At 71.2% G+C, this 114,842-nt stretch carries 103 protein-coding genes and 2 tRNA genes (2 of these 105 cut by a window edge); 39 read left to right on the forward strand and 66 right to left on the reverse strand.

Translation table 11 applies throughout. The features are described 5' to 3' along the window. Positions 1–663: the 5' portion of an iron-siderophore ABC transporter substrate-binding protein gene (locus RWH44_RS08870; RefSeq protein ID WP_316004310.1), read on the reverse strand. Its footprint begins 369 nt before the window's first position; 663 of the gene's 1,032 nt are visible here — the first part of the coding sequence; it begins with the start codon at positions 661–663; its stop codon lies off the left edge, out of view. A gap of 291 nt (positions 664–954) precedes the next feature. Between RWH44_RS08870 and RWH44_RS08875 the strand changes: the two genes are divergently transcribed. After that, positions 955–2,553: an ABC-F family ATP-binding cassette domain-containing protein gene (locus RWH44_RS08875; RefSeq protein ID WP_136585782.1), complete on the forward strand. Its 1,599-nt coding sequence runs from the start codon at positions 955–957 to the stop codon at positions 2,551–2,553. A gap of 86 nt (positions 2,554–2,639) precedes the next feature. On the opposite strand, the gene RWH44_RS08880 is transcribed toward RWH44_RS08875, so the two are convergent. The 4 genes from RWH44_RS08880 to RWH44_RS08895 all read right to left on the reverse strand — a co-directional run bounded on the left by RWH44_RS08880 (position 2,640) and on the right by RWH44_RS08895 (position 5,382). After that, positions 2,640–3,533 (reverse strand): SURF1 family cytochrome oxidase biogenesis protein, encoded by an 894-nt coding sequence (locus RWH44_RS08880; protein WP_316004311.1) that lies wholly within the window; start codon positions 3,531–3,533, stop codon positions 2,640–2,642. 77 nt (positions 3,534–3,610) lie between these two features. Further along, positions 3,611–3,832, reverse strand: coding sequence for a hypothetical protein (locus tag RWH44_RS08885; protein ID WP_316004312.1), 222 nt, complete (start codon positions 3,830–3,832; stop codon positions 3,611–3,613). 116 nt (positions 3,833–3,948) lie between these two features. Further along, positions 3,949–4,323 (reverse strand): DUF3099 domain-containing protein, encoded by a 375-nt coding sequence (locus RWH44_RS08890; RefSeq protein ID WP_316004313.1) that lies wholly within the window; start codon positions 4,321–4,323, stop codon positions 3,949–3,951. Positions 4,324–4,635: 312 nt separating this feature from the next. Then, on the reverse strand, positions 4,636–5,382 hold the full coding sequence (locus RWH44_RS08895; RefSeq protein ID WP_316004314.1) for a DUF4190 domain-containing protein: 747 nt from the start codon (positions 5,380–5,382) through the stop codon (positions 4,636–4,638). A gap of 200 nt (positions 5,383–5,582) precedes the next feature. Between RWH44_RS08895 and fabG the strand changes: the two genes are divergently transcribed. After that, complete coding sequence (gene fabG, locus RWH44_RS08900; protein ID WP_264630680.1) at positions 5,583–6,293, forward strand: 3-oxoacyl-ACP reductase FabG; 711 nt, start codon at positions 5,583–5,585, stop codon at positions 6,291–6,293. Positions 6,294–6,472: 179 nt separating this feature from the next. Here the strand turns inward: fabG and RWH44_RS08905 are convergent, their stop codons facing one another. Beyond that, the gene (locus tag RWH44_RS08905) at positions 6,473–7,150 is read right to left on the reverse strand and encodes an alpha/beta fold hydrolase (RefSeq protein ID WP_316004315.1); all 678 of its coding nucleotides are present in this window, start codon (positions 7,148–7,150) and stop codon (positions 6,473–6,475) included. Positions 7,151–7,275: 125 nt separating this feature from the next. After that, entirely contained in the window at positions 7,276–7,917 is a 642-nt protein-coding gene (gene serB / locus RWH44_RS08910) for a phosphoserine phosphatase SerB (protein ID WP_316004316.1), read from the reverse strand. Positions 7,918–8,067: 150 nt separating this feature from the next. On the opposite strand from serB, the gene RWH44_RS08915 reads away from it, so the two are divergent. Beyond that, positions 8,068–8,541, forward strand: a complete 474-nt coding sequence (locus RWH44_RS08915) for an S-ribosylhomocysteine lyase (RefSeq protein WP_316004317.1) — start codon at positions 8,068–8,070, stop codon at positions 8,539–8,541. A 125-nt stretch (positions 8,542–8,666) separates the two neighbouring features. Here the strand turns inward: RWH44_RS08915 and glgC are convergent, their stop codons facing one another. After that, on the reverse strand, positions 8,667–9,911 hold the full coding sequence (glgC, locus tag RWH44_RS08920) for a glucose-1-phosphate adenylyltransferase (RefSeq protein WP_298873022.1): 1,245 nt from the start codon (positions 9,909–9,911) through the stop codon (positions 8,667–8,669). Between the two features lie 76 nt (positions 9,912–9,987). Between glgC and glgA the strand changes: the two genes are divergently transcribed. From glgA to RWH44_RS08935, 3 genes are all read left to right on the forward strand, one after another. After that, entirely contained in the window at positions 9,988–11,178 is a 1,191-nt protein-coding gene (gene glgA, locus RWH44_RS08925) for a glycogen synthase (protein WP_316004318.1), read from the forward strand. A gap of 185 nt (positions 11,179–11,363) precedes the next feature. Then, the gene (locus RWH44_RS08930; protein ID WP_316004319.1) at positions 11,364–12,146 is read left to right on the forward strand and encodes an ABC transporter ATP-binding protein; all 783 of its coding nucleotides are present in this window, start codon (positions 11,364–11,366) and stop codon (positions 12,144–12,146) included. A 163-nt stretch (positions 12,147–12,309) separates the two neighbouring features. Continuing rightward, on the forward strand, positions 12,310–12,561 hold the full coding sequence (locus RWH44_RS08935; RefSeq protein ID WP_055837630.1) for a type B 50S ribosomal protein L31: 252 nt from the start codon (positions 12,310–12,312) through the stop codon (positions 12,559–12,561). Positions 12,562–12,664: 103 nt separating this feature from the next. Here the strand turns inward: RWH44_RS08935 and RWH44_RS08940 are convergent, their stop codons facing one another. After that, positions 12,665–13,471, reverse strand: coding sequence for a carbon-nitrogen hydrolase family protein (locus RWH44_RS08940; protein WP_316004320.1), 807 nt, complete (start codon positions 13,469–13,471; stop codon positions 12,665–12,667). Positions 13,472–13,534: 63 nt separating this feature from the next. On the opposite strand from RWH44_RS08940, the gene RWH44_RS08945 reads away from it, so the two are divergent. Further along, complete coding sequence (locus tag RWH44_RS08945; RefSeq protein ID WP_316004321.1) at positions 13,535–13,996, forward strand: GNAT family N-acetyltransferase; 462 nt, start codon at positions 13,535–13,537, stop codon at positions 13,994–13,996. 242 nt (positions 13,997–14,238) lie between these two features. On the opposite strand, the gene RWH44_RS08950 is transcribed toward RWH44_RS08945, so the two are convergent. After that, positions 14,239–16,437, reverse strand: coding sequence for an HNH endonuclease signature motif containing protein (locus tag RWH44_RS08950; RefSeq protein ID WP_316004322.1), 2,199 nt, complete (start codon positions 16,435–16,437; stop codon positions 14,239–14,241). 157 nt (positions 16,438–16,594) lie between these two features. Then, positions 16,595–17,329, reverse strand: a complete 735-nt coding sequence (locus RWH44_RS08955) for an exonuclease domain-containing protein (RefSeq protein ID WP_316004323.1) — start codon at positions 17,327–17,329, stop codon at positions 16,595–16,597. A gap of 207 nt (positions 17,330–17,536) precedes the next feature. Between RWH44_RS08955 and RWH44_RS08960 the strand changes: the two genes are divergently transcribed. Next, a complete protein-coding gene (locus tag RWH44_RS08960; RefSeq protein WP_298873009.1) occupies positions 17,537–18,415 on the forward strand; it encodes an alpha/beta fold hydrolase in 879 nt (292 codons plus the stop codon). A gap of 27 nt (positions 18,416–18,442) precedes the next feature. Here RWH44_RS08960 and RWH44_RS08965 read toward each other — a convergent pair whose 3' ends face one another. After that, positions 18,443–19,000 (reverse strand): CGNR zinc finger domain-containing protein, encoded by a 558-nt coding sequence (locus RWH44_RS08965; protein ID WP_316004324.1) that lies wholly within the window; start codon positions 18,998–19,000, stop codon positions 18,443–18,445. A 71-nt stretch (positions 19,001–19,071) separates the two neighbouring features. On the opposite strand from RWH44_RS08965, the gene RWH44_RS08970 reads away from it, so the two are divergent. Then, the gene (locus RWH44_RS08970; protein ID WP_316004325.1) at positions 19,072–20,064 is read left to right on the forward strand and encodes an EamA family transporter; all 993 of its coding nucleotides are present in this window, start codon (positions 19,072–19,074) and stop codon (positions 20,062–20,064) included. 83 nt (positions 20,065–20,147) lie between these two features. Here the strand turns inward: RWH44_RS08970 and RWH44_RS08975 are convergent, their stop codons facing one another. Then, on the reverse strand, positions 20,148–20,621 hold the full coding sequence (locus tag RWH44_RS08975; protein ID WP_136585763.1) for an Lrp/AsnC family transcriptional regulator: 474 nt from the start codon (positions 20,619–20,621) through the stop codon (positions 20,148–20,150). 170 nt (positions 20,622–20,791) lie between these two features. Here RWH44_RS08975 and pdhA point away from each other — a divergent pair, with 170 nt between their 5' ends. The 8 genes from pdhA to RWH44_RS09015 all read left to right on the forward strand — a co-directional run bounded on the left by pdhA (position 20,792) and on the right by RWH44_RS09015 (position 30,868). Next, positions 20,792–21,946 carry a pyruvate dehydrogenase (acetyl-transferring) E1 component subunit alpha gene (gene pdhA, locus RWH44_RS08980; RefSeq protein WP_437127281.1) on the forward strand — a complete coding sequence of 385 codons (1,155 nt, stop codon included), beginning with the start codon at positions 20,792–20,794 and terminating at the stop codon, positions 21,944–21,946. Beyond that, positions 21,943–22,950 (forward strand): alpha-ketoacid dehydrogenase subunit beta, encoded by a 1,008-nt coding sequence (locus RWH44_RS08985; protein WP_316004327.1) that lies wholly within the window; start codon positions 21,943–21,945, stop codon positions 22,948–22,950. The genes pdhA and RWH44_RS08985 overlap by 4 nt, the downstream gene beginning before the upstream one ends. Then, entirely contained in the window at positions 22,947–24,521 is a 1,575-nt protein-coding gene (locus RWH44_RS08990) for a dihydrolipoamide acetyltransferase family protein (RefSeq protein ID WP_316004328.1), read from the forward strand. The genes RWH44_RS08985 and RWH44_RS08990 overlap by 4 nt, the downstream gene beginning before the upstream one ends. Positions 24,522–24,591: 70 nt before the next feature. Further along, positions 24,592–26,298, forward strand: coding sequence for a carboxyl transferase domain-containing protein (locus RWH44_RS08995; protein ID WP_316004329.1), 1,707 nt, complete (start codon positions 24,592–24,594; stop codon positions 26,296–26,298). A 2-nt stretch (positions 26,299–26,300) separates the two neighbouring features. Further along, entirely contained in the window at positions 26,301–28,340 is a 2,040-nt protein-coding gene (locus RWH44_RS09000; protein ID WP_316004330.1) for an ATP-binding protein, read from the forward strand. After that, positions 28,337–29,515 (forward strand): acyl-CoA dehydrogenase family protein, encoded by a 1,179-nt coding sequence (locus tag RWH44_RS09005; RefSeq protein WP_316004331.1) that lies wholly within the window; start codon positions 28,337–28,339, stop codon positions 29,513–29,515. Before RWH44_RS09000 ends, RWH44_RS09005 begins: the two co-directional genes overlap by 4 nt. Then, on the forward strand, positions 29,512–29,979 hold the full coding sequence (locus RWH44_RS09010) for a MaoC family dehydratase (RefSeq protein WP_316004332.1): 468 nt from the start codon (positions 29,512–29,514) through the stop codon (positions 29,977–29,979). Before RWH44_RS09005 ends, RWH44_RS09010 begins: the two co-directional genes overlap by 4 nt. Positions 29,980–30,034: 55 nt before the next feature. Beyond that, complete coding sequence (locus RWH44_RS09015; RefSeq protein WP_298872990.1) at positions 30,035–30,868, forward strand: HpcH/HpaI aldolase/citrate lyase family protein; 834 nt, start codon at positions 30,035–30,037, stop codon at positions 30,866–30,868. A 159-nt stretch (positions 30,869–31,027) separates the two neighbouring features. Here the strand turns inward: RWH44_RS09015 and RWH44_RS09020 are convergent, their stop codons facing one another. Both RWH44_RS09020 and RWH44_RS09025 read right to left on the reverse strand, forming a co-directional pair. After that, on the reverse strand, positions 31,028–31,615 hold the full coding sequence (locus tag RWH44_RS09020) for a histidine phosphatase family protein (RefSeq protein WP_298872988.1): 588 nt from the start codon (positions 31,613–31,615) through the stop codon (positions 31,028–31,030). 85 nt (positions 31,616–31,700) lie between these two features. Continuing rightward, complete coding sequence (locus RWH44_RS09025) at positions 31,701–32,549, reverse strand: Sir2 family NAD-dependent protein deacetylase (protein WP_316004333.1); 849 nt, start codon at positions 32,547–32,549, stop codon at positions 31,701–31,703. 195 nt (positions 32,550–32,744) lie between these two features. Between RWH44_RS09025 and RWH44_RS09030 the strand changes: the two genes are divergently transcribed. Beyond that, complete coding sequence (locus RWH44_RS09030) at positions 32,745–33,554, forward strand: TrmH family RNA methyltransferase (protein WP_316004334.1); 810 nt, start codon at positions 32,745–32,747, stop codon at positions 33,552–33,554. 230 nt (positions 33,555–33,784) lie between these two features. Here the strand turns inward: RWH44_RS09030 and RWH44_RS09035 are convergent, their stop codons facing one another. Further along, positions 33,785–34,645, reverse strand: a complete 861-nt coding sequence (locus RWH44_RS09035) for an SGNH/GDSL hydrolase family protein (RefSeq protein ID WP_316004335.1) — start codon at positions 34,643–34,645, stop codon at positions 33,785–33,787. Between the two features lie 762 nt (positions 34,646–35,407). Here RWH44_RS09035 and RWH44_RS09040 point away from each other — a divergent pair. Together RWH44_RS09040 and RWH44_RS09045 are read left to right on the forward strand one after the other, a co-directional pair. Further along, complete coding sequence (locus RWH44_RS09040) at positions 35,408–37,243, forward strand: DEAD/DEAH box helicase (protein WP_298873158.1); 1,836 nt, start codon at positions 35,408–35,410, stop codon at positions 37,241–37,243. A 325-nt stretch (positions 37,244–37,568) separates the two neighbouring features. Further along, entirely contained in the window at positions 37,569–38,648 is a 1,080-nt protein-coding gene (locus RWH44_RS09045; RefSeq protein ID WP_316004336.1) for a VIT1/CCC1 transporter family protein, read from the forward strand. 61 nt (positions 38,649–38,709) lie between these two features. On the opposite strand, the gene RWH44_RS09050 is transcribed toward RWH44_RS09045, so the two are convergent. Further along, the gene (locus RWH44_RS09050) at positions 38,710–39,756 is read right to left on the reverse strand and encodes an isopenicillin N synthase family dioxygenase (RefSeq protein ID WP_316004337.1); all 1,047 of its coding nucleotides are present in this window, start codon (positions 39,754–39,756) and stop codon (positions 38,710–38,712) included. Positions 39,757–40,001: 245 nt separating this feature from the next. After that, positions 40,002–40,086 (reverse strand) — tRNA-Leu (locus tag RWH44_RS09055). Positions 40,087–40,259: 173 nt separating this feature from the next. Here RWH44_RS09055 and RWH44_RS09060 point away from each other — a divergent pair. Both RWH44_RS09060 and RWH44_RS09065 read left to right on the forward strand, forming a co-directional pair. Further along, positions 40,260–41,561, forward strand: coding sequence for a M20/M25/M40 family metallo-hydrolase (locus RWH44_RS09060; protein WP_316004338.1), 1,302 nt, complete (start codon positions 40,260–40,262; stop codon positions 41,559–41,561). Between the two features lie 8 nt (positions 41,562–41,569). After that, on the forward strand, positions 41,570–42,418 hold the full coding sequence (locus tag RWH44_RS09065) for an undecaprenyl-diphosphate phosphatase (RefSeq protein WP_298872978.1): 849 nt from the start codon (positions 41,570–41,572) through the stop codon (positions 42,416–42,418). A gap of 211 nt (positions 42,419–42,629) precedes the next feature. Here the strand turns inward: RWH44_RS09065 and RWH44_RS09070 are convergent, their stop codons facing one another. Continuing rightward, the gene (locus tag RWH44_RS09070; RefSeq protein ID WP_316004339.1) at positions 42,630–43,496 is read right to left on the reverse strand and encodes a PAC2 family protein; all 867 of its coding nucleotides are present in this window, start codon (positions 43,494–43,496) and stop codon (positions 42,630–42,632) included. A gap of 118 nt (positions 43,497–43,614) precedes the next feature. Between RWH44_RS09070 and RWH44_RS09075 the strand changes: the two genes are divergently transcribed. The 9 genes from RWH44_RS09075 to lnt all read left to right on the forward strand — a co-directional run bounded on the left by RWH44_RS09075 (position 43,615) and on the right by lnt (position 53,713). Then, on the forward strand, positions 43,615–44,313 hold the full coding sequence (locus tag RWH44_RS09075; RefSeq protein ID WP_316004340.1) for an HAD family hydrolase: 699 nt from the start codon (positions 43,615–43,617) through the stop codon (positions 44,311–44,313). Next, positions 44,310–45,335, forward strand: a complete 1,026-nt coding sequence (locus RWH44_RS09080; protein ID WP_298872975.1) for a tRNA (adenine-N1)-methyltransferase — start codon at positions 44,310–44,312, stop codon at positions 45,333–45,335. The genes RWH44_RS09075 and RWH44_RS09080 overlap by 4 nt, the downstream gene beginning before the upstream one ends. A gap of 110 nt (positions 45,336–45,445) precedes the next feature. Beyond that, positions 45,446–46,393 (forward strand): FKBP-type peptidyl-prolyl cis-trans isomerase, encoded by a 948-nt coding sequence (locus tag RWH44_RS09085; RefSeq protein WP_316004341.1) that lies wholly within the window; start codon positions 45,446–45,448, stop codon positions 46,391–46,393. Positions 46,394–46,553: 160 nt separating this feature from the next. Next, positions 46,554–47,483, forward strand: a complete 930-nt coding sequence (locus RWH44_RS09090; RefSeq protein ID WP_437127287.1) for a helix-turn-helix transcriptional regulator — start codon at positions 46,554–46,556, stop codon at positions 47,481–47,483. After that, the gene (locus RWH44_RS09095; RefSeq protein WP_316004342.1) at positions 47,480–48,469 is read left to right on the forward strand and encodes a helix-turn-helix transcriptional regulator; all 990 of its coding nucleotides are present in this window, start codon (positions 47,480–47,482) and stop codon (positions 48,467–48,469) included. The genes RWH44_RS09090 and RWH44_RS09095 overlap by 4 nt, the downstream gene beginning before the upstream one ends. Positions 48,470–48,585: 116 nt before the next feature. Further along, positions 48,586–48,843, forward strand: coding sequence for a Sec-independent protein translocase subunit TatA (gene tatA / locus RWH44_RS09100; RefSeq protein WP_298872969.1), 258 nt, complete (start codon positions 48,586–48,588; stop codon positions 48,841–48,843). 63 nt (positions 48,844–48,906) lie between these two features. After that, positions 48,907–49,668 carry a twin-arginine translocase subunit TatC gene (gene tatC / locus RWH44_RS09105; RefSeq protein ID WP_316004645.1) on the forward strand — a complete coding sequence of 254 codons (762 nt, stop codon included), beginning with the start codon at positions 48,907–48,909 and terminating at the stop codon, positions 49,666–49,668. Next, on the forward strand, positions 49,665–52,148 hold the full coding sequence (locus RWH44_RS09110; protein ID WP_316004343.1) for a DEAD/DEAH box helicase: 2,484 nt from the start codon (positions 49,665–49,667) through the stop codon (positions 52,146–52,148). Before tatC ends, RWH44_RS09110 begins: the two co-directional genes overlap by 4 nt. Further along, a complete protein-coding gene (lnt, locus tag RWH44_RS09115; RefSeq protein ID WP_316004344.1) occupies positions 52,145–53,713 on the forward strand; it encodes an apolipoprotein N-acyltransferase in 1,569 nt (522 codons plus the stop codon). The genes RWH44_RS09110 and lnt overlap by 4 nt, the downstream gene beginning before the upstream one ends. A 26-nt stretch (positions 53,714–53,739) precedes the next feature. Here the strand turns inward: lnt and RWH44_RS09120 are convergent, their stop codons facing one another. After that, complete coding sequence (locus RWH44_RS09120) at positions 53,740–54,111, reverse strand: RNA polymerase-binding protein RbpA (RefSeq protein ID WP_076675446.1); 372 nt, start codon at positions 54,109–54,111, stop codon at positions 53,740–53,742. A gap of 93 nt (positions 54,112–54,204) precedes the next feature. Then, complete coding sequence (locus RWH44_RS09125; protein WP_316004345.1) at positions 54,205–55,002, reverse strand: glycerophosphodiester phosphodiesterase family protein; 798 nt, start codon at positions 55,000–55,002, stop codon at positions 54,205–54,207. 280 nt (positions 55,003–55,282) lie between these two features. On the opposite strand from RWH44_RS09125, the gene RWH44_RS09130 reads away from it, so the two are divergent. After that, positions 55,283–56,047: an SDR family oxidoreductase gene (locus RWH44_RS09130; protein WP_316004346.1), complete on the forward strand. Its 765-nt coding sequence runs from the start codon at positions 55,283–55,285 to the stop codon at positions 56,045–56,047. Between the two features lie 2 nt (positions 56,048–56,049). Then, positions 56,050–58,020, forward strand: coding sequence for a S9 family peptidase (locus RWH44_RS09135; RefSeq protein ID WP_316004347.1), 1,971 nt, complete (start codon positions 56,050–56,052; stop codon positions 58,018–58,020). Positions 58,021–58,077: 57 nt separating this feature from the next. Here the strand turns inward: RWH44_RS09135 and RWH44_RS09140 are convergent, their stop codons facing one another. Beyond that, complete coding sequence (locus RWH44_RS09140) at positions 58,078–58,629, reverse strand: HdeD family acid-resistance protein (RefSeq protein ID WP_298872961.1); 552 nt, start codon at positions 58,627–58,629, stop codon at positions 58,078–58,080. 85 nt (positions 58,630–58,714) lie between these two features. Further along, on the reverse strand, positions 58,715–59,644 hold the full coding sequence (locus tag RWH44_RS09145; protein ID WP_316004348.1) for an AEC family transporter: 930 nt from the start codon (positions 59,642–59,644) through the stop codon (positions 58,715–58,717). A 163-nt stretch (positions 59,645–59,807) separates the two neighbouring features. Here RWH44_RS09145 and RWH44_RS09150 point away from each other — a divergent pair, with 163 nt between their 5' ends. Continuing rightward, entirely contained in the window at positions 59,808–60,581 is a 774-nt protein-coding gene (locus tag RWH44_RS09150) for a dienelactone hydrolase family protein (protein WP_316004349.1), read from the forward strand. A gap of 75 nt (positions 60,582–60,656) precedes the next feature. Here RWH44_RS09150 and RWH44_RS09155 read toward each other — a convergent pair whose 3' ends face one another. Genes RWH44_RS09155 through RWH44_RS09165 form a run of 3 tightly spaced genes read right to left on the reverse strand, consistent with a single transcriptional unit; the run spans position 60,657 to position 62,464 of the window. Beyond that, positions 60,657–61,022, reverse strand: a complete 366-nt coding sequence (locus RWH44_RS09155) for a hypothetical protein (RefSeq protein WP_316004350.1) — start codon at positions 61,020–61,022, stop codon at positions 60,657–60,659. Between the two features lie 51 nt (positions 61,023–61,073). Continuing rightward, complete coding sequence (locus RWH44_RS09160; RefSeq protein ID WP_316004351.1) at positions 61,074–61,652, reverse strand: DUF6578 domain-containing protein; 579 nt, start codon at positions 61,650–61,652, stop codon at positions 61,074–61,076. A gap of 8 nt (positions 61,653–61,660) precedes the next feature. After that, the gene (locus RWH44_RS09165) at positions 61,661–62,464 is read right to left on the reverse strand and encodes an SDR family NAD(P)-dependent oxidoreductase (protein ID WP_316004352.1); all 804 of its coding nucleotides are present in this window, start codon (positions 62,462–62,464) and stop codon (positions 61,661–61,663) included. Between the two features lie 35 nt (positions 62,465–62,499). Between RWH44_RS09165 and RWH44_RS09170 the strand changes: the two genes are divergently transcribed. Continuing rightward, positions 62,500–62,655, forward strand: a complete 156-nt coding sequence (locus RWH44_RS09170) for a hypothetical protein (RefSeq protein ID WP_316004353.1) — start codon at positions 62,500–62,502, stop codon at positions 62,653–62,655. 29 nt (positions 62,656–62,684) lie between these two features. Here the strand turns inward: RWH44_RS09170 and RWH44_RS09175 are convergent, their stop codons facing one another. The 5 genes from RWH44_RS09175 to polA all read right to left on the reverse strand — a co-directional run bounded on the left by RWH44_RS09175 (position 62,685) and on the right by polA (position 70,548). Then, positions 62,685–63,455 (reverse strand): SGNH/GDSL hydrolase family protein, encoded by a 771-nt coding sequence (locus tag RWH44_RS09175; protein WP_316004354.1) that lies wholly within the window; start codon positions 63,453–63,455, stop codon positions 62,685–62,687. 166 nt (positions 63,456–63,621) lie between these two features. Next, complete coding sequence (locus RWH44_RS09180; protein WP_316004355.1) at positions 63,622–64,956, reverse strand: MFS transporter; 1,335 nt, start codon at positions 64,954–64,956, stop codon at positions 63,622–63,624. Beyond that, on the reverse strand, positions 64,953–66,005 hold the full coding sequence (locus RWH44_RS09185) for an LLM class flavin-dependent oxidoreductase (RefSeq protein WP_316004356.1): 1,053 nt from the start codon (positions 66,003–66,005) through the stop codon (positions 64,953–64,955). Before RWH44_RS09185 ends, RWH44_RS09180 begins: the two co-directional genes overlap by 4 nt. Before the next feature lie 138 nt (positions 66,006–66,143). Continuing rightward, complete coding sequence (locus RWH44_RS09190) at positions 66,144–67,820, reverse strand: DUF885 domain-containing protein (protein WP_298872954.1); 1,677 nt, start codon at positions 67,818–67,820, stop codon at positions 66,144–66,146. A gap of 91 nt (positions 67,821–67,911) precedes the next feature. Continuing rightward, complete coding sequence (gene polA / locus RWH44_RS09195; protein ID WP_316004357.1) at positions 67,912–70,548, reverse strand: DNA polymerase I; 2,637 nt, start codon at positions 70,546–70,548, stop codon at positions 67,912–67,914. An 81-nt stretch (positions 70,549–70,629) separates the two neighbouring features. Here polA and RWH44_RS09200 point away from each other — a divergent pair, with 81 nt between their 5' ends. Beyond that, positions 70,630–71,064 carry a hotdog fold thioesterase gene (locus tag RWH44_RS09200; RefSeq protein WP_298872951.1) on the forward strand — a complete coding sequence of 145 codons (435 nt, stop codon included), beginning with the start codon at positions 70,630–70,632 and terminating at the stop codon, positions 71,062–71,064. Between the two features lie 346 nt (positions 71,065–71,410). Here the strand turns inward: RWH44_RS09200 and RWH44_RS09205 are convergent, their stop codons facing one another. From RWH44_RS09205 to pyrR, 29 genes are all read right to left on the reverse strand, one after another. After that, on the reverse strand, positions 71,411–72,031 hold the full coding sequence (locus RWH44_RS09205; RefSeq protein WP_076675473.1) for an ANTAR domain-containing response regulator: 621 nt from the start codon (positions 72,029–72,031) through the stop codon (positions 71,411–71,413). Positions 72,032–72,090: 59 nt separating this feature from the next. Continuing rightward, positions 72,091–72,171, reverse strand: a tRNA-Leu gene (locus RWH44_RS09210). A 77-nt stretch (positions 72,172–72,248) separates the two neighbouring features. Continuing rightward, on the reverse strand, positions 72,249–73,694 hold the full coding sequence (gene pyk / locus RWH44_RS09215; RefSeq protein WP_298872950.1) for a pyruvate kinase: 1,446 nt from the start codon (positions 73,692–73,694) through the stop codon (positions 72,249–72,251). A gap of 55 nt (positions 73,695–73,749) precedes the next feature. After that, positions 73,750–75,216 (reverse strand): glutamate synthase subunit beta, encoded by a 1,467-nt coding sequence (locus tag RWH44_RS09220; RefSeq protein ID WP_316004358.1) that lies wholly within the window; start codon positions 75,214–75,216, stop codon positions 73,750–73,752. Beyond that, positions 75,209–79,786 carry a glutamate synthase large subunit gene (gltB, locus tag RWH44_RS09225; protein WP_316004359.1) on the reverse strand — a complete coding sequence of 1,526 codons (4,578 nt, stop codon included), beginning with the start codon at positions 79,784–79,786 and terminating at the stop codon, positions 75,209–75,211. Before gltB ends, RWH44_RS09220 begins: the two co-directional genes overlap by 8 nt. A gap of 52 nt (positions 79,787–79,838) precedes the next feature. Next, positions 79,839–80,843 (reverse strand): prolipoprotein diacylglyceryl transferase, encoded by a 1,005-nt coding sequence (gene lgt, locus RWH44_RS09230; RefSeq protein WP_316004360.1) that lies wholly within the window; start codon positions 80,841–80,843, stop codon positions 79,839–79,841. A 10-nt stretch (positions 80,844–80,853) separates the two neighbouring features. Beyond that, positions 80,854–81,645 carry a tryptophan synthase subunit alpha gene (gene trpA / locus RWH44_RS09235; RefSeq protein ID WP_298872946.1) on the reverse strand — a complete coding sequence of 264 codons (792 nt, stop codon included), beginning with the start codon at positions 81,643–81,645 and terminating at the stop codon, positions 80,854–80,856. Then, positions 81,642–82,985 (reverse strand): tryptophan synthase subunit beta, encoded by a 1,344-nt coding sequence (gene trpB / locus RWH44_RS09240; RefSeq protein WP_298872945.1) that lies wholly within the window; start codon positions 82,983–82,985, stop codon positions 81,642–81,644. Before trpB ends, trpA begins: the two co-directional genes overlap by 4 nt. Further along, the gene (trpC, locus tag RWH44_RS09245) at positions 82,982–83,758 is read right to left on the reverse strand and encodes an indole-3-glycerol phosphate synthase TrpC (protein ID WP_316004361.1); all 777 of its coding nucleotides are present in this window, start codon (positions 83,756–83,758) and stop codon (positions 82,982–82,984) included. Before trpC ends, trpB begins: the two co-directional genes overlap by 4 nt. Positions 83,759–83,760: 2 nt before the next feature. Beyond that, a complete protein-coding gene (locus RWH44_RS09250; protein ID WP_298872943.1) occupies positions 83,761–83,991 on the reverse strand; it encodes a DUF6704 family protein in 231 nt (76 codons plus the stop codon). 250 nt (positions 83,992–84,241) lie between these two features. Beyond that, entirely contained in the window at positions 84,242–84,829 is a 588-nt protein-coding gene (locus tag RWH44_RS09255; RefSeq protein ID WP_298872942.1) for a Trp biosynthesis-associated membrane protein, read from the reverse strand. After that, entirely contained in the window at positions 84,829–85,167 is a 339-nt protein-coding gene (gene hisI / locus RWH44_RS09260; protein WP_076675490.1) for a phosphoribosyl-AMP cyclohydrolase, read from the reverse strand. Before hisI ends, RWH44_RS09255 begins: the two co-directional genes overlap by 1 nt. Next, entirely contained in the window at positions 85,164–85,928 is a 765-nt protein-coding gene (hisF, locus tag RWH44_RS09265; RefSeq protein ID WP_316004362.1) for an imidazole glycerol phosphate synthase subunit HisF, read from the reverse strand. Before hisF ends, hisI begins: the two co-directional genes overlap by 4 nt. Next, positions 85,928–86,770, reverse strand: coding sequence for an ATP phosphoribosyltransferase (hisG, locus tag RWH44_RS09270; protein ID WP_316004363.1), 843 nt, complete (start codon positions 86,768–86,770; stop codon positions 85,928–85,930). The genes hisF and hisG overlap by 1 nt, the downstream gene beginning before the upstream one ends. Positions 86,771–86,816: 46 nt before the next feature. Then, positions 86,817–87,080 (reverse strand): phosphoribosyl-ATP diphosphatase, encoded by a 264-nt coding sequence (locus RWH44_RS09275; protein WP_076675494.1) that lies wholly within the window; start codon positions 87,078–87,080, stop codon positions 86,817–86,819. A gap of 164 nt (positions 87,081–87,244) precedes the next feature. Continuing rightward, positions 87,245–87,916: a ribulose-phosphate 3-epimerase gene (gene rpe, locus RWH44_RS09280; protein ID WP_298872939.1), complete on the reverse strand. Its 672-nt coding sequence runs from the start codon at positions 87,914–87,916 to the stop codon at positions 87,245–87,247. A gap of 110 nt (positions 87,917–88,026) precedes the next feature. Then, positions 88,027–89,397: an RsmB/NOP family class I SAM-dependent RNA methyltransferase gene (locus tag RWH44_RS09285; protein ID WP_316004364.1), complete on the reverse strand. Its 1,371-nt coding sequence runs from the start codon at positions 89,395–89,397 to the stop codon at positions 88,027–88,029. After that, entirely contained in the window at positions 89,394–90,311 is a 918-nt protein-coding gene (gene fmt / locus RWH44_RS09290; protein ID WP_316004365.1) for a methionyl-tRNA formyltransferase, read from the reverse strand. The genes RWH44_RS09285 and fmt overlap by 4 nt, the downstream gene beginning before the upstream one ends. 47 nt (positions 90,312–90,358) lie before the next feature. Then, entirely contained in the window at positions 90,359–92,341 is a 1,983-nt protein-coding gene (locus tag RWH44_RS09295) for a primosomal protein N' family DNA-binding protein (protein WP_316004366.1), read from the reverse strand. Positions 92,342–92,537: 196 nt separating this feature from the next. Then, positions 92,538–93,731: a methionine adenosyltransferase gene (metK, locus tag RWH44_RS09300; protein WP_298872934.1), complete on the reverse strand. Its 1,194-nt coding sequence runs from the start codon at positions 93,729–93,731 to the stop codon at positions 92,538–92,540. Between the two features lie 106 nt (positions 93,732–93,837). Further along, positions 93,838–94,092: a DNA-directed RNA polymerase subunit omega gene (gene rpoZ, locus RWH44_RS09305; protein WP_055837405.1), complete on the reverse strand. Its 255-nt coding sequence runs from the start codon at positions 94,090–94,092 to the stop codon at positions 93,838–93,840. Between the two features lie 204 nt (positions 94,093–94,296). Further along, the gene (gmk, locus tag RWH44_RS09310) at positions 94,297–95,202 is read right to left on the reverse strand and encodes a guanylate kinase (RefSeq protein ID WP_316004367.1); all 906 of its coding nucleotides are present in this window, start codon (positions 95,200–95,202) and stop codon (positions 94,297–94,299) included. Continuing rightward, positions 95,195–96,055, reverse strand: a complete 861-nt coding sequence (gene pyrF, locus RWH44_RS09315) for an orotidine-5'-phosphate decarboxylase (RefSeq protein ID WP_316004368.1) — start codon at positions 96,053–96,055, stop codon at positions 95,195–95,197. Before pyrF ends, gmk begins: the two co-directional genes overlap by 8 nt. Next, entirely contained in the window at positions 96,052–99,339 is a 3,288-nt protein-coding gene (gene carB, locus RWH44_RS09320) for a carbamoyl-phosphate synthase large subunit (RefSeq protein WP_316004369.1), read from the reverse strand. Before carB ends, pyrF begins: the two co-directional genes overlap by 4 nt. Continuing rightward, positions 99,332–100,513 carry a glutamine-hydrolyzing carbamoyl-phosphate synthase small subunit gene (carA, locus tag RWH44_RS09325; RefSeq protein ID WP_316004370.1) on the reverse strand — a complete coding sequence of 394 codons (1,182 nt, stop codon included), beginning with the start codon at positions 100,511–100,513 and terminating at the stop codon, positions 99,332–99,334. The genes carB and carA overlap by 8 nt, the downstream gene beginning before the upstream one ends. After that, positions 100,510–101,010 carry a PH-like domain-containing protein gene (locus tag RWH44_RS09330; RefSeq protein WP_316004371.1) on the reverse strand — a complete coding sequence of 167 codons (501 nt, stop codon included), beginning with the start codon at positions 101,008–101,010 and terminating at the stop codon, positions 100,510–100,512. Before RWH44_RS09330 ends, carA begins: the two co-directional genes overlap by 4 nt. Further along, entirely contained in the window at positions 101,007–102,329 is a 1,323-nt protein-coding gene (locus RWH44_RS09335) for a dihydroorotase (RefSeq protein WP_316004372.1), read from the reverse strand. The genes RWH44_RS09330 and RWH44_RS09335 overlap by 4 nt, the downstream gene beginning before the upstream one ends. Next, on the reverse strand, positions 102,326–103,294 hold the full coding sequence (locus RWH44_RS09340) for an aspartate carbamoyltransferase catalytic subunit (RefSeq protein ID WP_316004373.1): 969 nt from the start codon (positions 103,292–103,294) through the stop codon (positions 102,326–102,328). The genes RWH44_RS09335 and RWH44_RS09340 overlap by 4 nt, the downstream gene beginning before the upstream one ends. Further along, positions 103,291–103,821: a bifunctional pyr operon transcriptional regulator/uracil phosphoribosyltransferase PyrR gene (pyrR, locus tag RWH44_RS09345; RefSeq protein WP_316004374.1), complete on the reverse strand. Its 531-nt coding sequence runs from the start codon at positions 103,819–103,821 to the stop codon at positions 103,291–103,293. The genes RWH44_RS09340 and pyrR overlap by 4 nt, the downstream gene beginning before the upstream one ends. A gap of 155 nt (positions 103,822–103,976) precedes the next feature. Here pyrR and RWH44_RS09350 point away from each other — a divergent pair, with 155 nt between their 5' ends. Beyond that, positions 103,977–105,554 (forward strand): HNH endonuclease signature motif containing protein, encoded by a 1,578-nt coding sequence (locus RWH44_RS09350; RefSeq protein WP_316004375.1) that lies wholly within the window; start codon positions 103,977–103,979, stop codon positions 105,552–105,554. Positions 105,555–105,857: 303 nt separating this feature from the next. Here RWH44_RS09350 and RWH44_RS09355 read toward each other — a convergent pair whose 3' ends face one another. Beyond that, the gene (locus tag RWH44_RS09355; protein ID WP_316004376.1) at positions 105,858–107,441 is read right to left on the reverse strand and encodes a Rieske 2Fe-2S domain-containing protein; all 1,584 of its coding nucleotides are present in this window, start codon (positions 107,439–107,441) and stop codon (positions 105,858–105,860) included. Positions 107,442–107,583: 142 nt separating this feature from the next. Here RWH44_RS09355 and RWH44_RS09360 point away from each other — a divergent pair, with 142 nt between their 5' ends. Continuing rightward, on the forward strand, positions 107,584–107,979 hold the full coding sequence (locus RWH44_RS09360; RefSeq protein ID WP_316004377.1) for a tautomerase family protein: 396 nt from the start codon (positions 107,584–107,586) through the stop codon (positions 107,977–107,979). A 32-nt stretch (positions 107,980–108,011) separates the two neighbouring features. On the opposite strand, the gene RWH44_RS09365 is transcribed toward RWH44_RS09360, so the two are convergent. From RWH44_RS09365 to RWH44_RS09385, 5 genes are all read right to left on the reverse strand, one after another. Beyond that, entirely contained in the window at positions 108,012–111,056 is a 3,045-nt protein-coding gene (locus RWH44_RS09365; RefSeq protein WP_316004378.1) for an SNF2-related protein, read from the reverse strand. Positions 111,057–111,183: 127 nt separating this feature from the next. Then, positions 111,184–111,594 (reverse strand): transcription antitermination factor NusB, encoded by a 411-nt coding sequence (gene nusB / locus RWH44_RS09370; RefSeq protein ID WP_298872920.1) that lies wholly within the window; start codon positions 111,592–111,594, stop codon positions 111,184–111,186. Positions 111,595–111,612: 18 nt separating this feature from the next. Next, positions 111,613–112,173: an elongation factor P gene (gene efp / locus RWH44_RS09375; protein WP_076675522.1), complete on the reverse strand. Its 561-nt coding sequence runs from the start codon at positions 112,171–112,173 to the stop codon at positions 111,613–111,615. Positions 112,174–112,245: 72 nt separating this feature from the next. Continuing rightward, on the reverse strand, positions 112,246–112,704 hold the full coding sequence (locus RWH44_RS09380) for a type II 3-dehydroquinate dehydratase (protein ID WP_316004379.1): 459 nt from the start codon (positions 112,702–112,704) through the stop codon (positions 112,246–112,248). Between the two features lie 13 nt (positions 112,705–112,717). Then, the gene (locus RWH44_RS09385) at positions 112,718–114,523 is read right to left on the reverse strand and encodes a sugar phosphate isomerase/epimerase and 4-hydroxyphenylpyruvate domain-containing protein (protein ID WP_316004380.1); all 1,806 of its coding nucleotides are present in this window, start codon (positions 114,521–114,523) and stop codon (positions 112,718–112,720) included. A gap of 63 nt (positions 114,524–114,586) precedes the next feature. On the opposite strand from RWH44_RS09385, the gene RWH44_RS09390 reads away from it, so the two are divergent. Beyond that, positions 114,587–114,842, forward strand: the 5' end (the start) of a protein-coding gene (locus RWH44_RS09390) for a TetR/AcrR family transcriptional regulator (protein WP_316004381.1). It continues 377 nt past the right edge of the window; only the first 256 of its 633 coding nucleotides appear in the window; its start codon is at positions 114,587–114,589; its stop codon lies off the right edge, out of view.

Genomic DNA, 114,842 nt, shown 5'->3' on the forward strand with positions numbered 1-114,842 from the left:
GAGGGTCGACAGGTTCGTCGGGTCGAAGTAGGTCAGCAGCGACTTCTTGTCCGCGAGGGCGGGGTACTTCGCCGCTTCGGCGGCGATGTGCTCCTCCTTCTCGGCGACGAGCGCGTCCGCTTCGTCCTTGAGGCCGAGGGCGGTGCCGTCGAGGACCGTCATCTGCTGCCAGGTGGTGCCCCAGGCGACGTCCTGGTAGGTGACCACCGGCGCGATCTTGCTCAGCGTGTCGTACTGCTCCTGCGTCATGCCCGAGTAGGCGGCCAGGATGACGTCGGGCTGGGCGTCGGCGATGGCCTCGTAGTCGTAGCCGTTCGACTCGTCCATCAGCACGGGCGTCTCGGCGCCGAGCTCGGCCAGCTTGTCCTTGGTCCAGGGGAGGAGTCCGTCGCCGTCCTCGTCGCCGTAGGTGACCTTCGGCATGGCTACCGGCACGACGCCGAGAGCCAGGGCGACGTCCTGGTTGCCCCAGTCGACGGTGACGACGCGCTCGGGTTTGGCGTCGATGGTGGTCTCGCCGAAGACGTTCTCGATCGTGACGGGGAAGCCGGTGTCGTCGGACGCGGCTCCCTGCTCGCCGGGGGCGGCCGAGGTGCCGGCGCAGCCGGTCAGGACGAGGGCGGAACCGACGGCGAGGGCCGCCAGAGCGCGGAATCGGGACACGAAGAGCCTCCTGCGTGTTAGGTAAGGATAGGCTTAGTTTAGGTCAGTCGCCGGGTGAGAACGCAAACCCGGATGCCACCCGGGCGGGGGATCGTCTCGACGCCGAGACACCCGGGAGCCGGGGTGTTCGTCGTGCCGCGGGGTCGGCATCCCGGGGCGTCCGGTGCGTCACCGCAGTGGTGGATGCGCGCTGCGGACGAGGCTGTCGACGGGTTCGCAGGGGCGCGCCGTATACTGGGTGGCTGGCCTTTCTCGGCCTGTTCCCCATCCCCGACTGAACGGACGTTCGCTGTGCTCGCCGTGCACGACCTCGAGATCCGCGTGGGTGCCCGCGTGCTCATGTCCGACGTGGCGTTCCGCGTCTCCGACGGCGACAAGATCGGCCTCGTCGGGCGCAACGGCGCCGGGAAGACCACCCTGACGAAGGTGCTCGCCGGCGACCTGCTGCCCTCGAACGGCGGCGTCGACCGCTCGGGCGAGCTGGGCTACCTGCCGCAGGACCCGCGCTCGGGCGACCCCGAGATGCTCGCGCGCACCCGCATCCTGGACGCGCGCGGCCTGGGCTCGCTCGCCCTCGGCATGCACGAGGCGTCGATGGCGATGGGCGACGACGATGCCGCGGTCGCGGCCAAGGCGATGAAGAAGTACGCCCGTCTCACCGAGCAGTTCGAAGCCGCGGGCGGATACGCGGCGGAGGCCGAGGCGGCATCCATCGCCCACAACTTGTCGTTGCCCGACCGGATCCTCGATCAGCCGCTGAAGACCCTGTCGGGTGGTCAGCGACGCCGTATCGAGCTCGCGCGCATCCTGTTCTCGGACGCGCAGACGATGATCCTCGACGAGCCGACCAACCACCTCGACGCCGACAGCGTGGTGTGGCTGCGCGAATTCCTCAAGGGCTACAAGGGCGGGCTCATCGTGATCTCGCACGACGTGGAACTGGTGGGCGAGACGGTGAATCGCGTGTTCTACCTCGACGCCAACCGCCAGGTCATCGACGTCTACAACATGAACTGGAAGAACTACCTGCGTCAGCGGGTCGCCGACGAGGAGCGCCGCAAGAAGGAGCGCGCCAACGTCGAGAAGAAGGCGACCGCTCTGCAGCTGCAGGCGGCGCGCTTCGGTGCCAAGGCGTCGAAGGCCGCGGCGGCGCACCAGATGGTCGCCCGCGCCGAGAAGATGCTCTCGGGCCTCGACGACGTGCGTCAGGACGAGCGGGTCGCCAAGCTCCGCTTCCCCAAGCCGGCACCGTGCGGCAAGACCCCGCTCATGGCATCCGGTCTGTCGAAGTCGTACGGATCGCTGGAGATCTTCACCGACGTCGATCTCGCGATCGACCGCGGTTCGCGCGTGGTCATCCTGGGCCTGAACGGTGCGGGCAAGACGACGCTGCTGCGCATCCTCGCCGGCGTCGACCAGCCCGACACCGGTCAGCTCGAGCCCGGGCACGGCCTGAAGATCGGCTACTACGCGCAGGAGCACGAGAACCTCGACGTGAACCGCTCGGTGCTCGAGAACATGATGTCGTCGGCCCCGCACATCACGGCGACCGAGGCGCGCAAGGTGCTCGGGTCGTTCCTCTTCGTCGGTGATGACGTGCTCAAGCCCGCGGGCGTGCTGTCGGGCGGCGAGAAGACGCGTCTGTCGCTCGCGACGCTCGTGGTGTCGTCGGCGAACATGCTGCTGCTCGACGAGCCGACGAACAACCTCGACCCCGCCTCGCGCGAGGAGATCCTGGGGGCGCTCGCGCACTACGAGGGCGCGGTCGTGCTCGTCTCGCACGACGAGGGCGCCGTCGAGGCGCTCAACCCCGAGCGCGTGCTGATCCTCCCCGACGGCGTCGAGGACATCTGGGGTCGCGACTACGCGGACCTCATCACGCTCGCGTAATCGCCCCCGACCGGATGCCGTGACCGGCGGCATCCGTTCGCCTCACGGCGCCTCAGCGCGCGTCCGGGCTCGGCATCCGCTCCGGTTCAGCGTGCGTCGAGCAGGGCGTCCTCGTCGTCGGCGTCGCGGTCTTTCGGACGCTTGCGCGAGCGGTGGAGGGCCACCGGATCGATCCGGCGGCGCTGGCCCGAGGACGGCGCGGATGCGGCCGCGGTGAGGGGGGACTCGTCGTCGTCGTCGGCCTCTTCTCGGCGGAGCTTGCGCTCGTTGACGATCACGTAGGTGATGAAGGCGAAGCCCATGATGGCGAAGAGGATCCACTGGATCGCGTACGACAGGTAGGGCCCCGGGTCGTTGCTGGGCGGATCGATGGGGAAGGGAGCGGATGCCGGGGCGGGGGTCTCCGACATCAGCAGTCCGTACGCACCCTGTTCGAGCGGTCCCGTCTGCGCGGCGACGAGGCCGAGGTTGATCGTCGGCACCTGCCCGGCCTCGGCCGTACGGCCCGAGGTGGGCGCCGCCTCGCCGGGACGCAATCGCACCTCGACGACCACGTCTCCCGAGGGCGGGGCGGGGATCTCGTCGGGGTCGGCCTGACGGTTGCCGGGCGGGAGCCAGCCGCGGTCGACGAGGAAGACGCGTCCGTCGGTCAGTCGGAAGGGGACGAGCTGCTCGTAGGCGGCCGAGCCACCGTGCGCGCGGTTGCGCACGAGGAGCTGCTCGTCGGCGAGGTACTGCCCTTCCAGCCGTACGGGCCGCCACTCGTCGGACGGGGTGAGATCGGCGCCGGGGGCGAGGAGGTCGCCCAGGGCGACGGCCGGGGCGTCGTAGTTGTCGGCGACGAGCTGCAGCTGCTCGCTGCGCTCGGCGTTGCGGGAGAACTGCCAGTTCGACAGGAACGCGCACGCGACGGCGAAGAGGATCGCGACGCCGACGTACATCGCCCAGCGGCCCAGGGCGGGCATCTCGCGGGCGCTCATGCGGACGCTCCGCGCTCGGGGGCCGCGCTCACTCCGGGTCGTGCATCCACGTCAACCAGGGTACGTCGCACGGACGCTCAGACCGATTCGCCCGTGAGAGCACCGACCTCGACGGGGAAGTCGCGCGCCGTCAGGAATTCGCGCAGATAGGCGACGTGCTCGTCGCACGCGACCCAGGTCTTGCGGCGATCGGCGGTGTGGATCCGCGGATTGCGCCAGCGGATCGCCCAGACGGCGGTGTCGCGGCATCCGGCCCGGGAACACTCGGCTGATGCGTCGTCCAGGGGAGCGCCGCTCATGGGCGCGTCGCCCCGGGGTGCGCCGCTCGGGGTGGCGTCGCTCGCGGAGGTTTCGCTCGGGTGCGTACGACTCACGGGCACGTCGCCCCGGGGCGCGTGACGGGGGGTGGCCTCGCTCACGGGCGGTCGTCGCGGGGCGCGTCGAGGCGCGGGGTCTCGGCGATGCGGATGACGACGGGGCCGTCGGGCGCGGCCGCGGCGGCCGCGGGTGCGGGACGCGGCGCTTCGATCGCACGCTCGGGACTGATCGCGGTGGTGTCGGCCGCGTCTTGACCGACGTTGGCGACGATGACCGCGAGGTAGGGGAGGAAGATGGCGCCCGCCGCGAAGACGAACGTATACCAGCCGTAGGGCGTGACGACCGCCATCGCGATGAAGCACGCGATGCGGATCCCCATCATCACCATGTACTTGGCGAAACGGCTGTCGGCGTCCTCCCGGGGAGCCTTGGGGAGCGACGTCGCGGATTGGGCGGCGCGGTTGGTCTTCACAGTGGTCTCAGGGTACGCCCGTGCGGACCGGGGTCGGCGCGTTCGGGGAACGGTCTTCTCGATGTCATGACAAGAGGGACGGGACCGGGAATCGTCGGCGCCGTGTGCTTCGCGCGACAGGGACGGGCTGACGGTTCCGACAGCCCCGCCCCGTCGCTCGCGGTCGGCGTGTTCGGTGCGTCGACGACCCCCGGTTCCGTCGCCTGCGCGCGGCGCGTTCGTTGCCGTTGACGCCCCCGGTTTCGGGCGTTCGTTGCCGCCGACGCAGAGGCGTCGCTGCGACCCCTGCGTGGCGATGCGCCCGCGGAGGGCTCAGACGCCGTAGCGCGAGCCCGACGCCCCGGCGCTGACCGCGACCAGGATGATGAAGCCGACGATGAGCAGTGCCGCGAGTCCGAGGCTGATGTAGCCGATCAGCAGGCCGGCGAGCCCCATTCCGCGCCCGCGCTCGCCCGACGTCTTGATTTGCTTGAGCGAGATGTGTCCGGTGACGATGCCCACGATCTGCCCGATCACGGGGATGACGAAGATCCCCACGAGGGATGCCACGAGCGAGACGATCGCGAGGGGGTTCGTGCGGGCCGGGGCGGTGCCGTAGCCGTACGAGGCGGCGCCGTACGCCGATCCGCCGTAGGCCGGGGCGCCGTACGCGGCGGCGCCGGGGGCCGGAGCTCCGTAGGCGGGGGCCCCGTAGGTGGAGCTCGAGGCGCCGGTGGTGTCGTAGGGCGGGGTGGCGGGCTCGCCGGAGGCGGGAGCGGGGTACGCGGGAGGGCCGGACGGCGTCGCGCCGAAGGCGGGTGCGGCGTCGGAGGCCGAGGGCGCCGAAGCGCCGTCGGAGGGCGCCGGAGCGACCGGCGCGGGCGCGCCGTACGCGGGCGGCGCGTCGGAGACGGGAGCGTCGGGGGTGCTGGTCGCATCCGACGCCCCGCTCGTGGTGGCGTCGAGCACCGCCGCCTCGTCGCGCGGCGCGTAGGGCGATCCCGACGTGTCGGGGGCGGAAGCGTCGGCCCCCGTCGCGTGCTCGGGCTGGTTCGGGGCGGGGGTGCGGTCGTCGCTCACGGTGTTCCCTTTCGTCGCGCTCCCTCCAGCGTTTCAGCGGCGCTCGGCCCGTGTCAAACCCCGCGGGCGGTGCGCAATGGTGACTCATCGCGACGCGGAGACCCCGGCGAGCACGGACGATCACCGCCGGGCGAGGGGCGCGCCGTGCGCTGTCGGTAGGCTGAGGCGGTTCCGTCTCTCGCAAGCCCAGGAGTTCCGTCATGTCTCAGGACCGCGTCGTCGTCGTCACCGGAGGGAACCGGGGAATCGGTCGTGCCATCGCCGAACGTTTCGTCGCCGAAGGATGGAAGGTCGCCGTCACCGCGCGCTCGGGCGAGGGCCCCGAGGGAACGCTGACGGTGCGCGCCGACGTGACCGACGCGGCGGCCGTCGACGCCGCCTTCTCCCAGGTCGAGGCCGAGCTCGGTCCGATCGCGGTCGTCGTCGCGAACGCCGGCGTCACGAAGGACACGCTTCTGCTGCGCATGAGCGAAGACGACTTCGACAGCGTCGTCAGCACCAACCTCGGTGGGGCGTTCCGCGTCGTCAAGCGCGCATCGAAGGGCATGCTCAAGGCGCGCTGGGGTCGCGTCATCCTGATCTCCAGCGTGGTGGGACTGTACGGCTCGGCCGGACAGATCAACTACGCCGCGTCGAAGAGCGCGCTCGTCGGCTTCGCCCGCTCGCTGACCCGCGAGCTGGGTGGACGCGGGATCACGGCGAACGTCGTCGCCCCCGGCTTCATCGAGACCGACATGACGGCGGAGCTGCCCGCCGACACGCAGGCGGAGTACAAGAAGAACATCCCCGCGGGTCGGTTCGCCTCGCCCGACGAGGTCGCGGGCGTCGTGACGTGGCTCGCCGGCGACGATGCGGCTTACATCTCGGGCGCCGTCATCCCGGTCGACGGCGGCCTGGGCATGGGGCACTGACCCCCGGCCGCTCGTCTTTTCGCCGCTCGCCGCTTCGCCGCTCGTGATGGTGCGGCTCGTGATGGTGCGGCTCGTGACGGTGCCCGCTCGTCACGTCGCCGCGCGTCACGCCGCCGCGCGTCACGGCCCCGCTCGTCACTTCGCCGCCCGTCACGGCTCCGCTCATGACGCGAAGTCCGTCACCGCACCGCGGCGACCAGGTGCTCCGCGAAGCGCTCGGGCTGTGAGAACTGCGGCCAGTGGCCGGTGTCGAGGTGGATCACCTCGGCGTCTCGCACGCGGGAGAACTCGCGAGCGAAGGCCTCCCACTCGGCGAGCATCCGCGGCAGCGTCTCGGCGTCGAGGCGTCCGGACAGCACGGTGAGGGGGATGTCGTAGCGCCGCTCGTCGGTGAGGGTCAGGGGCGAACTCGGAACGCGACCGGGCACGTCGACCACCTGCGCGGCGGTACGTCGGCGGGTGTCGTCGTCGAGGTCGGAGACGTCGTCGTCGTCGAAGAAGTCCCACCCAGGGAAGGGGACGACGCCGTCGTCGATCGGGAACTCCGAGATCATGGCGCCCGGCGGCGGGACGACCGTGTCGACCAGCACGACCCGCTGCACGCGGTCGGGGCGACGATCGGCGGCTCCCCACACGACGTTGCCGCCGCCGGAATGTCCGACGAGAATCACCGGGGCGTCGACGCGATCGATCTCGGAAACCACGGCGTCGACCCAGTCGTCGATGACGAGGTCGCCGACGGCGGGACCCGGGAGGGTGAGAGGGTGCGGATGGTGCCCCGCGGCGCGCAGCGAGCGCAGCACCGCGTCCCACGACGATGCGTCGAGCCAGAGACCGGGTACGAGGATGACGTCCATGTCGGCAGCGTAGGACGCCCCTCCGACATCGGCCAGAGCCCTCGATGTCGGGCGCGCGGGCGGGTCGACCTCCGCCGGTCGCGCCACGCGGGATCCCGTCGGACGCACCCGACGAGTTCGCACGCTCAGCGGGGCAGCAGCGCGATGACCTGGGCCAGGTCGACGTCGCCGACGACGAGGTCGGCGCGTTCGCGCACGGCGGGCTTGGCGTTGAAGGCGAGGCCCAGGCCCGCGGCCTTCATCATCTCGAGGTCGTTCGCCCCGTCGCCGATCGCGAAGGTGAGGCGCAGGGGGACCCCGTGCTCGTCGGCCCAGCGCCGCAGCGTCTCGGCCTTGGCCGTGGCATCCACGATGTCGCCGTCGACCTCGCCGGTGAGCGCGCCGTCGGCCGCGACCAGGCCGTTCGCGCGCCAGACGTCGACCCCGAGGTCGGGGGCGACGGTGTCGAGCACCTCGTGGAAGCCGCCCGAGACCACGCCCACGACCCCGCCGCGCTCGTGTACGGCGGCGACGAGCTCGCGCACGCCCGGGGTGGGTTCGATGCGAGCGACCGCGCGGGCGAACGCGTCGGTCGACACGCCCGCGAGCGCCTGCACGCGCGAGCGGAGGCTCGTGGCGAAGTCGACTTCTCCGCGCATGGCCGCCTCGGTGGCGGCGGCGACCTCGGCCCCGCGGCCCGCCTCGTCGGCGAGGAGTTCGATGACCTCGTTGCGGATGAGGGTCGAATCGGCGTCGAGGACGACGAGGAAGCGAGCGGTCGAAGTCACGCGCTCGACCCTAGCGTGTGGCATCCCGGCCGACGGGCGCCGGACGGCGCCGACACGCGCGTCGCCGTCGCACGGCGTCACGATCGCGACCGGTCCCGGACCGCGCCCGTAGGCTGGAACCTTCCCCCGCCTCCTGAGAAGGGACCCTCCATGGCCGATGTCGAAAGCTTCACCCTGGACCACACCGCCGTCGTGGCGCCCTACGTCCGCCTCATCGGCACGGAGTCGGGCCCGCGCGGAGATGTCATCAGCAACTTCGACCTGCGTCTCGTGCAGCCCAACGAGCAGGAGATCCCCACCGGGGGCCTCCACACCATCGAGCACCTGCTCGCGAGCCTGGTCCGCGACCGCATCGACGGTCTCATCGACATCTCGCCCTTCGGATGCCGCACCGGCTTCCACGTCATCATGTGGGGCGAGCCCGACATCGAGGCCCTCGTCACCGCCATCACCGACTCGCTGCGCGCGATCGCGGAGGACGTGCAGTGGGAGGACGTCCCCGGCACCGACGCGTTCAGCTGCGGCAACTACCGCGATCACAGCCTGCACAGCGCGCGCGAGTGGTCGAGGGCCGTTCTCGACAAGGGCATCTCGCGCGACGCGTTCGCGCGCGTCGGCGTCTGATCCGCGTCGGTCTCCGACCCGCGTGGAACGCACGGGCGCGGATCCGCTCTCGAACGGATGCCGGAAGGGGCGGTGACCAACACGGTCACCGCCCCTTCCGGCATCCGGATTCCCGGACTGCGCGCTCAGGCGTGGACGTGCACGTCTTTCCCGACGACCGTGATGCCCGTCTCGGTGACGGTGAAGCCGCGTGCGAGGTCGCGCTCGCGGTCGACGCCGATCGTGGCCCCGGGCTCGAGCACGACATTCTTGTCGAGGATCGCGCGATGGATGCGCGCTCCCGCTCCCACCTGCACGCTGTCGAAGAGCACCGAGTCGGTGATCGTGGAGCCTCCGCCGGCGAGGGCCCACGGGCCCACGACGCTGCGTTCGAGGTGCGTTCCCGACAGCACCGAGCCCAGCGACACGATCGAGTCGATCGCGTTGCCGATGCGGCCCACCGAGTCGCGCACGAACTTCGCCGGCGGGGCATTGAAGGTCTGCGAGTAGATCGGCCAGTCGGTGTTGTAGAGGTTGAAGATGGGCAGGGTCGAGATCAGGTCCATGTGCGCGTCGTAGAACGACTCGATCGTGCCCACGTCGCGCCAGTAGGACTGATCGCGCGGAGTCGAGCCGGGCACGTCGTTGCGCTGGAAGTCGTAGACGGCCGCCTCGCCGCGGTTGACGAAGTACGGCACGATGTCGCCGCCCATGTCGTGCGCCGAGGTCGGCAGCTCTCCGTCGTGCGTGACCGCCTCGACGAGCGCGTCGGCGTCGAAGATGTAGTTGCCCATCGAGGCGAGCACCTCGTGCGGCGAGTCGGCCAGGCCGGTGGGGTCCTGCGGCTTCTCGAGGAAGGCGCGGATCTTCGTGGCGTCGGTGGGATCGGTGTCGATGACGCCGAACTGGTTCGCGAGCGAGATGGGCTGGCGGATGCCGGCGACCGTGGCGCGCGCGTCGGAGGCGATGTGGGCGTCGAGCATCTGCTTGAAGTCCATGCGGTACACGTGGTCGGCGCCGATCACGACGACGATGTCGGGCTTCTCGTCGCGGATGAGGTTCATGGACTGCAGGATCGCGTCGGCCGACCCCGAGAACCACCGCTTGCCGAGACGCTGCTGCGCCGGCACGGAGGCCACGTAGGCGCCGAGCATGGGCGACATGCGCCACGTCTGGGAGATGTGGCGATCGAGGCTGTGCGACTTGTACTGCGTGAGCACGACGAGCTGACGCAGGCCCGAATTGATGAGATTCGAGATCGCGAAGTCGATCAGGCGGTACTGGCCGCCGAAGGGGACGGCGGGTTTGGCGCGGTCCGCCGTCAGGGGCATGAGTCGCTTTCCCTCGCCGCCGGCGAGGATGATTCCGAAGACCTTCGGCGCTGCAGGCATGGCACCACCCTAGGGGTCGGAGGGGGATGCGGAAACACGTCGTCGGCGCGCCCCGTGCTGTACTACGGTTCGTCTCATGCGCGTCGACATCGTGACCAAGGAGTACCCGCCGGAGATCTACGGGGGAGCCGGAGTCCACGCCACTGAACTCGTCAAGGCGCTGCGCGCCGAGGGCACCGAGGTGCAGGTGCGCGCGTTCGGCGCGGCACGCGACGACGCCGACACGACGTCGTACGGGGTGCCGGCCGAACTCGCTTCGGCCAACGGCGCGATCCAGACCCTCGGCACCGACCTCGCGATCGTGAGCGACGTCGCCGGCGCCGACGTGGTGCACTCGCACACCTGGTACGCGAACTTCGCGGGGCACCTGGCATCCCTTCTTCACGGCATCCCGCACGTCGTGACCGCGCACAGCCTCGAGCCGTTGCGGCCCTGGAAGGCCGAACAGCTCGGCGGCGGCTACGCCGTGTCGAGCTACATCGAGAAGACCGCCTACGAGGGCGCTGCGGCCGTCGTCGCGGTGAGTTCGGGGATGCGCGACGACATCCTGCGCAGCTACCCGTCGCTGGACCCCGCCAAGGTGCGCGTCATCTACAACGGCATCGACACCGAGGCGTGGCATCCGGTGGCCGATGACGACTTCCTCGCGTCGGTCGGGATCGACCCGTCGCGCCCCTCGGTCGTGTTCGTCGGGCGCATCACCCGGCAGAAGGGCCTGCCGTATCTTCTGCGCGCGGCGGAGCAGCTGCCGCCCGAGGTCCAGCTCGTGCTGTGCGCGGGGGCTCCCGATACCCCGCAGATCATGGCCGAGGTGCAGGAGCTCGTGCGCGGGCTCCAGGCGACCCGCGACGGCGTGGTGTGGATCGAACGTCTGCTCCCGCGCGATCAGCTGTGCGCGATCCTCACGTCGGCGACGACGTTCGTGTGCCCCTCGGTGTACGAACCCCTCGGCATCGTGAACCTCGAGGCGATGGCGTGCGGTGCGGCCGTGGTCGGCACCGCGACCGGGGGGATCCCCGAGGTCGTCGTCGACGGGGTGACCGGTCGACTCGTGCCGATCGAGCAGGTGCAGGACGGCACGGGGACCCCCGTCGACCCCGAGCGTTTCGTCGACGACCTCGCCCGGGTGCTGACGGAGGTCGTGACGGATGCCGAGACCGCCCGCGCCTACGGCGAGGCGGGGCGTCAGCGTGCCGTCGACGCCTTCAGCTGGGGAGCGATCGCGCAGGAGACGGCGGCGCTGTACGCGGAGGTCGCGGGGAAGTAAGGCTCCGGTCGTTCTCGCTCCGGGCCCGTTCCGATGTCCTACGCCGGGTCGCGGCGCACGGGCGCGGGCTCCTTCACGGGGACCTGGGGCACGCCGAAGTCGCCGGGGAGCGGCAGGGAGAAGCTCCCGCTCCACAGGGCCGCGTGGCATCCGGGACCCGCTGACTCGGACAGTAGGCTGGATTCATGCCTCAAGTGCTCGAGTTCGCCGACGTCGTCGTCCGCCGGAACGTGCGGGACATCGTGTCCCACCTCGACTGGACGGTGTCGGATGACGAGCGCTGGGTGGTGCTCGGTCCGAACGGCGCCGGCAAGACCACGGTGCTGCAGCTCGCCGACACGCTCCTGCACCCGACCTCGGGATCGGTGACGATCCTCGGCGAGCGTCTCGGGCGCACCGACGTGTTCGAGCTGCGTCCGCGCATCGGCTTCGCCTCGTCGGCGATGGCTCGTCGTGTGCCGCCCGAGGAGACCGTGCTCGACGTCGTGCTGACGGCGGCCTTCTCGGTCGTCGGTCGCTGGCGCGAGGACTACGACGACATCGACGAACGACGCGCCCTGCGCGTGCTCGCCGAGTGGAAGCTCGACCACCTCGCCGACCGCACCTTCGGCACGCTGAGCGATGGTGAGCAGAAGCGCGTTCAGATCGCGCGAGCGGTCATGACCGACCCGGAGCTGCTGCTGCTCGACGAGCCGACCGCGAGCCTCGACCTCGGGGCGCGCGAAGAGCTGCTGACCCTGCTGTCGGGGTACGCGCAGGCGCCGACGACGCCCGCGATGGTGATGGTGACGCACCACGTCGAGGAGATCCCCGTCGGGTTCACGCACGTCCTGCTGCTGCGCGACGGCGAGGTCGTGGCATCCGGGCCCCTCGATGAGGCCCTCACGGCCGAGAACCTCTCGGCGACCTTCGGTCTCGAGATCACGCTCACGCACGAGGCGGGGCGGTACGCGGCTCGCGCGGTGTGACCGCACGCGGGTAACCCTCGGCTTCGGCTTCGGCTTCGGCTTCGGCTTCGGCTTCGGCTTCGGCTTCGGCGCGAGCCTGGTAGACTCTTTCGTTGGTGCCTCCGGCGCCGCAGACTTTGACGTCCTGGCAGAATCCAGGGCACCACTTCTCAAAGGACCTCCCATGCAGACTGACATCCACCCCACGTACAAGGCCGTCGTGTTCCGCGACCTCGGTTCGGGCGACACCTTCCTCACCCGTTCAACCGTCTCGAGCGACAAGACGATCGAGCTCGACGGTGTGGAGTACCCCGTCATCGACGTGGAGATCTCGTCGGCCTCGCACCCGTTCTACACGGGCAAGCAGCGCATCATGGACTCGGCCGGCCGCGTCGAGAAGTTCAACCAGCGCTTCAAGAACTTCGGCGGTCGTTGATCCGCAGCGACTTTCGCGACGGAAGCCCCTCGTCCTTCGGGACGGGGGGCTTCCGTCTTGTCGGAACGGGCCACTGCCGGTGCGGACGCCGCTCGGCTCCACGTCAGCGATCGAGCGCGAGGTCGTCGAGGTGGCGGTGCGGGCCGAGGTCGGGTCGGCGGTCTCGCCACATCCGCTGGTCGTCGCGCACCGTGGCGATGAGCTCCGGGTCGATGTCGACCACGGCGATGCCCTCACGGTGCTGGACGCTTGCGACACGGCGTCCGAGGGGATCGAAGACCGCCGAGCCGCCGATGAAGTCGTACGGGGCGCCGACGAGACCGCTGAAGACGACGTACATGCCGTTGTCGAGCGCTCGGGAGGCGTAGTGCAGGTCGCGGCGCCGTTCGCCGCCCGGGAAGTAGGCTCCGCTGTTGACGTACACGGTGGCACCGGATGCCGCGGCTGCGGCCGCGTGCTCGGGGAAGTTGGCGTCGTAGCAGACCGAGAGGGCGACACACGTGCCGTCGACCTCGAACGAGAACCCGCCTCCACCGGCCGTGAACGTCTCCCGCTCGGGGGCGTGGAGGTGTTGCTTGTCGTAGGCGGCCAACGGCGCGCGGCGCGGCGCGAGGACGACGTCGGTCAGGGTGCGGCGGTCGCCGCGATCGAGGGCGGTGTTGACGATCGCGATGATGCCCGTGTCATCCACGACGTGCTGGATCGGTGCGAGCCAGGCGGTGTCGTCGAGGTCGGGCAGCGGGCGCGCGAAGACCGCGGTGTCGTACCCGGTGGGGAACGCCTCGGGGAACACCACCACCGACGCTCGTGCAGCGGCCGCCTGCGCGGTCAGCTGTGCCGCGCGGTGCACGTTGTGCGCGACGTCGCCGGGCCACGCCTCGGCCTGGACGGTGGCGATGCGGGAGGTCACCGGATCATCCTGTCAGCCGTCGGGGGCGCGCGTTCGCGAGCGAGGGCTGGTTAGCTCGAGCACGTGGAGTTGCAGCGATGTCGAACGCCCGATGAGCTCGCGGACCTCGAGCAGTTCCTCCGTTCAGTCGACCTGACGGTGACCGGGTTGAGCGACGCGTCGGTACACGTGTGGGTGGAGCGGGATGCTGACGGCGCCATCGTGGGCAGTACCGGGTGGGAAGTGAGCGGCGACGGCTGTCACGCGTTGATCCGCAGTGTCGCCGTCTCGCCTCAGCGACGACAGGGCGGACGAGGGCGTGCGCTGGCCGAGTTTGCCTTGAACCGCGCGGCCGAGGCGGGCGCGCGCACGGCCTGGCTCTTCAGCCGACGCTCCGGCGGGTTCTGGCAGGGTCTCGGTTTCAGCCCGGCCGACCGTGAGCAGCTGGCCGAGGTGCTCGCCGAGACGCATCAGGTGCGGATGTTCCGGCGCACGGGCCGGTTGCAGGACGAGGTCGCGTGGGTGCGGGTGCTGCGGGCGGAGTGAGGGCGCTGTCGGGGCGGCGATGCGAGCGGTGGGTGATTTTGCGCGCGGCGAGGTGACGGATGAGTCCGCGCGGGGTGGCGCGGGCGGGTTGGCGCGGCGCATTGCGGGTTGGCGCGAGCGGGTTGGCACGGCGCGGGGTTGCGCGGGCGGGGTGGCGCCGCGCGGGGTGAAGCGAGCGGGTTGGCGTCGCGCGGGTTGGCGTCGCGCGGAGTGGCGCCGCGCGGGGGTGGCGCGAGCGGGTGTCAGAACGGGGGCGGGTCGACGTCGTACCTCGCCCCGAGGGGTGAGGTCCACGACGTGTCGTCCGACACCGTCGCCGACGGTGACCACCGCGTGTCGTGGCGGATCCGGTGATGGTGACGGCATTCGGGGTCGAGGTTGTCGGCGTCGGTCGTACCGCCGTCGACCCATGCCCGACGGTGGTCGATGTCGCAGTCAATCGCGGAGCGGGCGCACCCGGGAAAGGCGCACGTGGGTGAGGTGATACCGAGCCACCGTCGGAGCGCGACCGGAACGCGATAGGTCTTCCGATCGAGCGCGAGCGGCACCGCGGTGACCGGGTCGGTGAGCAGACGGACCCACGATGTCGCTCCTCCGGCCAGACGACGTGCGGTGTCGAGGTCGATAGGACCGTATCCCTCCAGCGTGGCCGGCTCTCGGCCCGCGCCGAGCAGGGTGAGCGCGGGCACCGTCAGGATGACGGTGGCCTGCACGGGTGAGGGTGCCGGATGCCGAGCTGCGAGGGCGTTCTCGTGGGGTCGCGGCGACTCTCCGGCTGATCCCTCCGTGCCGGTGGCGGATGCGTCGTCGGGCCGCGGCGATGACGGGGTGGTGCCGAGAACGGGAGAGCTCCCATCGGGTGGCCGGGAAGCCGGTGAAGTACCGGGGGAGTATCCCTCGAGAGAGGGGCATTCCGGTCGTCCGTGTCGGCGGTCGGAGGAATTGGCATCGAGTGGTGGGGCCGCCGGTCGCGTGCCGCGGGAGTCGCCCACGGGAGAAGATTTTCCCCGTCGTGCGTGTTGCGGGGTGGGGTAGTGCTCGTGCCGCGTCGTCCACACCCGTCGAGCATCGGTGGGCCCGTCGTCGGAGGGAGGAGGGGCGGCGTCACCGGCGGGCCGCACGACGAGATCGGCGAGGACGTCGGCACGCAACTGTGCGAGCGTGCGTTCCTCGTCCGCCGCGGCCCGGAGGTGACGGGCGGCCCGATCGAGTTGCGCCATCACCCCGCGCGCGTCGGCCGCCGGGAGCAGGGCGCTCAGCGAAGCCATTCCGTCGAGTTCCGGCGTCATCCAGACCCCTCGATCGACCGCCGCCCGACGGTGTCGCTCGTCGACGGATTCGGCGTGCACCTTCTCGCGGATCGCCCGGGCGGCGACGGCGAACTTCGCGGGGACGAGACGGACCGCGCGGTCCGTGACGGCGGTGTCGAACGCGTGCCAGACGGCGGCGCTCTCGTCGGCGGAAGGGGCGGTCGCCTCAGCATCCGCGCGTGCGTCGGAAGCGCCCGCGTCGACAGGGCTCGCGTCGGCGGAAGCGGCGGCCGCGTCGCCCTCGGCGCTCGGGTCGACAGCACTCGGGTCTTCGGAAGCAGGGGTCGCGTCGACACCGTTCTCCGGGCCGTCGCCGTCAGCCGGGGATGCCGTCACGAACGGGGCAGCGGGGAGCGAGTCGGCGAGCCGGGCGGTCTCGATCGCGTGGCGCTCCGAGGTGCGGCCGTCGGTGAACGTCCGCCACAGGCGGGGGCATCGCTCCTTCAGGGTCTGGGCACGAGTCGCACGGGCTCGGACGGTCTGCTCCGATACGCGCAGGCGCAGGGCGATCTCGGCGACGGCGGCCCGCTGAGCCATGTCGAGGCGGTCGCGCCGCACGGCCGCTGCCGTGCGGCCGCGCCGGTCGTGCCAGGCGCGGTCGAGCGTGGGATCGGGACCGACCCAGGGCGTGGGGTCGGCGATCGCGTCGGCGAGGATCTCGGCGATCAGCCGATATTTCTCGGCGGTCGCGCGATGCCGCTCGGCCACGACGAGCTCGAGGTGGCCGAGCCTCGCGTCGAGATCGGAAGCCGCCGCCTCGGTGCCCGGGGCGCCGGACCCGCCGTCGCGCCAGTCGACCGACTCGCTGCCCGTCCAGCCGTCGGGCCGAGGGCCCGGCCATCCGTCCCAGCGTCCATCCGCCCGCACATCCGGCCGGCCGTCCGAGAGCCCGTCGGCGTCGTCGAGGACGGATGCCGGCGCGATGACATCGCGCGGTTCGCCTCCCCGATGGTCGGGGGAGTCCCGCGTCTGCGAATCCTCGTCGTCGACCCACCAGTCGATGTCGGCACTCTCGCGCAGCGCCGCCCACTCGGCATCCAGATCGAGTTCGTCGTCGGTGGGCCACGGGGCACCGTCGCTCGCGCGGAACACCGGCGCGGGCCGGGTGGCGGAACGGGGACGGCGGGTCATGGCACGAAGGTAGCGCGGACCTCCGACATCGCCCCGCGGTGCGCGGAGACTGATCGACGGCTGGGAGCGGCCCTCCGGATTCCGCGGCACGTCTCGCTCAGCCGGGAGTACGCCTCACGGAGCTCGGAGAACGCGTCGCGCCGACGTGCAACGTCGATCAGCGGATCGGCCACGCCCCGTCGAGCGGGGGAGCCGTGGCATCCAACCGCCCGATCTTCACGAAGTACTCCGTCAGGCTCGCGGCCTGCGCGCGAGCCCACGCGATCTGACGGGTGTGCAGTTCGTCGAGGGTCTGCGGCATCCAGGGTCCGAACTTCTCGGCGAGAGCGAGGGCCAGGCGACCGGCTGCGACCGCGTCGGCGCAGGCTTCGTGGGCGGAATCGAGAGGGACGGCGTAGTGCTCGGCGACGACCGACAGGGTGCGCTTGCCGCGACGATAACGGTCGTAGGTCTTGTCGACCACGAGCGGGTCGATCACGGGGGACGGCGCATGGATCGGCGCGACGCCGTGGCGCACGGCCTCGTTCTTCAGCAGGGAGAAGTCGAAGGGCGCGTTGTAGGCGACGACCGGGATGCCGGCGGCGAACAGCGCCCCGAGCGCCTCGACGACCTCGGCGACCACGCGTGGGGCGGGAGCTCCGTCGGCGCGAGCGCGCTCGGTGGTGATGCCGTGGATGGCCGCGGCTCCGGCGGGGATGTCGATACCGGGGTCGGCCAGCCAATCGCGGGCGTCGATCACGTTGCCGTCGACGTCCAGCACGCCGACGTGCGCGGTGACGATGCGATCGCGTTCCACATCGACACCGGTGGTCTCGAGATCGAACACGCCGATCACGCGCGCCCACTCGGGCGTCTGGAAGAGGGGGAGCGGCTCGGCCTGCCACGTGGTCATGGGGCCACGGTAGAACGGGCGTCCGACATGGCCGTCGAGGCGCGCAGGGTCGGGGCGTGGTGGAGGGGGCCGGATGCCGCGGCCGGCCGGTTTCATGGGGGCGCGCGTTACGGATGCCGGGGAACGAGCGCGCTCCGGCGACCGCAGCCCGGCGCGGAGGGCCGGAGTCCTCAGGGCGATGTCGGACCCCCCTCGTAGACTCGACCCATGCCGAACCCCTACGCCGACCGTCTCGCCGAGATCACCGTGGAGCGGCACGAGATCGACGTCCTGGGCGGCACCACGGCCTACTGGGTCTACGGAGACGACGACGCGGCGTCCACGATCGTCGCGGTGCACGGGTTCCGCGGTGAGCACCACGGACTCGATCCCGTCGTGGCGCACCTCCCCGGCATCCGGGTGATCTCTCCCGATCTGCCGGGGTTCGGCGAGACGGCGCCCCTGGCGGAGCGCTCGCACGACCTCGAGACGTACGCGCAGTGGCTGCGCGCCTTCGTCGAAGCGGTCGCGCCGGGCGCGGTGGTGCTCGGGCATTCGTTCGGGTCGATCGTGTCGGCCGCCGCTGTGGCGGGCGGGCTCGAGACTCCGAGGCTCATCCTCGTCAACCCGATCGGCGCGCCCGCGCTGGAGGGGCCGCGCGGCATCCTCACTCGGCTCGCGGTGTTCTACTACCTCGCCGGGGCGAAGCTCCCGCGCGCGATCGGCGAAGGGCTGTTGCGCAACGGGCTCATCGTGCGGGTCATGAGCAACGCGATGGCCAAGACCCGCGATCCCGAGCTGCGCCGGTTCGTCCACGAGCAGCACGACGAGTACTTCTCACGCTTCGCCGACCGCGACGTGCTGCACGAGGCGTTCGTGACGAGCGTGTCTCACGACGTCCGCGAGTTCGCGCCGCGCATCACGCAGCCCACGCTTTTGATCGCCGCCGAGAAAGACGACATCACCCCGATCGAGGCGGAGCGGCACCTCGCGACGCTCTTCCCGGATGCCGAGCTGGTGGAGATCCCCGACGTCGGGCACCTCATCCACTACGAGACGCCGCAGGCCGCGGCATCCGCGATCCGGGGGTTTCTCGGCGAAGGGTGACGGGGCAACGCGCGGCGGGGGCGCGCTCTACGCCGTCTCCGCCTTCCGCTTCCGGTACGCGTTGACGTTCATGCGGTTGCCGCAGTTGCCGGAATCGCAGTACCGCTTCGACCCGTTCTTCGAGAAGTCGACGTAGACGCCGTCGCAGTCGTCGGCGTCGCAGACGCGGATGCGGGCGTACTCGTCGGCGCGGATCACGTCGACGAACGCCATCGCGGTCTCCACGAGCATGCGCTGAGCGAGATGATCCGACGCCTCCGAGGCGTGGATGTGCCAGTCGAACTCGTCGTGCCGCACGAGCTGAGGGAGGGCGCGACCGTCGCGCAGCATCGCGTTGACGAGGGGCACGGCCTCGTCGCGGTCGACGCTCCACAACGCCTGGATCCGCGGACGGATGCCGCGCACGGCGGCGAGTTCGCGCTCGTCTCGCGCGCGCGAACCGGTGTAAGTGTGACGCGTGGCGAAGTCGTCGAGCTCCGCCATCGTCGTGAGGGTGTCGATTCCGCTCACCTCGGTGTGGGGCAGGGTGTTCACCAGTTCGACGGTCGCGCGCAGCACCAGTTCGGTGTCACGGATGAAGACCATGTTGACTCCTGACATTCCCAGGTCGTACTGTCACGAGTGTAAACGCTCTTGACCCCTGACAGCAGGCCCGCATGACCACGTCGTCCGTCACCCTTCCCCGCCCCACCCGCCACGGCTCCGGAGCCGTCACGGGGCTCCTCATCGCCGTCGCCTCGGCCCTCGCGTTCTCCTCCAGCGGTCCGTTCGTGAAGCCGCTCCTCGACGGGGGCTGGTCGCTCGGCGCCGTGCTCCTCGTGCGCATGGGCGTCGCCGCCCTGCTGCTCTCACCCGCGCTCATCGGGGCGATCCGCCGACAGCGGGGCTTCCTCCGCCGTCACGGTCTGCTCATCGTCTCGTTCGGTCTGACCGCCGTCGCCGGATGCCAGCTGTTCTACTTCGCCGCGATGCAGCGGATGCCGGTCGCCGTGGCGCTCCTGATCCAGTACATCGCTCCGGTGCTCATCGTGATCGCCGTGTGGGTGCGCACCCGGCGCGCCCCCTCGAAGGCGGTGCTGATCGGCTCGGTCGTCGCGATGGCGGGGCTCGTCCTCGTCGTCGACATCAGCGGGGCCCGCTTCGACCTGCTCGGCACGATCTTCGCGCTGTGCGCCGCGGTGTGCGCCGCCGCGTACTTCGTCATCGCGGGACGCGCGGGCGACGATCTGCCGCCCCTCGCGCTCGCCGCCGGCGGCCTGCTCACCGGCACCCTGCTCATGGGGGTGCTGGTGCTCACCGGAGTGCTGCCGTTCGCTGCCCCGTCGATCACGGTGGCGCTCGCGGGACTCGAGGTCCCCGGCATCCTGCCCCTGCTGTGGGTGGGCGCCGTGGCCACGACCCTCGGATACGCGCTCGGGGTGATCGCGGTGCCGCTCATCGGGTCGCGCCTGGCGTCGTTCGTCGGGCTCAGCGAGGTGCTGTTCGCGCTCGGGTTCGCCTGGCTGCTGCTGGGGGAGACGCCCGCGCCGGTGCAGTTCGTCGGGGGAGCGCTCATCCTCGTCGGGGTGGTGCTCGTGCGCCTGGATGCCGGGAGCCCGGTCGAACCGAAGGCGGAGACGGCGAGCATCCCGGTGGTGCCGGCGCCCTGAGGCGGCGCGGGTTCCGATTCCTTCGACAGGCTCAGGGACCCGGGCTCGGGGACCTCGGGTGGGCGTGGGGAAGCGGGTTCGGGTCAGATCTCCTCGCGTGCCAGCTGCATCAGCGGGCCCACGCGGTAGCCGATCACCTCGCCCATCACGAGCGAGGTCTCGGTGCGCTCGACGCCCTCGATCGCGAGGATGCGCGCGTCGGTGTCGAACAGGTGCTGGGTGTCGCGGCACGCGACCCGCACGAGCAGGTCGACCTGACCGCTCAAGCCGTGGGCCTGCAGCACCTCGGGGACCTTCGCGAGCTCCTCGCGGATCGCCGGGAGCTCGGCCTGGCGCACCGTCACCTGCAGGAACGCCTCGATCGGGAACCCCAGTGCCTCGGCCGAGAGCGTGCGTTCGAACGACAGGAACACGCCCCCGCGTTCCAGGCGACTCATGCGCGCCTGCACGGTGTTGCGCGAGAGTCCGAGCTTCTCGGCGAGCGCGACGACGGTGGCCCGCGGATCGGCGGACAGGGCGCGGAGGAGGTCGAGGTCGACCGCGTCGAGCTTGCTCATGCTGCGAAACATTAGCAGTGTCTCCGCCTCGGGCAATGGGCACCTTGCTCAATATGACGACGAGGTCTTGAGCGGGGTGCATTCCGCGCGTACGGTCGGCCTCGTCGGCGGTGTTGCCGACGCCCGGACCGCCCCGGCTCTCACGAGGAGCCCGGGCCGCACCTGGAGGGATGACGATGACGTACACCCAGACCACGCCGGAACACGGAGCCGCCGACCGCGGATCCGCCGACACCCGCGGCGACGTCGACGACGTCTCCCGCGTGCTCGAGCCCGACGGCTCGCGCGTCCCGGATGCCGAACTCGACCCGTGGATCGCCGACCTCTCGCCGCACGAGCTGCGCGCCCTCCACCGCGACATGGTCCTCACCCGGCGACTGGATGCCGAGGGCGTGGCCCTCCAACGCCAGGGTCAGCTCGCGCTGTGGGCCCCGTGCCGCGGCCAGGAAGCCGTGCAGGTGGGCACCGCGCACGCCCTCGCCCCGGGCGACTTCGTCTTCCCGAGCTACCGCGAGCACGGCGTGCTGCTCGGCCGTGGCGCGAAGCCCGCCGATTACGTGCTCGCTTGGCGCGGCGAGGAGCACTCGGCCTACGACCACACCTCGATCAACGCCGCTCCTCCGCAGATCATCATCGGCGCGCAGTCGCTGCACGCCACCGGCTGGGCGATGGGCGCTCAGCGCGACGGCTCCACCGACGTGGCGGTGGCGTACTACGGCGACGGGGCGACGAGTCAGGGCGACGTCAACGAGGCGATGGTCTTCGCCTCGTCGTTCCGCGCTCCCGTGGTCTTCGTCTGCTCGAACAACCAGTGGGCGATCAGCGAACCCGTCACCGTGCAGGCGAAGTACCCGATCGCGGGCCGCGCGCCGGGCTTCGGCATCCCGAGTCTGCGCATCGACGGCAACGATGCCCTCGCCTGCGTCGCCGCGATGCGCTGGGCACTCGATCGCGCCCGTCGGGGCGAGGGGCCGTCGTTCATCGAGGCCGTGACCTACCGCATGGGACCGCACACCACGAGCGACGACCCCACGCGCTATCGCGACGCCGACGAGGTCGACGCGTGGGCGCAGCGCGACCCGATCACGCGCCTCGAGGCGTACCTGCGCGCCGAGGGGGTGCTCGACGACTCGGGCCTGGACGAGGTTGCCCGTGCCGCCGACGCCCTCGCCGCCGATGTGCGCGCCGCCTGCATCGGCGCCACCACCCGGGCTCCCGGGACGATGTTCGACCACGTCTACGCCGAGCCGCACGCGGGCCTCGCCCGCCAGAAGGCCGAGTACGTCGACTACCTCGCCGGCTTCGCGAAGGAGGGCGCACGATGACCGCGCTCACCCTGGGTGCCGCGATCAACGCGGGCCTGTCGAAGGCGCTCGAGACCGACGAGAAGGTCCTGCTCATGGGCGAGGACATCGGCAAGCTCGGCGGCGTCTTCCGCGTCACCGACGGTCTGCAGCGGCGTTTCGGCGCGCAGCGCGTCGTCGACACCCCTCTCGCCGAGGCCGGCATCGTCGGCACCGCGGTGGGGCTCGCCCTGCGCGGATACCGGCCCGTCGTCGAGATCCAGTTCGACGGGTTCGTCTACCCCGCCTTCGACCAGATCGTCTGCCAGGTCGCCAAGCTGCACTACCGCAGCAACGGCCGCATCCGGATGCCGCTGGTCATCCGCATCCCGTGGGCCGGGGGAGTGGGCGCGGCCGAACACCACTCCGAGTCGCCCGAGGCGTACTTCGTGCACACGGCGGGACTCCGCGTGGTCGCCGCGAGCAACCCGCAGGACGCCTACGTGATGCTGCGTCAGGCCGTGGCATCCGACGATCCCGTCATCTTCTTCGAGCCCAAGCGCCTGTACCACTCCAAGGGCGAGGTCGATCTGGACGCCGATCTGGCCGATGCCCCGCCGATGCACCTCGCGCGCGTCGCCCGCGAGGGCACCGACGCCACGATCGTCACTTACGGCGCCCAGGTGCGCACCGCGCTGGACGCAGCCCTCGCCGCCGAGGACGAGGGCGTCTCGCTCGAGGTCATCGACCTGCGCTCGCTGTCTCCGATCGACATGAACACCGTCGCGGCATCCGTGCGCAAGACCGGCCGCGTCGTCGTCACGCACGAGGCCGCGCGGGAGGCGGGGGTGGGGGCCGAGCTCGTCGCGAGCATCACCGAGCAGTGCTTCGAGTACCTCGAGGCGCCGCCGCAGCGGGTGACGGGTCACGACATCCCGTATCCGCCGTCGAAGCTCGAGAAGCACCACGTGCCCGACCTCGATCGCATCCTGCACGCGGTCGACCGTGTCCGGGACCGCAGCGCCGGATCGGAGGTCGTGCGGTGATCGCGGAATTCCTCCTCCCCGACCTCGGCGAAGGGCTCCCCGAGGCGGAGATCGTGCAGTGGCACGTGTCGGAGGGCGACGCGGTCACCCTCAACCAGACGATCGCGGAGGTCGAGACGGCCAAGGCCATCGTCGAGATCCCCTCGCCCTACGCCGGAACCGTGCAGGGGCTGCACGCCGCGGCCGGAGACGTCGTCGCGGTCGGCTCGCCGCTGGTGTCGTTCGCCGTCGAGGGGGCGGATGCCGAGACCGCGGCGCCCGCGGACCTCACGGCCTCGCACGCCGGCTCGGGGTCCGCTCCCGTCGACGCGAGCGCGCTGTCTGCCGAGGCGGGTCGGGCCGCGTCCGCCGAGGCCGCCCCGGCGGTCCGTCCCGCGGACACGGAGCGCGACACACCGACCACGACCGCCGCCGAGCGGCGCGCCTCGACAGATCTCCGCTCGACGGTCGCCGAGCCGGCGGCCGAGGAGCGGTCCACCCCGAACCTCGTCGGCTACGGTGCCGCTCCGAGTTCGGGCAGCCGGCCGAAGCGCCGCGCTCGCGCCGCCGGAGGCACCGCCACCCTCGACGCCGACACGGCCGTGCGCGAGGCGGCGCCCCACGACGCGGTGCGCACCGGCCCGATCGATCTGCCGCTCGAGCGTCCGCGATCGACGCCCCCGGTGCGCAAGCTCGCGAAAGACCTCGGGGTCGACCTCGTGCTCGTCGCGGCCGCGCACCCCGGTGAGGTCGTGACGCGCGCGCACGTCGAGGAGTACGCGGCCCGGGTGCCCGTGGCATCCGTCGCGTCGTCGGTCCCCGCGTCGACGGTCCCCCCGGCCGCGTCCCTCCCCGCGTTCGCTCCGGCGGCGTCACCCGTGGCTCCCGGCGATCGGGTCACCCGCACGCCCATCCGCGGCGTGCGCAAGCACACCGCCGCCGCGATGGTGCAGAGCGCCTTCACGGCGCCGCACGCGACGACCTTCCTCACGCTCGACGTCACCGCGACGACCGAGCTCTTGGCATCCCTCAAGACCGACCGCGCTCTCGACGGGCACCGCATCGGCGTGCTGGCCGTCGTCGCGAAGGCCGTGTGCCTCGCCCTCGGGCGCACGCCCGCGCTGAACGCGAAGTGGGATGAGGCGGCGGGCGAGATCGTCGAGCATCACTACGTCGACCTCGGCATCGCCGCCGCGACCGATCGCGGACTCGTCGTCCCGGTCATCCGGGATGCCGACCGCCTGCCGCTCGTCGACTTCGCCGACGCGATCGCCGAGCTCGCGGCCACGGCCCGGGCCGGTCGCACCGCCCCGGCCGACATGACGGGCGGGACGTTCTCGATCACGAACGTCGGAGTCTTCGGGGTGGATGCCGGTACCCCGATCCTCAATCCGGGGGAGGCCGGCATCCTCGCCGTCGGCGCCGTACGGCGCACGCCCTGGGAGCACCGCGGCGAGATCGCCCTGCGGGACGTGCTCACCCTCAGCCTGTCGTTCGACCATCGCGTGGTCGACGGGGCCGAGGCGGCGCGCTTCCTGACCGACGTGGCCGGCGTGCTGCGCGAGCCGGGGCGGGCGATGCTGCTGCGCTGACGCGGTCCGATCACGCATCCCATCTCGAATCGAGGGGCCGGCGACGCCGCCGGCCCCGGACGGAGCCGCCATGAGCACGACACCGCTCACCGGAACAGCCCCCGGAGTCCGCGGGGACGCCGCGCCGCCACCCCGCGCCGACGCCGCGACTCCCCGCGCCGACGCCGCGCCACCCCGCGCCGACGCCGCGACCCCCCGCGCCGCCGACGCGCCCGCTGAGGCCCCGGTCACCCAGGCGAGCCTGGCCGCCGCCCTCCGAGACACCCTCGCGCGCACGGCCCGCGGGGGATCCGACGCCGCGCGCGACCGCCACACGGCCCGCGGAAAGCTCCTCGCGCGCGAGCGCATCGATCGCCTGCTCGACGAGGGCAGCCCCTTCCTCGAGGTCGCCCCCCTCGCCGCCCACGGGCTCTACGACGGCGGAGCCCCCGCCGCAGGGGTCGTCGCCGGCATCGGCCTCGTGCATGGGCGCCACGTGATGGTCGTCGCCAACGACGCCACGGTGAAGGGCGGCGCCTACTTCCCCCTCACCGTGAAGAAGCACCTGCGCGCGCAGGAGATCGCCCTCGACAACCGCCTGCCGTGCGTCTACCTCGTCGACTCGGGTGGGGCGTTCCTGCCGATGCAGGACGAGGTGTTCCCCGACCGCGACCACTTCGGCCGCATCTTCCGCAATCAGGCGCAGCTGTCGGCGCGCGGCATCCCGCAGATCGCCGCTGTCATGGGTTCGTGCACCGCGGGGGGCGCGTACGTGCCGGCGATGAGCGACGAGAGCGTGATCGTGCGGAACCAGGGCACGGTGTTCCTCGGCGGTCCGCCGCTGGTGAAGGCCGCGATCGGGGAGGACGTCACCGCCGAACAGCTCGGCGGCGGCGACCTGCACGCCCGCCGCTCGGGAGTCGTCGACCACCTCGCCGACGACGACGAGCACGCCCTCGAGATCGTGCGCGACATCGTCGCGACCCTCCCGCCGACGCCGGCGCCGGTGTGGCAGGTCGAGGAGCCCGCGGGACCCGCGCGCGACCCGCAGGAGCTCTACGACATCGTCCCGGTGGACGTCGCGCAGCCCGTCGACATGCGCGCGATCATCGACACCCTCGTCGACGCCGACTCCCTGCACGAGTTCAAAGCCCTCTACGGCGAGAGCGTCATCACCACCTTCGCGCGCCTGCACGGACACCCGGTCGCCGTGATCGCCAATGACGGCGTGCTCTTCAGCGAGTCGGCCCTCAAGGCCGCGCACTTCATCGAACTCGCCGATCAGCGCGGCATCCCCCTGCTGTTCCTGCAGAACATCACCGGGTTCATGGTCGGTCGTGACGCCGAGGCCGGGGGCATCGCGAAAGACGGCGCCAAGATGGTCACCGCCGTCGCCACCACCCGCGTGCCCAAGCTCACCGTCCTCGTCGGGGGCTCCTACGGCGCCGGCAACTACGCGATGTGCGGTCGCGCCTACGACCCGCGGTTCCTGTGGACCTGGCCCGCGAGCCGCATCTCGGTCATGGGCGGGGCGCAAGCGGCATCCGTCCTCTCCACGGTCCAGCGCGACCAGCGCGCCGCACGGGGTGAGGAGTGGACGGATGCCGAGCAGCGCGCGTTCGAGGAGCCCATCCGCGCCCGTTACGACGAGCAGGGCGACCCGTACTACGCCACCGCCCGCCTGTGGGACGACGGTGTGATCGACCCCGCCGACACGCGCACGATGCTCGGGCTCGCTCTCGACGTCGTCAGCCGGGTGCCGTTGGCCGACCGGGGCTTCGGCCTCTTCCGGATGTGATCATGAGCGTTCCCCCGTTCTCCTCCGTTCTCGTCGCCAACCGCGGTGAGATCGCGCGCCGGGTGTTCCGGACGCTGCGGCGTCTCGGCATCCGCTCGGTCGCCGTCTTCACCGACGCGGATGCCGACGCCCCCCACGTGCGCGATGCCGACCGGGCCGTGCGGGTGCCCTCGTACCTCGACGTCGACGCGGTGGTCGCCGCGGCGGTGTCGTCGGGGGCGGATGCCGTGCACCCCGGCTACGGCTTTCTCAGCGAGAACGCCGGCTTCGCCCGCGCCTGCGCCGCGGCCGGCGTCGTCTTCGTCGGCCCGGGGGTCGAGGCCCTCGAGGTGATGGGCGACAAGATCCGCGCCAAGGAGCACGTCGCGGCGCACGACGTGCCGACCGTGCCGGGCTTCTCGGCGACGGGGTTGAGCGACGACGACATCGCCGCCGAGGCCGACCGCGCCGGATACCCCCTGCTCGTCAAGCCTTCCGCCGGTGGGGGCGGTAAGGGCATGACCGTGGCCACCGGACCCGACGACCTCGCCGACGCGCTCGCCACCGCCCGCCGGGTCGCCGCAGCGGCCTTCGGCGATGACACCCTGCTGCTCGAGCGGCTGCTGGAGCGCCCCCGGCACATCGAGGTGCAGGTGCTCGCCGATGCGCACGGCACGACGATCTCCCTCGGCGAGCGCGAATGCACCCTGCAGCGGCGGCATCAGAAGGTGATCGAGGAAGCGCCCTCGCCCGTCGTGGATGCCGTCACCCGTGAACGTCTCGGCGAGGCCGCGGTCGCCGCCGCGCGCAGCGTCGGCTATCTCGGGGCGGGCACCGTCGAGTTCCTCGTCGCGGGAGACCGGCTCGACGAGCCCTTCTTCATCGAGATGAACACGCGCCTGCAGGTCGAGCACCCCGTGACCGAGATGATCACCGGTATCGACCTCGTCGAGCAGCAGCTGCGGGTCGCGGCGGGTCACCCGCTCGACGTCGGCGAGATCCGCCTCGACGGACACGCGATCGAGGCACGCGTGTACGCCGAGACGCCGTCGCGCGGCTACCTTCCCGCCACCGGGACCGTGACCCTCTGGCATCCGGGATCCGCCCGCGTCGACAGTGCCGTCGAGACGGGGAGCGTCATCAGCGCGCTGTACGACCCCATGATCGCGAAGGTCATCGCCCACGGGCCCGACCGCGAGACCGCCCTGTCCCGGCTCGACGCCGCGCTCGCCGAGACCGTCGTGCTCGGCGTCGACACGAACATCGCGGATCTTCGCGCGCTGCTCGCCGAACCGGCCGTCCGCGCGGGCGACCTCGACACGGGATTGTTGGATCGACGGGAAACTCCCGCGACGCCGGAACCGTCGCCGGCCGCGCTCGCCGCGGTGGCGCGAAAGGTCGTGGATGCCGCGCCCCCCGCGAACGGCTCGGTGTGGGGTCGCGTCGGGGCCTGGCGGGCCGGGGGAGCGCAGTCTTCTCGCACGGTGGCGCTGGAAGACGACGCCGGGCAGGTGTACGCCGTCGCACCGGCCGAGGGTGACGCCCCCGTGACGGGTGGTCCGGTCGAGTACTGGGTGCACGCCGATGGGGGAGCGCACCGGCTGCGTCTCGTCTCTCGTCGGGCGGCCGCCGCGCGTCGCCGAACCGCCGCGGGCCGCGCGCCCGGGGTCGTCGCCCCCGACCTCCTCGCCCCGCTGCCCGGCACCGTGGTCGCCGTGCACGTCGCCGACGGCGACACCGTCGAGGCCGGCGCCCGGCTCGTCACGATCGAGGCGATGAAGATGGAGCACACGGTGGTGGCCCCACACGCCGGCACCGTGCGCCTGCGCACGGCGACGGGCGCGCAGGTCGCCCGCGACGCGGTGGTCGCGACCGTGACCCCCGCCGCGCAGGTGCCGGAGGCTTCGACGAGCTCAGCCTCCTCCGCCGCCCAGGTTCCTGAGCTTGTCGAAGGGACCGGTACCCCCGCCGCGCAGGTGCCGGAGGCTTCGACGAGCTCAGCCTCCTCCGCCGCCTCGCCGGCATCCGCCCCCACCCCATCCCCCGAGGAGACCCACCCGTGAGCATCGACAGCCAGCAGGCTTTCACCGACGACGAGCGCGAACTGAGCGCGATGGTGCGCGAATTCGCCGACGAAGTGATCGCCCCGCGGTCCTACGAGGCCGACCGCGCGCACGAACTCCCCCTCGACCTCGTCGAGCAGATGGGCGAGATCGGCTTGTTCGGCCTGCCGTTCCCCGAGGAGGTCGGCGGGCAGGGCGGCGACTACGCGAGCCTCTGCGTCGCGATCGAGGGCATCGCGCGCGTCGACCAGTCGATGGCGATCACCCTCGAAGCGGGAGTGGGCCTGGGCGCCATGCCGATCTACCGCTACGGCACCGACGCGCAGAAGGCGCAGTACCTGCCCGACCTCGTCGCGGGTCGCGCGCTCGCCGGGTTCGGGCTGACCGAGGCGGAGGCCGGCAGCGACGCCGGCGCCACGCGAACGACGGCCCGTCTCGAGGGCGGGGAGTGGGTGATCGACGGGTCGAAGCAATTCATCACCAACTCGGGCACCGACATCACCCGCTTCGTCACCGTCACCGCGGTCACCGGGCGCTCCGAGGCGGGGCGGCCCGAGATCTCGACGATCATCGTCCCCAACGGCACGCCGGGCTTCACCGTCGGCCCCGCCTACGACAAGGTCGGCTGGAACGCCTCCGACACCCACCCGCTCACCTTCGACGGGGTGCGGGTTCCCGAGGAGAATCTCCTCGGCGAGCGCGGCCACGGCTTCAAGAACTTCCTGCGCACCCTCGATGAGGGTCGCGTCGCGATCGCCGCCCTCGCGACGGGCGCGGCCGAGGGATGCCTCGAAGCGGCCGTCGACTACGCCCGCAGCCGCACGGTGTTCGGCGAGCCCCTGTCGACCCGGCAGAGCATGCAGTTCCTCCTCGCGCGCATGCACGCCCGCGTGCACACGGCGCGCCTGGCGTGGGTGCACGCCGCGCGCCTGTGCGACGCGGGGAAGCCCTTCTCGGTGGATGCCGCGGTGGCCAAGATGACGGCCAGCGACGCCGCGATGGCCAACGCGCGCGATGCGACGCAGGTGTTCGGCGGCAACGGCTTCATCAACGAGTACCCCGTCGCGCGGCACTACCGCGACTCGAAGATCCTCGAGATCGGCGAGGGCACGACCGAGGTGCAGCTCATGGTGATCTCGCGCGCGCTGGGGCTCACCGGTACCGTAGCGGCATGATCGAGCAGCGCGGCCTGTTTCTGGAGGAGTTCGTCGTCGGCGAGAGATACGCGCACCGTCCCGGTCGCACCGTCACCGATGCCGACAATGTGCTGTTCACCACCCTCACCATGAACCCGCAGGCGCTGCACCTCGACGCCGCGTACGCCGCGACGCAGCCCTTCGGCTGGCCGCTGGTGAACTCGATGTGGACGCTGGCCACCCTCGTCGGACTCTCGGTGGGCCAGCTGACCCAGGGCACGCTGGTCGCGCAGCTGGGGCTCACCGACGTGAGCTTCCCCGCGCCGTTGTTCGTGGGCGACACCCTCACGGCCGAGACCGAGATCGTCTCGGTGCGGCCCTCGGCATCCCGACCCGGTCAGGGGGTCGTCGTCATGGCGCACACCGGGCTCTCGCAGAACGACGAGGTCGTGGCCACGGCGACGCGCACGGTGCTGGTATGGGCGCAGGAGCCGGCGGCGTGAGCGCGGCGAGCCGGGGCAGTGTCCCGACGGCCGGGCCGGTCGAGGGGCGACGCGCGTGAGCGGCGCGCACCCCGACTCGCGCGCCGGCACGCGTCCGTTCGCCCTGGGGCCGGCGCTGCTGTTCGTCCCCGGTGATCGTCCCGAGCGGCTGTCGAAGGCCCTCGACCGGGCGGATGCCGCGATCCTCGACCTCGAGGACGCCGTGGCCGGGCACGCCAAGACCGTCGCCCGCGAGGCGATGATCGCGGCCGACCCCGATCCCGATCGCGTCATCGTGCGGGTCAACGGGCCCGAGACCGAGCACTTCGCCCGCGATCTCGCGGCGCTGGCGCACACCCGCGTCCGCACCGTGATGGTCGCCAAGGCCGAGGACCCGGCATCCCTCGCCCCTCTCGAGGGGTACGACGTCATCGCGCTCTGCGAGACCGCCCGCGGGGTCGTGCAGGCGGAGCAGCTCGCCGCCGTGCCCCAGGTGGTCGCGCTCATGTGGGGCGCCGAAGACCTCGTCGCCAGCCTCGGCGGCACCTCCAGCCGGTTCGCCGACGCCACCTACCGCGACGTCGCCCGCCTCGCCCGTGCGCGCGTGCTGCTGGCCGCGGGGGCCTTCGGCAAACGCGCGATAGACGCCGTCCACGTCGACATCGGCGACCTCGAGGGTCTCTCCGCCGAAGCCCAGGATGCCGCGGCCTCGGGGTTCGCGGCCACCGCGTGCATCCACCCGGGTCAGGTGGAGACGATCCGGGCGGCGTATGCGCCCACGGCCGAACAGCTGCGGTGGGCGCACGGCGTGCTCGCCGAGGCCGAGGGCGGCGCGTTCCGCTTCGAGGGGCGCATGATCGACGAGCCGATCCTGCGGCACGCGCGCTCGCTGGTCGCGCGGGCCGGCTGAGCCGCGCTCCCGCGCGAGGTCGTCGAGCGGTGCGATGCCAGGTGGCCGGGCCTGTCGAAGCCGCCGGGGGTGTTCCGGTCCCTTCGACGGGCTCAGGGACCTGGGGTCCGGGGGAGGTGGCTGAGCCTGTCGAAGCCACCGCGACCCGCGATCGCGGATCTAGCCCGCGACCCCCGCGTACGCGAGCATCTCCCAGGCGTCGCCGTCGAGGCGGAACGTCGTCGCCGAGCAGTTCGGCAGACGCTCGCCCTCGCGAGGGAACTCGCCATCGGTGGCGTGCATGATGACCTCGCGAATGAGTGCGCCGTGCGCGACCGCGATCACGTCGACGTCGTCGGGGGTCTCGGCGATGACCTCGGCGATCGCGGCGAGAGCGCGCTCTCGCACCACCGGCCACGCCTCGGCGCCGGGCACGTCGGCCGCGTGCCACGGACCGTAGGTGTCATAGAAGGTCGGGGCGTCCATTCCCTCGGCGTCGCCGTAGGAGCGTTCCTGCAGTCCCGGCATCCGTCGGCTGACGGTGGTTCCCAGGGCGGCGGCGATCACATCCGCCGTCTCGGCCGCGCGCGACAGGTCGCTCGAGACCACGACGACCTCACGTCCGGCGTATTCGGCCGCGAGGGTCTCGGCGATGCCCTGCGCCTGGATGCGGCCCGTGTCGTTGAGGGGGATGTCGGTCGAGCCCTGGATGCGGCCCCCGAAGTTCCAGGCCGTCTCACCGTGTCGCACAAGAGTCAGGATCGTCACCGTTCGAGCCTAACCGGCGGCGCACGGCGAGGGTTCCGTGATCCCGTGGCCGACGCACGGCAGGTCTCCCCGCGCGGCCTCCGCGTCAGAGCAGTCCCGGCAACCGCTCGGCGAACGCCTGCAGCACCTCGGTCGTGCTGCCGTCGATCTTCACGCTCGCGCGCTGATCGGCGCGGGTCTCCCCGCGATTCACGATGACCACCGGCAGGCGCTTCCGCCGTGCCCGCTCGACGAGACGGATGCCGCTGTTCACCACGAGCGACGACCCCGCGACCACGAGCGCCTCGCTGGTGTGCACGAGCTGCTCGGCCTCGCGGAACCTCTCGACGGGGATGTACTCGCCGAAGAAGACGACATCGGGCTTGAGCGTGCCCCCGCACACCGAGCACACCGGCACGACGAACCCGTCGGCCGACGCCGGGGTGACGTCGCCGTCGGGTCCGAGCTCGACGTTCTCGGGCAGGCTGATCCACGGGTTGTCGGCCTCGACGCGCTCGGCCAGATCGCGCCGGTCGAACACCTGCCCGCAGTGCAGGCAGCCCACCCGGCGCATCGTGCCGTGCAGCTCCACCACCCGGCCGCTGCCGGCCCGCACGTGCAGGCCGTCGACGTTCTGCGTCACGACGCCGTTGGCCACCCCGGCGGCCTCGAGCGCCGCGAGGGCGCGGTGACCGCCGTTGGGCTCGGCCGCCGCGAACACCTTCCAGCCGAGATGACTGCCCACCCAGTAGCGCCGGCGCGCCTCGGCGCTCGCCAGGAACTGCTGCGCCGTCATCGGCGTCCGCGTGGGCGCGCCCTTGCCGCGGTAGTCGGGGATGCCCGAGTCGGTGGAGACCCCGGCGCCGGTCAGCACCGCCACACGGCGGCCCGCGAGCACCTCGACGGCCCGATCGATGGATGCCGAGAACCCGGCATCCTCCGTCGTGTCGGTCATGCGCACCTCCGTCGTATCGATCCTACGGCGGGGCGCCGACGCCCCGGCCCGCGCGCGGTGGGGCGGGCGGGGGTCCCGACGGGTGAGCGCCCGAGAAACCCGGACGGGATCGCCGGCGGCCCGGTGGCCGGGACGTCCGATGCGCGCACCTGAGGCTCGGGGCGCGCGCCGACGCGGGGCTGGCACGATGGGACGATGCCCGTCATCCCGCTCGACTCCGCCGACGACCCGCGCCTCGCCGACTACCGCGACCTCACCGACGTCTCGCTGCGCCGGGTGACCGAGCCCGCGGGCGGGCTGTACATCGCGGAATCGTCGAAGGTGCTCGACCGGGCCCTGCGCGCGGGACACCGCCCGCGGTCCGTGCTCGTGCAGGAGAAGTTCCTCGCCGACGCGCTCGCCCTCGTGGGGGACGACGCCGAGGTCTACGTCGTCCCCGCCGAGATCGCCGAGCGGGTCACGGGGTACACCGTGCACCGGGGGCTCCTGGCCTCCATGCATCGCCCGGCCCTGGCATCCGTCGCCGACGTCGTACGCGACGCACGGCTGGTCGTCGTGCTCGAAGACATCGTCGATCACACCAACATCGGCGCGGCGTTCCGTTCGGCCGCGGCCCTCGGCGCCGACGCCGTGCTCGTGACCCCGCGCTGCGCCGATCCCCTCTACCGCCGGAGCGTACGGGTGAGCATGGGCACGGTGTTCCAGGTGCCGTGGACGCGGCTTCCCGAATGGACGGATGCCACGCCCCTCCTGCACGACGCCGGCTTCCACCTGGCCGCTCTCGCCCTGTCGGACGATGCCCTCACGCTCGACGCCTTCTCGGCCGCGAACCACGACCGTGTCGCCCTGCTGCTCGGCGCGGAGGGCGACGGCCTCAGCCGCGGAGCGCTCGCCGCGGCCGACACCGTCGTGACGATCCCGATGGCCGGGGGAGTGGACTCGCTCAACGTCGCCGCGGCGAGCGCGGTGGCGCTGTGGGAACTCGGGCGCGGCCGACGGGGCTGAGGCGGGGGAGGGCGCGGGGGTCGCCCGAGCGGATCGCCGAATCCGCCCTCGCGTGCGGCACGACGACGCGGCCCCGGCGCCGACGTGCGGTCAGGTCGCGGCGCGAGGGCACCGAGCCGGTCGTCGGTCGCGGGTGCGAGTCGTCGGTGCGGGTTCGGGTGTCGGTGTGGGCCGTCGGTCGCGTCGTGCGTCGGCTTCAGACCTGCCCCGGCCTCAGACCTGCCCCGGCCTCAGACCTGCGTCTCGCGGGAGCCCGCGGCATCCTGGCCCGGGGCGAGGGTGACGACGGGGAGCGGCTCCGGACGTTTCGGCTGGATGTGATCGCCCGACGACTGATGGCGGAGGCGCCGCAGCACCCACGGCACGAGGTACTCGCGCGCCCACACGAAGTCCTTCTCGCGGGCGGCGCGCCAGGTCATGATCGCCTGGGTTTCGGCCTGCATCGGTTCGAGGTCGTTGGGGACGTTGAGGGCGCGCAGCACCATGCGGGCGACCTCGTGGTGACCCAGGGAGTTGTAGTGCAGCCGGTCGTCGTCGAAGAAGCGCATGTCCTGCACCTCTTTCAGTCCCCACTGGTCGGCGACGACGCAGTCGTAGCGGTCGGCGATCGAGCGGATGTTCTCGTTGTAGATCGCGACCTTTCCCCGGATGTTGCGGAACACCGGCGTGAACTCGGTGTCGATCGCCGTGAAGACCACGACGGTGGCCCCTCCGCTGCGTAGCCGCGCAATGGCGTCTTCGAACTGCCGCGAGACCGCGTCGGGGTCGCTGCCCGGGCGGATGACGTCGTTGCCGCCGGCCGAGATCGTGATGAGGTCGGGCTTGAGCGCCAGGGCGGGCTCGATCTGGTCGGCGACGATCTGCGCGATGAGCTTGCCGCGCACGGCGAGGTTGGCGTAGGCGAAGTCGTCGACCTGCGCACCGAGCACCTCGGCGACGCGGTCGGCCCAGCCGCGATGACCGCCGTCGGGCAACGGGTCGCCGATGCCCTCGGTGAACGAGTCCCCCAGGGCGACGAAGCGGCGCCACGGGTGGGGACCGGCGTTGTCGGGCGTGGGCGAGGTGCGGGGCGAGTGCGGATCGAGAGTCATCGAAACCTCCGTCCTCCACGGTACCCCCGGCTTCCGACACGGCAAGGTGGGATGCCGGGCGACGCACGCTCGACCGGCCGGAACGTCCCGGCGGGTGGGGCGCGAAGGCGCGCGCCGACGGGGCGCCGCGGTCGTCAGCAGAGCCGCTCGCGGCTCCTTCCGCCTCGGCCGTCGGATAAACGCCATTTGTGCCGATGAACGCCGCGTGCCCGCGTTTCTCCGCATGAATCGCGTTTATCGCCGGTGATGCGGGGGAACCGTCCCCAGCCCGGGCATGTCGCACTCCGAGGTCGCCTATCGTTGATGTTCGCGCTCGCGAGGGATGGAGGTTCGATGCTGGAAGAAGAAGCCCGCACCCCAAACCTCCGGCAGACGGATGCCGAGACCGCGCCCCGCATCGCGAGTCCCGGCCCGGTCGCGAGCCCTGGTCCGGTGGCGAGTCCCGGCCGGGTGGCGAGTCCCGGCCCGGTGGCGAGCCCTGGTCGGGTGGCGAGCCCTGGTCGGGTGGCGAGCCCTGGTCCGGTCGCGAGCCCTGGCCCGGTGGCAAGCCCTGGCCTTTTCGCGAGCCCCGGCCCGGTGGCGAGTCCCGGTCCTGTCGCCGGTCCCGGCCCCGCGGCACACACCCCCGTCGCCCCGCCCTCCGACGCGCTCCCCGAACCCGCCCCCTCGGCATCCGCCCCGATCGATCCGTCCCACGCCACCGCACCCGTCGCCGACGACCCCGCCCCGGGGGCGACGCCCGACCCGGCCTTCGACGGCGCGGTGGACGGCACCGAGCCGCACTTCGGCTCCTTCGCCGCCGAGCACCTCTCGCCGTCGTTCCCGCAGCGCGCGCCGTGGGGCACCGCGCAGCGCCTGCGCGCCTGGCAGGCCGAGGCGCTCGATCAGTACTTCGGGTCCGACGGACCCGACGGCATCGGCAAGGGCCCCCGCGACTTCCTCGCCGCCGCGACCCCCGGCGCCGGTAAGACGACGTTCGCGCTCCGCCTCGCGTCCGAGCTCATGCGCCGCCGCGTGGTCGACCGCATCGTGGTCGTGGCCCCCACCGAGCACCTCAAGACCCAGTGGGCCGAGGCGGCCGCGCGAGTCGGCATCCGGCTCGATCCGTTCTTCTCCAACCGTCACGCCACGCCCTCGCGGCAGTATCACGGCGTCGCGGTCACCTACGCCCAGGTCGCGGTCAAGGCCGAGGTGCACCAGCGCCTGACGATGGATGCGCGGACCCTGGTCATCCTCGACGAGGTGCACCACGGCGGCGACGCGCTCAGCTGGGGCGACGCCCTCCGCGAGGCCTACAGTCGAGCGACTCGCCGCCTGCTGCTGTCGGGAACGCCCTTCCGCAGCGACACTGCGCCCATCCCGTTCGTGGAGTACCACCCCAACTCCAAGGGCATCCGCCTCTCGCGCACCGACTACGCCTACGGCTACCGCCGCGCCCTCGACGACGGCGTCGTGCGCCCCGTCTTCTTCCTCGTCTACGCCGGTCAGATGCGCTGGCGCACCAAGGCGGGCGAGGAGATGGAGGCCCAGCTCGGCCAGGACAACACCAAGGACATCACCTCGCAGGCCTGGCGCACCGCGCTCGACCCCAACGGCGACTGGATCCCCGCCGTGCTGCGCTCGGCCGACCGCCGCCTCACCGAGGTGCGCGAGACGGTCCCGGATGCCGGGGGCCTGGTCATCGCGACCGACCAGACCGCCGCGCGCGCGTACGCCGCCATCCTCGAAGACATCAGCGGCGAGAAGGTCACCGTCGTGCTCTCCGACGAGGCCGAGGCCTCGGGCCGCATCGAGACGTTCTCGAAGGGCACGACCCGGTGGATGGTCGCCGTGCGCATGGTGTCGGAAGGTGTCGACGTGCCGCGCCTCGCCGTCGGCGTCTACGCCACGAGCGCCTCGACCCCGCTGTTCTTCGCCCAGGCCATCGGGCGTTTCGTGCGCGCACGTCGTCGCGGTGAGACCGCGAGCGTGTTCCTGCCCAACGTCCCGCAGCTGCTCGCCCTCGCCGGCGAGATGGAGGCGCAGCGCGACCACGCCCTCGACCGCGACAGCGACGCGGAAGACCAGTGGAACGCCGAAGAAGACATGATGGATGCCGCCGAGCGCGAGGACAAGGCGTCCGACGCGCTCGAGCAGGAGTTCGAGTACCAGGCGCTGGGGTCCCTCGCCCACTTCGATCGGGTGCTGTTCGACGGACAGGAGTTCGGTCAGCTCGCGGTGCCCGGGACGATCGAGGAGGAGGAGTTCCTCGGCATCCCGGGTCTTCTCGAGCCCGAGCAGGTGCACGAGGTGCTCATGTCGCGGGCCACGCGGCAGTCGCGGCACCGTTCGACGCGCGAGGCGAGCGAGAAGGAGAGCGGGGTCGAGCCGCCGTCGGTCGACGAGGGTGGGCTGCCCGGCCCCCTGCACCGGACGCTCAAGGAACAGCGCCAGCTGCTCAACACGATGGTCGGGCTGTACGCCCGCCAGACCGGTGAGCCGCACGGTCTGGTCCACGCCGAGCTCCGACGCCTGTGCGGTGGTCCCGCCGTCTCGCACGCCACCGTCGCGCAGCTGCAGGCGCGCATCGACGTGCTCCGTCGTCGCGTGCACTCCTAGAACCGGACGCCTCGACGTCGGGGAGCCGTCATCGGCGTGCTCTGCCGTCGCGTGTACTCCTCGAACCGGACGCCCCGACGCCGGGAAGCTGGAGGCGCGCATCGGCGTGCTCCGCCGTCACGTGCACTCCTCGAACCGGACGCCCCGACGCCGCGGACCGGTGAAGCGGAACCCGGCACTTTCGCGCCGCCGAAACGCTGGCATCCCGCCCGCGGGATCCGCGTCTTTCCGGGCTTCGGAGCCCCGAAATGCTGGCAGTATCGACCGACGCGCCCGGGGGAGGGATTCCCCCTCATTACGGTGGGGACGACCCGAAGGAGCCCCCGTGACGACCTCCGCCACACCCACCGCCCGCGATCGCCGTCGATGGGCGCGCTACCTCGTCGACGAACGCGCCGAGGCCCGCGTGTACCGCGAGCTCGCCTCCCGTCGAACGGGTGAGGAACGCGACATCCTGCTCGAGCTCGCCGAGGCCGAGGGCCGGCACGAGCAGCACTGGATCGACCTGCTGGGCGAGACGCCCAAGCGGCTGCCCGCGCCCGGGATCGGCACGCGCCTGCTGGCGTGGATGGCCCGCCGCTTCGGCTCGATCTTCGTTCTCGCCCTCGCGCAGAACGCCGAAGCCCGCTCGCCCTACGCCGACGAGCCCTACGCCACCGCCGCGATGGCCGCCGACGAGCGCGTGCACCACGAGGTCGTGCGCGGCCTCGCCGCCCGCGGCCGTCGTCGCCTGTCCGGAACCTTCCGCGCCGCCGTCTTCGGCGCGAACGACGGCCTCGTCTCCAACCTCGCCCTCGTGATGGGTGTGGGCGCCACCGGCGTGGCGCCCAGCTTCGTGCTGTTCAGCGGCATCGCGGGGCTGCTCGCGGGCGCGCTGTCGATGGGCGCCGGCGAGTTCGTCTCGGTCCGCTCGCAGCGCGAGCTGCTCGAGGCCACCGAGGAGAGCGACTTCGCCGACTCCGCCCTTCCCCACCTCGACCTGGATGCCAACGAGCTCGCCCTCGTGTACCGCACGCGCGGGATGGACTCCGACGCCGCTCTCGACAAGGCGCGCGAGGTCGTCACCGCCGCCCAGGCCGGCAGCGCCCCGGTCGCCGCGGCTCCGGGGGAGTCGTCGCACGAGGTCGTGGGCAGCGCGTGGGGCGCGGCGCTGTCGAGCTTCCTGTTCTTCGCCTCGGGCGCGATCATCCCCGTGCTGCCGTGGATCTTCGGCATGAGCGGCTTCGGCGCCGTGGCGCTCGCTCTCGGCCTCGTCGGCATCGCGCTGATCGCCACCGGAGCGATGGTCGGTCTGCTCTCGGGCGCCTCGCCGCTCAAGCGCGGTCTGCGCCAGCTCGCGATCGGCTTCGGCGCGGCCGCGGTGACCTACGTGCTGGGTCTGCTGTTCGGCGTCTCGGCGGCCTGATCCCCGCGGGCCCGACGCGCCGCGCCTCGGCGCAGGCGTCGGGCCCGCGCCGGACCCCGGGTCAGCCCCGCTCGGCCGCGGCCACCCGTGCGGCCTCGCGCACCGCACCGACGTTCTTCCGGCCGGCGCGCGAACCGGCGAGCTTCGCGGTGATGTGCTCGCGCACCGTGACCGGCTCGTACAGCGCCGGCGAGTCGGCCGAGACGAATCCCGGGAGCGGGGCGATCACGGCATCCGCGTTGCCGTCGTGGAAGAACGCCGCGGACCGGCGCCGCTCGATCGTGCCGTCGATCACCGGGGGCTTCACCCGGTGCAGGGTCGACAGCCACTTGTCGTTCGTCAGTCGGGCGGCCACATCTCCGAGATTCACCAGCAGGGCGCCCTCGGCCGGCGAGACGTCGTTCCACGACCCGTCGAGCCCCAGCACCTGCAGCCCCGCGACCCGGTCCGCCCATAGCACGGTCACGAGCCCGAAGTCGGTGTGCTCTCCCATGCCCGTCAGCTCCGCCCCGAGCTCGATCGAGCCCGGCGGCAGGGCGTAGTTGTTCATGCGCAGCACGTCGATCGAGTGGTCGGTGACGTCGCCGAAGAAGTCGTCCGGCACCCGTAGGGCCGCGGCGAAGATGCGGGTGAGGGTCTGCGCCACCCGACGCGCCTCGTCGTAGTAGGTCGTGACGGCGGGTTCGAAGCCGGCGGTGTCGTCGGGCCAGGTGTTCTCCGCGTAGTCCTCGGCGGTCGCCGTCGTGCCCGGATACTCGCGCCACGACGTCCCCACGTTGAACGCCTCGAAGAAGTCGTTCATGCGTGTGACCGGGTCGACTCCCAGGCTGTAGCTGAGCGACTCGCTCTTCGGCGGGCTGTACCCGCGGTTCTCCCCGCCGGGGCGAACGTATTTCTTCTTCGCCTCCAGGGGCAGCGCGAAGAAGTCGTCCAGGCCCTGCTGCAGGTCGTCGATGACCACGTTCGGGATGCCATGCCCCACGATCTGCATGAACCCCACCGTGCGACACGCGTGGTCGACGGCCGCGACGACCGCCGCACGCGCGTCCGGCGAGCCCGGACCCACCCACGCCGAGATGTCGATGGTGGGGACGTGGAAGCGAGCCATGCGTGATCCGATCTGCCGGGGGAACGCCTCGACGCTAAGCGCGCCATGTCACACCGGTGTTTCTGCGGCGTCACGGTTCGCGGAGCCTCCGGCGGTGCCGACCCGGCCCCGGACGGATCGGGAGATCGCACGCGCGCGGAACCGTCGGCGGTGCGGGTTCGACCCCGCACGGGTTGCAAGCCCTCCCGCTCCCGCAGCAACGAGAAAGACCCCCGGGGATGAACCCCGGGGGTCTTTCTCATGTGTGCGCGAGGGGGGACTTGAACCCCCACGCCCTATACGGGCACTAGCACCTCAAGCTAGCGCGTCTACCTATTCCGCCACCCGCGCATCTGGGTGTTTGTCACTTTCGCAACGAGGAACGACATTACCATGCCCCGGGCCCCGCCTCTAACCGACGGCGACGCCCGGGCGCGTCCCCACCCGGCCACCCTCGCGCGCCGCGCCCCTCTCGTGACGACGTGCGTCGGGGGAGCGCCCCGGCCGCCGGTACCGTAGTGCGCATGCCCGAGCTCGAAACCGACGTCCCCGAGGTCGCCCGCATCGCATCCGACCTCATCCGCTTCGACACCTCGAACTACGGCGGAGGGCGCGCGAACGGCGAGCGCGAGGCGGCCGAGTACGTCGGGGCCTACCTCGAGGGCCTTGGGCTCGACGCGGCGTACTACGAGCCCGTCGAGCGCCGCACCAACGTCTGCGCCCGCGTGCCGGGTCGCGACCGCGACAAGCCGGCACTGATCCTGCACGGACACCTCGACGTGGTGCCCGCCGTCGCCGAGGACTGGAGCGTCGATCCCTTCGCGGGAGAGATCCGCGACGGCATCCTGTGGGGCCGCGGAGCGGTCGATATGAAGGACATGGATGCCATGATCCTGACCTCCGTCGCCGATCTGCTGCGCGCGGGGGAGCAGCCCGAGCGCGACGTGATCGTGACGTTCTTCGCCGACGAGGAGAACGGCGGCGTCGAGGGCTCGGCGCGCGTCGTGAAGGACCGCCCCGAGTGGTTCGCCGGCGCCACCGAGGCCATCAGCGAGGTCGGCGGCTACTCGATCGCCGTCGGCGACCGCCGCGCCTACCTGCTGCAGGTCGGGGAGAAGGCCCTCATCTGGATCAAGCTCGTCGCCCGCGGGCGGGCCGGACACGGCAGCGGTCTGCACGCCGACAACGCCGTCACCCGACTCGCCGAGGCCGTCGCGGCCCTCGGTCGCACCGAATGGCCCGTCCGACTCACCGACACCACGCGTGCGCTCCTGGCGGGCCTCGCCGACATCACGGGTGACGACGCGGGCGATCCCGACACTCTCGCGAAGCGCACGGGCGCGGCATCCAGCTTCATCCGGTCCACGCTGCGCACGACGACCAATCCCACGGGCCTGACCGCCGGGTACAAGCACAACGTCATCCCCGACCGCGCGGAGGCGCTCATCGACGTGCGCGTGCTGCCCGGCACGGAGCAGGCCGCCCTCGACGACATCCGCCGCATCGTCGGCGACGGCGTCGAGATCGAGATCGTGCACCAGGACATCGGTCTCGAGGTGCCCTTCTCGGGCGTCCTGGTCGACGCCATGGTCGCGCAGCTCGGCCGTCACGACCCCGGCGTACCCGTCGTGCCGTACCTCATGGGAGGCGGCACCGACAACAAGGCGCTGTCGACCCTCGGAATCTCCGGCTACGGATTCGCACCGTTGCGACTTCCCGCCGGTCTCGACTTCACCGGGATGTTCCACGGTGTCGACGAGCGCGTCCCCGTCGACGCGCTCGAGTTCGGTCGACGTGTTCTCGCCGACCTCCTCCGGACGTACTGAAGGACCGCATGCATATCTTCGAGGTCATCATCCTCGGGCTCGTCCAGGGCCTGACCGAGTTCCTCCCCATCTCCTCCAGCGCCCACCTGCGCATCGTGGGGGAGTTCCTCCCCTCGCAGACCGACCCGGGCGCGACGTTCACCGCGATCACGCAGATCGGCACGGAGCTGGCCGTGCTGATCTACTTCCGCAAGAAGATCGGCCGTGTCATCTCGCGCTGGTTCCTCTCGCTCAGCGGCAAGGTGCCGCGCAACGACCCCGACGCCCGCATGGGCTGGCTGGTCATCATCGGCACGATCCCCATCGCGCTGCTCGGCGTTCTGCTGCAGAGCCTCATCCGCGACAACTTCCGGAGCCTCTGGATCACCGCGGTGGTGCTCATCGTCTTCGGCATCCTGCTGGGTCTCGCCGACCACTACGGCAAGCGCCGTCGCGACCTCGACGACCTGACGTACCCGCACGGCATCGCCTACGGTTTCGCCCAGGCGCTCGCGCTCGTGCCGGGCGTCTCGCGCTCGGGGGCGACCACCACGCTCGGCCGCGCCCTCGGCTACAAGCGCACCGCCGCCGCCGAGTACTCGTTCCTGCTGGCCGTGCCCGCGGTCTTCGCGAGCGGTCTGTTCGAGCTGTACAAGAGCTTCGACGAGGGCACCGGCCCCTACACCCTCGGCGAGACGGCCATCGCGACCGTCATCGCGTTCGTCGTGGGCTACCTCGTCATCGCGTTCCTCATGCAGTACCTCAAGCGCGGCAGCTTCCTGCCGTTCGTGATCTACCGCATCGCGCTGGGCCTGCTGATCATCGTCCTGCTGCTGACCGGAGTCATCCCCGCGGTGTCGACGGTCATGACCAGCTGATCCCGGATGCTACGACGGCGCCGTCCCGAGCGGGGCGGCGCCGTCGTCGTGTCCGGGCGCCCGGTGGCTTCGTCGGGCTCAGCCGCCTCGCATCGGATGGGAGGTCCCCGATCCTGTCGAAGGGACCGGCGCCGTCGTCGTGTCCGGGCGTCCGGTGTCTTCGTCGGACGGAGTCACCTTCCGACCGACCGCGCGCGCCGGCCGGCGCCGCCTAGCGGCGCGGCGGGTCGTCGCGACCGGGCTTCGTGGGACCCTCGCCCCCGCGGCGCAGGTACCGCTCGAACTCCTGGGCGATGGCATCCCCCGAGGCCTCGGGCGAGTCCCACGTGTCGCGGGTCTGCTCGAGCTGACGGATGTAGTCGCTCATCTCCTCGTCGTCGGCCGCGGCGGCGTCGATCGATGCCTCCCACTGGCGCGACTCGGCTTCGAGATCGCCGCGCGGAACCGTGATCCCGGTGATCGCCTCGAGCTTCTCGAGGAGCGCGAGCGTGGCCTTGGGCGAGGGGGTGTGCCCCGCGACGTAGTGCGGGACGCTGGCCCACAGGCTCGCCGTCGGGATACCGACCTGCTCCGACGCGTGACCGATGGCGCTCAGGATGCCGACGGGGCCCTCGTACAGGCTCCGCTCGAGCCCGAGCGACTGCCGCACGCCGTCGTTGTCGCTGCCGGCGAAGACCGAGATCGGCCGCGTGTGCGGCACGTCGGACATCATCGAGCCGAGCGCGACGAAACCGGTGACGTCCTCGCGCAGGGCGACGTCGATGAACTCCGCCGCGAACGCCTGCCAGGCGCGCGCGGGCTCCACGCCCACCAGCAGCCAGATCTCCGCATCGCCCGACCGCTCGGTCGGACGCAGCAGCTTCGCCTCGGGCCAGGTGAGCGTCCGCCGCCCCTCGGCATCCAGGCCGATCTGGGGGCGCGTGTACTGATAGTCGAAGTACAGCTCGGGGTCGACCGTGTGCACGACCTCGTACTCCGCGTCGGCGCGCAGAAGCGCCGCGGCCGCGGACGCGGCTTCTCCGGCGTCGTTCCAGCCGTCGAAAGCGGCCACGATGATCCGGCGACCCAGTGCGTCCACGCAACCTCCTCTGCCCCGTCGGGGCTTCGTTCCAGGATAGGCGCACCCGTGCGCGGGCGGTCGGACCCGCCGTCCCCCCGGGCGCGGGGAGGAGCCGCGCCTTCCATAAGATGGAACGATGACTTCTTCCGCCCTCGCTGCGGTCCTCTGGGACATGGACGGCACCCTGGTCGACACCGAGCCCTACTGGATGGCTGCCGAGGTGCCGCTGGTCGAGCGCTTCGGGGGCACCTGGTCGCACGAGCAGGCCCTGGGCATGGTGGGTCTCGCGCTCGAGGACTCGGCGCGCCTGCTGCAGAACGCAGGGGTGCCGTGGGGCGTCGACGAGATCATCGCGCACCTGACCGACGAGGTGCTGCGCCAGCTCGCGAGCACGGGCGTCCCGTTCCGTCCGGGCGCTCGCGAACTGCTCGCCGACCTCAAGGCGCACGGGATCAAGACCGGGCTGGTGACGATGTCGATGCGGCGCATGGCGCTCTCGATCGCCGACCTGATCGACTTCCCCGCCTTCGACGTGGTCGTCGCCGGCGACGACGTCGAGCGACCCAAGCCCCACCCCGACCCATACCTGCAGGCGGCCGAGGCCCTGGGCGTCGACATCCGCTCCACCGTCGCGATCGAAGACAGCCCCAACGGCTTGCGATCGGCGATCGCCAGCGGTGCGGTCGCGCTCGGCGTGCCCCTGATGGTGCCGCTCGACGACGTCGGAGCGCACAGCCTCTGGCCGAGCCTCGAGGGCCGCACCGCCACCGATCTCCGCGCCCTCCACGGCGCGCACACCCCGACCCGCCCCTCCGAAACGCGAGCGAACCGATGAGCGAGACCCCCCACCTGAGCGGACCCTTCCGCATCGGCGACCGCGTGCAGCTGACGGGACCCAAGGGCCGCATGCACACGATCACCCTGCGCGAGGCGGGCGAGCTGCACACCCACAACGGCGTGCTGAAGCACTCCCTCCTGGTCGGCCAGCCCGACGGCAGCGTCGTCACCAACAGCTCCGGCCACGACTACCTGGCCGTTCGCCCCCTGCTGCGCGACTTCGTCATGTCGATGCCGCGGGGAGCGGCGATCGTCTACCCGAAGGACGCCGCGCAGATCCTCGCCCAGGCCGACGTGTTCCCCGGCGCCACGGTCGTGGAGGCCGGCGTCGGCTCGGGCGCCCTGTCGCTGTGGCTGCTGCGCGCGATCGGCCCGGCCGGCCGCCTGCTGTCGTTCGAGCGGCGCGAGGAGTTCGCCGACGTGGCCCGCGCCAACGTCGAGACCTTCCACGGCGAGCACCCCGCGACCTGGGAGGTCGTCGTCGGCGACCTCGTCGAGAGCCTCCCGGATGCCGTGGCTCCGGCATCCGTCGACCGCGTCGTGCTCGACATGCTCGCGCCCTGGGAGTGCATCGACGCCGTCGCCGACGCCCTCACCCCCGGCGGCGTGGTGCTCTGCTACATCGCCACCGCCACGCAGCTCAGCCGCGTCGCGGAGTACATCCGCGCGACGGGCCTGTTCACCGAACCGGATGCCAGCGAGACGATGGTCCGCGGCTGGCACGTCGAGGGACTCGCGGTGCGCCCCGACCACCGCATGGTCGCGCACACGGGCTTCCTCATCACGGCGCGCCGTCTCGCGCCGGGCGCGATCCCGCCCGAGGTGAAGCGCCGCGCGTCGAAGTCGAGCTACGGCGACGAGGACGTGGAGCTGTGGACGCCGGGCGCCGTGGGCGATCGCGAGATCACCGACAAGAACCTGCGCAAACGCGTGCGCGAAGCGCAGAAGTCGGCCGAGGGCGTCCGCCAGTCGGTCGCGGGCGCGGCCGCGGTCGTCGAGGAGACCCCCGCGGGGGAGTAGCGCGCCCGCGGGGCGAGGGTCTCGTCCGCCTCCGGTCGAGACGGCGCATGCGGGGCGAGCCCCCAGGTGGGGCGGCGGGTGAGAGCCGCGGGAGCACCTAAACTGTTCCGGTGCGCAGACTTCCCGCTCTCGTTGCCGTGACCGCTCTGGCCGGAATCGGCCTCGTCGGGTGCTCGGCATCCGCCGCCTCGTCGTGCCCGACCCCCACCGACGCCGGCATCGCGTCGGTCGTCGAGGCGACCGGCGACCTCGGCTCGGCGCCCACCGTCACGGTGCGCTCGCCCTTCCTCCCGGAAGAGGCCGGCACCGACACGCTGATCGCGGGCGACGGGCAGCGCATCACCAGCGACAAGCAGCTCGCGCTCGTCGACGTCACGGTGCTCGATGCGGCGACCGGCGAGCAGCTCGTCGCCACGAAGTACGACTCCGACCTCTCGACCGCGACGCCGCTGCCGCGCCTCACCCAGGCCGTGCCGTCGATCGCTCCGCTGATGACCTGCGTGGCCGAGGGTTCGCGCGTGGCCGTGGCCATCCCGGGCTCCGACCTCGGCGCCGACGGGGCGAAGGCCCTCGGCGTCACCGAGGGCGACGGTGCCATCTTTGTCTTCGACGTGCGCAAGGTGTTCCTGCCCGCCGCCGACGGGGCCGACCAGTACAACGCCGATTCCGGCATGCCCTCCGTCGTGCGCGCACCCGACGGGCAGCCCGGCGTCGTGATCCCCGCCGGCGACGCCCCGACCGAGGTCCGTTCGCAGGTCATCAAGAAGGGCGACGGCGACGTGCTGACCGCCGACTCGTCGGCGATCATCCACGTCCAGGGCGTCGCATGGGGCGCGAAGACCACCTTCGCCTCCACGTGGAAGAACGGTGCCCCCGGGCAGGCGACGGTCTCCGCCCTGCCCCCGGCCCTCGCCTCGGCGCTCGAAGGACAGCCGGTCGGCTCGCAGATCCTCGTCGTCGTGCCCGCCGACCAGACGCAGGCGGACCAGCAGGCGCTGCAGGCTCCGGCGAACACCGCGCTGGTCTACGTCGTCGACATCCTCGGCACCATCGGCTGAGTCCGACCCCTCGCGTCGTTTCGAGACCGGCCCACCGCCGCCACTGCGCGCGGGGGCCGGTCTCGGTGGTTCGGGCCCGACCCCGGCCTAGGATGGGCGGGTGCCCGCCGCTTCCCGCAACGCTCCCGAGGAGCGTCTGGTGAACCTCGTCGTCGCGCTCATGGCGACCGAGCAGGGCCTGACGAAGGACACGATCCTGTCGTCGGTGGCCGGCTACCGCGAGCAGCTCGAAGCGGGGGCCTCGAAGGACGCGCTCGAGAAGATGTTCGAGCGCGACAAAGAGAACCTGCGCGGGCTGGGCGTGCCGATCGAGACGATCGGCAACCGCGCCGACCCCGACGACCTGCGCGAGGCGCGATATCGCGTGCCGACCGCCGAATACGCCCTCCCCGCCGACATCTCGTTCAGTCCCGCCGAGATCGCGCTGCTCAACATCGCCGGCGGGGTGTGGGGGAGCGAGTCGCTGTCGGTCGATGCGCGCAGCGGTCTGCGCAAGATCCGCGCCCTGGGCATCGCCGTCGACGAGCCGATCATCGGCTACGCCCCGCGCATCAGGGTGCGAGACGCCGCCTTCGGTGCAGTGCAGCGCGCGATCGAGCAGTGTCGCACGGTCACCTTCACGTACCTCCGCCCCGGTGACGCGCATCCTCGCGAGCGCCGCCTGCGTCCTCTCGCTCTTGTGGAGTACGAGGCGCGGTGGCACGTCTACGGCTTCGACGTGAACGTCGGCGCCGATCGCACCTTCCTGCTCTCGCGCATCGTCAGCGACGTGACCCTCACCCGCGAGAAGTTCCCGCCCGCGTTGCGCGAGGGGGCCGGGGAGCGCGCTCTCGGGGGACTGAACGACGTCGCCGCCCGCCAGCGGGCTCTGCTCGAGGTGCACCCGGGCACCGAGGCCGCCCTGCGCCTGGCGCGGCGGGCGGAGCAGGCGCCGCAGGGCATCGTCGTGCCCTACGTCGACCTGCACGTCTTCGCCGACGAGTTGGCCTCCTACGGACCCGAGGTGCGCGTGGTGGAGCCCGCGGGCCTGCGCGCCGAGGTGATCCGACGCCTCCGGGCGACCCTCGAACGGCACGGAGGGGCCGCATGAGCGCCGATCGCCCCGGAGCCGACCGTCCGATCGCCGCCCTCGATCGCGCGGCCCTCCTTCTGCAGCTCGTGCCGTACCTGCTGGGCAAGGGCGAGGTGAGCGTCGCGGAGGCCGCCGCCGAGTTCGACGTCGCGCCCGAGCAGATGCGCGCGATGGTCGAACGCCTCACGGTGATCGGACTACCGGGCGAACGGGGCTACTGGCAGCTGCCGCACGACCTCTTCGACATCGACTGGGACCTGCTCGATCGCGACGACGTCATCGCGATCACCAACACGGTCGGGCTCGAGCGCTCCCCGCGCCTGACCGCCCGCGAGGCGGCGGCGCTGCTCGCCGGGCTCCAGCTCGCCCGCAGCCTGCCCGGCGTGGGCGACAGCGACGTGGTGACCGGCCTGCTCGAGAAGCTCGCCCGGGGAGCGGCCGCCGCCCCGCCGCCCGTGATCGTCGCGCCCGGGCCCGTCGACGGCGTGCGCGACGTGGTCGACCGCGCCCTTCGCGAGCGCGTCGCCGTGACCTTCACCTACCGGGCTCCGGGTGCCGCCCCGGCGTCTCGGACCGTCGACCCGATCAAGGTGCACATCGCGAACGGCCAGTGGTACCTGCAGGGCTGGGACCACCTCCGCCAGGCCGTGCGCACCTTCCACCTCGACCGGGTGGGCGAACCGACCCTCACCGACATCGCGGCCGTGCACGGCGCCGACCCCGTTCCGGAACTCTTCGCGCCGGGCGACGACGAGGTGGTCGCGCGTTTTCGCTTCCCGCGCGCGGTGGCGCCCCTCCTGGCCGACTACCTCGACCGCGCCGAGATCGAGGATGCCGACGACGACACCGCCGTGGCATCCCTGCGCCTCGCCGACGAGCAGAACCTGAAACGGCTCGCCGCCCGCCGCGGGGGAGAGGTGGAGCTGCTGGAGCCCCTCGGCGCGAGACGCGCCGCGGCAGCGTGGGCCGCGGCGGGACTGGCGCAGTACGCCGACGGGGACTGACCGGGCGGCGGGCCGGCGGGCTACGGGGCCGCTACCGGGATTTCCCCGCGCGTCGGATCACCCCTCGTGCACGCGGGTTACACTGGAGACTCGCCCGACAATGATGAGGAGTCACCATGCTCGGCAATCTCACCGGATGGCACCTGCTGGTCGTCCTCGCGGTCATCCTCCTTCTCTTCGGTGCGGCGAAGCTTCCCGCGCTCGCCAAGAGCATGGGTCAGTCGGCCCGTGTGTTCAAGAGCGAGATGAAGGAGATGAAGCGCGACGACGAGGTCGCGGCCGCGCAGTCCTCCGACGTCCCGCGTCCCGCCGACAACGGCACCGCGTCGACCGTGGCACCCGAACCGCGCAGGTCGACCGACCCCACCGTCTGACGCGTGGCGACGGCACGATCGCCGCGGATCGACCTCCCCGAGGAGCCGCGGCGCGATAAGCGCATGTCGATCGGGGCGCACCTGGTCGAATTGCGCAAGCGGTTGATGATCGCGGCTCTCGCCCTCGTCGTCGGCATGGTGGTCGCGTTCATCATCACCGACCCGATCATCCACCTCATCACCGAGCCGATCCGCGAGATCGCGGCGCGGCGAGGCGACGATTTCTCGGCACTGAACTTCACCTCGGTGACCTCGGCGTTCGACCTGCGCATGCGCATCGCCTTCTCGATCGGCATCTTCCTGTCCGCGCCGGTCTGGCTCTGGCAGATCTGGGCGTTCATCATGCCCGGCCTCACGCGCAAGGAGATCCGCTACACCGTCGGCTTCGTGGCATCCGCGGTGCCCCTGTTCTTCGTGGGCTGCTGGGTCGGCCTGCTGATCGTTCCGCACGTGATCGAGCTCATGTGGGGCTTCACCCCCCAGGGCGGAGTCAACTTCTACAGCGCCGTCGACTACTACGACTTCGTCTTCAAGTTGCTCATCGTGGTCGGCGTCTCGTTCGTGCTGCCGGTGTTCCTCGTCGCCCTCAACGTCGCCGGGGTCATGAGCGGCAAGGCCATCCTGAAGGGCTGGCGCGTCGCGATCCTCATCGCGACCGTGTTCTCGGCCCTCGCCACCCCCGCGGCCGACATCGTCAGCATGGTCATGCTCGCCGGCATCCTGGTGGTGCTGTTCTTCGCCGCGGCCGGGGTGTCGATGCTGTTCGACCGCCGCCGCGCTCGTGTGGCGGCCGCCGCGGGTCTGCCGGCCGGGCCCATCGCGTGACGTCCCCGAGTCCCGCGGAGCGTTTCGCCCGCGCGAGCGCCCGCTCGTCGCACCCGCACACCGCCGACTTCGCGGAGATGCAGAGGTTCGATCTCGACGACTTCCAGATCGCCGGATGCCATGCCCTCGAAGACGGGCGGAGCGTGCTGGTGGCCGCCCCCACCGGCGCCGGCAAGACGATCGTCGGCGAGTTCGCGATCCACCTCGCCATGCTGGAGCCGGGCGACAAGGCGTTCTACACCACCCCCATCAAGGCGCTGTCGAACCAGAAGTTCCACGAGCTGCAGGAGGTGTACGGCGACGACGAGGTCGGCCTGCTCACCGGCGACACCAACATCAACGCCTCCGCGCGCATCGTGGTGATGACCACCGAGGTGCTGCGCAACATGCTCTACGCCGACTCGCCGGCGCTGCGCGGGCTGCGGTTCGTCGTCATGGACGAGGTGCACTACCTCGCCGACCGCTTCCGCGGCGCGGTGTGGGAAGAGGTCATCATCCACCTCCCGCCGTCGGTGAAGCTCGTGTCGCTGTCGGCGACCGTATCGAACGCCGAGGAGTTCGGCGACTGGCTCGACACCGTCCGCGGCGACACCGAGGTGATCGTGTCGGAGACGCGCCCGGTTCCGCTCGAGCAGCACGTGCTCGTGCGCGGCGACCTGCTGCCGCTGTTCGACGATCGTGCCGGCGTCGCCACCGCCCAGGTCAATCAGGAGCTGCTGCGCATCCGCGGCGGCAACGCCGGCGGGTACGAGAACAACCGTCGCGCGCAGGAGTACCGCTCCGCGCGGCACGCCGGGGGACCGCGCCACGCGCACCAGCGACGCGGCGGACACAAGCCGCTGCGCGCCCAGCAGGGACCCCGCATCGAACGCATCGACCGGCCCGAGGTCGTCGAGCTGCTGCAGCGCAATCACCTGCTCCCGGCGATCTTCTTCATCTTCAGCCGCGCCGGGTGCGACGCGGCCGTGCAGCAGCTGCGCCGCGCCAACGTGCGTCTGACCTCGGCCGAGGAACGCGTCGAGATCCGGCAGATCGTCGACGAGCTGACCTTCACCCTGAAAGACGAAGACCTCGCGGTGCTGCACTTCTGGGAGTGGCGCGACAACCTCGAGCGGGGCATGGCGGCCCACCATGCGGGGCTCCTCCCGGCCTTCAAGGAGGTCGTCGAAGAACTGTTCCGCCGCAAGCTCGTCAAGGTCGTCTTCGCCACCGAGACGCTCGCCCTCGGCATCAACATGCCCGCGCGCACCGTCGTGCTCGAAAAGCTCGAGAAGTTCAACGGCGAGGCCCGCGTCGCGATCACCTCGGGGGAGTACACCCAGCTGACCGGCCGCGCCGGCCGCCGCGGCATCGACGTCGAGGGCCACGCGGTCGTGCAGTTCACCGAGGGGCTCGACCCCCAGTCGGTCGCCGCCCTCGCGTCGCGCCGTACCTACCCGCTGAACTCGAGCTTCCGGCCGACGTACAACATGGCCGTGAACCTCATCGACCAGTTCGGACGCGCCCGCGCGCGCGAGATCCTCGAGTCGTCGTTCGCGCAGTTCCAGGCCGACCGCTCGGTCGTGGGTCTGGCGCGGCAGGTGAAGGATGCCGAAGAGTCGCTCGAGGGCTACGAGAAGGCGATGACGTGCGACCGCGGCGACTTCCGCGAGTACTCCACGATCCGCCGGGAGCTCAGCGACCTCGAGAAGATCAACCGCCGCGACGCCACCGCGCCGCGGCGTCTGCGCGACGAGCGGCAGCAGCAGATCCAGTCGCTGCGCAAGCGCATGCAGCGCCACCCGTGCCAGTCGTGCCCCGATCGCGAAGCCCACGCTCGCTGGGCGGAGCGCTACTGGAAGCTCAAGCGCTCCACCGACAAGACCCGCCAGCAGATCGACCAGCGCACCGGCACCGTCGCGCGCGTGTTCGATCGCGTGGTCGAGGTACTCGCGGCCCTCGAGTACGTCTCGATCGGAGACGACGGCGAGACCGTGCTCACGCGCGCGGGGCGCACGATGCGCCGCATCTACGGCGAACGCGACCTGCTCGTCGCCGAGTCGCTGCGGCAGAAGCTGTGGGAGGGTCTCGACGCCCCCTCGCTCGCCGCGCTCGCGTGCTGCCTGGTGTACGAACCGCGCCGCGACGAAGCCGGGCCGGGGGAGCGGGGTCTGCCCCGCGGGGCGTTCCGGGGAGCCCTGGATGCCACGCAGACGCTGTGGCAGGAGCTCGACGACCTCGAGCGCGATCACCGTCTGCCGGGATCGGAGTCGCCCGCTTCGGGTCTCGCCCCCGCGATGCACGCGTGGGCGCGCGGTCTGCCGCTGGACAGCGTGCTGACGCTGGCCGACATGGCCGCGGGTGACTTCGTGCGCTGGGCGAAGCAGACGATCGACCTGCTGGATCAGATCTCGCTCGTGGCCGAACCGCCGCTCGCCAAGACCGCCCGTTCGGCGCTCGACGCGGTGCGCCGGGGCATCGTGGCGTACACGTCGGCATGAGCGGAACGATCCCGCCCGCGCGGCCTCTGCTGCGCCTGGCCTTCGCCGCGCCGCTCTCGGTGGTGGCGGGACTCCTGCTCGTCACCGCCTATCCGGCACTGGCGTGGTGGCCGATGGCCTTCCCCGCCGTCGCCCTGGCCCTCGTCACGCTCATCGGTCGCCGGTTCTGGTCGGCCGTGCTCGTGGGCTTCCTGTTCGGGGTGGCCTTCTTCTCGGTCAACCTCCTCTTCACGGCGCGGTATCTCGGGCCGATCCCCTGGGCGGCGCTGTTCGTCCTCGAGGCGCTCCTGACGGCGGCGTTCGCGGTGCCGATCGCGCTGGCCTACCGGTGGATGCCGCGGGCCGCCCCGGGGGTCCTCGGTCGCACGCTCGTGCTCCCGGTGCTGGTCGCGGGCCTGTGGGTGCTGCGCGAGCAGATCGTCGGCTCGTGGCCGTACGGAGGCTTCCCGTGGGGGCGGATCGGCGTCTCGCAGGTGAACGGGCCGTTCGCCGAGGTCGCGTCGTGGGTGGGGATGTCGGGGCTGTCGTTCCTGATCGTGCTGGTGTGCGCGATGGGGATCGAGCTCGTGCGGCGTCGGCGCTTCCGACGCGGGATCGTCGTCCTGCCCGTCGCCGCTCTCCTGATCGTGCTGCTGCTCCTGCCGCAGTTCCCGACGAGCGCTGCGGGGTCGCTCCGCGTCGGTGCGGTGCAGGGCAACGGTCCGGCGGGGTACTTCGACCAGCGCGCGCGCAATGCCGTGCTGAACGCGCAGCTGGCGGCATCCGCCCCGCTCTTCGGCGAGCGGATGGATGTGCTGCTGTGGCCCGAGGGAGGTGTCGACTCCGATCCGACCGCCAACGGCGCGACGTCCGCCGTGCTGGAGGAGTTGTCGCGTCGCGTCGAGGCGCCGCTGCTGATCTCGGCGGTGACCGAACGCGGCTCGGAACTGTTCAACTCCGCCCTGCTGTGGACCGCGGACGGCCAGACGGGCGCGACGTACGACAAGCGGCATCCGGTGCCGTTCGGCGAGTACGTGCCCGACCGGGCCTTCTGGGAGCCCTTCGCCCCCGACCTGATCGGACTGATCGGGCGCGAGTACACCCCCGGCGAAGCGACTCCCCTGATCGACCTGAACGGGGTCGGCGTGGGCCTGGCGATCTGCTTCGACGTCATCTACGACGACGTCGTATGGGACGGCGCGGACGCGGGCGCCCAGGTGTACATGTTCCAGACCAACAATGCCGATTTCCGCGGCACCGACGAGAACCTGCAGCAGCTGGCCTTCGCTCAGATGCGCGCGATCGAGACGGGCCGCTCGGTCGTCAACCTCTCGACGGTGGGCACCAGCCAGGTCATCGCCCCCGATGGGTCGACGCTCGATTCGCTTCCCATCGACACGGCGGGCGCCATGCTCACCGAGGTGCCGCTGCGCACGGGGCTGACGCCCGCGGTGGTCATCGGCCCGGCGGTGAAGATCGTGCTCGGGTGGGGGAGCCTGGCCGGGCTGATCGCGGCGGGGATCGCGGCGCTCGCGAGGTCGCGGGCACGAAAGAAGACGCCGGCCCCCGAGGGGACCGGCGTCTGAATCCTCAGGACGTCCTGATCAGGACGTCAGGCGCTGAGCTTCTCGTTGCCCGCGCCGCGACGGGCGCGCACGAACGCGAGGCGCTCTTCGAGCAGCTCTTCGAGCTCGGGGAGCGTGCGGCGCTCGAGCAGCATGTCCCAGTGCGTGCGGGCGGCCTTGTCGCCCGAGTGGTCGACGGTCGCGGTGCCGTCGCCGATGCGCAGCAGCGCTTCGGCGCCGCACGTGCGGCACTCCCAGGACTCCGGAACCTCGGCGTCGGCAGCGAAGGTCAGGACGGTGTCACGTCCGCAGGTGCTGCAGTTGTAGGTGTGTTGTGCACGGTCGTGGAACACGACGCCGTCTTCGCTCTGGAGGCTTTGGGCGCCGAGTCGGATGCCGCGGAGACTGCGGTCTGCCATTTTGTGGTCCTCTCGTCGGTCACCATGTATAACGCTCGCACCTGTGCGCTTTATTCGAACGGCGACGATCGCGGGGCCTTTCACAGAGGATGCTCAGACAGACGGTGTTCCCCGTTCGTTCACCAGGGCGAGAGCGGCATCGGTGCGGTCGGTGACGAGCCCGTCGACGCCCGCGTCGAGCAGGCGCGCCATGTCGTCTTCGGCGTTGACCGTCCACACGTGCACCTCGACACCGGCCGCGTGAGCGGCGCGGACGAGTCCCGGCGTGACCACGCGGACCGGGCCCTGTCGCTCGGGGATCTGCAGGGCGTCGAGCCCGTCGAGGAGCGCGCGCACGCGGCGGGTCCGCCGCAGCGCGAGGGCGGCGAGGAGCCGGGCCACCGTGGCCGAACCGGGGGAGGTGGCCGGACGCTGCGCCGCCCCGGCGGCCTCGGCCGCGGCGAGAGCGGCCAGACGGCGCTCGTCGGAGAAGCTGGTCACGAGGACCCGGTCGGCGTGCGGGGCGACGAGTCGCCCCACGCCGTCCGCGGCCGCGGCGGCTTTGACGTCGAGGTTGAAGCGCACCTCGGGAAAGGCCTCGAGGGCCTGCGCCAGGGTGATGAGACCGCCGCGCTCGGACATGAGGTCTTCGAGCTCGTGCAGACGCACGTCGGCGATCGCGCGGGGGTCGTCCGCGACGCGCCGCAGGTCGTCGTCGTGGAAGAGCACCACCTCGCCGTCCGCGGTCAGGTGGCAGTCCGATTCGACGTAGGCGGCACCCGCGGCGTGCGCGGAGGCCACCGCGGCGAACGAGTTCTCGACCACGCCGTGCTCGGCGGCATCCGGGGTCACGAGTCCGCGGTGGGCGAGCACGCGCGGGGCGTCGGGGAAGAGGTACGGATGCCGCGTCATGAGGCGAACGTACCGCCGGCGGGGCCCTCCTCGGGGGAGTCGGTGGAGCGGGCGACCGATTTGGCGGCGGCGGGTCGATCACCGTGTGCTCGACGCAGCTGCCCGACGCGGCTTCGGGCCGGCACGCAGCACCGGATTTGGGCTCCGGGGCCGGTTCTCACGGTCCGCACAGGCGGGGTCGTCCACCGGGGCCCGGCATCCCGGTCGATAGGCTGGAGGTTCGTCGTGTGCGCCCGCGTCGGCCGGCGGCATCCGCTTTTCGAATCGTCAGGAGAAATCCGTGTCCCAGACCCTCCCGTCCGGCTCCCTGAGCGGCAAGACCGCCCTGGTCACCGGCTCCTCGCGCGGCATCGGCGCCGACACCGTGCGCTACTTCGCCGAGGCCGGCGCGAACGTCGTCATCAACTTCCGCAACAAGGCGCCGCGCGCCGAGAAGCTCGCCGCGCAGCTGCGCGAGCTCGGTGTCGAGGCCCTCGTCGTGGGCGCGGACCTCACCGACCCGGAGTCGGTGCAGGCGATGTTCGACGAGGTGAAGCGCACCTTCGGCGGCCTCGACATCCTCGTGCTCAACGCCTCGGGCGGCATGGAGTCGGGCATGGCCGAGGACTACGCCCTGCTGCTCAACCGCGACGCGCAGGTCAACGTGCTCGAGACGGCGCTCCCGCTGCTGAACGACGACGCTCGCGTCGTTTTCGTCACGAGCCACCAGGCCCACTTCATCCGCACCACGCCGACCATGCCCGAGTACGAGCCGGTCGCCCTCTCCAAGCGCGCCGGCGAGGATGCCCTGCGCGAGAAGATCCCGGCGCTCGAGGAGCGCGGCATCGGCTTCACGGTCGTCTCGGGCGACATGATCGAGGGCACCATAACGGCGACCCTCCTCGAGCGCGCCAACCCGGGCGCGATCGCGGCCCGTCGCGACGACGCCGGCAAGCTCTACAACGTCGCGGAGTTCGCGGCCGAGGTGGCTCGCGCGGCCGTCGACCCGGTTCCCGCCGACAACACCCGCCTCGTCGGAGACACGGGTTCGTTCGGGGGCGAGTGAGCATGCGGCCGACCGACATCGACGCTCTGATCGGGGTCGGTCGGCCCGCGATCTCCGCCGACGGCGCGTTCGCCGTCTTCGCCACCTCCCGTCCCGACCTCGCCGCCGACCGGGCGGTGGGCCAGCTCTGGCGGGTCGACCTGGACGCGGGATCTTCACGCCGTCTCACCCGTGGGGTGCACGACCGGTCCCCGCGCCTCTCGCCCGACGGCACGGTCATCGCGTTCCTGCGCGGTGACGAGCGGGGGCGCGCACAGATCTTCGTCGTCGACGCCGGCGGCGGGGAGCCCGTGCAGGTCACCGACCAGCCCGGGGGAGTGACCGACCTCGCCTTCTCGCCCGACGGCCGACGCCTCGCGTTCTCCGCGCGCGTGCCGGAGCCCGGCCGCTACGGCACCGTCGAGGGGCGGGATGCCGCGGCCGAGCCGCCGCGCCGCATCACCGGCATCCGGTGGCACGCGAACGGTCTCGGGTACCTCGATCGGCCGGCGCAGCTGTTCGTCGTCGACGTGCCCTCCACCGACGCGGAGCCGTTCTACGAACCCGCGCCGGCGCTCGAGAAGCCGGAGACGCGTGTCGTGGCCGCCCCCGCGACGCCGCTCACCGACGGCGACACGAACTGGAACGGCGTGGTCTGGACGACCGACGGCGCCGAACTGCTCAGCGTGCCCGACGTGATCGAGACCGCGCGCCGCGACCTGCGCGATCGGATCGTAGCGGTCTCCGTCGACGGTGGAGCGCAACGCGAGGTGCTGAGCACGGCGGCGAACCTGTCGGTGTCATCCGTCGACGTCGCACCGGACGGCACCGTCTTCGCGCTCGCGAACGACGTCGGCGACGACGGCGTCGATTTCGTCGCTCCCGGTGTCGCGCTCTTCGTCCTCGAGGCCGACGGACCGCGCGCGATGACGGATGCCGAGACGATCGATCTCGGCGAGGTGGGGAGTCACCTCTCGTTCGACGGCAGCGACGTCCTCGTGCAGGACCGCACGCGCGGGCGTGTGCGCCTGCTGCGGGTGACGAGGACCGGCGCCGTCAGCGAGGTGCTCGGCGGTGACCTCGAGGTCAACGGCCATGCCGCGGCGGCGGGCCGGGTCGTGGCATCCGTCGCCTCACCCGAGTCGTTCGGCGAACTCGTGGCGGTGCACGGGCGCGAGATGCGGGCGCTGACCGCCTTCGGCACCGCGGTACGCGAACGCGGCGTCGTCGTGCCGCTGGAGCGAGAGGTGACCGGTCGCGACGGGTACCCGGTGCACGGCTGGGTCGCGATGCCCGAGGGCGAGGGGCCGTTCCCGGTCATTCTGCAGATCCACGGGGGACCGTACGCCGCCTACGGTGTGCACCTGTTCGACGAGACCCAGGTGCTCGTGGATGCCGGCTACGCGGTGCTGTATTGCAATCCGCGGGGGAGCGCCGGCTACGGCCGTGCCCACGGGCGGTCCATCCGCCACCGCATGGGCACCCTCGACTTCTTCGACGTCATGGACTTCTTCGACGCCGTCGTCGCGGGCGACCCGCGGCTCGACGGCGAACGCGCCGGCGTCATGGGCGGCTCCTACGGCGGGTACCTGACCGCGTGGATCATCGCGCACGACCACCGCTTCGCGGGGGCGATCGTGGAGCGTGGATTCCTCGACCCCGCGGCGTTCCCCGGGGCGAGCGACATCGGCTCGTTCTTCGGCCAGGAGTACGTCGGAACCGACCCGGCGCAGATCGCCGCCCAGAGTCCGATGGCCGTGGTCGAACAGGTGCGCACCCCGACGCTCGTGCTGCACTCCGAGCTCGACTTCCGCTGTCCGCTGGAACAGGCCACGCGGTACTACTCCGCGCTGAAACGCGCCGGCGTCGATGCCGAGATGCTCGTCTTCCCCGGCGAAGACCACGAGCTCACCCGTAGCGGTCGTCCGCAGCATCGCGTCCAGCGCTTCGATGCCGTGCTCGAGTGGTGGAGTCGCCACCTGCCGACACCGTGACGGAGAAGGGCCCGGATGCCATGACGTGGCATCCGGGCCCTTCTCGTCCGGCTGCTGTCAGACGGCCTTGCCGAACTGGATCGCGCGCACGATCTGGAAGACGCCGAGCACGATGAGGGAGAAGCCGATCAGGATGAACAGCGTCACGGCGCCCAGCAGCGGCGAGAACAGCAGCACGATGCCGGCGAGGATGCTGACGATCGCGAAGAAGATCGTCCACGCGCGGGCCTTCGACTGGTGGCCGGCGGTGGTGAGCGAGACGACGCCCTCGATGATCCAGAGGATGCCGACGAGCGTGCCGATGAAGACGCCAAACCAGGCGGTGGTCGCGGGCAGGTTCGCGAACGAGAAGATGCCGGCGACGATGAAGAGCACGCCGAGGACGATGTAGCCGATGCGCGCCCATCCCGAGCGCCAGAACAGGCCGATGCCGATGTTCACCAGGCCCGCGATGATGACGTAGACGGCGATGATGCCGACGGCGACCTGAGCGGTGCGGCCCGGCCAGATGAGGATCAGCAGACCGATCACGAGCGACAGCGCACCGCTGACGGCGAGGGCGGTGCGGACGGCTCCGACGGCGGGATTCGACGTGGTGGAAGACGGCATGGCGAGCCTTTCTGAGTGAAAGCTGAGAACAGTGCTCACCTTAGACCCGAAGGTGAAACTGCCGCCAACGCGCCGTCGTGCGCGGTCACGCGGGGGAGTGGTCGAGAAGGAGCGCCACCGCGAACAGCACCGGGAGGCATCCGACCGTGGAGATGAACACCACGTCGCGCGAGAGGATCTCGCCCACCCCGTAGCGCTGGGCGAAGTTGAACACGTTCTGCGCGGTCGGCAGGGCCGCGAGCACGACCACCACGAAGACCTGGTCCGCCGGCAGGCCGAACAGCGTCGCGACGAGGAACGCGAGCGCCGGCATCGCCACGAGTTTGAGCACCGAGGCGATGACGACGTCGAGGCGGCGGCCGGGTTCGGTGAGCACGCGCTGGCCGTACAGCGACATGCCGTACGACATCAGGAGCACCGGCACGCACGCGCCCGCGATGAGGTGCAGGGGGTCGAAGACGATCGGCGGCAGGTCGACGTCGAGCACCGCCACCAGCACGCCCAGCGCCGAGCCGATGAGCATCGGGTTCTTCGCCGTCTGCGCGAGGATCCGCGTGAGGTTGCGCGAGCCCGAGGTCGCGGCATCCAGGATCGCCAGGGCGATCGGCATGAGAACGAGCAGCTGGAACAGGATCACCGGGGCCGAGTACGCGGCGTTCCCGAGCATGTAGAGCGAGATCGGGATGCCGATGTTGTTGCTGTTCACCTGACCCGCCGACAGGGCGCCGATCACCGTCTCGCCGACGCGACGGCGCAGGATCAGCGCCGACACCAGCGCGTAGACGCCGATGATGACCGCGGCCGTGATCATCGACACCGGCAGGAGTGCCGAGAACAGCGTCGCGACGTCCGCCTGCGCGAGCACCGTGAACAGCAGGAACGGCGAGAGGACGAAGAACGTCAGCCGACTCAGTACGGGGCGGGCGTGGGGGCCGAGCAGATCGATGCGGGCGATGATGTAGCCCACGACCACCGCGAGCCCGACGACCGCGAACCCGGTGAGGATGCCGCTCACGCGCTCGGCCGTTTCGAGGGAGCGCTGCGGGGGATCATCGCTTCGAGCGTAGCGGGGGAGCGGCGGTGGGTGCGACGTGGTGGGCGCGATGCCGCGCTGGTCAGGGGACGACCCGCGCACAAGACCCGGCCGATCCGTATCTCGACGGTCTACCGTGCGGGGAATGGACATCTACGCCCCGAACCTCACCGCGATCCTCGACCGTGAACCCCTCCCGGCATCCGGAATCGAATCGGGCGACTTCGACTACACCGCCGACGGCGTTCAGTACCGCGGATACCTCGCGCGCCCGGCAGGGGAGGGACGACACCCGGGGGTCATGGTCGTGCACGACTGGCTCGGCGTGACCGACTACGTGCGCATGCGCTGCGACATGCTCGCACGGCTGGGGTATACCGCTTTCGCCGCGGACCTGTACGGCGCCGACGTGAGGCCTGCGCCGGAGGATGCCGCCGGGGTCGCCGGTGGCTTCTACCAGGATCGTGCGCTGTGGCGGAAGCGACTGACAGAGGCGTTCGCGTACCTGCGCGCGCAGCCGTCGGTCGATGCCGCGCGCACCGCGGCGATCGGCTACTGCTTCGGCGGATCGTCGGTTCTGGAACTCGCGCGGACCGGCGCGGACGTCGACGCCGTCGTGAGCTTCCACGGCGGCCTCCTCACCGGGCCCGAGGGTGAAGCGTCGCAGATCACGGCCAAGGTGCTCGTGCTGCACGGAGCCGCCGACCCCGTCGCGCCCGACGACGCGATGCTGGCATTCGAGAACGACCTGCGCACGGCTCCGTCGGTGGATTGGCAGCTCGTGTCGTACGCCAACGCGATGCACGCATTCACGCTTCCGGATGCCGATGCCCCCGAACAGGGCGCGCAGTTCCAGGCGACGGCGGAGCGGCGCAGTTGGGCCGCGATGAAGGCGTTCCTGGCGGAGGTGTTCGGCTGAGCGGTGCGCTGGGCGGATGGGGCGTCCCTGCGGCTCTAGGGCTCTTGTGCGCGCACGCCGATAATGCACATTATGTCAGTTTGAATCCATCCCGCCCTCCTCTCGGGCGAGCTCGCAGCCCAAGCACGCCGCCCCGCGGATCCTCTCGCGTCGACCGACCGCGCGGTTGTGCGCGACAACCGCCGTGACGGCGGGGGCGAATGCCGCCGCGAGCGATAGGCCCGCCCACGGGCCGACGCTCGCGCCCAACCCCCACGTGATCGAGAGCATCACGAGTACCACTCCGAGCAGCCGGAGTCCGATACTCGCCCCGCGGCGCGTGGTCGGATTCGACCACGCCGGGAATCGTTCGTCGGGTGAGGCCGTGGTCACGACCAGCACCGAGCCGAGAAAGGCGGTGGCGCCGAGCAGGAGCAACGTCGTCGAGAGAACGAGAGCCATGTGTCCAGGCAACCTCAGGGACGTTGCGAGTGCAACCGGCCTGCGGTGTCTCTACTCCTCAGACCCCTCCGTCACGACATCGACCACCCACGCGACGACGAACGTGGTGCGACGCTCGGCCGGGGGTTCTGCGTCCTCGACGGGTGGCGCCTCACTCCCCTCCTCTCCCGTCGCCTTCCGCGGGACGCGTTCCCTCGGCACGAGGGTCACCGCGCCGGGGATCGGAACGCTCTCGATCATCCATTTCGACGGCCGGGACCCGATCAGCAACCCGTTGCCCAGATCGCGGCCGCTGAACGGCCACTCCTCCCCTTCCGCGGGCATCTCGGCATCCGGGGGCGCGCCGAAGCCGGGACGCCGCAGGTGGCGGACTTCGACGTGGTCCTGGGCGACCCCGTGGATGGCGTGGACCCGACCGCGCACCCGATCCTCCGGCGTCGACGTGGTCTCCTGGTGATGGGATTCGATCGCGTCGACCGTGGCGGCGAGCTCGGGTCCGACGCCCTCGACGAAGCGCGGCGACGGGGCGCGCGTCGCGATCAGCAGATCGACCGCGTCGCCGACCTCGAACGGCTCGCCGCAGCACGCCCACTCCCAGGTGTCGAGCCAGACCCGGGTACTTCCGGGCACGGGCACGATCAGCGGATCCACCCCGACGTCACCCCGATCACCCGTGACCCGTCCAGATCACCGAGCGACAGGCCGGCGAACCGCACCGCGGCCTCCGACGTCTGCCACCGGAACCGCGGCTCCGACGTCGTCGCCGCCTCCACGACGGTCTTCGCGGCATCCTCCGCCGACTGCGCCTGTGCGAACGACGCGGCCGTGCGGTCGAGATAGGCCTGCTGCAGCTCGGCGTACGGCCCGGCCGGGGCGCGGTGCACCGAGTCGGTGAACGACGACGCCACCGCCGCCGGCTCGACGATCGCGACGTCGATGCCGAACGGCGCCACGACCGGCGCCAGCGACTGCATGAGCCCCTCGACGGCGAACTTCGCTCCGCAGTACGCGTCGGCGAACGGTTGGCCGACCGCTCCCCCGACGCTGGTGACCGTGACGATGCGTCCGTGCCCGCGCTCGCGCATGCCCGGCAGCACGAGGCGCGTGAGGCGGGCGACGGAGAGGTAGTTCGTGTCCAGCTGCGCCTGGAGATCGGCATCCGACAGCTGCTCGAGCGTGCCGACGGCGCCACGCCCGGCGTTGTTGACGAGGATGTCGACGGGGCCGATGGCGTCGATCAGGGCCTCAGCGGCGGCGGCATCCGTCACCTCCAGGGAGCGGATGTCGAGCTCGACCCCCGCTTCGGATGCCGCGGAGCGCAGGGCGTCAGCGCGTGAGGTGTCGCGGACGGTGGCGATGACCGATACGCCGGCCTTCGCGAGTCCGATGGCCGTGTGCAGGCCGATGCCGCTGGAGGTGCCGGTGACGAGAGCGAGAGTCATACGCCCATCCTGCTCCTGTCGGTGATGAGCGGGGTGTGCGGGATTCTCTCGACACCGCCTCCGGGCTGACGCGGTGGGAGGCTCGGTCAGATGTCGAGGATGCCGCCGACCGTGTCATCTCCGAGAGGTCCTCCGGGATGAGCGAACCGATCATCGCCTTCGTCTCCCCCTCGTCCATGGGAGAGCTCTGACAGGGGTGTTCCGTCGCGTCGCGGCGAGTTCACCGTCCGGAGACCGGTTCGAGCGTGACCCACCCGCCGCCGAACTTCGGTTCACGCCCGTCGCCCGAGGAGGTGCGACTGAGGCGCCGACGGACCCACGGCCCCACGTGCTCGCGATAGTAGGCCGAGCCCTTCAGCCGCTCCACCTCGGGGATCTCCCGCAGGTGCCACCACTCCCCCGGCGGCGTGAGACCGACGGACTCGATCACGCGGGCGGCGACCCGATGATGGCCCCGGGCGTTCATGTGCAGACGGTCCACCGACCAGAACTCCCCGCCCGCCAACTCGCGGTCGAACCAGTTGTACGCGGTGATTACGTCGGGGCGCTTCTCGAGGCGCTTCTCGACCGCGTGAGACAGGCGGTCGCCGCGGGCCTCGATGAGCGCGCCGAGCGGAAGACCCGCCGACGGGTTGGCCCCGGACAGCACGATGAGCTGCACGCCCTCCTCATCGCAGCGCCGCATGACGTGATCGAACAGGTCCACGATGCGCCCGATACCCGTCCGCGGCCGGAGCATGTCGTTCCCGCCGCCATTGAACGACAGGTGCGTCGGCTTCAGTGCGAGCGCCGGTTCGAGCTGCTGGGCGACGATCGGCTCGATGAGCTTGCCGCGGATCGCCAGGTTCGCGTACTGGATCGGCTCCCCCGCGGCATCCGCCCACCCTTGTGCGGCGAGATCGGCCCACCCTCGAACGGTTCCGTCGGGCAGTTCGTCGCCGACCCCTTCAGTGAACGAGTCGCCGATCGCGACGTAGCGCACGGATGCCATCCCCCGAGCCTACGCGCGCCAGCGCGCTCAGCCGCCGTCTCGCGCACCGCTCTGGCATGTCGAGTGCCCAAGACACACCGTTCCGTTGTCGCGTGAAACGGCGTGTCTTGGACGCTCGACGTGGTGTGCGGGTGCGGCCCGCGCGGAGTGAGCCGGTGCGCGCGGGTCAGGAAAGCGCGCGCCCGCGCTGCTCGCGCAGGAACAGGGCGGCCACGACGGCGATCGCGAAGAACGCCGCGAACACGACGAAGAGAAGGGGCGCTCCCCCGAATCCGAGCAGGGGCGGCACAGCGAGGGGAGCGAGGATGGAGGCGATGCGCCCGACCCCGGCCGCCCATCCCGCGCCCGTCGCCCGCAGCGCCGTCGGATAGGTCTCCGGGGTGGCGGCGTACAGCGCGCCCCACGCGCCCAGGTTGAAGAACGACAGGGCCATGCCCGCGGCGATCACCGCGACCTCGCCCGAAGCCGTGCCGAACAGCACCGCCGAGACGGCCGACCCGGCGAGGAAGGTCGCGAGCGTCGCGCGTCGCCCCCAGGCCTCGATCAGCCACGCCGCCGCGGCGTATCCCGGCAGCTGGGCCAGCGTGATCACGAGGGTGAAACCGAACGAGCGCACGAGGTCGTGGCCCTGCGAGACGAGGATCGTGGGGATCCAGATGAACGCCCCGTAATACGAGAAGTTCACGCAGAACCACAGCACCCACAGGCTCGCCGTGCGTGCGCGCAGCGCGGGGGCCCAGAGGGCGCGGATGCGGGGCCGCGGAGCGGGAACGGATGCCGCCACTCCCTCGCTCGACGGCTCGAGCGAGACCCGCCCGGCGGCGGCCTCGAGGTCGCGTACGATCGCCGCGGCCTCGGGGTTGCGTCCGCGCGAGGCGAGCCAGCGCGGCGACTCGGGCAGTCCCCAGCGCACGAGCAGCGCGTAGACCGCGGGGATCGCGCCGAGCGCGAAGGCCCACCGCCAGCCGTCGGCGGCCGCCGGCACCACGAGGTAGCCGATCACCGCGGCAGCGGTCCAGCCGACCGCCCAGAACGCCTCGAGGAAGACGATGAGACGCCCGCGCATGCGCGCCGGGGCGAACTCGCTGACGTAGGTCGAAGCCACCGGCAGCTCCGCCCCGAGCCCCAGGCCGACGATGAAGCGCAGCACCAGAAGGGCCGCGAGCCCGCCGACGAGCGCACTCGCCCCGGTGGCCACGCCGTAGACCAGCAGGGTCAGGGCGAAGACGTGGCGGCGACCGAAGCGGTCGGCGAGCAGACCGCCCAGGCTCGCCCCGATCGCCATCCCGGCGAAGCCCGCCGAGGCGATCCACGAGGCCTGCGTCGGGGCGAGTTGCCACTGCACGCTGAGTGCGGCGATGACGAACGAGATGAGCCCGACGTCCATGGCGTCCAGGGCCCACCCCAGGCCGGATCCGCCCAGGATCTTCGCGTGCCGCCGGGTGAAGGGCAGGGCGTCGAGGCGTTCGGACACCCGGATGGTGTCGGTGGTCGTGGTCACCGCGAGACGGGGGCATCGGCGAGCATGTCGTGCACGAGGGGCAGGACCTGCGTGCCGTAGAGCTCGATGCTGCTCAGCAGGTGGTCGTGCGAGATCGAACCGCTGGCCATCTTGAGCTGGAAACGGCTGTTACCCAGCGCGCGCACGGTGGCCGCGATCTTGCGCGCGACCGTCTCGGGCGACCCCACGTACATCGATCCTTCGGGGCCGACGTCGTGCTGGAACCGCAGGCGGTTGTACTCCGGCCAGCCGCGCTCGCGTCCGATCGTGTTGTTCAGTTCCGCGACGCCCTCGTACGCCTCTTCCCACGCCTGCTCGTCGGTCGCTGCGATGTGCCCCGGCGAATGCACCGAGATGGGCATCTGGGGCTTACCGAGCTCATCGAGCGACCGGCGGTAGAGATCGGCGTAGGGCCGGAACCGCGCCGCCGAGCCCCCGATGATCGCGAGGACGAGGCCGTAGCCGTATCGGGCCGTGCGCACGACCGACTCCGGCGAACCCCCGACCCCCACCCAGGCCTTCAGGCCGTTCTCGGTCTTCGGGTACACGTCGGCGTCCTGCAGCGCGGCGCGCGTGCGTCCCGACCAGGTGACCGGCTTCTCCCGCAGGAGGAGGGAGAAGAGCTCGAGCTTCTCCTCGAACAGCACCTCGTAGTCGGCGAGGTCGTAGCCGAACAGGGGGAACGACTCGATGAACGAGCCCCGCCCCAGGATCACCTCGGCGCGCCCGTTGGAGACGGCGTCGAGGGTCGCGAAGCGCTCGTACACGCGCACGGGGTCGTCGCTGGAGAGGACCGTGACCGCTGTTCCGAGGTGGATGTTCTCGGTGCGCGCGGCCGCCGCGGCGAGGACGATCTCCGGGCTCGTCACGGCGAAGTCCTTGCGGTGGTGCTCCCCCACCCCGAAGAAAGACACGCCCACCTGGTCGGCGAGCACCGCCTGATCGACGACATTGCGGATGGTCTGAGCGTCGGACAGCAGCGACCCGTCGGGGCCGCGCGAGATGTCTCCGAAGGTATCGAGGCCGAGCTCGAGAGGGCGAACGTCCATGGGTCTCCTTGCATTCGGATGAATGAACTTTACGCGACCGCCGGGTATTCCCCGATCCACGATCCACGCACCGGCGCGATCCGCCCGGAGTGCCTCACCGCCTGACGAGAGGCACCCCGGGCCGGACGCCTGCCGGACTCAGGCGGATGCGAGAGCCGCGCGCAGCGTGTCGAGCCCGACGCCGCCGATGTCGAGGGCGCGCGTGTGGAACTGCTTCATCGAGAAATCCGCTCCGCGGCGTTCCTGCTCCTCGGCGCGCACCTGCTCCCAGATGCGCTGACCGACCTTGTACGACGGCGCCTGCCCGGGCCATCCGAGGTAGCGATTGACCTCGAAGCGCACGAACTCCTCGCTCATGTTGACGTTCTTCAGCATGAATGCGAGGGCGTAGTCGTGGTCCCAGGTGCCGGCGCCGTCGAGGCGCGGCTTCTGCAGGTGCACGCCGATATCGAGCACCACACGCGCCGCCCGCATGCGCTGCCCGTCGAGCATGCCGAGGCGGTCGGCGGGGTCGTCGAGGTAGCCCAGCTGCTCCATCAGCCGCTCGGCGTACAGGGCCCAGCCTTCGGCGTGCCCGCTCGTGCCCGCGAGCAGACGTCGCCAGGAGTTGAGCTCGGCACGGTTGTGCACCGCCTGCGCGATCTGCAGGTGGTGGCCCGGAACGCCCTCGTGGTACACGGTCGTGAGCTCGCGCCAGGTGTCGAAGGTGTCGACGCCCTCGGGCACCGACCACCACATACGACCGGGACGGGAGAAGTCGTCGGTCGGGCCGGTGTAGTAGATCCCGCCTTCGTTGGTCGGGGCGATCATGCACTCGAGGCGACGGATGGGCTCGGCGATGTCGAAGTGCGTGCGGCCGAGTTCTTCCACGGCCCTGTCGCTCGTGCGCTGCATCCACTCCTGAAGGGCGGCGGTACCGCGGAGCTTTCGCGACTCGTCCTTCTCGAGGAAGGCCACGGCCTCTTCGACGCTCGCGCCGGGGAGGATCTCGTTCGCGATCGCCTCCTGCTCCGCGACCATGCGCGCGAGCTCCTCGACGCCCCACTCGTACGTCTCGTCGAGGTCGATCTCCGCGCCCAGGAACCGTCGGGAGTGCAGGGCGTAGACCTCCCGGCCCACCGCGTCGACCTCTCCCGCCGCCGGAGCCAGTTCACTCGACAGGAACGAGGCGAGGGCGTCGTAGGCGACGCGCGCCGCGTTGGAATTCTGCGCGAGGTCGCGAGCGAGGGATGCCGGCAGCTGACCCTCTTCGGGAGCGGCCTCGCCGACGAACTCGGCGAAGAAGCCCGTGTCGGAGGTGTAGCGGGCGATCTGCGTCACGACCTCGATGACCTGTCGGCGCGCCGGGACGACGCCCTGCGCGATACCGCGACGCAGCGTTGCGACGTAGCCGTCGATCGCCCCGGGGAGAGCCTTCATGCGCTCCGAGATCGTGGACCAGTCGTCGACCGTGGCGGTCGGCATGAGATCGAAGGTGGAGCGGATGTCCTGCGCCGGTGAGGCGATGACGTTGAGATCGCGCAGGTGCACGTTCGCCTCGTGGAACTCCACCATCAGGTCGAGCTCGCGCAGGAGATCCATCTTCGTGACGGCGTCGATCGCGTCGACCGGCTCCGCGCCCGCGAGCGCGGCCCGCGTGGCGCGTGCGTCGGCGAAGAGGGCCTCCGCGCCTTCGGGGCTGTAGTCGCCGAAGCGCCCGTTGTGCTCGAACCGGCCGATGTAGGTGGCGAGCGTCGGCTCCCGCTCGGCCAGGGTGTCCACCCACGCGTCGGCGATCGTGTCGATCGGCGTGGGGGTGCGGTGTGCGTCTGTCATCCTCCGAGCCTAGGGAAGCTGCGACGACGGCGCACCCCGTCCCCTCCGGCTGTGCATTCGTCGGCCTGGGGAGGAACGGTCGGTGCCGGACTCAGTGTCCCGCTTCGTCCCAGTCGCCTCCGCGACCGATCTGCACATCGAGAGGCACCGAGAGCTCGGCGGCGTCGGCCATGCGCGCGCGCACGATCGCCTCCACGGCATCCCACTCCCCCGCCGCCACCTCGACGACGAGTTCGTCGTGGATCTGCAGCAGCACGCGCGAGCGCAGACCCTCGGATGCCAGCTCTTCGCGGATGCGGAACAGCGCCACCTTCATGATGTCGGCCGCGCTGCCCTGGATGGGGGCGTTGAGTGCGGCGCGCTCGGCGTTCTCGCGCAGGACGCGATTCATGCTCGTGAGGTCGGGGAACGGCCGTCGGCGCCCGAAGATCGTCTCGGTGTAGCCGTCTTGACGGGCCTGCTCCACCGAACCGCGCAGGTAGTCGCGCACCGCGCCGAAACGCGCGAAATATTCGAGCATGAGCTTCTTGGCCTCGGACTGCTCGATGCGCAGCTGCTTCGAGAGGCCGAAGGCCGAGAGGCCGTAGACGAGGCCGTACGACATCGCCTTCACCTTGGTGCGCATCGCGGGCGTCACGTCTTCGGGCTCGACGCCGAAGACGCGCGCACCCACGAAGCGGTGCAGGTCTTCGCCCGAGTTGAACGCCTCGATGAGTCCCGGGTCTCCCGAGAGGTGCGCCATTATGCGCATCTCGATCTGCGAGTAGTCGGCCGTGAGCAGCGTCTCGTATCCCTCGCCCACCTCGAAGGCCGCGCGGATACGACGGCTCTCCTCGGTGCGGATCGGGATGTTCTGCAGGTTGGGGTCGGTGCTCGACAGGCGACCGGTCTGGCTGCCTGTCTGCACGTACGTGGTGTGGATGCGTCCGTCGGCGCCGGTCGCGGTGTCGAGGGCGTCGATGATCTGCTTGAGTTTCGTCGCTTCGCGGTGGCGCAGCAGCAGGTCGAGGAAGGGGTGCGGGGCGCTCTCCTGGAGGTCGGCGAGAGCCGCGGCATCCGTGGTGTAACCGCTCTTGGTCTTGCGAGTCTTGGGCAGCTGGAGCTCGTCGAAGAGCACCTCCTGCAACTGCTTCGGCGAGCCGAGGTTCACCTCGTGACCGATCGCCGCGTACGCGTCGCGCGCGAGCGCGTCGGCGCGCGCACCGAGCTCGGCCGAGAAGCTCGACAGCTTCTCGTGCGACACGGCGACGCCGGCGAGCTCCATGTCGGCCAGCGCCGTCAGCGTCGGCAGCTCGATGTCGTCGAGAACGCTCGCGACCTTCTCGGGCATGGTGGCGCGCTGCGCAGCGGCGACCCGGCGGGTGAACCACGACAACTGTGCGGGGGTGGCGCCTTCCGTCTCGGGCACGAGCTGGGTGGGATCGGCGACCGGGAGCTTCTCGTCGAGCTCGCGCTCCACGAGGTCGGCGAGCGTCTTGTCGGGGAAGCTCGGACGCACGAGCCATCCGGCCAGCAGCACGTCGAACGCCACGCCGCCCACCGAGACCCCCTCACGGGCCAGGGCCTTGATCTGGGGTTTGGCGTCGGAGAACACCTTGGGGGCATCGGATGCCAGCCACGACGCCAACGCGTCGCGGACCGCCGGGCTCCACTCGGCCTCGACGGCCGCGTCGCCCGACGCGAGGCCGATCGCCGTGGGCGTGGTGCCGGAGAGGCTGAGGGTCACCCCCACCTCGCCCTGCGCGTCAGCCGCCCAGGCGGCGAGGGCGTCGGGGTCCAGGCGTGCGGGCGTCGGAGCGGTCGCGGTCGGCCGGGCCTCTTCGACGATGCCGCCTTCTCCGCCGAGCGCATCGAAGACGCGCGGCAGCAGCGTGCGGAACTCCAGACGGGCGAAGATGTCACGGACGGCCTGGGCGTCGAGCGGCTGGACCGCGAGGTCTTTCGGACCGACCGGGAGCTCGACGTCGCGCAGCAGGCGGTTCAGCGCGCGGTTGCGCTTGACGGCGTCGAGGTGCTCGCGCAGGTTGTTGCCGACGACGCCGGTGATCTTGTCGGCGTTGTCGAGGAGCGCCTCGAGCGAGCCCCACTGGGTGAGCCACTTGACGGCGGTCTTCTCGCCGACCTTCGGCACGCCGGGCAGGTTGTCGCTCGTCTCGCCGACGAGGGCCGCGATCTCGGGGTACTGCGCCGGGGGCAGGCCGTACTTCTCGATCACCGCGTCGGTGTCGTAGCGCTTGAGCTGCGAGACGCCCTGCACGTTGGGGTACAGCAGCGTGATGTCGTCGGTCACGAGCTGGATGGTGTCGCGGTCGCCGGAGCAGACCAGAACCGAGAAGCCCTGCTCCTCCCCCTGCGTGGCGAGGGTGGCCAGGATGTCGTCGGCCTCGAAGTCCTCCTTCTTCAGCACCGGGACGCCCATGGCGGCGAGGCAGTCCTGCAGGAGGGGGATCTGCCCCTTGAACTCGGCCGGCGACTCGCTGCGGTTGGCCTTGTACTCGGTGTACTCCCGGGTGCGGAACGATTGCCGCGAGGTGTCGAACGCGACCGCGAGGTGGGTCGGCTTCTCGGCCTTCACCAGGTTGACGAACATCGACAGGAAGCCGTAGATGCCGTTGGTGTGCTGACCGTCTTTCGTCGAGAAGTTGTCGACCGGCAGGGCGTAGAACGCCCGATAGGCCAGCGAGTGGCCGTCGACGACGAGGAGAGTAGGCTTTTCGGCATCCGTCACTCCCCCAGCGTAACGAGAACCACGGACACTCCCCCGGCCCGGCCCGATCACGGCCGCCCGCACGGCACGACGAAGGCGACGATGAGCAGTTCCACGACTCCCGACACCACTTCCGGCCTCGACTGGGCGAAGGAGCGCGGCATGGGCGCCCTCGCCGAGAAGATGGGCATCGAGTGGGTCGAGTTCACGGTCGAGCGCTGCGTGGCGACCATGCCGGTCGAGGGCAACACCCAACCCGTCGGTCTGCTGCACGGCGGCGCCTACGTCGTGCTCGGCGAATCGCTCGGTTCGATGGCGGCGAATCTGTACGCCGGGTCGGGCAAGCTCGCCGTCGGCATCGACATCAACGCCACGCACACGCGGTCGGCCACCTCGGGGGTCGTCACGGGTGTCTGCACCCCGATCCACCTGGGGCGTTCCCTCACCGTGCACGAGATCGCGGTCTCCGACGAGCAGGGCCGCCGCTGCTCGACCATCCGCATCACGAACATGATCAAGGACGCCCCGCGCGCCTGACGCCCCGGGGCGTCCGGTGGCTTCGACAGGCTCAGCCACCTCCAGCGTCGGACCCTCAGCGCCGAGGACCCTGAGCCTGTCGAAGGGTCCGGGACCTGCGGGGGCCCAAGGAGGCTTCGACAAGCTCAGCCACCTCCAGCGCCGGACCCTCAGCGCCGAGGACCCTGAGCCTGTCGAAGGGTCCGAGACCCGCGGCGCCCCACGGAGGCTTCGACAAGCTCAGCCACCTCCAGCGTCGGACCCTGAGCCACCTCGGCGCGGAGGACCCTGAGCCTGTCGAAGGGTCCGGGCCCCAACGAAGAATGGATGCCACCGAAGTGGCATCCATTCTCGAAAAGCGCGGGAGTCAGCCCTTCTTGGGCGCCAGCTGCTCGATGATCGCCTTGGCGACGTCCTGCATGGTGAGGCGGCGGTCCATCGACGCCTTCTGGATCCAGCGGAAGGCCTCGGGCTCGCTCAGGCCCATCTTCTCGTTCAGCAGACCCTTGGCGCGGTCGACGAGCTTGCGGGTCTCGAAGCGCTCGACCATGTCGGCGACCTCGGCCTCGAGCGTGATGATCTGCTCGTAGCGGGCCAGGGCGATCTCGATCGCGGGAAGCAGGTCGTTCGGCGTGAAGGGCTTGACGACGTAGGCCAGGGCGCCGGCCTCGCTGGCGCGCTCCACGAGCTCCTTCTGGCTGAAGGCCGTCAGCAGCACCACGGGGGCGATGTGATTCTTGCTCAGCTTCTCGGCGGCGCTGATGCCGTCGAGCTGCGGCATCTTGACGTCCATGATCACCAGATCGGGGCGCAGTTCGGTGGCCAACTGCACGGCGGTCTCGCCATCGCCCGCCTCGCCGACGACGTCGAAGCCGTTGTCGCGGAGGATCTCGACGATGTCGAGGCGGATCAGCGACTCGTCTTCCGCGACGACGACGCGACGCGGTGCGGTCGGCGCGGTGGCCGGGGCGGCTTCTTGATCAGTCACGAGACCATCCTAGAACGTGGATTCGCGCACCCACGGGAGACCGCGGATGCGATAGGGCGTACCGGTGGTGGGACTCGAACCCACACGTCTTTCGACAGAGCATTTTGAGTGCCCCGCGTCTGCCATTCCGCCACACCGGCAGGTGCTGCGTTCCCAATGTACCGGGCGGGAACGCGACACGACGCGCGCCGGGGTCACCGGCGCGCGTCGTGAGGGGTCAGACTTCCTGGTACCCGGGGGCCGCGCCGTGCACGGCGTCGCCCACGCGGTGCACGCGCAGGTCGTTCGTCGAACCGGCGATTCCGGGAGGGGAACCCGAGATGACGACGACCTTGTCGCCGACCTTGGCCAGGTCGTTGGTGAGCAGGTAGTCGTCGACCTGAAGGAACATCTTGTCGGTGTGCGACACGTGCTCCACCAGCGTCGAGCGCACGCCCCACGTCAGCGCGAGGCGACGGCGGATGCCGGGCTCCGGCGTGAACGCGATCATCGGGATGGTCGAGCGCAGGCGCGACATGCGACGGGCGGAGTCGCCCGACTCGGTGAAGACGCACAGGTACTTCGCCTCGACGAAGTCGGCGACCTCGACGGCGGCGAGCGTGATGGCGCCACCCTGCGTGCGGGGCTTGTTGGTCAGCGGCGCGATGCGCTCGAGACCGTGTTCCTCGGTGGACTCCACGATGCGGGCCATCGTCTCGACGACCACGACCGGGTAGGCGCCCACGCTGGTCTCGCCCGAGAGCATGACCGCGTCGGCGCCGTCGAGCACGGCGTTGGCGACGTCGGACGTCTCGGCGCGCGTGGGGACGGGGTTGGTGATCATCGACTCGAGCATCTGCGTCGCGACGATGACGGGCTTGGCCATGCGGCGCGCCAGCTCGACGGCCCGCTTCTGCACGATCGGCACGGCCTCGAGGGGAAGCTCGACGCCGAGGTCGCCACGGGCGACCATGATGCCGTCGAAGGCGTCGATGATCTCCTCGAGGTTGTCGACCGCCTGCGGCTTCTCGATCTTGGCGATGACGGGAACGTAGCGCCCCTCTTCGGCCATGATCTCGTGCACGCGCTCGATGTCCTTGGCATCCCGGACGAACGAGAGGGCGATGAGGTCGGCGCCGGCGTTCAGGCCCCAGCGGAGGTCGGACTCGTCCTTCTCGCTCAGGGCGGGGACGTTCACGGCCACTCCGGGCAGGTTGATGCCCTTGTTGTTCGACACGGGGCCGCCGACGATGACCTTGGTGGTCACGACGGTGCCGTCGGTCTCGACGACCTCGACGCGCACCTTGCCGTCGTCGATCAGGAGGAAGTCTCCGGGGCGGACGTCCTGGGGCAGGCCCTTGAACGTCGTGCCGACGATCTCCTTGGTGCCGAGGATGTCCTCGATCGTGATCTTGAAGATGTCGCCGGGGAGCAGGTCGTGGGGACCGTTCTCGAACTTGCCGAGGCGGATCTTGGGGCCCTGCAGGTCGACGAGCGCGGCCACCGGGCGACCGGCGTCCTCCGCTGCCTTCCGCACGTTGGCGAAGTTGGCGTCGTGCACGGAGTAATCTCCGTGGCTCAGGTTGAGGCGGGCGACGTCCACCCCGGCGTCGATGATGGCGCGAACCATCTCATACGACGACGTGGCGGGCCCGAGTGTTGCGACGATCTTGGCGCGTCTCATCCGTTTTCAAGCTCCGTGAGGATTTTCGGGAAGTGGCCGATCGGCCCTTGCCAGCTTAGGCGGGCAGGAGGCCGATGGCGACATCGGTCGGGCGCACCGGCGCGGGGAGCACCGTTTCGCCCATGAGGAAGGTGTCGACCTCGGCGGCGGCCGCGCGGCCCTCGGCGATGGCCCACACGATGAGGGACTGTCCGCGTCCCGCATCGCCGGCGACGAAGACGCCCGGCGACGTGGTGGCATAGGTCGCGTCGCGCTCGACGTTGCCGCGGTCGGTGAACCGCGCACCGAGCTGGCTCTCGAGCAGTTCGCGCTCGGGGCCGGTGAAGCCCATCGCGATGAGCACGAGGTCGGCGGGGATCTCGCGCTCGGTGCCGCTCTTGGGCACGCGACGGCCGTCGACGTACTCCGTCTCGGCCACGCGCAGCGCGCGCACCTCTCCCGCGGCGTTGCCGAGGAACTCCACGGTGGAGGCGAGGAACGTGCGCTCTCCGCCCTCTTCGTGAGCGGATGCCATCTCGAACAGGTTCGGCATCATCGGCCACGGCTGCTCGGCCGGGCGCTCGGAGGGCGGCTGCTTGCCGATCGCGAGGTTGGTGACGCTGAGCGCTCCCTGGCGGTGGGCGGTTCCGATGCAGTCCGCGCCGGTGTCGCCACCGCCGATGACGACGACGTGCTTGCCCTCGGCCGAGATCTGCTGCGGCACCTGATCGCCCGCGACGGCCTTGTTGCCCTCGACGAGGTACTCCATGGCGTAGTGCACGCCGTCGAGGTCGCGCCCCGGGATGGCGAGGTCGCGCGGCACGGTGGAGCCCGTGGCCACCACGACGGCGTCGTAGCGGGCGCGCAGGTCGCTCCACGAGATGTCCTTGCCGATCTCGACCCCCGCGCGGAAGCGGGTGCCCTCGGCCTGCATCTGACGCAGGCGCAGCTCGAGGTGGCGCTTCTCCATCTTGAAGTCCGGGATGCCGTAGCGCAGCAGTCCGCCGATGCGGTCGTCGCGCTCGAAGACGGCGACCGTGTGACCGGCGCGCGTCAGCTGCTGGGCCGCGGCGAGGCCGGCGGGCCCGGAGCCGACGACCGCGACGGTCTTGCCCGTCAGACGCTCCGGCGGCTCGGGCTCGACCCAGCCGTTGCCGAACGCCTCGTCGATGATCGAGACCTCGACCTGCTTGATCGTCACGGCCGGCTGGTTGATGCCGAGAACGCACGAGCTCTCGCACGGCGCGGGGCACAGGCGTCCGGTGAACTCCGGGAAGTTGTTCGTCGCGTGCAGGCGCTCGATCGCGGCTCGCCCTTCCCCGCGCCACGTGAGGTCGTTCCACTCGGGGATCAGGTTGCCGAGCGGGCAGCCCTTGTGGCAGAACGGGATGCCGCAGTCCATGCAGCGGCCGGCCTGGCGCTTGATGACGGCCGAATCACCCGGCTCGTACACCTCTTTCCAGTCCATGATGCGCACGGGCACCGGTCGACGCTTCGGGAGCTCGCGCTCCGTGGTCTTGAGAAAGCCCTTCGGGTCAGCCACCCGTCACCTCCAGAATGCGCTTCCAGACGACGTCGCCGTCGGGGTCGAGCCCCTCGGTGACCGCCTCCTGGCGGGTCTGCAGCACGGCGGCGTAGTCGCGCGGCAGCACCCGGACGAAGTTGTCCACCTCGACCTCGAAGTCGTCGAGCAGACGACGGGCGAGGGTGGAATCGGTCTCCGCGACGTGCTTTTCGAGCAGGTCGCGGAGGATCTCGGCATCCCCCGATCCGAGGGCGCCGAGGACGAGCTCACCGGATGCCATGGCTTCGCGGTTCACCTTGTCGCGGTCGAGCTTGTAGACGTAGGCCTGTCCGCCCGACATGCCGGCGCCCAGGTTGCGGCCCGTGGCCCCGAGGATCACGGCGAGACCGCCCGTCATGTACTCCAGCGCGTGGTCGCCCACGCCCTCCACGACCGCCGTCGCACCCGAGTTGCGGACGAGGAAGCGCTCGCCCACGACGCCGTTCAGGAACATCTGCCCCTGGGTGGCGCCGTAGCCGATGACGTTTCCGGCGATGACGTTCTCGGAGGCCGCGAACGTCGAGCCGCGCGGCGGGCGCACCACGATCGTGCCGCCCGACAGGCCCTTGCCGACGTAGTCGTTCGAGTCGCCCTCGAGCCGCAGCGTGATGCCCGCGGGCATGAACGCGCCGAACGACTGTCCGGCCGAGCCGGTCAGGCGCACGTCGATCGAGTTCTCGGGCAGTCCGTGCTCGCCCCGCGCCTTGGTGACGTGGTGTCCGAGCATCGTCCCGACCGCGCGCGCGGTGTTGCGGATGGGCAGATCGATGGTGAGCTGACCGCCGTTGGCGATGACGTCCTGCGCGCGCTCGATGAGCTGCACGTCGAAGTGCTCCTCGAGCTCGTGGTCCTGATTGCGGGCGTGGCGGCGCGGCTCGTCGTCGGCGAAGCGGGGACCCTCGAGGATCGGTGCGAGGTTGAGGCCTCGCGCCTTCCAGTGCTGGATCGCCTCGTTGGCATCCAGCAGCTCCGAGCGGCCCACGATCTCGTCGATCGAGCGGTAGCCCATCGCGGCGAGGTACTCGCGCACCTCCTGGGCGATGAACTCCATGAAGTTGACGATGTACTCGGCCTTGCCGGTGAAGCGCTGGCGCAGCACCGGGTTCTGCGTCGCGACGCCCACGGGGCAGGTGTCGAGGTGGCAGACGCGCATCATGATGCAGCCCGAGACCACCAACGGCGCGGTGGCGAAGCCGAACTCCTCGGCCCCCAGCAGCGCACCGATGATCACGTCGCGACCGGTCTTCATCTGACCGTCGACCTGTACGACCACGCGGTCGCGCATGCCGTTGAGCATGAGCGTCTGCTGCGTCTCGGCGAGACCGAGCTCCCACGGGGTGCCCGCGTGCTTGAGCGAGTTCATGGGGCTCGCGCCCGTTCCTCCGTCTTGTCCGGAGACCAGGATGACGTCGCTCAGCGCCTTGGCGACACCCGCCGCGACCGCACCGATACCCGACTGGCTGACCAGCTTGGTGTGGATGCGGGCCTTGGGGTTGGCGCGCTTAAGGTCGAAGATCAGCTGCTTGAGGTCTTCGATCGAGTAGATGTCGTGGTGCGGGGGCGGCGAGATGAGTCCCACGCCCGCGGTCGCGTGACGGGTGCGCGCCACCCACGGGTACACCTTGGTCGGGGGCAGCTGACCGCCCTCGCCGGGCTTGGCGCCCTGGGCGAGTTTGATCTGGATGTCGTCGGCCTCGGTGAGGTACAGGCTCGTCACGCCGAATCGACCGGATGCCACCTGCTTGATGGCGCTGCGGCGCTCGGGGTCGAGCAGACGGTCGACGTCTTCTCCGCCCTCACCGGTGTTGCTCTTGCCGCCGATCCGGTTCATCGCGACGGCGAGCACCTCGTGCGCCTCCTTCGAGATGGAGCCGTAGCTCATCGCACCCGTGGAGAAGCGCTTGACGATGGCCGAGACGGGCTCGACCTCGTCGATCGGCACGGCCGGACGCAGACCCGTGCGCAGACCGAACAGTCCGCGGAGGGTCTTCAGCTCGTGCGCCTGGTCGTCGATCAGCTGCGTGTACTCGCGGAAGATGTCGTACCGGCGCTCGCGCGTGGCGTGCTGCAGGCGGAACACCGTGTCGGGGTTGAACAGGTGCGGGGCGCCGTCGCGACGCCACTGGTACTCGCCGCCGGTCCACAGGCGCTCGTGCGCGCGCGCCGCGGCATCCTGCGGGTAGGCGTACTCGTGGCGCGCGGCGTTCTCGGCCGCGATGACGTCGAGTCCCACACCGCCGAGCTTGGACTCGGTGCCGGTGAAGTAGGCCTCGACGAAGTCGCGCGACAGACCCACGGCCTCGAACACCTGGGCGCCGGCGTACGACGACACCGTGGAGATGCCCATCTTCGACATGATCTTCAGCACGCCCTTGCCGAGCGCGTAGATCAGGTTCTTGACGGCCTTCTCGGGCGTGATGTTCGTGATGAAGCCCGCGCGCACGAGGTACTCGACGGTCTCCATCGCCAGGTACGGGTTGACCGCCGAGGCTCCGTAGCCGATGAGGGTGGCCACGTGGTGCACCTCGCGCACGTCGCCGGCCTCGACGACCAGACCCACCTTCATGCGGGTCTCTTTGCGGATGAGGTGGTGGTGCACCGCCGCGAGCATGAGCAGCGAGGGGATGGGCGCCAGGTCTTTGTTGGAGTCGCGGTCGCTGAGCACGATGAACTCGGCGCCGTCTTCGATGGCCTGGTCGACCTCGGTGCACATCTGCGTGAGGCGCTTCTGCAGCCCCTTGTGCCCGGCCTCGACGCGGTACAGGCCGCGGATCGTCACCGACGACCGCCCGGGCAGGGCGGTGTCGATGTGCTGGATCTTGGCGAGCTCGTCGTTGTCGATGACGGGGAAGTCGAGCGTGACCGTGCGCGTGTGGTCGGGACCCCAGTCGAGCAGGTTGCGCTCGGGGCCGAGCCCCAGCGACAGCGAGGTCACGACCTCTTCGCGGATCGAGTCGAGCGGCGGGTTGGTGACCTGCGCGAACTGCTGCGAGAAGTAGTCGAACAGCAGGCGCGGGCGGTCGCTGAGCACCGCGACCGGCGCGTCGCTTCCCATGGCGCCGAGAGGCTCGACGCCGCCCTGGCCCATCGGGGTGAGCAGGATGCGCACCTCTTCTTCGGTGTAGCCGAAGGTGCGCTGGCGACGCGTGATCGAGGCGATGGGGTGCACGATGTGCTCGCGCTCGGGCAGCTCGCTGAGCTTCACCCGGCCCTTGTCGACCCACTCGCCCCACGGCTCGAGGGAGGCGAGCTGCGCCTTGATCTCGGCGTCGTCGACGATGCGGCGCGCGGCGGTGTCGACGAGGAACATGCGACCCGGCTGCAGACGACCGCGGCGCTTGATGCGCTCAGGGGCGAAGTCGAGCACACCCGTCTCGGAACCGATCACGACGAGGCCATCGGTCGTCTCGGTCCAGCGGCCGGGGCGCAGACCGTTGCGGTCGAGCGTGGCGCCCACGAGCGTGCCGTCGGTGAAGATGAGCGCGGCGGGGCCGTCCCAGGGCTCCATCTGCATGGAGTGGTAGTCGTAGAAGGCGCGCAGGTCGGGGTCGATCGTCGCCTGCTTCTCGTAGGCCTCCGGCACCATCATCATGATGGCGTGCGGGAGGCTCCGACCGGTGAGGGTCAGCAGCTCGAGGACCTCGTCGAAGGATGCCGAGTCGCTGGCGCCCTCGGTGCAGATGGGCAGCAGCGGGCGCACGTCGCCGATGAGCTCGGATTCGAGCTGCGACTGACGCGCGCGCATCCAGTTGCGGTTGCCCTTGACGGTGTTGATCTCGCCGTTGTGCGCGAGCATGCGCAGCGGCTGCGCGAGCGGCCAGGAGGGGAACGTGTTCGTGGAGTAGCGCGAGTGCACGACGGCCAGCTCGGAAGCGAACCGCTCGTCCTGCAGGTCGGGGTAGAACGGCTCGAGCTGCAGCGTCGTGACCATGCCCTTGTAGCCGAGGGTGCGGCTCGACAGCGAGACGAAGTAGGCCTCGAGCTCGTGACGCGCGCGCTTGCGGAGACGGTACACGCGGCGGTCGAGCGCGATGCCCGACAGCGCAGGCTGGTCGCCGACGGCCGGCCGCGACACGAACAGCTGCTCGAAGGCGGGACGGGCCTCGTACGCGAGCTTGCCGAGGTTCTCGGGCTCGACGGGGACCTCACGCCATCCGAGCACCTCGAGGTTCTCGTGGCGGGCGATCTCTTCGATCCCGGCCTTCATCGCGACACGCTCGTCGTGTCCGAGGGGCAGGAACACCATTCCGGCGGCGTACTCCCCCACCGGCGGCAGGTCGAAGTCGACGACGGCGCGGAGGAACGCATCCGGCATCTGCGTCAGGATGCCGGCACCGTCTCCGGTGCCCGCGTCGGAGCCGATCGCGCCGCGGTGCTCGAGGTTGCGCAGCGCGGTCAGCGCCAGGTCGATGATGTCGTGACCGGCTTCGCCGCGGAGAGTGGCGACCATGGCGAGGCCACAGGCGTCTTTCTCGAACGACGGGTCGTACATTCCCTGTCGGGCGGGGAATGCTCCTCCGACGGTGTCGGAGCGCAGGCTGGAAGCCATATCAACCGTCCTCACGTTGATGCTTCGAATGGGACGACGTCGGCCCAGAGTGTTAGTTCGTGGCGGGGCTGCTTGTGGCGCTGGTGCCGACGGTGTCGTTCGTCGCGGGCGGCTCGCTCACGTCGACGAAGTCAGAGGGGTCGCCTGAGTCTACAGCCCCCGGAGCCTTCGACTCGCGCCCGGGCACGTACGGCGACGGCTCGAGACCGTGGTGACGACGCGACTGCACGACGAAGATGACGATGCCGAGGATCACGCCGAAGATCGCGGCCCAGACGTTCGTGCGCAGGCCCAGGATGATGTCGCTGGGGTCGATGCGGATGGATTCCCAGACGATACGGCCGGCGCTGTACCAGACGAGGTAGATCGCGAACTGCTTGCCCCACTGCAGCGTGAACCGCTTGCCGACGTACAGGATGACGGCTGCGCCCAGCAGGTTCCAGATGACCTCGTAGAGGAAAGTCGGCTGGAAAAGCGTGCCGGCTGGCAGTCCGACGGGGATGGCCGAGTTGCCGGCGGCGATCTCCAGGCCCCACGGCAGGTCGGTGGGCTGACCGAAGAGCTCCTGGTTGAACCAGTTGCCGAAGCGGCCCATCGCCTGGGCGATGATGAGTCCCGGCGCGAGCGCGTCGGCGAACGTCCAGAAGCGGATGCCGGTCCACCGGCATCCGAGGATCGCGCCGATGGCGCCGCCGATGAGGGCGCCGTAGATGGCGATGCCGCCCTCCCAGATGGCCCACACCGACCCCGGCTGGGTGATGTTCCACGGGTTCGAGCCGGGGCCGAAGTAGAAGCCTAGGTGCGTGACGACGTGGTAGATGCGCGCCACGATGATCGCGAGCGGCACCGCCAGCAGGCAGATGTCGATGACGACCCACTTCTCGGCGCCGCGACGCGTCAGCCGGGCGTTCGTGAGGAGCACCGCGACGATGATGCCCGCGACGATGCACAGGGCATAGAAGTGGATGCGGAGCGGACCGAGATCGACGTAGGAGATCGACGGACTCGGAATGCTGGAGAGCACGCCGGAGGCGGCGCTCGAGAGGGCGAACGTCATGCAGACGAGTCTAGGCGCGCTGAACGGCGCCCGCGGACAGCTCCCTCGCGAGCGAGGAGAGGCCCTCGACACCGCCGTCGCGGAGCGCCTTGACCAGCGCGGTGCCGACGATCGCGCCGTCGGCGTACTCCACGACGCCGGCGACCTGCTCGGCGTTCGAGATGCCGATGCCCACGCACGCGTGCTGCGCCCCGAACGCCCGGAGGCGCTCGACGAGACCGCGGGCGGCGGCGTCGAGTGAGGCCCGCTCCCCCGTGATGCCCATGGTCGAGACCGTGTACACGAAGCCCGTGGAGGCGTCGACGATCATCTTCAGACGCTCGTCGGATGAGGTGGGCGCGGCCAGGAACACGCGGTCGAGACCGGTGCGCTCGCTCGCGGTGATCCACGCGGCGCCGGCGTCGGGGGTGATGTCGGGCGTGATGAGGCCCGCACCGCCTGCGGCGACCAGCTCGTCGGCGTAGCGGTCGACGCCGTACTGCTCGACGAGGTTCCAGTAGGTCATCACGAGGATCGGCACGTCGGTGCGCGCCGTGACCTCGCGGATGATCGTGAAGAGGTCGCGCATGCGGAAGCCGTTGGCCAGGGCCGTCTGCGTCGCCTCCTGGATGACGAGTCCGTCCATGACGGGATCGCTGTAGGGCGGGCCGAGCTCGATGACGTCGGCTCCCGCCTCTGCGAGGGCGACGGCCGCCTCGATGCTGGTGGCGACGTCGGGGAAGCCGGCGGGCAGATACCCGACGAACGCCCCGCGACCCTCCGCGTGGGCGGCGTCGATCGCCGCGGCGACGCGCGAGGTCACAGCTCGACCCCCGCACCACTCGCGGCGTCGGGCGCCGGCGCGACCTCGACCGGCGAACCGGGGGCGGATGCCACGGTGTCGGCGGCGCGCGTCTGCGCGCGTCCTTCGACGGTGTCCGGCGCGTGCTCCGCGTCGTAGAGGTCGAAGTAGCGGGCGGCGGTGTCCATGTCTTTGTCGCCGCGACCGGACAGGTTGATCGCGATGACGGCATCCGGGCCCAGCTCGCGTCCGATGCGCAGGGCACCGGCGAGGGCGTGGGCGGACTCGATGGCGGGGATGATGCCCTCGGTGCGCGACAGCAGACGGAGGGCCTGCATGGCCTCGTCGTCGGTGGCCGGGATGTACTGCGCGCGGCCGATGTCGGCGAGCCACGCGTGCTCGGGTCCGACGCCGGGGTAGTCGAGGCCGGCGGAGATCGAGTGCGACTCGGTCGTCTGGCCGTCTTCGTCCTGCAGAACGTAGGTGCGCGCACCGTGGAGCACGCCCGGGCGTCCGCGGCCGATGGATGCCGCGTGCTTGGGCGTGTCGACGCCGTCGCCGGCCGCCTCGACGCCGTAGAGGGCCACGCCCTCGTCGTCGAGGAAGGCGTCGAACATGCCGATGGCGTTGGATCCGCCGCCCACGCACGCGAAGACGGCATCCGGGAGGCGACCGAGGCGCTCGAGGAACTCGGCGCGCGTCTCTTCGCCGATGATCTTCTGGAAGTCGCGCACCATCGCGGGGAACGGGTGCGGGCCCGCGGCGGTGCCGAAGATGTAGTTCGTGGTCTCGACGGAGGCGACCCAGTCGCGGTACGCCTCGTTGATCGCGTCCTTCAGGGTGCGCGACCCCGTCGTGACCGGGACGACCTCGGCGCCCAGCAGGCGCATGCGCGCGACGTTCAGCGCCTGGCGCTCGGTGTCGACCTCGCCCATGTAGACGACGCACTCGAGGCCGAACAGGGCGGCGGCCGTCGCGGTGGCCACTCCGTGCTGGCCGGCTCCGGTCTCGGCGATGACCCGTGTCTTACCGAGACGCTTGGTGAGCAGGGCCTGCCCGAGAACGTTGTTGATCTTGTGCGATCCGGTGTGGTTCAGGTCTTCGCGCTTGAGGAACACGCGGGCCCCGCCGGCGTGCTCCGCGAACCGCGGAACCTCGGTGAGCGCGGAAGGGCGACCGGCGTAGTCGTGCAGCAGGGCGCGCAGCTCGGCGTGGAACTCCGGGTCGGCCATCGCCGACTCGTAGACCGCGGTGAGCTCGTCGATCGCCGCGATGAGCGACTCGGGCATGTAGCGGCCACCGAAGTCGCCGAAGAACGGCCCCTTCTGATCGCGCAGCTTCTGGTCGGGAACGGTGGTCATGACGTCTCCTGGAGGAAGGCGCGGAGCGTGGCGACGGGATCGCCGGTCACGAGGGCCTCGCCCACGAGGACGACGTCTGCCCCCGCGGCGCGGTAGTGGGCGACGTCGGCGGGGGCGAGGACGGCGGACTCGGCGATCTTGATCGCGTCGGCCGGGAAGCGGTCGGCGAGCGAACCGAACAGGTCGCGGTCGAGCTCGAACGTCGACAGGTTGCGGGCGTTGACGCCGATGAGCTTCGCGCCCAGCTCGGACGCGCGCTCGAGTTCGTCGGCCGAGTGGGTCTCGACGAGAGCCGTCATGCCGAGGTCTGTGACCATCGCGTACAGCTCGGTCAGCGTCTTCTGGTCGAGCGCGGCGACGATCAACAGCACGACGTCGGCGCCCGAGGCGCGCGCCTCGAGCACCTGGTACGGCGTGGCGATGAAGTCCTTGCGCAGCACCGGGACGCTCACCGCGGCGCGGACGGCCTCGAGGTCGGCCAGGCTGCCCTTGAACTTGCGGCCCTCGGTGAGCACCGAGATCGCCGACGCCCCGCCCTCCTCGTACAGCCGCGCCTGTCGCGCGGGGTCGGGAATCGAGGCGAGGTCGCCGCGCGAGGGGCTCGCGCGCTTGACCTCGGCGATGACCTTCACGCGATCGGCGGGGGCCAGCATGGCCAGCGCATCACGCGCCGGGGTCTGCGCGAGGGCATCGCGTTCGACGTCCGCGAGCGGGCGCGACTGGGCGCGCTGCTCGGCATCCTCCACCGCTCCGGCCGTCAGATCGGCCAGCACGGTCAGTGCGCCTTCGGGTTGGACTTCGCGCCGCCTGCGCCGTAACCGGCCTTGGTCATGGCCCAGCCGACGATCGCACCGACCACGAGCAGACCCACCGACGCCCACACGAGCACCGGCATGTCGAGCCAGAAGAACAGCGTGCCGAGCGTGAAGGCGACGAGCATGATGATCACGGCCGTCCAGGCGGCGGGCGAGTGTCCGTGGCCGGGATCGCCGATGGGGTTGCTCATGGGACTCCTAACAGTCGCGCGCGGGCGCGGGGGAAAGCTTTGGTCCAGTCTATCGAAGCGCGGTGCGCCTCTCCCGCCGTCGTCTCGATGTCGCGACGTCGGTCTCAGGCGGTGGGGTGGCCCCGCGGCGATGCCGCCGAGAAACGGTGCGTCTGTCGAGACATGCGTCGTCGCGCGGTGTCTCGGCAGGATCGGCGTTTCTCGCGAGGGAGAGCCCAACGGGAACGGACCCAGCCCGGCACGCGTGTGCTCAGGCGGTGGGGTCGTCGCCGCGGGAGAGGTCGTCCCATGAGTCGATCGCGTCGTGCGGGCGACCCGTGGCGGTGCCGGCCTCCTCGGCCGTGCGGTACTTCCGGCTCGCGCCCGAGGCCCAGCGCCGGGCGGTCACCAGCGTGAAGACGGCGGCGGCCGCGAGCACGACCTGGGCCAGCAGCGTCACGGCCGGCCACGGCGTCAGCGACAGGCCCGTCACGAGAGAGGCGACGGCATCCGTCCCCGAGATCCCCGTCGCCTCGGTCACGGCCGCCGCCGTCGCCGACACGGGCGTCGCGAACAGCAGCTGCGCGGTGCCGACACCCACGAGCACCGCGATCAGGATGCCGAGCACGCCGAAGAGGTAGCGCAGCACCGGGCCGACGATCGACAGCGCGGCCCCGAGGGCCAGGGCGGCCAGACTCAGCGGGGTGAGCACCGGGAGCGCATCGGCTCCGGCCACCGCGATCGTCTGCTGGGCGCCGTCGTCGAGGGTGACGTCGATCCAGGTCTGGGTCGACGCGATCACGCCGATCGCTCCGGCCAGGAGCATCGCCAGCACCGCCGTGGAGCGGGCGCGGCGCATCAGCGCTCCCCCACGACCGGGTGCAGGTCGTCGGCGTCGAAGCACGTGTGGTCGCCGGTGTGGCACGCGGCGCCCACCTGGTCGACCTCGATGAGCAGCGTGTCGCCGTCGCAGTCGAGGCGCGCGCCCTTGACGATCTGGATGTGGCCGGAGGTGTCGCCCTTGCGCCAGTACTCCTGGCGCGAGCGCGACCAGAAGGTGACGCGGCCGGTGGTGAGCGTGCGGTTCAGGGCCTCGGCATCCATCCAGCCGACCATGAGCACCTCGCGCGAGTCGAACTGCTGGATCACCGCGGCGACCAGGCCGTCGGCGTCGTATTTCACACGGTCGACGCTCATCGGCGCACCTCGATCCCTTCGGCGGCCATGGCGTCTTTGACCTGTCCCACGGTGAGCTGGCCGGAGTGGAACACCGACGCCGCGAGCACGGCGTCGGCACCTGCCTGGACGGCCGGAGCGAAGTGCTCGAGAGAACCCGCTCCCCCCGAGGCGATCACGGGGACCGCGGCGACCTGACGCATGAGACGGACGAGCTCGAGGTCGAAGCCCTGCTTCGTGCCGTCGGCGTCGATGGAGTTGACCAGCAGCTCCCCCGCTCCACGCTCGACGGCCTCGCGCGCCCACTCGAGGGCGTCGAGGGTCGTCTCGGTGCGTCCGCCGTGGGTGGTCACGACGAAGCCGGAGGGAGTGGATGCCGCGCGCTTGACGTCGAGCGAGAGCACGATCACCTGCGCGCCGAAACGGTCGGCGATCTCGTCGATCAGGGCGGGGCGGGCGATGGCGGCGGAGTTGACACCGATCTTGTCGGCGCCGACCGCGAGGAGTCGGGCGACGTCGTCGCTCGAGCGCACTCCCCCGCCGACGGTGAGCGGGATGAAGACCTGCTCGGCGGTACGGCGGACGACGTCGTAGGTCGTCGAGCGCTCGTCGACGGTGGCGGTGACGTCGAGGAACGTGACCTCGTCGGCGCCCTGGTCGAAGTAGAGCTTCGCGAGCTCGACCGGATCGCCCATGTCGCGCAGGTCGAGGAAGTTCACGCCCTTCACGACGCGGCCGGCGGCGACGTCGAGGCACGGGATGACGCGACGCGCGAGGGTCATCAGAGCCTCGCGGCGAGGATCTCGGTGACGAGGATCGCGCGCGCGCCGATCGCGTAGAGCGCGTCCATGACCTGGTTGACGTCGCGGCGCGGGCTCATGACTCGCACGGCGACCCACTCGGGGTCGCGCAGCGGCGAGATCGTGGGCGACTCCAGACCCGGTGCGACGGCGACGGCCTGCTCGACGAGGGCGGCGGGAAGGTCGTAGTCGATGAGGACGTACTTGCGGGCGGCGAGCACGCCGCGCAGGCGACGCAGGAGCGTCTCGGTGCCCTCGGCCTCCTGCGGACCGGCGATGAGCACGGCATCCGACTCGAGGAGGACGGGCCCGAAGATCTCGAGCCCCGCCTGACGCAGGGTGGTGCCGGTGGAGACGACGTCGGCCACGGCATCCGCCACTCCGAGCTGCACGGCGGACTCGACCGCGCCGTCGAGCGGCACGATGTCGACGGCGATGCCGCGCTCGTCGAGGAAGGCGTCGACCAGGCCCGGGTAGGCGGTGGCGACGCGCAGACCCTGCAGGTCGGCGACGTCGGTGAAGCGGCCGGGGCGGCCGGCGAAACGGAACGTGGAGCCGGCGAAGCCGAGCGACTCGACCTCGCGGGCGCCGGGCATCCGCGCGTCGAGCAGCAGGTCGCGGCCCGTGATGCCGACGTCCAGGGCGCCGGAGCCGACGTAGGTCGCGATGTCACGGGGGCGGAGGTAGAAGAACTCGACCTCGTTGACGGGGTCGACGGTGTAGAGGTCTTTCGAGTCGCGTCGTCCGGTGTAACCGGCCTCCGAGAGCATCTCGGCGGCGGTCTCGGCGAGCGACCCCTTGTTCGGCACGGCGATTCGCAGCATGACGGGGGCTTTCGTGGTTCGTGGGGGCGGGGAGGGAGAGCGCTGCTCAGAGATGTCGGTAGACGTCCTGCAGCGACAGGCCCTTCGCGAGCATGAGCGTCTGGAGGTGGTAGAGCAGCTGCGAGATCTCCTCGGCCGCGGCCTCGTCGGACTCGTACTCGGCGGCCATCCACACCTCGGCGGCCTCTTCGACGATCTTCTTGCCGATCGCGTGCACCCCGGCATCCAACTGCGCCACGGTGCCGGAGCCCTCGGGTCGCTCGACGGCCTTGGCGCTGAGTTCCGCGAACAGGTCGTCGAAGGTCTTCACGCTTCCAGGGTATCGGGTCGCGGGGGGTGGGGTTGTCGCGGGGTGCGGCCGACAGGGCCCGGCCTCGATAAACGCCGCTGCGTGCGAGACACGCGGAGAGACGGCGTTTCTCCGCAGGAACGGCGTTTATCGAGGTCGCGGCGGTGCCCTGAGCGGCGGCGCCGTCAGTGGCGGTGGCGGGCGGCGGAGGCGCGCAGCGACTGGATCGCGCGATCGGGGTCGTCGGCTCCGAACACCGCGGACCCGGCCACGAACGTGTCGGCCCCGGCTTCGGCGGCCTGGGCGATCGTGGACTCGCCGATACCGCCGTCGACCTGCAGCCAGACGCTCGATCCGCGGCGCTTCGCCTCATCGGCGAGGGCGCGCAGCTTGGGCATCGTCTCGGGCATGAACGACTGCCCGCCGAAGCCGGGCTCGACGGTCATCACGAGGATCTGGTCGAACTCGTTGAGCGAGTCGAAGAGGTTGTCCACGGGGGTGCCGGGCTTCACCGCCACCCCGGCGCGCGCGCCGATCGCGCGCAACTGCCGCGCGAGCGCGACCGGTGAGGCGGCCGCTTCGAGGTGGAAGGTGACGGATGCCGCGCCCAGCTCGGCATAGGCGGGAGCCCAACGGTCGGGGTCGTCGATCATGAGGTGCACGTCGAGGGGCACCGGGCTGGTGTCCTGGATGCGCCCCACCATCTGCGGCCCGAACGTGAGGTTGGGCACGAAGTGGTTGTCCATCACGTCGACGTGCACGAAGTCCGCGCCCGCGATGCGCGCGAGCTCGGCCTCCATGTTCACGAAGTCGGCGGCGAGGATGCTCGGGTTGATGCGGGGAGCGTCGATAGGCACCCGACCATTATGGGCGCGTTCACCGATTGCGTGAGTCGCCGGAAATCGTCGCTCCGATCCGGACAGAAGCGACGATTGCCGGCGACTCGCGCGGGGTGTTCGAACGCGACTCAGCGCTTGCGGAGCAGGGCGATCGACATGGCGTCGGTGCCGTGACGGTGCGGCCAGAGCTGGGCGCGCAGCGAGCCGTCGGCCTGGTCGGGCAGGTCGATGTCGTCGACCGCCACCTCGCGCACGACGGCACGCGCGTCGAGCTCCTCCACCTCGTCGCTGAGCGTCCGCATCACCTCGGCCAGCACGCCGGAGGTCTCGGCCAGGTGCGGGGAGCACGTGACGTACGCCACGACCCCGCCCGGCTTCAGGGCCTCGAACGCCGCGAGCACGAGCTCGAGCTGCAACGCGGTCAGGTCGGGCACATCGGCCGGCGTCTTTCGCCAGCGCGCCTCGGGACGACGGCGCAGGGCCCCGATCCCGGTGCACGGTGCGTCGACGAGGATGCGGTCGTACTCCCCCGCGGAGCGCGCCGCGCGCTCGCGCCCGTCCTCCTCGCTCACCTCGACCTCGAGCGGGACGGATGCCACGGCCTGCCGCACGAGTCCCGCCCGCGCCGGGGCGATCTCGTTGGCGTCCAGCCGGGCGCCGTGGGCGAGGGCCTCCGCGGCCAGGAGCGCGGTCTTGCCGCCGGGACCGGCGCACAGGTCGAGCCAGCGCTCCCCCTCGCGCACGGGAAGGGCTCGGCTGAGCGCCAGGGCGGCGAGCTGCGAACCCTCGTCCTGCACGCGGACCCGCCCGCCCGTTTCGCGGATGAGGTGCTCGGGGTCGCCCCCGCGCGTGGTGAACGCCGTCGGCGCGAAGCGGGCGGGCGTGGCGTCGTCCGGCACCTCGGCGAGACCCGGGAGCGCGATCATCGCCACGCGCGGAGCGACGTTGTCGGCCTCCAGTAGGCCGGGGAGCTCGTCGGCGCGTCCCTCGGCGGTCAGGGCGCGTCGGAGCGCCCGCACGATCCACACCGGGTGCGAGGTCGTGAGTCCGATGCGCTCGTCGTCGCTGCGCGCCCCCTCGGCGATGCGCTCCATCCAGTGCCCCGGGTTGTCGCGCGAGACGCGCCGCAGCACGGCGTTGGCGAAGCCCGCGGCTCCGCGTCCGCCCCCGTTGCGCCGAGCGAGCTCGACCGACTCGTTGACCGCCGCGTGCGAGGCCACGCGCGTGGACAGCAGCTGATGCACGCCGAGACGCAGCGCATCCAGCACCGCGGGATCGATGCGGTCGACCGTGCGGTCGGCGGCGATCGCGATGATCGCGTCGTACGTCCCGCGACGGCGAAGAGTGCCGTACGTCAACTCGGTCGCGAGCCCCGCGTCTTTGGCATCCAGCCCCTGCCGGGCGATCGCGTGCGGCAGCAGGAGGTTGGCGTAGGCCTCGTCACCCGAGACGGCGCGGAGCACCTCGTACGCGGCGGCGCGCGCTCCCTGCACGCTCATGCGCCGAGCACCGGCTGGTCGGTGCGCAGGCCCCGGAACCAGTCGCCCGCGTTCATGGCGCCCTTGCCGGCCGGCTGCACGCTCTCGAGCCGCAACGGAGAGGTGCCCGTGCCGACGAGGATCTCCTTTCCGGATGCCACGACCCGGCCGGGCGGCACGGGCGGCGCGTCGGACGCCGACGCGCGCAGCACCTTGAAGCGCGCGCCGTCGAAGCTCGTGTGGGCGCCGGGCTCGGGGGTGACGCCCGCGATCTGATGCAGGAGCGAGGCGGCATCCCGGGTCAGATCGAGCGCGCCGTCGTCGAGGGTGAGTTTGGGGGCCAGGGTGGGCTCCCCCGCCTGCGGGACGGCACGGGCGGTGCCGTCGGCGATGCCGTCGACCACGCGCGCGAGCAGGGGCGCGCCGATCACGGCCAGGGCGTCGAGCACATCGGCCGAGGTCGCCCCGGACGGCACGTCGTAGCGTTCCTCCGCGAAGACGTCTCCCGCGTCGAGCGCGGCGACGAGCTGGAACACGCTCGCACCCGTGACCTCGTCTCCCGCGATGAGGGCGCGCTGCACGGGGGCGGCTCCGCGCCACTTGGGCAGCAGCGAGAAGTGCAGGTTGATCCAGCCGTGACGGGGGGTCGACAGCAGGGGCTCGCGCACCAGTCCCCCGTACGCCACGATCACGCCGAGCTGCGGTTCGAGCGCGGCGATGCGGGCCGTGGCGTCGGCGTCGAGACGGTCGGCCTTGATCACGGGGAGGCCGAGCTCCTCGGCAGCCTGCGCCACGGGCGACGGCGTGAGGACGCGCTTGCGCCCAAGGGGGGCGTCGCCGCGCGTGACGACAGCGGCGATCTCGTGCGGACCGGATGCCAGGGCGCGAAGGGACGGGACGGCGACGGCGGGGGTACCGGCGAAGACGAGGCGCATGGTTCTCCTCTGACTCTCGGGGACGGAAGGACGGGTGCGTGACCCGCTCAGAGATCGGGCTCGGGGATGTCGAGGCGGACTTTGAGCGTACTGCGCGGCTTCGGACCGCGATCCTTGCGCGGCCGGCGCGCGCGGAGGGCGTCGGCGATGACCCCGGCGCGCAGCGCGTCGGCGACGGCGCGTCCGTGGGCGTAGTCGAAGCGCACCAGTGCGCGAGCCGTCGCGGTATCGGGGTCGGTCGAGGTGTCGACCGGACCGAGGATCGCGAGCGCGTCGAGATCGGGCACCGTCTCGCGCAGGGAAGCCAGCAGCGTGTCGACGCTCCGGGCGTGTCCGTCGACGCTGGCGACGCGCACGGCCGGCGGCATCCGCAGGGGGGCGCGGTCGGCCAGCTCGGCGCGGGCGTAGGCGGGCTGCGTCCACGTCGCGAGCGCCCGCGCGACGGGACCCGCGACGCCGACGAGGTGCACGGGGGCGCCGGGGGCGGCCAGGGCGGCAGCGTTCGACCACCAGCGCAGGCAGTGCTCGCCGATGCGCAGCGCCTCGTTCTGGAGCATGCGGTCGCCGTCGAGCAGGATCACGGCCCGGTAGCCGCCGCGCGCGAGCGGCTCGGCGCCGCGCGTGGCGATGATCAGGGCCGGGGTGGCATCCACCTCGGCGACCTGGTGCGCGCCGTCGGCGATGATCACCCGCGTGTGGGGGAACGCGCGGCCCAGCTCGTCGGCGGTGCGCTCGCTGCCCGACGAGGCCATGCGCAGCTTGACCGAGCCGCAGTGCCCGCACGTCCAGGCGTGGGCGCTGCGGCCGCACCACGCGCACACCGGGGTCGCCCCGGGACGCGCGGCTCGCAGGGGACCCGCGCAGTGCTGACACCGCGCGGGGCGGCGGCAGTCGGCGCACACGAGCGACGGCGCGTAGCCCGGGCGCGCCACCTGCACGAGCACGGGACCGTGCTGCAGGGCCTCGCGGGCGGCGGCGAAGGCCGACGACGGCACGCGCGACTGACGCTGCTCGCCCTCGCGCGTCGCGCTGAGCACGACGCGCGGGCTGGGCCGCCGCGCCTGCGGCACCTCGCGCACGTAGCCCACCTCGACGAGGCGCTGCACGTCGGTCGTGCGGGTGTGGCCCGCGAACAGGAGCGCCGAGTGCTCGATCTCCTGTCGCACGAGGGCCGCGTCGCGCGCATGCACCCCCGGGGAGAGCGGTTCGGCGAGAAGGGAGTCGCCGTCGTCCCAGAGGGCGACGAGGCCCGTGTCGTGGGCGGGGGCGTACACGGCCGAGCGGCGCCCGACGACGATGCACGGGACGGGGGCGAGGGTGCGCAGGTACTGGCCGTAGCGCGCGGGGCCGGACTGGTCGGCGTCGTCACGGACGATCGCCTCGGCGGGCACGAGCTCCCCGAGCGCGGCCAGCAGCTGCGCCTGATCGCGGTAGTCGGGGACGACCAGCACGACGCTCTTTCCCCGCGCGAGGGTGCGGGTGGCGGCGGCGGCCAGCAGGTCGGCCCAGGCTCCTCTCGGCAGTTCGGCGTGCGGACGCGGCGGGGCGTCGACCGCGAGGCGTTCTCCGGCGTCGAGCGCGGCCCCGAGCCCGGGATAGGCGCCGAGCACCTCGTCGGCGCGTTCGCGCGCTGCGGGCACGACGTCGGCAGCGGTCGGTGCGGGGGCGGCGGCCCACGCCTTCTCGGCGCGCACCATGCGCTTGGGTACGGCCAGACGCAGGATGTCGCTGACGGAACCGGCCGCGCGATCGGCCACGCGCCGCGCGAGCGTGTACAGCGGCGCGGGGAGCACGGGCGTCGTCGACACCACCGCCTCGACGGAGGACAGCGGACGTTCGGTGCCGTCGTCGGCGACCACCTCGACCACGAAGGCGTCCATCATGCGCCCCGCCGACCGCAGGGGAACCTTCACCCGCACGCCCGGTGCGACCTCGGCGACGAGCGGGTGCGGGATGGCGTAGTCGAACAGACGGTCGAGCTGGGGCACGGGCGATTCGAGCTGCACGCGCGCGACGCGGCGCTCGCTCACCGCGGTCCTCCCCCGCGCACCGCCTCGAGCACCGGTCGCCCGGTGCGACGGCCCTCACGGTCGCGTCGCCGCCCGCGCCCCTCGGCGTGGCACGGCGGGAGATCGACGCGTACGCGGTCGACCGCCCCCGTGTCCGTGCGCAGCGGTGTGCTCGGAGCGCGACCGCGTCCGGTGCGCGCGACGCCCACCCGCACCGTCAGAGTCCGGCGGCCGTGCGCAGCTCGTCGACGCGGTCGGTGCGCTCCCACGTGAAGTCGGAGAGCTCGCGGCCGAAGTGCCCGTAGGTCGCCGTCTGCGCGTAGATCGGGCGCAGCAGGTCGAGCTGCTCGACGATCGCCGCCGGGCGCAGGTCGAACACGTCGCGGATGGCCTTCACGATGACGTCGTCGGCGACGTGCGCGGTGCCGAACGACTCCACGTACAGGCCGACGGGGTTGGCCTTGCCGATCGCGTAGGCGACCTGGACCTCGAGGCGATCAGCCAGCCCCGCGGCGACGGCGTTCTTGGCGACCCACCGCATCGCGTACGCGGCGGAGCGGTCGACCTTGGAGGGGTCCTTGCCGCTGAAGGCACCGCCACCGTGGCGGGACGCTCCCCCGTAGGTGTCGATGATGATCTTGCGGCCGGTCAGGCCGGCGTCGCCCTTGGGGCCGCCGATGACGAAGGGCCCGGCCGGGTTGATGTAGTACTTCACGTCGGGGAGCTCGAGGCCGGTCTCGGCGAGCACCGGGTCGATGACCGCGGCCTGCACCTCGGCGCGCAGGTCTTCCTGCGAGATGTCGGGGTGGTGCTGCGTGGAGAGCACGACCGAGTCGACGGTGCGGGGGGTGAAACCGTCGTAGCCGAGGGTGACCTGCGTCTTGCCGTCGGGGCGCAGGAACGGCAGCTCGCCGCTCTTGCGAACGGATGCCAGTCGCTCGGCGATGCGGTGGGCGGTCCACGCGGCCATCGGCATGAGCTGGGGGGTCTCGTTCGTCGCGAAGCCGAACATGATGCCCTGGTCGCCCGCACCCTGCAGGTCGCGCGGGTCGACGGAGCCGCGCTCGCGCTGCTCGAAGGCCTTGTTGACCCCGGCCGCGATGTCGGAGGACTGCGCGCCGATCGACACGCTCACGCCGCAGGATTCGCCGTCGAAGCCGGTGTCGCTGGAGGTGTAGCCGATGCGGTTCACCACGTCGCGCACGATCGCGGGGATCTCGACGTAGGCGCTCGTCGACACTTCTCCGGCCACGTGCACGAGCCCCGTGGTGACGAGGGTCTCGACCGCCACGCGACCGGTGGGGTCGTCGGTGAGGATCGCGTCGAGGATGCTGTCGGAGATCTGGTCGCAGATCTTGTCGGGGTGTCCTTCGGTGACGGACTCGGACGTGAACAGGCGCAGGTCGGTCAAGACGACTCCGGGAGGGTAGCGAGCGGGGAACGGGCACAAGTATGCCCCGGGTGGCTCCAGGCCGCCCGGGGCATCGTCACATCTGTGAACAGATCACACCTGTGGATCATTCGGCGGCGCGAAGGCGCAGCTTGTCCTCGTGGATCTCGTGCAGAGCGATCGTCAGCGGCTTGTCCTCGACGGTGGAGTCGACGAGCGGACCCACGTTGTCGAAGAGGTTGCCCTCGTGAAGGTCGGAGTAGTAGTCGTTGATCTGACGCGCACGCTTGGACGCGTAGATGACGAGCTGGTACTTCGAGTCGACCTTGTCGAGCAGAGCGTCGATGGGCGGGTCGATGATGCCCTTGTCACGTCCGGCCATGGGGAACCTCCTGGTTCGGCGGATGGGGTGGATGCGGCGCTGGAGCGCCGAAGCATCCTCTTATTCTAGCCGACGCCCGCCCGGGCTGTGCCGAGGGTCGTCGGGTGGGTCGTGCCCCCGATTCAGGGCGCGTTTCCCGCGTCGGGGCGCGGAATTCACGCCCGGACGCGAGGATGGCGCCCCGGAACCGGCTAGGAGCCCGCGTCAGTGCTGCGCCGAGGCGAGCGCGACGACCTGGGCGGCAGCGTGCGCCACCTCGTCGTTCACCACGCGGTAGTCGAACTCGTTCTGCGCCGCGAGCTCCACGCGCGCCGTGCGCAGGCGACGCGCGCGCTCCTCGGCATCCTCGGTCCCCCGCCCGACCAGGCGCTGGACGAGCTCGTCCCAGCTGGGCGGCAGGAGGAAGACGAGCGTCGCCGACGGGTCGGCCGCGCGCACCTGGCGCGCACCCTGCAGGTCGATCTCGAGCAGAGCCGTGCCGCCCTCGGCAAGCACCCGTTCGATGGGAGCGCGCGGGGTGCCGTAGCGGTTCTTGTTGTGGACGACGGCCCACTCCAGCAGTTCCCCCGCGGCGACGAGTCGGTCGAACTCCGCGTCGTCGACGAAGTAGTAGTGCTCCCCCTCGACCTCTCCCGGTCGCGGCGCGCGCGTGGTCGCCGAGACCGAGAGGTGGATCTCGGGGTAGTTCTGCTTGATGTGGGCGGCGACCGTGCCCTTGCCCACGGCGGTGGGCCCGGCGAGCACGATCAGGCGGCTGCGTCCCTCGCGCGGCCCGGGCTCGGGCCACCGGGCGTCGAGGAAGTCGCGCAGCGCGTCGCGCTGGCGGATGCCGAGACCCCCGAGGCGCTTCACCGGCGAGATGGCGAGGGAGGCGAGGATGCGGTCGCGCTTGCTCTCGCCGATCGCCGGGATCGCGGTGAGGAACTCGGTGACGCGCATCGCCCCGGCCGGAGACAGCGGGTCGGCGAGACCCCGCCGCAGCAGCTCCTGCGGGGAGATCACGCGGGTGGAGACATCGCGCTTCAGTGCGGCGCGCTCACGGCGCGCCTCGACGGCGCGGCGCGAGGCGGCGGCGCGGTCGACCTCGGGCGGACGACGGGTTTCAGCCATGCAGGGACTCCCGGTAGAGCGCGGCGCGCTCGTCGATGCGGGCGGCGAGGCGGTCGGGTCCGACCGCGAGGATGCTGCGACTCTCGTTGGCGACGACGGCGGATGCCACGTAACCGAACAAGCGGCGCAGGTCGGCGGGCGCGGCCCCCTGCGCGCCGAAACCGGGAGCGAGGATCGGCATGCCCGCGAGCGCCACGTCGCCGAGGCCGAACGCGGAGCGGTCGACGGTCGCCCCGACCACCACGCCGACCGGGCCGAGGGCTCCGGGGGCGCCGATGTTCGCCTGGTTGACGTCGTGCGCCACGCGGGCCGCGACGTGCTCGTGATCGCCCACCGCGAGGGCGTCGTCGACGATCGCGCTCTGCAGCGCGCGCGCCTCGGGGTTGCTCGTCGCGGTCAGCACGAACGCGCCCTTGCCGTGGTGCACCGCCACGGACAGCGCCTCGCGCAGCGAGTCGGCGCCGAGGTAGGGCGAAAGGGTCACGGCATCCGCCTCGAGGGGAGAACCCGGCTCGAGCCAGGCGTGCGCGTAGCCCTCCATGGTCGTGCCGATGTCGCCGCGCTTCGCGTCGGCGATCACGAGCAGACCCGCGTCCCGAGCGGCGGCCATCACGTCTTCCAGGGCCGCGAAACCGCGGGAGCCGTAGCGCTCGTAGAACGCCACCTGCGGCTTGACCACGCCGACCCGGCCGCGAGCGGCCTCGACCGTGCGCAGGCCGAACTCCCGCGCGCCCTCGGCCGTGGCATCCAGCCCCCACGCCGACAGGAGTGCGGCGTGGGGGTCGATGCCGACGCACAGGGCGCCGTGCAGGTCGAGGGCGGCGGAGAGTCGCTGACCGAACGTCTCGCTCACAGGCGTCCCGCGCGATCCACGGCGTACTCCTGGAGGCTGCGGACCTCGAAGCCGTCCTTCATCGCGCCGAGGGCGCTCACGGCGGCGCCGAGCACGGCCATCGTCGTGAACAGGGCCTTGTCGGCGGCCACGGCCGCCGCGCGGATCTCGTAGCCGTCGGCGCGGGCGGTGCCGCCCGAGGGCGTGTTCACGATCATGTCGATCTCGCCGGCGTTGATCAGGTCGACCACGTTCTGCTGGCCGGAGCCCTGCGTCTCGGAGTACTTCTCGACCACCTTCACGCGGATGCCGTTGCGGGCGAGGATCTCGGCCGTGCCCTCGGTCGCCATGAGCTCGAAGCCGAGCTCCTGGAGGCGGTGGGCGGGGAGGATCACCGCGCGCTTGTCGGCGTCGGCCACCGAGATGAACACGGTGCCGGAGGTCGGCATACCGCCGTAGGCGGCCTCCTGCGACTTCGCGAACGCGGTCGGGAAGTCGCGGTCGATGCCCATGACCTCGCCCGTGGAGCGCATCTCGGGGCCGAGCACGCTGTCGACGGTGTGCCCGTCGGCGGTGCGGAACCGCTTGAAGGGCAGCACGGCCTCCTTGACCGCGACGGGCGCGTCGAGCGGCACGCGCGAGCCGTCGCTCTCGGGCAGCAGGCCCTCGGAGATCAGCTCGGCGATGGTGCTGCCGGACATGATGCGGCTGGCGGCCTTCGCGAGCGGGATGCCGAGCGCCTTCGACACGAACGGCACGGTGCGGCTCGCGCGGGGGTTCGCCTCGATGACGTACAGCACGCCGGCCGAGATCGCGAACTGCACGTTGAGCAGTCCCCGGACGCCGACGCCCTTCGCGATCGCGAGGGTCGCCTCGCGCACGCGGTCGACCTCGGTGCGACCGAGCGACACCGGCGGCAGGGTGCACGAGGAGTCGCCGGAATGGATGCCGGCCTCCTCGAGGTGCTCCATCACGCCGCCGATGTAGAGGTCGGTGCCGTCGTACAGCGCGTCGACGTCGAGCTCGATCGCGTCGTCGAGGAAGCGGTCGACCAGCAGCGGGAGGCCCGGTCCGATGATCGCCTGGTCGGCGACGCGCACGAAGTAGTCGCGCAGGGCGTCGGTCGAGTAGACGATCTCCATGCCGCGACCGCCGAGCACGAAGCTCGGACGAACGAGCACGGGGTAGCCGATCTCCTCGGCCACCGTCACGGCGCCCTCGACGTCGATCGCGGTGCCGCTGCGCGGGGCGACGAGACCGGCCTCGTCGAGCAGGCGCGAGAACAGCTCGCGCTCCTCGGCGAGGTCGATCGCCTCGGGGCTCGTGCCGAGGATCGTGTAGCCCGCCGCCTCGATGCCCTTGGCCAGGCCCAGCGGCGTCTGACCGCCCAGCTGGCAGACGACGCCGAGGATCGTGCCCGACTGGCTCTCGGCGTGCAGCACCTCGAGCACGTCCTCGAGCGTCAGCGGCTCGAAGTACAGGCGGTCGGAGGTGTCGTAGTCGGTCGACACGGTCTCGGGGTTGCAGTTGACCATGACCGTCTCGTACCCGGCGTCCGACAGGGCGAACGAAGCGTGCACGCACGAGTAGTCGAACTCGACGCCCTGGCCGATGCGGTTGGGGCCCGATCCGATGATGACGACCTTGGTGCGCTCCGAGGGGGTCACCTCGGTCTCGGCGTCGTAGGACGAGTAGTGGTACGGCGTGAGCGCGGGGAACTCCCCCGCGCACGTGTCGACGGTCTTGTAGACCGGGCGCACGTCGAGCGCGTAGCGCGCCTCGCGCACCTCGGCCTCGGCGAGACCGCGGATCTCGGCGATCTGAACGTCGCTGAAGCCGTGCTCCTTCGCGACGCGGAGCGTGTCGGCATCCAGGTTCTCGGCCGCTCCGATGAACTCCGCGACCTCGTTGATCAGCACGATCTGGTCGATGAACCACGGGTCGATCGCCGTGGCGTCGAACGCCTGCTCGGCCGTCGCGCCCTTGCGCAGTGCCTGCTGCAGCACGACTATGCGGCCGTCGGTGGGGGTCTGGGCGATCTCGAGCAGTTCGTCGACCGAGCGCGACTCCTCGCCCCAGTGGAAGCTCGACCCGCGCTTCTCGAGCGAGCGCAGCGCCTTCTGCAGGGCCGTGGTGTAGTTGCGCCCGATCGCCATGGCCTCGCCCACCGACTTCATGGTGGTGGTGAGAGTGGTGTCGGCGGCGGGGAACTTCTCGAAGTTGAAGCGCGGCACCTTCACCACGACGTAGTCGAGCGTGGGCTCGAAGCTCGCCGGGGTCACCTTGGTGATGTCGTTGGGGATCTCGTCGAGTCGGTAGCCGATCGCGAGCTTGGCGGCGATCTTGGCGATCGGGAAGCCGGTGGCCTTCGATGCCAGCGCCGAGGAGCGCGAGACGCGCGGGTTCATCTCGATGACGATGATGCGGCCCGTCTTCGGGTCGACGGCGAACTGGATGTTGCAGCCGCCGGTGTCGACGCCGACGGCGCGGATGATGTCGATGCCGATGTCGCGCAGGCGCTGGTACTCGCGGTCGGTCAGGGTCAGCGCGGGCGCCACCGTGATCGAGTCGCCGGTGTGCACGCCGACCGGGTCGACGTTCTCGATCGAGCAGACGACGACCGTGTTGTCGGCGGTGTCGCGCATGAGCTCGAGCTCGTACTCCTTCCACCCGAGGATCGACTCCTCGAGCAGCACCTCGTTGGTGGGCGAGTCGTGCAAGCCCGCGCCGCCGATGCGGCGGAGGTCGGCCTCGTCGTACGCGAAGCCCGAGCCGAGGCCGCCCATCGTGAACGAGGGGCGGACGACGAGCGGGTAGCCGAGCTTCTCGGCACCGGCGAGCAGTTCGTCCATGGAGTGGCAGATGACGGATGCCGCGACGTCGGCGCCCGCCTCGATGACGAGCTCCTTGAAGATCTGGCGGTCCTCGCCGCGGTTGATCGCGTCGAAGTCGGCGCCGATCAGCTCGACGTCGTACTTCTCGAGGATGCCGCGCTTGTGCAGCTGGATCGCCGCGTTCAGCGCGGTCTGTCCGCCGAGGGTCGGGAGCACGGCATCCGGCTTCTCCTTGGCGATGATCGACTCGATCACTTCGGGGGTGATCGGCTCGATGTAGGTCGCGTCGGCGAAGTCGGGGTCGGTCATGATCGTCGCCGGGTTGGAGTTGACGAGGATGACGCGCACGCCCTCTTCGCGCAGCACGCGGCACGCCTGGGTGCCGGAGTAGTCGAACTCGCAGGCCTGACCGATGACGATCGGGCCGGAACCGATGACGAGGACGGAGTGGATGTCGTCGCGCTTAGGCATTCTTGGTCTCCGTGTTGATCTGGATGTTCGCGATCACCATGTCGCGGAAGCGGTCGAACAGGTAGTTGGCGTCGTGCGGACCCGCGGCGGCCTCGGGGTGGTACTGCACGCTGAACGCGGGGATGTCGAGGGCGCGCAGACCCTCCACGACGTTGTCGTTGAGGCCGATGTGGCTGACCTCGACGCGACCGAAGCCGGCCGGGCTGTCGATCACCGCGTCCAGCGGTGCGTCGACGGCGAACCCGTGGTTCTGCGAGGTGATCTCGACGCGACCCGTCGTCTTGTCGAGCACGGGCTGGTTGATGCCGCGGTGGCCGAACGGCAGCTTGTAGGTGCCGAAGCCGAGGGCGCGGCCCAGCAGCTGATTGCCGAAGCAGATGCCGAAGAACGGCAGGCCGTCGCCGAGGACGGCGCGCAGCAGCTCGACGTGCTGGTCGGATGCCGCGGGGTCGCCGGGGCCGTTGGAGTAGAACGCCGCGACCGGCTCGATCGCGCGGATCTCGTCGATCGTGGCGGACTGCGGGAACACGTGCACGTCGAAGCCGCGGGCGGCGAGGTTGTCGATCGTGGACCGCTTGACGCCCAGGTCGAGCACCGCGAGGTTGCCGATGCGCTCGGCCGTCGCGGGGGTCACCTCGACCTCGGTGACCGAGACCTCGGCCGAGAGGTTGCGGCCCGCCATGCCCGGGGCTTCGAGCACGCGGCGCAGCTGCTCCTCGGCATCCAGGTGCGCGGCCTCGCCGGAGAAGACGCCGCCGCGCATGCTGCCCGAGGAGCGGATGCGGCGGGTGACCGCGCGCGTGTCGATGCCGGAGATGCCCACGATGCCGTCGTCGACGAGCGCCTCGTCGAGCGAGCGGTCGGCGCGCCAGTTCGACACCATGCGCGAGGGGTCGCGCACGACGTAACCGGCGACCCAGATGCGCCGCGACTCGGGGTCTTCGTCGTTGACGCCGGTGTTGCCGATGTGGGGTGCGGTCTGCAGCACGATCTGGCCCGCGTACGAGGGGTCGGTGATCGTCTCCTGGTAACCGGTCATGCCGGTGGCGAAGACGACCTCGCCGAGAGTCACGCCGCGAGCGCCGTAGGCGCGGCCGGTGTAGCGGGTTCCGTCTTCGAGGACGAGGACGGCGGGTTCTCGCGTGGACAGCGAGGAGGGGATCAGGGAGGTCATGCGTCGCTTCCTGTCGAGGTGAGGGGGCGGATGGCGTCGGCCAGTGCTTTGGCCGAGGCCTCCTGAGGGCGGAGGTAGGTATCGACGACCGTGTCGTCGTCGATGCGCCAGCTGACGCGCGTGAGGCCGTCGCGCTCGACCACGCGGTCGATCGCGACGGTGGCCTGAGCGGCATCCACCAGGCGGTCGCGGGTGAGCGCGATGCGGGGCTGGCCCGGGAGGTCGAGCGCGACGCCGGCCGAGGTGACCGTGACGTCGACGCGGGAGCGGAAGCCGAGACCCTTGATCGCGAGACGCTCGAGCGGCTCGTCGTGTCGGGTCGTGGCGACGTAGAGCCCCGAGAAGACCGCCGTTTCGACGGCGTCCGCGGGCAGCTCCCCCACCGGGGCGGTGTAGCGCGCATCGCGCCGCGTTCGTCGCACCCAGGCCCACGCGAGTAGCGCGAGGAGCGCGACGGCGACGCCGATCATGATGATCAGGGCGCCCTCTCGCGTCACGAGAGGACCCCGGGCGCGTCGAGCACGGCGCCGTCGACGACGGTCGGGATGCCGGCGCGCACGGTCCAGCGCACCTCGCCGGGGAGCTCCCGGCCGAGGTACGGCGAGTTGGTGCTGCGCCCGCGCAGGTCGGCGAGTCCGAACGTGCGCGAGGGACGCGGGTCGTAGAGCGTGAAGGTCGCCGGCTGGCCTGCGGACACGGGCGTGCCGTGCCCGTCGAGGCGGCCGATGCGCGCCGGGGTCGCCGACATCACGCGGGCGACGTCGGCCCAGTCGAGCAGGCCGGTGTCGACCATGGCGTGGTGCACGACGCGCAGCGCGCTCTCGAGGCCCACCATGCCGTTCGCCGCGGCGGCCCACTCGCAGGCCTTCGCCTCGGTGGGGTGCGGGGCGTGGTCGGTGGCGACGATGTCGATCGTGCCGTCGGCCAGGCCCTCGCGCACCGCCAGGACGTCTTCTTCGCGACGCAGGGGCGGGTTGACCTTGAACCGGGCGTCGTAGTCGCGCACGAGCTCGTCGGTCAGCAGCAGGTGGTGCGGGGTGACCTCGGCGGTGACGTTCACGCCGCGCTTCTTGGCCCAGCGGATGATGTCGACCGAACCGGCGGTCGAGAGGTGGCACACGTGCAGACGCGAGCCGACGTGCTCGGCCAGCAGCACGTCGCGCGCGATGATCGATTCCTCGGCGACGGCCGGCCAGCCGGTGAGGCCCAGCTCGGCCGAGACGGCGCCCTCGTTCATCTGCGCGCCCTCGGTCAGACGCGGATCCTGGGCGTGCTGGGCGATGACACCGCCGAAGGCCTTCACGTATTCCAGCGCCCGGCGCATGATCAGCGGGTCGAAGACGCAGAAGCCGTCGTCGCTGAACACACGGACGCGTGCGCGGGAGTCGGCCATGGCGCCGAGCTCGGCGAGGCGCTCGCCCTTCTGCCCGACGGTGACGGCGCCGATCGGCTGCACGTGCACGTAGCCCGCGGCCTCGCCGAGCGCGAGCTCCTGCTCGACCACTCCCGCCGTGTCGGCGACCGGAGAGGTGTTGGGCATCGCGAAGACGGAGGTGAATCCGCCGGCGGCGGCGGCCCGGGACCCGGTGAGGATGGTCTCGGATGCCTCGTACCCGGGCTCGCGCAGGTGCACGTGCAGGTCGACCAGCCCCGGGAGGGCGATCAGGCCATCGGCATCCACGACCGTCGCGCCCTGGTGCGACAGGCCCGAGCCGGTCTCGGCGATGACGCCGTCGCGGATGAGGAGGTCGGTGGCATCCTGACCTTCGACGCGCGCGCCGCGCACCAGAAGGGTCTGGGGGGTGGCGTGGCTCATCGGAGGTCCTCTCTCTCGCTGTCGGGCCGCTCGCCCGCCAGCAGCAGGTACAGCACGGCCATCCGCACGGAGACACCGTTCGTGACCTGCTCGAGCACCGTCGAGCGCGGGGAATCGGCGGCTTCGGCGGAGATCTCCAGGCCCCGGTTCATCGGACCGGGGTGTAGAACGATGCTACCGCCCGGCAGGGCCTGCAAACGCCGCGCGTCGAGGCCGTACCGGCGGGAATACTCCCGTTCAGTCGGGAAATACGCCGCACTCATGCGCTCGAGCTGGATGCGCAGCATCATCAGTGCGTCGGGTCCGGCGGCGATCGCGCGGTCGAGGTCGTACTCCACCTCGACGGGCCAGCCGCTGACGTCCTGCGGCACGAGGGTGGGCGGGGCCACCAGCGTGACGAGCGCACCGAGGGTGTGCAGGAGCCACACGTTCGAGCGCGCGACGCGCGAGTGCAGCACGTCGCCGACGATCGTGACCCGGATGCCGGAGAGATCGCGGCCGCGGCTGTCGTCGCCGAACAGGCGCTTGCGGATCGTGAAGGCGTCGAGCAGGGCCTGAGTGGGGTGCTCGTGGGTGCCGTCGCCCGCGTTCACCACGCCGGCGCTGATCCAGCCGGAGGTCGCGAGGGTGCGCGGAGCGCCGGATGCGCCGTGGCGGATGACCACGGCATCCGCCCCCATCGCCTGCAGCGTCTGAGCCGTGTCCTGCAGGGACTCGCCCTTGCTGACGCTCGAGCCCTTCGCCGAGAAGTTGATGACGTCGGCGGAGAGGCGCTTGGCGGCGGCCTCGAACGAGATGCGCGTGCGCGTGGAGTCCTCGAAGAAGAGGTTGACCACGGTCTTGCCGCGCAGCGTCGGCAGCTTCTTGACCTCGCGGCTCTGGGTGTCGGCCATGTCCTCGGCGACGTCGAGGATCTCGAGCGCGCTCTCGCGCGAGAGGTGCTGGGTGTCGAGGAGGTGCCTCATGACTCGATCGTCACCTCCTCGATGCCGTCGATCTCGGCGAGGCGCACGTTGACGCGCTCGTCGCGGGCGCTGGGGAGGTTCTTGCCCACGAAGTCGGGGCGGATCGGCAGCTCGCGGTGGCCGCGGTCGATCAGGGTGGCCAGGCGCACGGCGGCGGGGCGGCCGATGTCCTGCAGGGCGTCGAGGGCGGCGCGGATGCTGCGCCCCGAGAACAGCACGTCGTCGATCAGCACGACGGTCTTGCCGTCGATGCCCCCGGCGGGGATCTCGGTCTTGCGCGGGGCCCGCGTGGGATTGCGGTGCAGATCGTCGCGGTACATGGTGACGTCGAGAGAGCCGACCGGGACGGCCGCTCCCCCGAACTCGCCGACGAGGGGGCCGATCCGGTTCGCGAGCGTCACGCCGCGGGTCGGGATGCCGAGGAGGACGAGTCCCTCCGGTCCCTTGTTGGACTCCAGGATCTCGTGCGAGATGCGCGTCAAAGCGCGGGCGATGTCGGCATCGTGCATGACGGTGCGCGTGATCATCCGCCGCTCCCTTCTCCGCCTCACGGGACGGGGTTAAAGGTTGCTGTGGTTCTTCGTCGAGTCTAGCGGGTGCGGGCGGGTGAACCCTGGGCGGTCGCGGGTGGTGTCGCGTTCCGGCGCTGGTGGCTCGATGACGGCGTTCGTACATTTGTTCTATGGAATCGCACACGCCGGTCGACCGCCTTCGGGCGGCGAGCGACCGCGTCGTCGCGCTGGTGACGGTCCGGGAGGTCGAGAAGCTGGACGACCGCGAGCTCCTGACGCTGGTGAGCGAGATCACCGCCGCACGCAACGCCCTCGATGTGCTGGCGGCCTGTGCGGCGCGCGTCATCGACGCGCGCTCGGCGCGCGAGCGGGGCGGGGCAGGGCTGGCGCAACGCGAGGGCCACCGGAATGCCACGGACTTGCTGCAGACGCTGACCGGGCGGAGCAGGCGAGAGGTGTCGCGGGCGGTGAAGACCGGGGATGATCTGCTGCCCTCGCTGCGTTCCTCGATCGCGCCCGGCGGTGGTGGTCCTACGACCACTCCGGGCGTCGTGCCCGAGGACGCCGGCGAGGAGTGGCTCGACCGCATGAGCGGGGCGCTTCGAGACGGGGCGCTCAGCCACGCGCAGTTCCAGGCGATTCGCGTGGGGGTGGGAGAGCCGCCCGTCGAGAGGTATCCCGAGCTCGACCCGGCCTTCCTGCCCCGCGCCTGGGTGACGGCCGTCGAACGGTTGATCGACGAAGCACCGCACGTGCCGGTCGAAGAATTGCGGGCGGCTGCGCGGATCGCGCGCGATCGCCTCGACCCCGTCGGCGTGACGCTGCGGTTCGAGGAACGCTTCGCCGCTCGGTCATATCGTTCGTGGGTCGACGAGCACGGGCAGAGGCACGGCCGGTTCGTGTTCGACGATGATGCGGCGGCGTGGGTCGACGCGATCCTGCAGGCGGCGTTGCGGCCGCGGCGGGGTCCGCGGTTCGTGGATGCGGGCGCGGGCGCGAGCGCGAGCGCGGGCGCGGACGCGATGGTGGGTGCCGTCTCCGACGAGCGGTCGGGCGAGCAGATCGCGTACGACACCCTGGTCGCCGTCCTGCGCACCGGGGCGGCGGCCGATCCGGCGCAGGCGTTCGGCGATCGGCAACCCGGGGTGCGGATCGTGGTGGAGGCGTCTGCGGTGACGACGGCCGGGAAGGGAAGCGCAGGGGGGAGCCCGGGCGGAGGGGTGCCGCGCATGGCCGACGAAGTCAGCGGCGCGGCGGCGAGCGTCGAGACGGCCGTGCGCGGCGTCGGGCACCTCGAAGACGGTGGAGATGCCCTCCCCGGCGGGGTGGTCGAGAGCTACCTGTGCGACGCGGGTGCGGTGCCGGTGACTCTCGACGATGCGGGTCGGCCACTCGATGTCGGCCGACATCAGCGCCTGTTCACGCGCGCCCAGCGGATCGCGATCGCGGTGCGCGACGGCGGGTGCGTCGGGATCGGATGCCGTGCCCCCATCTCGCAGTGCGAGATGCACCACATCGACCACTGGGCGGCGGACAGGGGGCGCACCGACATCGACGACGGGGTTCCGCTCTGCCGGAACCATCACCTCGGGCTCCACAACCGGGGCGAGAGGATCGTGCGGGAGCGGGACCCCGTGACCGGCCGGGATACCTACTGGCTGCACGCCCCACCCGACCCGCGCACCGGCGAGGCGCGGCCGCCCGTGCAGCTGCGGTCGAGATCTTCGCGCCGCTTTGACGCGGCCTGAAGCGGTCCGGGACGGATGCGGATCGCCCGGAAGGGGTGTTCGGCGAGGGGTGCGCGCAGGGGGCGTGCGTCGGGGGGAGCTTTGTGGGGTGCGCGCAAAGAGCGTGCGCCGGTGGTCGAGCCGCGACAGGCTCGGAGACGTCGTCAACGTCAGGTACGGGCCGTCAACGGCACTCCACGTACCCCCGTCGGCCCCCTGTTCGGTCCGCTCGAAGCCGACCGCATGGAGCAGCCATCCCCACTCGGCGTCCGCCACGGAAACGTCGGCGACCCACACCGCGACGTGATGGAGCCCCGGCGAGGATCAGCCCGCGGCGACCTCGGCGGCGGCGCGTTCGCCACTCGGCGTGGTGCGCACGCGCGACGAGCGGATCGGGTGACCGGTCGTCGTCAGGCAGCGACCGGTCTCCAGGTCCCACTTCCAGTCGTGCAGCGAACAGGTCAGCACGCCGTCCTCGATCTTGCCGGTCTTCGTCAGGTCGGCGCGCAGGTGCGGGCAGCGACGCTGCACGGTCCAGTCGCCGATCTCGGCATCCTCGGTCTGATCGCTCTGCTCGGCGTACCAGTTCTCGACGTACTCGATGCGGTCGCGCGAGAGGCACTTGAGGAACGTCGTGAGGAACTCGTTGAACTTGCCCGAACGCCCCACCTCGAACTGCATCGACAGGAAGATCGAGTTCGACCAGTCGATCTCGTGGTCGCGGATGTTGGTCGACACGAGGTCGGCGGGGATCGTGTACCAGTAGATGCACTCCTCCCCCGCGTATTCGCGCAGCTTGGCCTTGGGGAAGTCCACGACCATGTCGAGCTCGCCGATGCGGAACCGCACCACGCCACCGACGCCGTTGCGGATCGTGCGGGCGCGACGCAGCAGCGGCTCCCACCACTCCTTCAACGCGGCGAGCATCTCGGCGGGCGGGATGACCTCGGCACGCGTCGCCTCCTCGGCCGTGATCTCGGCCTGACGGCTGTCGCGCTGCTCGGCGAGGTAGTTCCACTTGCCGCCGAACACGCGCTCGATCTCGGCATCGGTGTACAGCGTCTGGGTGACGGTGACGTCCGCACCCTGCACCTCGACCTCGGTGCCCGGGAGGAACAGGTAGCCCTTCTGGTCGGGGCGCTGCTCCTTCATGTGCGCGAGGAACTCGCGCTGGTCGGTGAAGATCGAGTCGTTCTCCAGGCCCGTGCCGTTGTAGCGGAACAGCTCCTCGCGCAGGAACATCGGCGGGCCCGCCATGGGGAAGACGTGCTCGGCATCCACCTTCTCGATGTAGTACATGGCGCGCTTGTTCTGCGCGTCGCGCTTGAGCTGGGCGAAGTTCTGCTTGGCGTCCTGGGGCAGGTCGTAGACCATCGGCCACCAGATCGCGCCCGACACCTGGGTGAAGTAGGCGTCGGGCTTGCCGAAGTCGAACAGCTTCTCCAGGTCGAGGGGGTGCGAGTCGTTCTGGTTGAGGATGGATGCCGTGCCGTCGTCGAGTGACAGCGAAGAGTCGCCGATGGGCCCATCCGACGGGGCGCGCAGCGGCGTCACCATGAGCTTCAGGTCGCCGAACTGCAGGGGCACGCCCGCTTCGGTGCGCACGATGTTCGTGTAGCCGAGGGCGAGGAGGTCCTGCTCGAGGTCGTCGGTCGGGTACTCGGGCAGGAGAACCTTGATGTCCTTCGGCACGTAGCGCTCCAGCAGCGCCGGATCGAAGTGATCGCGATGGCGGTGCGAGATGTAGAGGAAGTCCGCCGCGCCGAACCGCTCCCAATCGAGAGCGCGATTGTCGGGGAACGGGAACCACGAGCCAAAGAAGCTCGGACCGAGGACGGGGTCGCAGATGATGCTGCCGCCGCGCGTCTCGATGAACATTCCCGCGTGGCCGAGGCCGGTGATCTTCATGCCGCTCCTGTGTCGTTGGCGAACCCGTCGAGTCTACGCGGGGCTCCGGGAAGAGGCCTGAGAGGGGCGGGGGTGTCCGCGTCAAGCCGTCCGCACCCACACTCACCGGAGGTAGCGTGCAGAGCCCCACGAAAGGACCCCCATGCCCCTGGTGATGATCGACACGATCCGCGGACGCTACGACGAGACCGAGCTGCGCACGATGCTGGACGCCGTGCAGGATGCCGTCGTCGAGGCGTTCGGAGTTCCCGCCGCCGACCGCTACCAGATCCTCACGCAGCACGAGCCCTTCGAGCTGGTGGCGTTGGACACCGGACTCGGCATCGAGCGTTCGGAGCGGCTCGTGATCGTGCGCCTGTCGTCGAAGCAGCGCACCGACGACGCCAAGGTCGCGCTGTATAGCCTGCTCGCGCAGAAGCTGCACGAGCGGATCGGACTCGCCGGGAGCGACCTCGTCGTCAGCGTCACCGAGAACGGCGACGCCGATTGGTCGTTCGGTCACGGCCGTGCTCAGTTCGTGACGGGCGAGCTGGGCTGATCGCGCAGCCGACGAGGGCGCCGCCGCGCGCGTCACGGCCCCAGCAGACCCCGGATGTCGTCGGCGTCGAGCGATGCGGCGAACGCCTCGCCGTCGTCGATCACCGCGTCGAACAGCGCGGCCTTGCGCTGTTGCAGCGCACGCACCTTCTCCTCGACCGTGCCGGCGGCGATCAGCCGATAGACGAACACGCTCTCGGTCTGCCCGATGCGGTGCGCACGGTCGATCGCCTGGTTCTCCGCCGCAGGGTTCCACCACGGGTCGAGCAGGAACACGTACTCGGCCTCCACGAGCGTCAGGCCGAATCCGCCCGCCTTCAGGCTGATGAGGAACACCGGGGCATCGCCCTCGCGGAATCCCTCGACCACCTCGCCCCGCCGCGCGGTGCTCCCGTCGAGATGCGCGTAGCTCAGGCCGGCGGCATCCAGACGCTCCGCTGCGAGATCGAGGAACGAGGTGAACTGGCTGAACACCAGCGCGCGGTGCCCCTCGGCGGCGACCTCGACCAGGCGCTCGAGGAGCACGTCGAGCTTCGCCGAGCCCAGATGCGCATCGCGCTCGTCGACCAGGCCCGGGGCCAGCGCGAGCATCCGCAGCAGCGTGAGCGACCGGAACACGATGAAGCGCTGACGATCGAGGTCGTCGAGCAGCCCGAGCACCTTCTGCCGCTCGCGCTGCAGCACCCGGTCGTAGACCTGCTGATGCGCCGGGCCCAGCGGCACCACGATCTCCTGCTCCTGCTTGGGGGGAAGATCGGCGGCCACGACGTCTTTGGTGCGCCGCAGGAGGAACGGCCGCACCCGGCGACGGAGGCGATCCAGCGTCTTCTCACGATGCGCGCTCGCCGCGGCGGCGGAGAGTGCCGTGGGCTGGTCGGTCGGCAGCTGCTCGATGGCGCGGGTGTAGTCCTCGCGGAACTGCCGGATCGAGGGGAAGAGCCCGGGCGCGGTCAGCGCCAGCAGCGCCCACAGATCGTCGAGGCCGTTCTCGATCGGCGTCCCCGTCGCGGCGAAGACGGCGTCGGTGGACAGGGCCCCGATCGCGCGGTGGATCCGCGTCGCGGGGTTCTTCACGAACTGCGCCTCGTCGAGCACGACGCCCGACCAGTGCGGGACGGCGAACTCGGCGGCATCCGCCCGGACGACGCCGTAGGAGGCCACCACCACATCGGCATCACCCGCGAGGGCGGCGACGGTGTGCTCGCGGCGCACCGCCGTGGCTTCGATCACGCGCACGCGGAGCCCCGGGGCGAAGCGCGCCGCCTCGTCGCGCCACGTGGGCAGCACCGAGGTCGGTGCGACGACCAGCCACGGGCGCCGGTCGCCGAGCGCGCGGGTGTGCGCGATCAGGGCGAGCAGTTGCAGCGTCTTGCCGAGTCCCATGTCGTCGGCCAGGATGCCGCCGAGCCGGTGCCCGTGCAGGAGCGCGAGCCACGAGAGCCCGTCGCGCTGATAGGGCCGCAGCGCCGCGAGGAAGCCCGGCGGCGTCGGCACGGCGGGTACCTCGTCGACCTCGCGCAGTGCCCGCGCGAGACCGCGCCACTCGACGGCGGCCTCGGACTGATCGGCGAGGTCTTCGAACTCGGACCACAGCGCGAGGTGCGTCCGCGGAAGGCGAGGACCGGTCTCCCACTCGTCGAGTGCCGCGGCCTCCTCGAGCAGGTCGCGCAGGCGCTGCAGCGAGGGATGCGCGAGCGAGAACCACGCCCCGTCGGACAGCTTGATGCGCGTGCGTCCCCGCGACAGCGCCGAGAACAGCGTGCCGAACGGGATCGTCCGCCCGTCGATCGTGACCACGATGCCCAGGTCGAACCAGTCGCGGTCGACGGATTCGACGGCCGTGACGCGCAGCGTCGGATCGCCGCGCAGCTCGCGGAAGGCCGGAACGGCGCCGCTCGTGCGCACCCGCACCTCGTCCACCACGTCGACGGCGGGGAGCACGCGCGTGGTGAACGCGGCCGCATCGGCGTCGTGCAGGCGCGCGCGGGCGGCGATGGGCAGATCGGATGCCGTCATCCAGGCGGTCTCGAAACGCTCGCCGATCCGGGCTTCGGCGCGCGGGTCGCGCTCGGAGCCGCTCGTTCCGGCATCCACCGCGTCGAGGGCGACCGACTCGGGGGCGACCGTGGCACCGGAGCCCTCACCGCTGGCCGCGCGGGCGGGACCAGTGCCGGGGTGCTCGCTGTCGTACGCGAAGCGGAGGGACCCCGGGTACACCCAGTCGAGGCGGTACGAGACCTCGTCGTCGGTATAGGTCACCGCGACCTCCAGCGTCGGCCGCGCGGCGGGTGGCGCGGGGACCCCGGCGCCCACCGCCAGCGGTGCCCGGCGCGCCAGACGCGGGTAGGCCTCCGTGAGGAACTCCTCCGCCTCCGCGCGCGGGATGTCGACACCGTCGGTGCCCACCAGGGCGGGCAGGGGCGCCGGCAGGGCGACGGGCGCCAGCACGATCGGCACCGGATCGCGCTCGAGCGCGAAGGCGAACAGCCCCGATGAACCGATCGCGCGCGCGTGCGCGGCCGGCACGGACTCGCCGTCGACCGAAACGCGGGCGGTCAGGCGCAGCCCTCCCCCGCCCACCGCGTCGATGGCCACGCGCGCCTCGGCGGAACCGGCCAGTCGCACGCTCTGCTGCGGGTGCATCGCGACGATCGGGATGCCGAACTCCCCCGCCGCGGCCAGATGCGACCACAGCAGCGGGGAGTCGACGGCATCGAGGGCCACCGTGTCGCCCGAGGCGGCGAACGGTCCGGTCGTGCGCAGCGCCTGAGCGAGGGCGTGCAGCTCGGCGAACCACCGGACGTGGGCCGGGTCGAAGCGTCCGGAGGACCGGCGCACGGCATCCCAGGTGGCATCCGCTCGGATCCACGTCTCGCGGGCACCGCGCACGAGGGGGCGGGCGACGAGCTGCAGGTCGTCCTGCCGCCGGGCGAGCAGGCGGGGCGTCACCGCCACGACGGCTCGCGCTTCCCAGCGCGCCGGGTCGTAGGCCTCGCGCTGGCGCAGCTCGACGCCCAGGGCGAGCGCATCGAACGACGCACGCTCCGCCCCGGGCAGCAGGTCGCGCCACGAACTCACGGAATGATCCTCTCCCCGACCCCCGACATCGCCCGGCGCGCTGCGGACCGCCGCGGTCCCCGGAAACGCCGCGACGCGACCGCCGACGCTCTGTCGGGGCCGCGTCGGAGCACGTCGGGCGGCGTGATCAGGACGAGCGCGCGATCCGCGCCAGCACGCCGTGCACGAACGAACCGGAGTCGTCGGTGGAGAACTCCTTCGCCAACTCGACGGCCTCATCGATCGCGACGGCCGTGGGCACCTCGTCGTTGTAGAGGATCTCCCACGTGCCGATGCGCAGGAGCGCGCGGTCGACGGCGGGCATGCGCTGCAGCGACCAGTCCTTGGCGAAGGTGGTGATCTGCTCGTCGATCGCGTCGCGGTTGTCGATCACGCCGTCGACGATGTCGCGGGCGTACAGCCACGAGGCCTGACGGTCGGGCTCGGAGGCCGCACGCTTGGCTTCGGTGGCGAGCATGACGGGCAGTTCCTCACCGCGCACGTCGGCCTGGAACAGGATGTCGAGGGCGCGCTTGCGCGCCTTGGTACGAGCACTCATTCTGTCGGGATCGAGACGTCAGCTGATACGGCCGAGGTACTCGCCGGTGCGAGTGTCGACCTTGATCTTGGTGCCGGTCTCGAGGAACAGCGGAACCTGCATCTCGTAGCCGGTCTCGACGGTGGCGGGCTTGGTGCCGGCCGACGAGCGGTCGCCCTGCAGGCCCGGCTCGGTGTAGGTGACCTCGAGGATGACCGACGGCGGGAGCTCGATGTAGAGCGGGTTGCCGTTGTTCAGCGCGATCTGCACCTGCTGGTTCTCGAGCAGGAAGTTCGCCGCGTCGCCGACGGTCGCCGCGCCCACGGTGATCTGGTCGTAGTCGGCGACGTCCATGAAGACGAAGCCCTCGCCGTCGTTGTAGAGGTAGGTGAAGTCGCGACGGTCGACGTTCTCGAGGTCGACCTTGGCGCCGGCGTTGAACGTGCGGTCGACGACCTTGCCGCTCATGACGTTCTTGAGCTTGGTGCGGACGAACGCCCCGCCCTTGCCGGGCTTGACGTGCTGGAACTCCACGACGCTCCAGAGCTGACCGTCGATGTTCAGGACGACGCCGTTCTTGATGTCTGCGGTGGATGCCATGAGTGCCGATATTCCGTTTCGTGAGTCGAAGTGGGCGAGAGCCCGACGTCAGAGTCTACGTGATCCGCACCCTCAGCCGTCGGCGCGGCCCGAGACGACCTCCACGAGCAGGTCGACGGCGCGCGCGTACCCCGGCACGCCCTCGCCGATCACGTGCACCGCCGCGACCTCTTCGATGTACGAGAAGTGCCGGAACGCCTCGCGCTCCTTGATGTTCGAGATGTGCACCTCGGCGACCGGGAGGTCGACGGATGCCAGGGCGTCGCGCAGCGCGACCGAGGTGTGCGTGAGCCCCCCGGCGTTGATGACGATGCCCGCGCAGTCGAGCCGTGCGGCGTGGATCGCGTCGATGAGGACGCCCTCGTGGTTGCTCTGGATGGCCCGGACCTCGAGGCCGTGGCGCTCGGCGGCCGCGGTCGTGACCCGCTCGACGTCGGCGAGCGTGTCGCGGCCGTAGATCTCGGGCTGGCGGGTGCCGAGCAGGTTCAGGTTGGGGCCGTTGACGAGCAGCAGTCGGCGGGGCGTGATCATGTCCGGCACGCTATCAGCGGCGCCCCTGCGCGCTGAGGCGCACGGGCGCCGTGCCCGCGCCGTACCCGGCGTACGAGCCCCCGCGCTCGACGAACTCGAGGAACACCTCGCCGATCGTGCGCGTGTAGAAGTGAAGGTAGGTGCCCGCGGCATCCTGGTCGTATCCGAGGTGCAGCTCGCGCAGCTCGGCGACGGCCTCGGTCGGCAGGTCGAAGCGGGCCGCGATGTCGTCGTAGTAGTTGCCGGGCATCGCCAGCGGCACGAAACCCCGTTCCCGGGCGGCGCGGGCGAGCGCGCGGACGTCGGCGCAGCGGAAGGCGACGTGCTGGGGCAGCGCGGCCCTCTCCCCCGCCAGGATCGGGGGCGCGACGTTCAGCGGCAGCCGCACCTCTCCGCCGGGCGAGCCGAGCACGCGGCTCGCGACGAGTCCCTGGGGGCCGGGGACCTCGGTGCTGCTGTCGACGCGGAGGGCGAAGCCCGCCGTATAGAACAGCGTGGCCTCCTCGATCGCCTGCCACGGCTGCGACAGGCTGACATGATCGACGCCCTCGATCGCGGTGGGGGCCTCGGGTCCGCCGTGCTCGAACTCGGCCACCCAGCCGGGTTCTCCCTCGTCGGCGGCCTGCGCCCAGTACACCTCGGTGCCGTCGGGGGCCACGGCACCGTCGAGGCGCTCCTCGGTCGCGTACGTGCGGCGGTAGGCGCGCGGCACGTGCAGCTCGAGCATGCGCAGGTCCACGGCCTCGGCGTCGTCGACCTCCAGTCCGATCGCGGCCAGGCGCGGCTCCCACCCCCGGGCGTGCTGCTCGTTGAGCACGACGCGCGCGCGACCGGCCGTCCACAGCGTCACCGGCTTGGTGCGGTGCCGACCCCGCGGGGTGAAGCCGAGCTGCCCGAGCAGCTCCTCGACCGCGGAGGTGTCCTCGGCCTTGATCTCGACGAAGTCGACCGCCGACGGCGCGGCGGAGTCGGGGAGCATCTGCAGACCGCCCGGAGCGTCGGTGAGCGTTCGCGAGACCGCATCCTCGAGCCAGCGCAGCGAGCGCCGCGCGTGACGGGCGGTGCGCCGGGCATCGGTCTGGCGGAAGGTGTCGTTGAAGACCTCGAGCGACCACGGGCCGGAGTACCCGGCATCCACGATCCGCGCCGTGAAGTCGGCGAGGTCGAAGTCGCCCTCGCCGGGGAAGAGACGGTGGTGCCGGCTCCACGACAGCACGTCCATGCTGAGGCGCGGGGCGTCGGCGAGCTGGACGAAGAAGATCTTCTCGCCCGGGATGTCGGCGATCGCGGCGGGATCGTGTCGGCGCGAGAGGATGTGGAACGAGTCGAGGCACACCCCCACCGCCGGGTGGTCGGCGAGCTCGACGACGCGCCACGCGCGACGGTAGTCGTCGATGAAGCGTCCCCAGGCGAGGGCTTCGAACGCGATCCGGATGCCGTAGCCCGCGGCCAGGTCTCCGAGGCGCCGCAGCTGGTCGGCGCTCACCGCGTCGTCGTCGACCGTGGCCGTGGCGACGTTGCTGCAGCAGAGCACGAGGTCGATGCCGAGCCGGTTCATCAGACGGAACTTCGCCTCGGCGCGCCGGAGGACCGCTCGGAAGGCGTCCTCGTCGACGCCTTCGACGTCGCGCATCGGCTGGTAGAGGTCGAGGGTGAGTCCGAGGCGAGCGGCCAGGGCGGCGATCTCCTCGGGGCTCTCGGGAGCGGCGAGCAGGTCGGGTTCGAAGATCTCGACGCCGTCGAATCCCGCCTCGGCGCACGCGTGGAGCTTGTCGGCCAGGGTGCCGCTGATGCAGACGGTCGCCATCGAGGTCTTCATGGCGGCTGAATGTACCAGTTAGTACAAAGCGGGTCCACCCCGCGCGTCCAGTAGGTTGGGCCCATGGCCGATGCACGTCGAGACGCCGAACGCACGCGTTCCGAACTGCTGGCGGTGGCCACCGAGGTCTTCGCCGAAGACGGGTTCTCGGGCGCCCGGGTCGACGAGATCGCCGCGCGCACGCGCACGACCAAGCGGATGATCTATTACTACTTCGGCGGCAAAGAGGGCCTCTACCGGGCCGTGCTCGAAGAGGCCTACCGCGGCATCCGCGAGGCCGAGCGCGCGATCGACGTCGATCACGCCGATCCCGTGGACG

It is taken from the genome of Microbacterium phycohabitans (genome assembly GCF_032464935.1).
Lineage (GTDB): Bacteria > Actinomycetota > Actinomycetes > Actinomycetales > Microbacteriaceae > Microbacterium > Microbacterium phycohabitans.

Coding starts and splice junctions, on each gene's coding strand:
- RWH44_RS08880 (WP_316004311.1), bottom strand. CDS start 3,533: ATGAGCGCCCGCGAGATGCCCGCCCTGGGCCGCTGGGCGATGTACGTC.
- RWH44_RS08885 (WP_316004312.1), bottom strand. CDS start 3,832: ATGAGCGGCGCTCCCCTGGACGACGCATCAGCCGAGTGTTCCCGGGCC.
- fabG (WP_264630680.1), top strand. CDS start 5,583: ATGTCTCAGGACCGCGTCGTCGTCGTCACCGGAGGGAACCGGGGAATC.
- RWH44_RS08905 (WP_316004315.1), bottom strand. CDS start 7,150: ATGGACGTCATCCTCGTACCCGGTCTCTGGCTCGACGCATCGTCGTGG.
- RWH44_RS08915 (WP_316004317.1), top strand. CDS start 8,068: ATGGCCGATGTCGAAAGCTTCACCCTGGACCACACCGCCGTCGTGGCG.
- glgC (WP_298873022.1), bottom strand. CDS start 9,911: ATGCCTGCAGCGCCGAAGGTCTTCGGAATCATCCTCGCCGGCGGCGAG.
- glgA (WP_316004318.1), top strand. CDS start 9,988: ATGCGCGTCGACATCGTGACCAAGGAGTACCCGCCGGAGATCTACGGG.
- RWH44_RS08930 (WP_316004319.1), top strand. CDS start 11,364: ATGCCTCAAGTGCTCGAGTTCGCCGACGTCGTCGTCCGCCGGAACGTG.
- RWH44_RS08935 (WP_055837630.1), top strand. CDS start 12,310: ATGCAGACTGACATCCACCCCACGTACAAGGCCGTCGTGTTCCGCGAC.
- RWH44_RS08950 (WP_316004322.1), bottom strand. CDS start 16,437: ATGACCCGCCGTCCCCGTTCCGCCACCCGGCCCGCGCCGGTGTTCCGC.
- RWH44_RS08955 (WP_316004323.1), bottom strand. CDS start 17,329: ATGACCACGTGGCAGGCCGAGCCGCTCCCCCTCTTCCAGACGCCCGAG.
- RWH44_RS08960 (WP_298873009.1), top strand. CDS start 17,537: ATGCCGAACCCCTACGCCGACCGTCTCGCCGAGATCACCGTGGAGCGG.
- RWH44_RS08965 (WP_316004324.1), bottom strand. CDS start 19,000: ATGGTCTTCATCCGTGACACCGAACTGGTGCTGCGCGCGACCGTCGAA.
- RWH44_RS08970 (WP_316004325.1), top strand. CDS start 19,072: ATGACCACGTCGTCCGTCACCCTTCCCCGCCCCACCCGCCACGGCTCC.
- RWH44_RS08975 (WP_136585763.1), bottom strand. CDS start 20,621: ATGAGCAAGCTCGACGCGGTCGACCTCGACCTCCTCCGCGCCCTGTCC.
- pdhA (WP_437127281.1), top strand. CDS start 20,792: ATGACGATGACGTACACCCAGACCACGCCGGAACACGGAGCCGCCGAC.
- RWH44_RS08985 (WP_316004327.1), top strand. CDS start 21,943: ATGACCGCGCTCACCCTGGGTGCCGCGATCAACGCGGGCCTGTCGAAG.
- RWH44_RS08995 (WP_316004329.1), top strand. CDS start 24,592: ATGAGCACGACACCGCTCACCGGAACAGCCCCCGGAGTCCGCGGGGAC.
- RWH44_RS09000 (WP_316004330.1), top strand. CDS start 26,301: ATGAGCGTTCCCCCGTTCTCCTCCGTTCTCGTCGCCAACCGCGGTGAG.
- RWH44_RS09010 (WP_316004332.1), top strand. CDS start 29,512: ATGATCGAGCAGCGCGGCCTGTTTCTGGAGGAGTTCGTCGTCGGCGAG.
- RWH44_RS09025 (WP_316004333.1), bottom strand. CDS start 32,549: ATGACCGACACGACGGAGGATGCCGGGTTCTCGGCATCCATCGATCGG.
- RWH44_RS09030 (WP_316004334.1), top strand. CDS start 32,745: ATGCCCGTCATCCCGCTCGACTCCGCCGACGACCCGCGCCTCGCCGAC.
- RWH44_RS09035 (WP_316004335.1), bottom strand. CDS start 34,645: ATGACTCTCGATCCGCACTCGCCCCGCACCTCGCCCACGCCCGACAAC.
- RWH44_RS09050 (WP_316004337.1), bottom strand. CDS start 39,756: ATGGCTCGCTTCCACGTCCCCACCATCGACATCTCGGCGTGGGTGGGT.
- RWH44_RS09060 (WP_316004338.1), top strand. CDS start 40,260: ATGCCCGAGCTCGAAACCGACGTCCCCGAGGTCGCCCGCATCGCATCC.
- RWH44_RS09065 (WP_298872978.1), top strand. CDS start 41,570: ATGCATATCTTCGAGGTCATCATCCTCGGGCTCGTCCAGGGCCTGACC.
- RWH44_RS09075 (WP_316004340.1), top strand. CDS start 43,615: ATGACTTCTTCCGCCCTCGCTGCGGTCCTCTGGGACATGGACGGCACC.
- RWH44_RS09080 (WP_298872975.1), top strand. CDS start 44,310: ATGAGCGAGACCCCCCACCTGAGCGGACCCTTCCGCATCGGCGACCGC.
- RWH44_RS09090 (WP_437127287.1), top strand. CDS start 46,554: ATGGCGACCGAGCAGGGCCTGACGAAGGACACGATCCTGTCGTCGGTG.
- RWH44_RS09095 (WP_316004342.1), top strand. CDS start 47,480: ATGAGCGCCGATCGCCCCGGAGCCGACCGTCCGATCGCCGCCCTCGAT.
- tatA (WP_298872969.1), top strand. CDS start 48,586: ATGCTCGGCAATCTCACCGGATGGCACCTGCTGGTCGTCCTCGCGGTC.
- tatC (WP_316004645.1), top strand. CDS start 48,907: ATGTCGATCGGGGCGCACCTGGTCGAATTGCGCAAGCGGTTGATGATC.
- lnt (WP_316004344.1), top strand. CDS start 52,145: ATGAGCGGAACGATCCCGCCCGCGCGGCCTCTGCTGCGCCTGGCCTTC.
- RWH44_RS09120 (WP_076675446.1), bottom strand. CDS start 54,111: ATGGCAGACCGCAGTCTCCGCGGCATCCGACTCGGCGCCCAAAGCCTC.
- RWH44_RS09125 (WP_316004345.1), bottom strand. CDS start 55,002: ATGACGCGGCATCCGTACCTCTTCCCCGACGCCCCGCGCGTGCTCGCC.
- RWH44_RS09135 (WP_316004347.1), top strand. CDS start 56,050: ATGCGGCCGACCGACATCGACGCTCTGATCGGGGTCGGTCGGCCCGCG.
- RWH44_RS09140 (WP_298872961.1), bottom strand. CDS start 58,629: ATGCCGTCTTCCACCACGTCGAATCCCGCCGTCGGAGCCGTCCGCACC.
- RWH44_RS09150 (WP_316004349.1), top strand. CDS start 59,808: ATGGACATCTACGCCCCGAACCTCACCGCGATCCTCGACCGTGAACCC.
- RWH44_RS09155 (WP_316004350.1), bottom strand. CDS start 61,022: ATGGCTCTCGTTCTCTCGACGACGTTGCTCCTGCTCGGCGCCACCGCC.
- RWH44_RS09165 (WP_316004352.1), bottom strand. CDS start 62,464: ATGACTCTCGCTCTCGTCACCGGCACCTCCAGCGGCATCGGCCTGCAC.
- RWH44_RS09175 (WP_316004354.1), bottom strand. CDS start 63,455: ATGGCATCCGTGCGCTACGTCGCGATCGGCGACTCGTTCACTGAAGGG.
- RWH44_RS09185 (WP_316004356.1), bottom strand. CDS start 66,005: ATGGACGTTCGCCCTCTCGAGCTCGGCCTCGATACCTTCGGAGACATC.
- RWH44_RS09190 (WP_298872954.1), bottom strand. CDS start 67,820: ATGACAGACGCACACCGCACCCCCACGCCGATCGACACGATCGCCGAC.
- RWH44_RS09200 (WP_298872951.1), top strand. CDS start 70,630: ATGAGCAGTTCCACGACTCCCGACACCACTTCCGGCCTCGACTGGGCG.
- pyk (WP_298872950.1), bottom strand. CDS start 73,694: ATGAGACGCGCCAAGATCGTCGCAACACTCGGGCCCGCCACGTCGTCG.
- gltB (WP_316004359.1), bottom strand. CDS start 79,786: ATGGCTTCCAGCCTGCGCTCCGACACCGTCGGAGGAGCATTCCCCGCC.
- lgt (WP_316004360.1), bottom strand. CDS start 80,843: ATGACGTTCGCCCTCTCGAGCGCCGCCTCCGGCGTGCTCTCCAGCATT.
- trpB (WP_298872945.1), bottom strand. CDS start 82,985: ATGACCACCGTTCCCGACCAGAAGCTGCGCGATCAGAAGGGGCCGTTC.
- RWH44_RS09250 (WP_298872943.1), bottom strand. CDS start 83,991: ATGAGCAACCCCATCGGCGATCCCGGCCACGGACACTCGCCCGCCGCC.
- RWH44_RS09255 (WP_298872942.1), bottom strand. CDS start 84,829: ATGCGCCGCGCCCGCTCCACGGCGGTGCTGGCGATGCTCCTGGCCGGA.
- hisI (WP_076675490.1), bottom strand. CDS start 85,167: ATGAGCGTCGACCGTGTGAAATACGACGCCGACGGCCTGGTCGCCGCG.
- hisF (WP_316004362.1), bottom strand. CDS start 85,928: ATGACCCTCGCGCGTCGCGTCATCCCGTGCCTCGACGTCGCCGCCGGC.
- hisG (WP_316004363.1), bottom strand. CDS start 86,770: ATGCTGCGAATCGCCGTGCCGAACAAGGGGTCGCTCGCCGAGACCGCC.
- RWH44_RS09285 (WP_316004364.1), bottom strand. CDS start 89,397: ATGAGCGTGCAGGGAGCGCGCGCCGCCGCGTACGAGGTGCTCCGCGCC.
- fmt (WP_316004365.1), bottom strand. CDS start 90,311: ATGCGCCTCGTCTTCGCCGGTACCCCCGCCGTCGCCGTCCCGTCCCTT.
- rpoZ (WP_055837405.1), bottom strand. CDS start 94,092: ATGGCCGGACGTGACAAGGGCATCATCGACCCGCCCATCGACGCTCTG.
- gmk (WP_316004367.1), bottom strand. CDS start 95,202: ATGGCTGAAACCCGTCGTCCGCCCGAGGTCGACCGCGCCGCCGCCTCG.
- carB (WP_316004369.1), bottom strand. CDS start 99,339: ATGCCTAAGCGCGACGACATCCACTCCGTCCTCGTCATCGGTTCCGGC.
- carA (WP_316004370.1), bottom strand. CDS start 100,513: ATGACCTCCCTGATCCCCTCCTCGCTGTCCACGCGAGAACCCGCCGTC.
- RWH44_RS09335 (WP_316004372.1), bottom strand. CDS start 102,329: ATGAGCCACGCCACCCCCCAGACCCTTCTGGTGCGCGGCGCGCGCGTC.
- RWH44_RS09340 (WP_316004373.1), bottom strand. CDS start 103,294: ATGAGGCACCTCCTCGACACCCAGCACCTCTCGCGCGAGAGCGCGCTC.
- pyrR (WP_316004374.1), bottom strand. CDS start 103,821: ATGATCACGCGCACCGTCATGCACGATGCCGACATCGCCCGCGCTTTG.
- RWH44_RS09350 (WP_316004375.1), top strand. CDS start 103,977: ATGGAATCGCACACGCCGGTCGACCGCCTTCGGGCGGCGAGCGACCGC.
- RWH44_RS09355 (WP_316004376.1), bottom strand. CDS start 107,441: ATGAAGATCACCGGCCTCGGCCACGCGGGAATGTTCATCGAGACGCGC.
- RWH44_RS09360 (WP_316004377.1), top strand. CDS start 107,584: ATGCCCCTGGTGATGATCGACACGATCCGCGGACGCTACGACGAGACC.
- nusB (WP_298872920.1), bottom strand. CDS start 111,594: ATGAGTGCTCGTACCAAGGCGCGCAAGCGCGCCCTCGACATCCTGTTC.
- efp (WP_076675522.1), bottom strand. CDS start 112,173: ATGGCATCCACCGCAGACATCAAGAACGGCGTCGTCCTGAACATCGAC.
- RWH44_RS09380 (WP_316004379.1), bottom strand. CDS start 112,704: ATGATCACGCCCCGCCGACTGCTGCTCGTCAACGGCCCCAACCTGAAC.
- RWH44_RS09385 (WP_316004380.1), bottom strand. CDS start 114,523: ATGAAGACCTCGATGGCGACCGTCTGCATCAGCGGCACCCTGGCCGAC.